Raw genomic sequence first — 115,343 nt, 5'->3', positions numbered from 1 at the left:
TGCCCAACATGGTAAGCGCGAAGAAGAATCCGGCGCACATCGCCAGGGAGATGCCGATGGTGCCGAGATCATACGCCATGAAAATGGTGCTCAGCGAGAAGCCCATGATCGCGGCGTATACGTAGAACATGACGCGCGCGGTGCTTGGATTGATCTTTTCAATGCGAGCGCCCAGATAGATGGCGATCACGATTTCGACGACGAGCGGCGCCCACACGCCGATGACGCCAAGCGTCTGGATGAGTGCGATATAGGCACCGGTGACCTGGGTGAGGATGGCCACCGCGGCGGTGACGAGCAGGCCGATGGTCATCTCACCGTAGGCACGGGTGACGGAGGCGCGTTCGGCACGTTCGTAGGAATATGTGGCCTGGGCCGGAATGGTGGCCGCCGGAGCGCCCTGCGCATACATGTTCTGCGGCGCGTACTGGTACTGGTTCTGACCGTACGGATTCTGGTTGTACTGTCCGTACTGATTCTGGTTCGGATTGTACTGGTTCTGCCCGTACGGCTGGCCGTTGAATCCATTGGCGTTGTTGCCCTGGGGCTGCTGACCGAATGTCATAATCGCTCCTTAACTCGATTACGCAACACAGTACGGTACTTTTCTGACTATTTCATGAGAAATTTGAGAAAAGTGCGCGCTCTGCGAAAAGCGGTGCCGGACAAACGACTGCCGGCACCGCACGCCCAACGCTCAATCGTTCAAATGCTGAATAGCGTAATCCGCCTCTTCTTGAGTGAACTGTTCACCGTATTCGCTGGTCAGCTGGTCGCGAATCGCCTCGGGAGACATGGCCATGTTCTCCTGATACGACTTCGCCTTGGCAAGCGCGTTGGCGTTCCAGTCAGTCTGGACGTTATCGACGGCGTATTGGGCCGCTTCCTGCGAGAACTTACCTCCATATTCACTGGTCAGCTGCTTCAGCAGACCCGCTTTGGACATGTGCATGGCGTTGGCATAGGTGTCGGCTTGGCGAAGAGCCGACTTGTATTCCGGCGGAACCGAATCCTCCTGCTTTTTCTGCTCATTATTCTGTGTATCCGTCGCCTGCTGCGATTGTGTGGTCGACGAAGTCTTGCCGCTTTCCGTCGCCGTCCCACCACCTCCTGCGATACCGGCAATCACAAATACCGCAACGACGAGAACTATCCAAAACCAAACGCGCTTGTACAACGGCTTCTTCTCTTTTGCCATAGGTTGGACCGGCTGCAGCGGAGGCTGGGGTTGGATGGGTTGCTGCGGGGAAATGTAGCCACTCATGATCGTTCCTTCTTCTCGAATCGGTTGAGACACTTTCGAGAGTACGGAGCCGAGCGCGTGGACGGTATTGGACGAAAGGCCATTCCTGTCTGCCCTTTGAGGCGCGCGAAACGCACGGAAGAACAATGGCGTCTTTCGGGAACGGGCCCAATAATGGTAGCTATGAGCGAGACGACGAATTCTCCAGCCCCCATCGAAGTGCCAGTACGCACCAGGATCTGGCAAAGTGTGGTGATGGTGGTTTGCGCGGATTTCATGTGCATGGCGCAGACCGCGTTCGCCTCGCAACGTTTCGACCAGGATTCCGCCGCATACGTTTGGATGGTGTTCTGCGTGCTGCTGTCGTTCGTGGTCGGCCTGCTGCTGCTCGCCCGTTCCCGTTATCCACATGCCACATTCGTCGCCGCATGCGTGGCCGTGCTGGTTTTCCCATACGATTCCACCATCGCGTTGATGGCGTTGACCGCGCTGTTGGCTCGTCGCAATGACACGAGGACGACGGTTCGTGCGATCGCGGCGGGCGGCTTCGTCACACTTGTGGCGCAGGTGCGTGATACGTTGCGCCCGCCGGAGGCGTCCATCTGGCATATGGTGTTCGCCAAACCGGATACCGGCAGCCAATACGGCACCGACCTGGTCATGCTCGCCGATGAACGCACCATCGTCGTCACCGCCGTAGTGGCGGCATTACTGGAACTGGCCATCGCGACTTTGGCGGGATTGCATATCCGATCCCGCGCCTTGACATCGCTGGCAACGGCCAAGGCGGACGCGGCGGATGCGCAGGTGGCTCAACTCAAAACCGCGATCGACAGTCAGCAGCTGGCCGACGCAATCGCGGCCGAAGCGCATGACACGCTCGCCCATTCGCTATCCCTGCTGGCGTTGAATGCGAGCGCGCTGCAAGCCGAGTCGAAACGGCTCGTGGCCGAAGCGGAAAGCATGGACGCCCATCAGCTGGCCGAACAGACCGGCCGGATCGCGGAGAAAACCGAGGAAATCAGAAAACAGGCGGCGGGCGCTTTGGACGAGGCGCACAGCGTCATCGACATGCTGCGCCATCCGGAGCAGGCGCGTGAGCAACTGGCGCCATCCGACGAAACGTCCCTGACCCGTGAATCGCTGGATGCGCTTATCGGAGACGCACGTGCCGCCGGCATGCGGCTCAACACGTGGATCGACATCCAGCAATTGGGCCAGCTCAACAGGGAAACCGGCAAAATCGCCTATCGGTCCCTTCAGGAGGGACTGACCAACGCGAGCCGCCATGCGCCGGGATCCCCGGTATCGTTGGAACTCACCGCCAATCCCACCGCAGGCGTGCACGCGCATGTGTCCAATCCGACCATTCCAGCCAACGGTACGCATCTCGACACGAATGCAAAAGACATGTCTCGGACTGGCGCCGGATTGCCCGGACTGGCGGAACGCGTCCGCCAGTCCGGCGGAACATGCCGATTCGGTTTTGACCCGCAACACACGTTCCACATGGACGTGCAGCTACCATGGGTTGAGTGAGCAGCAACGAGAACAGCAACGACAGACCGATAACAGTTGGCGTGATCGATGACGATCCGATGATCTGCCAGGCCATGCGGCTGATCCTCGAAGACTATTCCGCAGGCAGGCTCAATGTTGTTTTCACCTGCACCGACGGAAGCCAGGCGATTGACGAAACCAGCGGACATCATCCGGACGTGGCATTGATGGATATCGCCATGCCCGGCATGGACGGCATTGAGACGACCAGGAGACTGCGCGCACTCCCCCGTCCACCGCATGTGCTGATACTGACGTCGTTGAGTCCGAGCGGAACCGTGGAACGGGCCATTGAGGCGGGCGCAGAAGGGTTCGTCTCCAAAACCGACGCGCCGGAGGAAATCATCCGCCGCATCACCGACGTGTGCGTGGGCCTGCCCCAGTTCAATCCGGCCAGCCAGCGACAGCTTATCAACGATCTCAATACTCAGCAGCCGCAATCGCGCCGCGATGAGGCGCGCGCCATGCTGGACGCGCTGCCCGAACGGGAACGTGAGGCAGTAGTTCTCGCAGCAGAAGGATTCACCAATGCCGAAATCGCGGAACGCATGTTCATCTCGGAACGTACCGTCAAGGCGCATATCTCCTCGGCCGCGGACAAACTGCGCATGGGACGCGTGCAGATGGCGAGACTCGTGGAACGCGCGGATCTGCCGGAACGGCTGTGAGCGAAACCACAGGCGGAGCCAGTATCCGAGACCACGTCCGTAAAACGCCGGGGCACCCCCTATCATAAAGTGGAGGTGATGCGCCGCGAACATGGCGCAAACGTTATCAATGAGGAATGGCGGTCGATATGGCGATCAGCGCGACGGAAAAGCCCCTAGGCAAGGTATTCACTTCCGATTACCAGTTCACCATCCCCTCGTTCCAACGCGCGTACACATGGCAGGCGGAGAACATCGAACAACTCGCCAACGATCTGCAGGACGCCTGCGCCGATCCGAATACGCCCTACTTCCTCGGCTCGCTCATCCTCGTCAAGGACGGCCCCACCCAATACCAGGTCATCGACGGGCAGCAACGCCTCATCTCCCTGTCGATCATCATCTCCGTGCTACGCGAACTGGAGGATGACCCCGACCTCATCGACAGCCTCAACGACCTCATCCTGGAACCGGGAGACAAACTGCGCGGCATCAAAGCCGAGCCACGCCTCACACTACGCGAACGCGACACCGACTTCTTCCGCATGTACGTGCAGGAAGGCGACCTGGAAGGCCTATTCGACCTAAGGGACAACGACATAGCCTCCCACGCGCAACGCAACATCGCCATCAACACCCGACGGGTATTCGACGCGCTCGCCGCCATGGAAACCAAAGACCGCCGCAGGTTCGCCTCATATCTGGTCAACGGCGTCACCCTCGTCATCGTCACCACCGATGACCTCGCCGGCGCGCACCGCATCTTCGACGTGATGAACATGCGCGGCGTTCCACTGACCGCATCCGACGTATTTAAAGCGAAGACCATCGCGGAAATATCCCCGGCCGCACGCAACGCCTACGCCACCCGATGGGACGACATCATGGATCCGCTCGGCGACGACGCGCACACGCTTGAGGAGTTCTTCGCCGACCTGCATCTGATCGTCTCGCACAAGGCCGTCTGCACGCAGCTGCTTGAGGAATTCCGCAAGGACGTGCTCAAACCCTACGTGAAACAGCAGAACGTCATCTCATTCATCGACGACCTACTCGCCCCCTACGCCAACGCGTGGCTCATCCTCAGTCGTCCAACCGACGCCAATCTGCCCGACGACATCGTGGCCCTACTCGTCGCGCTCGCCGACTACCAGACCACCGACTGGAAACCCGTAGCCATGTGGGCGCTGGTCAACTCCATCCGCAACCTCGGCAGCGCCAACGCCCAAGTGTTCTCCACACCCGGATTCCACGCGCCCGACAACGGCGCGGCGGACAAGCACGACGAGAAACTCCAACTGCACGACATCGACAGACTCCACGACGTGCTCAGCGCACTCGAACGCGTCACCGGCGTCGACAGCCTCAACAGGCAAAGCCCTCTCGCAAGACGAACCCGCGCCGCCAGCGCCATACGAGACCTCAACAAAGGACATACTCTCCAGCAGATCCGCGGCTTCCTCATCACCGACGAGGACCGAAGGTCAGCGCTCGCGCATCTGCGCGGCGAACTGCAAACCAGTCCCGCCATGAAAAAGCTTCTACTCATCCGAGCCAATGAGCAGAAGGCAGGCCACCGCATCATCCGCCCCCGCAGCCTCAAGGCCCTGCCGATCCTACCCGAACAAGTCGGAACTAAATCCGATTTCGCAGCCTGGCCGGAATCCGTGCGGGACCATTGGACCAATCGCATCGGCAATCTGGCACTCAGCCAAGCCAACGAAAACCAGGTCGCACCGCTCGCCACCTTCGCGCAACGCCGCGACCGCATGCTGCTCTCGGCAAGCTCCAAACGATTCCCCTTGACCGCCGAGCTCGCCGACATCGCCGAATGCACACCGCAGACCCTGCAATACCGACAGGACGAGACCGTACGGCTCATCGCCGACCATTGGAACATCCGCTACGACGCCGACAACACGGACCTGTCGACACTGAACGAGGAAACGCTCGCCGTGAATACCTCCGTCTCCTCCCCTACGTCCAAACGCGTGAGCATCGCACAGGTACTTAAGGCCGGACTGCTTATTCCTGGAGAAACCTTGGTATGGGACCGTCCACGCAAGGGCGAACGTTGGGTGGCAACCGTCACTGCGGGAGGCAAGCTCCGTATGGACGATGGCAAAGAATACGCTACACCCACCGCGGCCGCGCGTGCGGTCGGAGGTTCTTCGGCAGGACTTACCGTATGGAAGCGCACGTCGAATGGACAGAAACTGAGCGACATCTGGAAGGCGTATCGTTTACGCAAGCATTGAGCCGGAAAAGAAATCGGCCATCGCCTGACTATTGGCAGGAGAGCCATTCGACGGCGAGTTTCGTGCGATTGGAGATATTGGTTTTGGCAAGAATGTCGCTGATGCGATTGCGCACCGTGCCTTCGCTCAAGAATAGTTTCGTCGCGATTTCACGATTGTCCAATCCTTCGGCCACCAATTCCAACACCTCCCGTTCGCGTTCAGTAAGATTTGCGAAGCGTTCGGGAATTTCGTTAAGCCCATTGCAATCAGCATCAAGCAATGTCCGTGTTGCCATCGGCTGCACTCCAGTGCGAAGTTTGTTCAACACTTCGGCGCCCATGACCACCTGTCCCGCCATGACGGCTTGCACTGCGGGGATGACGGACGAAACATCCTGTTTGATCAGGTAGCCTTTCGTGCCGATTTCCAACGCTTTGGCAATATATGATTCATCGGCAAACGTGGTAAGCACAAGGATCCGCGCATCAGGATGTGCGGTGAGAATCAGTTCCGACGCTTCCAATCCGTTCATTCCGGGCATTTGCACGTCGACCAACAACACGTCAGGGGCATCCTTCTCATACCGGGTCACGGTATCCGCACCGGCATTGGCGGTCCATGCCACATCGGCGGTGCCAGTAGCCTCGAGAATCGTGGATAATGACGAGCAGACAATCGAGTCATCATCGGCTATAGCCACACGCATCAACGTTCTCCTTTCCGTACCCGCGCATTCTCTTCCTTCGCCGGTTTGGGAGTCGGCTTGGGAATGGATACAAACACGCGCCAACCCTCATGGTACGGTCCGCATACTGAGGAACCGCCCAACGCACGCGCACGTTCCTCGATATCCGAAATGCCTATACCGGTAGAATCGCCGGGACGAATGATTCTCGTGGCGGCGGTTTCGGCAGTAAACGTTCGATTGGCCCCATCATCCTGCACGCACAGTTGCCAAAGTGCCGGAAAGTCACGCAATACGATTGACACGTTACGTGCCTGACTGTGGCTGATCGTATTGTTCAGCGCTTCGCGGATGGTTGTGGCGAAGCATCGTGCCACTGCCGCTGGAGCCGATTCGATACCGTTGTCGAGTCTCACCTGCAACTCGCCTGTATCATCCATGCTGTGTGCCGCAGCCGCAATCTGCGAAGCGAAATCCGTGCCCTCATCTTTAAGATCATGCACGGCCTTACGTACCAAAGTCATCGCTTCGCCTACGGTGTCATGAATCTCGGCAAATTGACGAGCTGACTGTTCCTGTCCCGAAACCTGAGCCACCACCTGCGCCGCTTCGGTCTGCATGATGGCCCGCGTCAGCATATGCCCGACGTTGTCATGAATCTCGCGAGCTATGCGTGTGCGTTCGGCGAGTGTGGCCGCACGCACCGCCAAAGCGCGATCCTCGTCATTCTCGGCGAGACGCGAACGCAGCCGACGGATCTGATCGCGTCGGGAATCCTGCAATCGCCGCACCTCGCCGGCGAGCCGTGCCTCGCGCGCGCAGAGCAATCCTACTGCGAATCCCAGAATCGTCAGCAATGCCGTCATCGCGACAACCATCGCCGTAAATCCGGAACACAACGGCGACACAACCATGGGAACCAGCCACAGCCAGCGTGACGCCACGAACAAAGGACGCCCGTCAGTTTCAGGGAGCGAGGCCGCGTTGAACGCAGCAATCGGCAGCATCAAATACCAAGACGGCACGAGACATGTCATGCAATCGAATATGACAAGCATCGCCGCAGTGAGGCATGAGCCACCGGCATACTCCCCCACCGCTGCGCAGCACACCGCCACAAGCGCCCCGCACACCAGTCCAGGACCGACATCGCCGGACGCATACACGCCGACGATTATGCCCGCGGCCAGAAAAACGGCTTGGAACAGCAGTCGTCGCATGCCGCCTCCGTCCGTCGTATCGTCATGGTTCCGTCTCTTCAAGAGTAATGCACGCGATCCACGGCTATGCGATGACATGGACGAAAGTGACATTTGTCATGCCCTAAAGCGGCATCATCGCGGCAATCATGACTGCAGACACCATGTCGGGGGCATCAGGCGACGGGACAATGGAATCATGACGACACTTACGGGAAAGGAGCCAGCCATGGATGGACATACGAACGGCACGGCAAGCGCGGTCGCCGTCTCGAAACTGGTGAAACGCTATGGGGACATGGTGGCCCTCGACTATTTCGATCTCGACGTGAGGCAGGGTGAGATCTTCGGCCTGTTGGGTCCCAACGGTTCAGGCAAGACCACCGCCATCAACTGCATGCTCGCGCTGCTCACCTTCGACGAAGGCACCGTACGTGTATTCGGCGAGCGCATCACCCCCACCAGCTATGCGTTGAAGCGCCGCATCGGCATCGTGCCGCAGAACGTCGCCGTGTTCAACGAACTGACCGTCGAGGAGAACATCGATTATTTCTGCTCGTTGTATGTTCCGGACAAGGAGAAACGGCATGCGCTGGTGAAGGAGGCGCTGGATTTCGTGGGCTTGGCCGATTACCGCAAGTACCGTCCGGCGAAGCTGTCCGGCGGTCTGCTGCGACGGCTCAACATCGCATGCGGCATCGCGCACCGGCCGGATCTGATCTTCTTCGACGAGCCTACCGTCGCCGTCGATCCGCAAAGCCGCAATGCGATTCTCGAAGGCATCCAACGACTCAATCGTAAGGGTGCGACGGTGATCTACACCAGTCATTACATGGAGGAGGTCGAGCAGATCTGCGACCGGATCCTCATCATGGACCATGGCCGGCATCTGGCGCTCGGCACCGCCGACGAGCTCAAGGCGATGATCGATACCGGCGAGCGCATCAGCATCGAGACCGACGATCTGGGCGGACATGCGGACGCGGCCGACGCCACACTTGAGCGGCTGCGCGCGTTGCCGTTTGTGATCGGCGCCGATTATGACGGGCATGAGCTGACGGTGAACTGCCGCAGAGGCGACCACAATCTCATCGACGTGCTGCAGTTGTTGGAACGCGATGGCACGAATATCGGGCATCTTTCCAGCCGTCAGCCGACGCTCAACGACGTGTTCCTTGAGCTGACCGGCACCGCATTGCGCGACTGAATCGCTTTTCGGCATTTCCGAAGGCAATCGAAAGGCATATGACATCATGTGGCAAACGTTCCTGGTCAATCTCAAACTGCATCTGCGGGAGAAGACGCAGCTGTTCTGGCTGTTCGCCTTTCCCATCATCCTGGCCACCATGTTCAACGGCATGTTCGGCAATATCGCGGAAAGCTTCGAATTGCACACGCTTGACGTGGTCGTAGTCGAAGATACCGCATGGAAGGCATCCTATGGCGCGCAAACACTGATCGACGGTCTTTCGTCCGACTCGTCGGCTTCCGATACCGGCGGATTCGCGAAAGTGGATTCGGATGGCGGGTCGAAGCTCGTCAATGCGACGAAGGTGGATTCGACCGCGCAAGCGAAACGACTTTTGGCAGACGGTACCGTGCAAGGCATGCTGCAAGTCGTCGACGGTAGGCTGAAATTATCCGTTTCGCAGTCAACGCAATCGTCTGCATCGGATGTGATGGCGTCGAGCAGCGGATTGAATATTTCGCTGACTGTATTGGGCAACATTGTGGATCTATACAACCGCAACACCGATGTTGTTACAGAGATTGCAAAGAACAATCCAACAGCGTTGATGGACAGCGCGGTAACCGGCAGCATCGGCTCGACTAACGGTTATACGAAGGAAATCCAGCTGACGAATTTCAAGCCAAGCGGCACCGCGCGCTATTATTACGCACTTTTGGGCATGGCTGCGTTGATGGCCATGAGTTTTGCCATCAACGCCGTGACGATGACGCAGGCGAATCTTTCCGCACTGGGCATCCGTCGCTCGGTTTCGCCTTTGCCGAAGCTAAGGCAGTTGTTGGCCGGATTCCTGTCGAGCTGGCTGTGCTCGTTCCTGAGTCTGACCGTGGCGATGCTTTACATCCGCTTCGGCTGCAGGATCTCGCTGGGCGGACGGGAATGGGCTGCGGTCGGCGCTTGCCTGGTGGCATCGTTCGCCGCAAGCGCGTTCGGCACATTGTTGGGAGCGCTGCCAAAGATTCCCACAGGCGCCAAGCATGGCCTATGCACGGCCCTCGCCTGCATCCTGTCCTTGTTCTCCGGACTTTATGGACAGTTCGCCATGCAGCTCAGTGACCAGATCGCCCAACAGGCGCCCGTGCTGAGTCTCATCAATCCGGCACAGCAGATCACGAACCTGTTCTACGACATCCTGTATTACGACAATTTCAAACCTTTCTTCACCACCGCCGGCATTCTCGCCGCGATGAGCCTGGTCTGCCTTGCCGTGGCAACCGTTCTGTTGAGGAGGCAACGCTATGAATACCTGTAAGACCGCGTTGAGGATTCTGAAATCGCGCAAAATGTACCTGGTCATCTATCTGGGATTCATCGGAATCATGATGTTCGCCATCAGCTGGCAGATCATGCGGGGCTCGGCTGCGGGCAGCGATGCGGTGTTCCATCCCGATACGGCACGGGTGGCGGTGGTCGACCGCGATGGCGGTGCCGATGGTGTCTCGTCCGCGTTGCGTTCCTATCTTGCGTTGGATGGCGAGATGGTGGATGTCGAGGACGATTCCGAGGCCCTGCAACAGGCTGTCGCATCGAATTACGTCGATTTGATAGCGATCGTGCCACATGGTTTCGCTTCGGACTACCAGAAGTTTCTGGATGGCTCGTCGGATAGCCAGCCAACGGTTGAGACTGTCGTCAGCTACACTTCCGGCGCGGGTTCGCTTTCCCAGTTGGAGGTCAACGAATTCCTGTCGTTGACGCGCACCGCGTACTTGGGCCAGGCGGGAACGCAACAGTCGCTGGATACGGCCATGCGGACGGTGCTGGAAACCGCGAAAGCCGATGCCGGAACGTCGAAGATCGCGGTGGTGCGGTCGCCTTCCGATAGTGACGGAAGTGTGACACCGGTCGTGTCCGCGTTTGCCGGAACCATCAAAACAGGCCTGTATCCGCTGCTGCTGGTCATGCCGGTCTGCACGTTCCTGGTGGTTGGCGCGTTCAACGACGGTGAGATTCGTCGGCGTCTGTATTCGTCGCCCGCACGGCTGGCATCGATGGGAATGCAGGAGCTGCTCACCTGCGCGGCGTTCGGTCTGGTGGTGTGCGTCGGATATACTGTGGCCACGCTGGCGTTGCTGGTGATGGCTGGAGTGCCGTTCGGCGGGTTGACGCCCGTGAATGTGGGATTGTCGTTCATCTCGCTGTTCGTCTACACCTTGATGGCGGTCGCCTGCGGATTCCTGCTAGGGTCGGTCGGATGCTCCGAAATGGCCGTCAACGCGTTCGCCAACGTGTTTGGTCTGCTGTGCATGTTCACGTCCGGTATGGCGTTCCCCGTGGATATGATGCCCGAACCGATGATCATGATCGGCAAGCTGTTGCCCGGTTGGTGGCTGTGCGTGTCCATCGACGACGTGTTCGGGCTTGGCACCGCGTCCGTGACCGGAGTGGATTATGGCGCTTGGGCGTCGTCGATCGGTCTGGTCGCATTGTTTGGTGCCGCATTCGTCTGCCTTGGCTTGGCGTTAGGGCGGATTCGCCGCATGCGTCCGACGTTGGCCTCCCCCGCCACCACGCAGTTGGCCAAATGAGTCGCATGCCAATTCCAATGAACGGTACGGCACGGGAAGCAAATCGTATAATAGGGCTCGCCCTGTTTCCTTTCCGCGATGCGTCTTCATAAAACCGACGTATCGCGCAACCGACGGTTCCATAAAAGGAGTCCATATGACGGAAAATCGTGAAAATCCCATTGCACAAACCCCTGCCGAGACTCCCGCAAACGAGTGGGAGCGTATGCTGTCCGGCGAGCTGTATGTGGCGGACAGCCCGAAGCAACGCGAGATGAACATGCGCAAGCGTCGTCTGGTGCAAGCCATCAACACATCGGCGTATGACGCCTTCGATGAGCGCGACCGTCTCTTCCGCGAACTGTTCGGTTCGCTCGGCAAGGGAGCGTTCCTGGAGCCGCCGTTCAACTGCGACTATGGCTGCAATACATACATCGGCGACAATTTCTACGCCAATATGGACTGCATCTTCCTTGACGTGGCCAGGATCACCATCGGTGACCGCGTGTTCTTCGGTCCGCGTGTGGGACTGTACACCCCTTACCATCCGATCGATGCCACAGTGCGGGCTTCCGGACCGGAAGGCGCACGCCCCATTACCATCGGCAACGACGTATGGTTCGGCGGCAATGTGGTGGTCGGTCCCGGCGTGACCATCGGCGATGACGTGGTGACCGGCGCCGGCTCCGTGGTGGTCAAGGACATTCCGTCGCATTCGGTGGCCGTGGGCAACCCATGCCATGTGATCCGTCCAATCACGGATGACGACCGCACGTACTGGCAGGCCAAGGCCGCGGAATACCGTGCTTGGAAGGATTCGATTACCGACTGACGGCGTGCAACCAGTCGGTGACGGCTTCGATGTTGTTGCCGTCCGGGTCGAGCACGAAGGCGGCGTAATAGCCGGGATGGTAGGCGCGTGGACCCGGCTTGCCGTTGTCGGTGCCGCCTGCAGCGATGGCCGCTTTGTAGAAGTCGCGTACGACCTGTTCGTTGTCGGCGCGGAATGCAATATGAGTGGGAACGGGAGTCTGTCCAGGCTTTTCCATTGGCGAGACGTAGAAGTCTGATCGCGGCGTGCCGTCATCGACGCCGAATCCGATGGTCGGCTCGTGATGTGCTTTGGGAATGTAGCCGAGTGGCGCCAAGGCCTTGGCATAGAACGCGATGCTTCGCTCCGCGTCCGAAGCGTGAAGAGTGATGTGATCAAGCATGCCTCTACCCTAGCGCTGATACGAGAGTGGGCCGGAACCTCGCGATTCCGGCCCACTCGTCGCTGCGTCAAGTCTCGTCTCACACGCTGGTCTACCGAGCGGATCAGCGGAGTAAATAGGCAAAGACGCGTGTGTCTTCTAGGCGCACCGAAGGAAGGCGTACTCAGTACGCCGACTGAGGAGCAACGACGAAGACACTCCGTCTTTGTCTATTTCATTAGGTTGCGCAGGACGTACTGGAGAATACCTCCGTTGCGGTAGTAGTCGGCCTCGCCTGGGGTATCGATGCGCACGACCGCGTCGAATTCGGTCTTGGAACCGTCATCGTGGGTGGCGGTGACGTGGACGGTCTTCGGGGTGGAGCCGCTGTTGAGCGCTTCGACTCCGGAGATGTCATAGGTTTCGGTGCCGTTCAGCCCAAGGCTTTCATACGATTCACCTTCGGGGAACTGCAGCGGGAGCACACCCATGCCGATGAGGTTGGAACGGTGGATACGTTCGAAGCTTTCGGTGATGACTGCTTTGACACCCAGCATGACGGTGCCCTTGGCGGCCCAGTCACGAGAGGAGCCGGTGCCGTATTCCTTGCCTGCGAGCACGACGAGTGGCACGTCATGGTCAATGTAGTCGCGGGACGCTTCGAAAATCGTGGTCGGCTTCTTGTCGAGGAAGTCGTAGGTGAAGCCACCAGGAGTGATTTCTTCGCCGACGGAGGCGAGCAGCTGATTCCTGAGACGAATGTTACCGAACGTGCCACGGACCATGACTTCATGGTTGCCTCGACGGGAACCGTAGGAGTTGAAGTTCTTCGGTTCGACACCACGATCGGTCAGGTACTTGCCTGCCGGGCTGGAAGCCTTGAACGCACCTGCCGGAGAGATGTGATCGGTGGTCACGGAGTCGCCGAGCAGTGCAAGCACACGGGCGCCGTGAATATCCTCAACTGGATCCGGGGTGGCTTTCATACCGTCGAAGAAGGTCTGCTTACGCACGTAGGTGGAATTCTCGTCCCAGGCGAACAGTTCGCCTTCCGGCACGTCGAGGCCCTTCCAACGGCGGTCGCCCTCGAATACGGAGGCGTAGTCCTTGAGGAACATTTCGCGGCTGACGGTACCGTTCACCACGGATTCGACTTCCTCGTTGGTCGGCCAGATGTCCTTCAAGTACACGTCGTTGCCTTCGTTGTCCCTACCAAGCGGCTGGGTTTCGAAGTCGAAGTCCATGGTGCCAGCGAGTGCGTAGGCGATGACGAGCGGCGGGGATGCCAGATAGTTCATCTTGACGTCGGGGCTGATGCGGCCTTCGAAGTTGCGGTTACCGCTCAGCACGGAGGTGACGGTCAGGTCGTTGGCGTTGATGGCTTCGGAGATTTCGGGCAGCAGCGGACCGGAGTTGCCGATGCAGGTGGCGCAGCCGAAGCCGACCAGCTGGTAGCCGAGCGCGTCGAGATCGTCCTGCAGGCCGGCGGCCTTCAGGTAGTCGGCCACAACCTGGGAGCCCGGCGCAAGTGAGGTCTTGACCCACGGCTTGGGCTTGAGTCCCTTGGCATGCGCGTTGCGGGCGATGAGGCCGGCCGCGATCATGACGGACGGGTTGGAGGTGTTGGTGCAGGAGGTGATGGATGCGATGGCCACATCACCGTTCTTGATGTCGAAGTCGCCACGGAAATCGGTGGAGACGGCGACCGGCTTCTGCACGGTCTTGTCGGTCTCATAGTCCAGCAGGGTGGCTTCGAACTTCGTCTTGGATTCGCTCAGCTTGATGCGGTCCTGCGGGCGCTTCGGGCCTGCGATGGACGGCACGACAGTGCCGAGGTCGAGCTCGAGATATTCGGAATACTGCGGTTCCACGTAGTTCGGGTCAGTGGTGTCGCCCCACAGCTTATTGGCCTTGGCGTAGGCTTCGACGAGGGCAATCTGCTCTTCGGAACGGCCGGTCAGACGCAGATAGTCGAGCGTAACGCCGTCGATTGGGAAGATGCCGCAGGTGGAGCCGAATTCCGGACCCATGTTGCCGATGGTCGCACGGTTGGCCAGCGGCACGGAGGCGATGCCTTCGCCGTAGAATTCGACGAACTTGCCGACCACGCCGTGCTGGCGCAGCATGTCGGTGATGGTGAGCACCACATCGGTGGCGGTGACGCCTTCGGGGATGGAGCCGGTGAGCTTGAAGCCGACGACGCGCGGCACGAGCATGGAGATGGGCTGGCCGAGCATGGCGGCTTCGGCTTCGATGCCGCCCACGCCCCAGCCGAGCACGCCCAGACCGTTGACGGTGGTGGTGTGCGAGTCGGTGCCGACGCAGGAGTCGAGGTACGCGAGGGTGTTACCGTTCTGCTCCGCCTTGGTCATAACGACCTTGGCGAGGTATTCGATGTTGACCTGGTGGATGATGCCGGTTCCCGGCGGCACCACGCGGAAGTTTCGGAAGGCCTGCTGGCCCCAACGCAGGAACTGGTAGCGTTCGCCGTTGCGCTGGTATTCGATATCCATGTTCTGTTCGACGGCGTCGGCGACGCCGTACTTGTCGATCTGTACGGAGTGGTCGATCACCATGTCAGACTGGACCTGAGGGTTGATGACCTCCGGGTCTCCCCCGAGTTCCTTGACTGCATCGCGCATAGTGGCGAGATCGACGATGCATGGCACGCCGGTGAAGTCCTGCATGACCACGCGGGACGGCGTGAACTGGATCTCGTGGCTCGGCTGGGCGTTCGGATCCCAATCCAACAGTGCCTTGACATGATCATCCGTAATGTTGGCGCCATCGATGTTGCGCACCAGATTCTCGACGAGAACCTTCAACGAATACGGAAGATGATCGATGCCCGGCAAATCCGCGATACGGTAATAGTCGTAATCCTTGCCGCCCACCTTCAGGGTGTCGAGCTGGTCATCGCGCACAGACATGCTACCTCCGAGCTTTATGGCTGCTTTGAACTGCTTTTCCAACAGTCGATTATCCGTTTCAACGATACCGCCACATCGTCTCAGCTCTGGCGTGTCTTCTTGAAACGTGAGAAAATACCGACCATTTTCGGAACGCACCATAGGCACAGCACGAAGACGATGGCGGACAAGGCAAGCGCTGCGAACGTCGCAGCGAGCATTTCGCCGGACGGCACCACGAGCGCGAAGAATTTCGCCACGAACGGAACGAACATGCCCGCCACGCCCGTCGCCGCGAACGCCAGCACAAGGCCGCCTCTCCACGAGTTGAGCGGCCGGGCCACACGCGCCAGCACGAAGATGCCCATCATCAGCAGGATGATCGCATTGACTCCGCGGAGCATGCCCAGCTGCGCGGCGGACCGGCGGACGTCCCAACCCATGATCATCGGCAGAATCCACGAATCGGCAAGAATCGCCAGCGCCGTTGCCACGCCTCCGGGCAACGCGAACCGCACCACTCGTCCAAGAAAACCCGGAATATAACGGCGCGTGTTCGGCGCAAGCGCCAGAATGAACGCCGGCATACCGATGGTCAAAGCGCCGATGTACGTGATATGGCGAGGCAGATACGGGAATGGAATCTGCGTCAGGACCACGCCAAGCGAGATCAGCGCGGAATACACGGTTTTGACGAGGAACAGGCTGGCCACGCGTTCCATGTTGGCCATGACCTGACGTCCACGCGCCACCACGTCGGGAAGATGCGAGAATTTCGAATCGACGAGCACCACCTGCGCCACGGCCTTGGTGGCGGGGGCCGCGTTGCCCATCGCGATGCCCAGATCGGCTTCCTTGATGGCGAGCGCGTCGTTCACGCCGTCGCCGGTCATCGCCACGACATGCTCCCCCAAGTGCAACGCTTGGACAATCGCCTTTTTCTGGTCCGGCAGTACGCGGCCAAGCACATCCACATCCTCCAGTGTCCTCGCCAGCTCCGTGATGTCGGATGGCAATTCGCGCGCGTCCATGAAACGTGGCTCCGAGTCTCCGGTAAGCCGCACTTTCCTTGCGATCGCGCCTACGGTGACGGGATTATCACCGGAGATGATGCGGCAGCGTACGCCCTGCTCGCGGAACCATGCGAGCGTCGCCTCGGCATCGTCTCGGATATGCTCGGAGCACAGCACCAGCGCGACCGGCCGCGAAACGGGGTCTATCACCGGATCGCTTTCGTAATCGGCCGGAGCAGGTCCGTCATGCCGTGCAATCAGCAGGACGCGGTTGCCGTCGTGGGCGAAGTCGTTGACCTGCCTGAGGACGTCGGCGTAATCGCCCTGCAGGTGGGATATGACGACTTCCGGCGCGCCCATCGTCCATACCGTGTTCCCGTCAAAAATCGAACTCCATTTGCGGGCCGACGAGAATGGCACGCGTTCTCTGACAGTGCCAGCCGTGAAACCCTGTTCGCCGAGCCCGGCGAGAATCGCCTGCCCCGTGCCGTTCGGCTGGCCTTCATTCGACAGGTCGTACAACGCCTGCTTTGCAGCGTGCGCGGCTGCCGTGTCGGCGTCGGAGCCGTCCAGCATGCGCACGTCGTTGAGCATGATGCCGCCATCGGTGACGGTGCCGGTTTTGTCGAGGTTCAGGCAGTCCACACGCGCGAGGGTCTCCACGGATTCGAGCTCCTGCACGAGCGTGTTTTTGCGTGCCAGGCGGATGGCCGCGAGCGCAAAATTGAGCGAGGTGAGCAGCACGAGGCCTTCGGGGATCATGCCGACCACGCCGGCCACCGCAGACACGACCGCGGAACGCCATTGCCCGGTGGCGACGGCGACGTTCCAGCCTCCGACGGCGTGCACCTGCGACCATATGAGCAGCACGCACAGCGGCACGACGAGGAAGGTCATGAATTTGAGGATGGTGTTGATGCCCTTGTTGATGTCGGAGACGGTCTTCTTGTAGACCTTCGCCTGCGCGGTCAGGGTGGCGGCGTAGCTGTGGGCGCCGACCGCCGTGACGCGCACCAAGGCCATGCCGGAGACCGCCGTGGAACCGGAGTAGATGTCATCGCCTTCGTTTTTGCGGACGGTGCGCGATTCGCCGGTGAGCATGGATTCGTCAAGTTCTAATCCCCATGTGCGTATGATTTGCGCATCGGCGGGCACCTGTTCGCCGGAGCGGATCCACATGAGGTCGCCAAGCACGATCTCGTTGTGCGGAATCTCGACGTCTTCGCCGTCTCGTCGCACCAGATAGTCGGATGCGACGAGAATCGACAGCTTGTCGAGCGTACGCTTGGCCTTCAATTCGGTGACGATGCCGATTCCGGTGTTGATGAGTATGACGAAGCCGAATACGGCATCCTTCCACGAACCGGTGATGAGCACCATGACCATGGCGGCGAAGATGATGCCGTTGAATAGAGTGAAGACGTTGGCCCGCACGATGTCGGCGAGCGAACGTGAGGTGGAGGATTTGACGGCGTTGGTCTGCCCGCTTTCCGTAAGGGCGGCGACTTCCGCAGCGGTGAGTCCCTTTTCGCCGGTCTCAGGCATGGATTGGCTTTCACTCATGTTGCCAGCCTACCGCCTTGGCTTCCACACCTATGGGGTTTTCGTGTAACGCTCCGGCAAAATTCAGGGTTTTTTCAGGGAACACCCAGCACCACGGTCAGCAACGATCGGCGAAGCGACGGAATCAGAAGGGACGGATTCCGCGCATACCGATTATTCGCGGGTTTTGCGTTCCACTGTGCTGACGATGATCTCCCGGTCGTGCGGATCGTTGTTGGCGATGGCCGCCACCGCGTCGGCAAGCGGCTTGGCGTCCGTCATGCGATCGTTGGTTTTGAGCGTAGCCGCGAACAACGTGTCGTCGGTCGGTACGGAGATGGGATCGAGCAGCACGACCGGTATGCCGGCCTGTCTTGGCGCGTCCAGCGTTTCGTACCAGCCGTCGTGGTTCGCGCCGGACACGTCGATTCCCGCGATGACGATGATGTCGGCCATGCGCTGCGTCATGTCCTTGACACCCTGTTGGGCGGTGTCCTGCGCGTCAACGGTTCCGGAGACGGGCAGGTAGATCGGTTTGAGACCGCCCGTCTTCAAAGCATCCATGGCCATGCGGTCGGCTTGGACATCCTGCGATCCGACCATCGCCACATTGAGGCTGTTGCAATCCTTCATGACGTGGGCGACCGCGTCATCGGCGGATTGCGTGTCCCCCACCGCCGCGTTGTACGGCGTGCAGGCGGACAGTGTGGAAGCGATGCAGGCGGCAGCGATGAGACCGGCGGCCGCACGTCTCACGGAACCGGTCACCGCACGTCTTTCCGGAACAAAGCCACCGTCTCGACATGATGGGTGGACGGGTAGATATCGAAGGCCCGAATGTCGGCTAGAGCATACCCGAGTCGTGTCAGCGTGGCGGTGTCGCGTGCCAGCGAGGCCGGATCGCAGGCGATGTACACGACGGCACGTGCACCGGATTCAGCGATCTGGCCGCACACCTTCGCACGTGCGCCGGCGCGTGGCGGATCAAGCACCACGACATCCGGTTTGGACAGGTCGTTGCGCACGTTGGCAAGCGTTTTGGCGACGTCGCCCGTGCGGGCGTCGACATTGCCCATGTGGATGGCCCTGAGGTTGCGCTGTGCGTGTTTGACCGCGGTTTTCCCACCTTCGACGCTCAGCATGCGCACGCGTTCGGCGCTCAACGTGGCCAGCGGCAACGTGAACAGACCGGAGCCGGAATACAGGTCCCACAGGCATGCGGACGCAGCGCCGTCAAGCTCGCCGCGGACCAGGGACATCACGTGGTTGGTCAATGCGATCGGCGCATGGCGGTGCATCTGCCAGAATCCGCCCGAGTCCACGCCGTATTCGAATTCGCGTCCGCAGACCATGACCTTTTCGACAAGCTCACGATCGCCCGACGTCACCTCTCCGTTGACGAGAACGGCATAGTTTCCGGCGATTTCGGCGCCGTCCCGTGGTTCGGGGACCGCCAGACGGATCTGGGAGCCGGGCGTGAAGCCGCCGTCCCACACATGCTCCTTTTCGGCCACCTCAAGCAACGCCCGGCTGGCCAACGGCATGGTATCGATGGGCACACGCACGTGGGTTCCCCGCCTGCGCATGGATGGGCGGCCTTCGTCGTCGGCGATCATCTCGATGCGGGTGCGCCAGTGCAATCCCCGTTCCGCCTCGTCCTCGGGCATGCGTTCGATCGGCACTTCGATGTCGACATGGCCAAGTCTTTTCATCTGCTCGGCGATGGATGCGGCCTTCCATTCCAACTGGCCGGGAAGGGACACATGAACCAGATCGGCGCCGCCGACACCACCGCCCATGGCGAGCGGGCCAGCCAACGGCCAGACCGGGTCGACACGGTCGTCACTGGCCTCCAGCACTTCCGACACCTCACCCGTCCAGAAACGGTCCTCGCGGTCATGCGGCTCGTCCAGCACCACACGGACCAACTCGCCGGGCAAGGCGAATCGCACGAACACGACCCGTCCATCGATATGGCCGACGCAACGGCCCTGATCTGCATACCGTTCGATGCGAATGGTCGATTCCATCAGTGTCGTTCCTCCGTTTCGGATGTTTCCTTCGGCATGCTTTCGGACCATTCCGCGGCCATCGTCTTATGCCGGTGCATGGGGGTGGCGACGATCAGATACGACACCCAGATCGCCAAAGCCCAGAACGGAATCCCCATCAGCAGACGCGCGGTGCCAAGCCAACCGACGTGATTGCCCAGATACAGCGGCACCTGCACCACCAATCGCAGGGAGAACACTCCTATCCACAATGCGGTGATGATTGTGTACGCACGGTTCAGCGCCCGGTCGTCCCGCCAATCGGCGAGCCATGCGCGGAAATGCTCGGTCGGCAACGTGCGGATGAATTCGATCACCAGACCAAGCCCCGGCACCCGGGCAATCAACGAAATCGTGAGCAACACGATGTAGAAGGCGTTGGTCAGGAAGCCGAACATGTAGTAGTTGCGCGCCTCATGGCTGTTCCATGCCCAAATCAAGCAGATGCCGACGGCCAGCAGACCGGAGACAGCTCCCATGACGGATTGCCTCTGACACAGACGGATAATCACCTGCAACACGGCAAGCGCTGCGGATACGCCGATGGTCAACTGCAGATCGGATGTGATGACGAACATCACCACGAACACCACGCCCGGCAACATCGATTCGACAACGCCGCGCGGACCACCGATGGCGTCGATCACGGAGAAGTCGTCAGTGCCGCCGGCGTCGGCAAGCGCGCCGATGCCGGTGCGTTTCTTGGTTTCGGTTTCGCTCATGCTGTCGATTCCGTCGATGCCGCCGTCAGCGCACTTCGGAGAACATCGGTCCACGAGACAGCGTGGTTTTGACCTCCACCTGCTGGTCGGAGTCGAATGGTCCCTTCGGCTGACCCGGAATGTCCATCTTCTTGTCCGCGTCTTCAGCTGCGGCGGCCTCCTTGGCGGCCTTGCGTTCGGCGGGGGCGACCGGCGGGTGCATCGGGATGAGGTCGCGCGGAGCGAGCGGATCCTCGCCGCGCTCCACGACGATGTTGGAGAAGAGCTGGTTCAGCGCCTTGGCTTCGTCGCCGTCCGGATCGGTGGCGGCCTTGCCGGAGAAGATGCCTCGCAGCATCCATCGCGGTCCGTCGATGCCGACGATTCGGGTGACCACTTTGCGGCCGCCCTTGACCACGACGGGCAGCGTCAGCTCGGTTCCGAACACGCCGTCGGTCTCCTTGGCGTCCTTGTTGGCCTCCAGCAGGTCGGCGCGGACATCATCCCACAGTCCGAGCGTCTTCGGAGCCGCGAAGGCTTCGATCTCCACACTGGAAGAACCGTAGGTGATGGTGGTGCCGAGCACCTGCTGGGTGGCGCGGTTGGCTTTCACGCGCAGTTCGATGCCTTGCAGGAACGGCAGATAGTAGGCGCCCATGTCGAGATATTCGTCGTAATCGGGCACGTTCTCGTCGTCGACGTCCCATGGACCGCGTTCGTCACCACGGCCGACATATTCGTCGGACGGTTCCGGCAGGACGATGTCCCGAACGTCGGTGGCGGCGGCCTCCGTCTCTCCGGTGGACGTCCCGTCGACCTTGTCGTTCTCCTCGGCGACGGTTTCAGCGGCTTCCTCGCTCTGATGCCTCTTCTTGCCGAATCCAAACAGTCCCATGATGTTCCTCATTTCATTACGATTGCAACCGTGACTAGCCTAGCACCCATGCTTAATATGGGCTGGGAACCGGGGTGTGACGTACCACGCACGCATCCCGGCCCGTCCGCTCACACGTCGTAGGTGATGCTCAGCGGCGCATGATCCGACCAGCGCGAATCGTAGGTCGGCGCCTTGTCGATGACGAATCCGCGGGCCGTTTCGGCGAGTTCAGGTGTGGCGAACTGGTAGTCGATCCTCCAGCCGACGTTGTTGTCGAAGGCGCGGCCCCGCTGGCTCCACCAGGTGTACGGTCCTTGGATGTCTCCGCACAGGGAACGCATCACATCCACGAATTCCAACTCCCCCAGCCATTTGTCCACGTAGGCGCGTTCCTCGGGCAGGAAGCCGGCGTGCTTCTCGTTGGCTTTCGCGTTCTTGATGTCAAGCGGCGTGTGCGCGATGTTGAAATCGCCGCACAATACCGCTTGCCGTCCGCCGTGCGCCGCTTCGTCGCGCAGCTGCCCCATGCGCACCAGCATGGTGTCGAGGAAACGGTATTTCTGTTCCATTTTCTGTGGATCGTCGGTGTTGCCCGCATGCACGTACACGCATACGACGGTGATGACATAGCCCTGCGGGGTTTTAATGTCCGCCTCGATCCACCGTCCGGAATCGACGTCCTCCTCAAGTCCCGGCAGACCGTAACGTTTGTCGATGACCGGCAACGCCGACAGCAGGCCGACGCCGGCACGTCCCTTGATACGGCAGATCTCGTTCATGCGATCGAGTCCGCTTTGGTCGTCGATACGGCCGGCGGCCGCGTATTCGAAACCGAATTCGTCGAAGATGGGGTCGATTTCGTTTTGCGGGGCGCGTACCTCCTGCATGCACCACACGTCCGGCGTGTTCTTCGCCGCCCATTGTTCGATGCCTTTGCGTTTCGCCGCCCGGATTCCATTCACATTCGAAGTCGTGATCGTGATCGTCATAACGCCTTACCCTAGCCCGAATATGGGAAAACCTCCCTCGAAGGAGGGAGGTTTTCAATGGGTTGTGAGAAGAATCACTTCTCCCAGCCGATGTTCTCGGAATGCACCGGGATGCCGGTACGGCTGGACTCTGCGGAGTAGCCTGCAGGACCCATGTTGGCCAGGCCCTTCTTCACACCGTAGATGAGCACGCCGTTGAACAGCGGGATCTGGGCGTAGTTCTCCATGTATTCCTTCTCGGCTTCGTTGAACAGCTTGATGGCCGCCTTGGTGTCCTCGGTGGTGGTGACCTTCTTGAGCTTCTCATCGATGCTCTTGGACCCGATGTAGCCGAAGTTGGAGTCGGAGTCGGAACCGTAGATCTGGTAGGAGCTGGAGGAGTAGCCGAACGGATCGGTGGCGCCCCAGCCCAGGCCGATGACATCCCAGTTGCCGGAGGACACGGTGGTGGAGAACTGGTTGGAGGCCTTGATGTCGATGTTCACCTTGATGCCGGCGTCCTTGGCCATTTTCTGCATGGCCTGGGCGCGAGCCTTGGTGCCGGCGTTGTCGGAGAACGTGGTGTAGGTGATCTGAACGGTCTTGCCGCCCTTGGCGTAGTAGCCGTCGGAGCCCATCTTGTATCCGGCCTTCTCCAGGGTCTTCTTGGCGTTGGCCACGGAGTATCCGGAGTCCTTCGGCATGTTGTCCTCATAGCCGTTCTGGAACTGCGGCAGGATCACGGAGCCCGGGATCTTCTCGTTCCAATCGAGGCCCTTGAACGCCATCTTGGAGATCTGGCCACGGTCCACGGCCTGGACGAACGCCTTGCGCACGGCCAGATCCTTCGTATCTTCGGCCTTGGTGTTGATGGTGTAGGTGGCCACGCCGGAATCGTAGCTGCGGCGGATGTACGCGTCCTTCACGGTCTTGACGGTGGCGAGGGAATCAGAAGTCAGATTGCCTTCGGTGATGTCGATCTCACCGTTCTTGAAGGCGTTGACCATGGCGGAATCCTCCATCTGCTTGACGATGATCTTGTCAAGCAGCGGCTTGTCGCCCCACCAGTTGGAGTTCGGCACGAAGTCGACTTCGGAGTCGGAGACCTTGGAGACCTTGTACGGACCGGCGCCCCACTTGTCGGAGTGCGGGTCGTTCTGCCAACCCTTGGTGAAGGTGTCGGCGGTCTTGGAAGGATCGTTCTCGTCGAAGGCCTGGGCCGGGTACAGGGTCTGGAAGATGGCCTGGTACGGGTAGACGGCCTTGTCGAAGGTCACGACGGCCTGCCTGTCGGAGGAGCCCTTCTCGACGCTCTTGATGTTCTCATAGCCGAAGGTGATGGCCGGGGTCAGGTCGGAGGACTTGCCGTTGTTCACCTGCCAGGTGGAGTAGAAGTCCTTCCACGTGATCGGGGTGCCGTCATTCCACTGGGCCTTGTCGTTGATGGTGTAGGTCACGGTCTCCGGATCGGTGGAGGTGAGCTTCACGTCGGACAGGTAGTTCTTGTTCGGGGTGGCGGTAGAACCGTCGACGGAGTAGTCCCACAGGAACGGCATGTACAGATGCCACATGCCCATCATGTACGTGGTGTTGCCGTTGGCGCTGAAGGAATTCCAGTCCGGGCCGATCTCGGTGATCGGCATGGTCAGGGTGCCGCCCTGCTTGAGCTTGGAACGATCCTGCGGGTTGTTGTAGGCCTTGTTGGCTTCCGGCATCGGCAGGGTGCCCTTGTAGCTGGTCGGGGTGCCTTCCTGCGGCTCGGTCTTGTAAGTCGACTCGCTGCTGGCATTGCTGCCACCGCAAGCGGCCATGGAGACCACCGCTGCCAACGATGCGACCATGGCGATTGCCTTATGCATATTCATATGCATGGTTATCCTCTCCTCCGACGGCTCTCGTTGCCTTCGCCGCCCTGTGTTTTGTTGGAATATGGACGTTTGACGCATCCACGGCAACCACCGTTTCACCCGGCATCATAGCAGGGCGAAACGGAAAAGCATTTATAGATAAACGGATCGCTCTCTCAGAACGCGGCCTCGTCCACATCCAATGGGAAGTGGCAGGCGAATTGCGTGTCGTTGAGCTCGTCACCCGTCAATACCGGTCGCTTGGATTCGCACATCTTGCGCTGCTCCTCGCTCAATGTCGGTTTAATCGGGCAACGCGAGGCGAAGCGGCATCCGGCGAAGTTCTCCGCCGGACTTGGCATGTCTCCGGACAGGATGATGCGGCTTCGCGTGCGTTCGATCTTCGGATCCGGAACCGGAATCGCGGACAGCAACGCCTTGGTGTAGGGGTGACGCGGATGCGTGAACACCTCCTGCGTTTCGCCGAGCTCCACGACCTGTCCAAGGTACATGACGGCCACGCGGTCGGAGATATGGCGGATCACCGCCAGATCATGCGCCACGAACAGGTAGGAGATCTTCAGCTTGGCCTGCAGGTCCTCAAGCAGGTTGATGACGCCCGCCTGAATGGACACATCCAACGAGGCGATCGGCTCGTCGAGCAACAGCACCTTCGGATCGGTGGCCAATGCTCGTGCGATGGAGATGCGCTGACGCTGACCGCCCGAGAACTGGGACGGGAAGCGGTCCACATAGTCGGGATTCAGCCCGACCAGTTCCATCAGCTCGCCGACCCGGTGGTTGATGTCGTCCTTGTTCCAATGCTGCGCGCGCAGTGGTTCGGCGAGCACGTCGTAGATCGGCATGCGCGGATCGAGGGAGCTCATCGGATCCTGGAAGATGATCTGCAGGTCCTTGCGCAGCTCCTTGCGTTCCGCACGGTTCTTGATTTCGGCCAGATCGTGGCCGAGCACGGTGATGCGGCCCGCCTCGGGCTTCATGAGATTCATAATCTCCATCAACGTGGTCGATTTGCCGGAGCCGGATTCGCCGACCAATGCCAGGGTCTCGCCCTGCCGGATGGAGAAAGTCACATCGTCCACTGCGGCGACCTTGCCCACTGTGCGGCGGAACATGCCGCCGCCCTTCAGCGGGAAGTGCTTGACCAGATGCTCGACGTCCAACGTCACCGGCCGCTGGTCGCGTGGCATCTCGGCCCACTGCGGACGCACCGCATCCGGAATGGGGAACACGTCCGTGTATTTGAGGTCCTTGTCTACGATCTCCTTCAGACGCCTGCAGGAGGCGAGATGGCCTTGGCTGTCATCCACTGGTTCGAGGTTGGGCTCTTCGAGGCTGCATTCGGGCGTGGCCAGAGGACAACGCGGAGAGAACGGGCAACCGGACGGAATGTCCACCAGGGACGGCGGATTGCCCTGAATCGGCACGAGACGCTGGTTGGCGGCCACATGCGGCTTCGGCACCGCGCCCAGCAGGCCCATCGTATAGGGCATGGACGGCTTCTCGAACAGGTCATCGATGCTGGCGCGTTCCACTGGACGACCGGCGTACATGACCAGGATGTCGTCGGCAGCGCCCGCCACCACACCAAGATCGTGCGTGATGAGCACCACGGCCGCGCCGGTCTCCTTCTGCGCCTTGGCGAGCACTTCGAGGATCTGCGCCTGGATGGTCACATCCAACGCGGTGGTCGGCTCGTCGGCGATGATCACGTCTGGCTCGTTGGCGATGGCGATGGCGATCATGACGCGCTGGCGCATGCCGCCGGAGAATTCGTGGGGGAAGCTCTTCAGACGTTCCTCAGGCTGCGGGATGCCCACCAGTCCCAGCAGTTCGACGCAACGGTCATGCACCTTGTCCTTCGGCATGTCCGGATGGTGAGTCAGCAGGCTCTCGGCGATCTGGTCACCGATGGTGAACATCGGCGTCAGCGCGGACAGCGGATCCTGGAACACCATGGCGATGTTCTCGCCGCGGATGGTGCTCATCTCCTCGTCGCTCCGGCCGATCAATTCGACGCCGTTCATGCGGATGGAGCCTTCGACCTTGGCGTTGTCGTCGAGCAGTCCGATAAGGCTCAGCGCCGTCACGGATTTTCCGGAACCGGATTCGCCGACGATGCCGAGCGTGCGGCCGCGCCACAAATCGAAATTCACTCCGCGGACGGCGCGGCACACGCCGGCTTCGGTCGCGAACGACACGTGCAGGTCGCGCACCTGCATGATGGGATCGCCCTGAGGCGCGCCCTTCGGTCCATGCGCCTCACGCAGCTCGTTGGCGAGAATGTCGTCGTGGATGATCTCGCCGTTGCCTTCGGTGAGGATGCTGTCCATCTGCTTGTTCTTCTTATGTGCGTTCATCATGCATTCACCTGCCCGTTTGCGGCGGAATTCGGATCAAGGGCGTCGCGCAGACCGTCGCCGATCAGCTGCATGCTGAAGGTCAGCAGCACCAATGCGACGGACGGGAAGACCACGATCCACGGCGCGGTCTGCGTGGTGGAGGCGCCCGTCTGCAGAATCAGACCCAAGGAGGTGTCAGGCAGTTTGATGCCGACGCCAAGGTACGACAATGCGGTTTCCGAAGCGACAGCGTTGACCACGCCAAGGACGGTGTTGATGATGATCATGGAGGCGAGGTTCGGCACAAGATGGCGCAGGATGATCTTGAACGATCCGACGCCCATGAAGCGCGCCGCCTTGATGTAGTCGCGTTCGCGCAACGAAAGCGCCATGGTTCGGATGATTCGCGCGTAACCGACCCAGCCGAACGCGGTCAGGCCGATGATCAGCCAGATCCAACCGGCCTTCGCATTGGCCGCGCGCACGATCATGGCGACCAGCAGGAAGCTCGGAATCACCAGCAGCATGTCGAGGATCCACATGCCGACGCGTTCGATCCAGCCTCCGAAGAACGCGATCGCGGTGCCGTACAGCGCGGCGATGGTCATGGTCGCCACGGAGGTGATGATGCCGATGAGCATGGACTTGCCCAGGCCATGCGAGATCAGGGCGAACAGGTCGAGTCCGCCTGGATCGGTGCCGAGCCAGTGTTCCGCGCTCGGAGGCTCCGAGATCGACATGAAATCGGGGTCGTCATACGACCATTTGCAGATCTTGCCGCCGAACAAGGCGAACAGCAGCAGCAGGATGAAGATGACCACGCCGGCCACCGCGGATTTCTGACGGAAGAAACGACGGGCGATCAAAGTGCCGTAGCTGAGGTGCTTGACTTCCCCGCCGGATTCTGCGGTAGTGGAGGAATCGTTGGAAACGGTGTTGTTCTCAGTCATTGTTTCTCCCTCCTGTCAGCTCATTTTGATACGCGGATCGAGCCATGCCGAGAAGATGTCGGCGAGCAGCGCGCCGACCAACGTGCATGCGCCGCCGAACGCCGCGATTGCAACGGACGCGTTGATGTCGTTGTTGTTGATGGCGGTGATGAAATAGCGTCCCAGACCGTTGATGGCGAAGATGGATTCGGTGATCACCGCTCCGGTGAAGACCGACGCTATGGAGAACGCGACGTTCACGCCGGTCGGGATCAGCGAGGCGCGCAGCGCATGGCGACGGATCGCCTGCTTGCGGGTCAGACCCTTGGAACGTGCGGTGCGCACGTAATCGGCATGCATCTCGTCAAGCAGATACGTGCGCTGCGTCAGATGGTAGCTGACCATGCCCAGCAACGTCAGGGAGATCGTGGGAAGGATGATATGTTGCAGGAAATCTCCGAATCGTAATAGCAGATTGTCACCCGAATAACTGGACAGTCCGGTCACGTAGAAGATGCGGAAGCCGGCGGCGTCATTGACGGTGATGGCGATGAGCACGATCATCAGAGCCAGCACCGCGGACGGAATGACCAGGAAGAACGTGGCGAGCGTGCTGAACAGACGATCCTGCCAGTGGTACTGCCGCTGCGCCGTGTAGATGCCCAGCGCCACGCCAAGCACGATGGACAGCACCGTGGACAGCGTCACCAGCTCGGTGGACGCGAGGATACGGGGCGCCAGCGCCTTGTTGACGGACTCGAGGGATGGGGACAGACCCCAATCCCACTTGGTCACGATGTTCGTCAGCCAATGCCAGTAGCGGACGAACACCGAGGTGTGGTCGTTGATGTTGGCCAGATCGAGGGTGCGCTCGATGGAAGCCTGCGGCGGCCTCGGCGTACGCGATTCGTAGTTCGAACGTGGCGTCATGAACGCCGACGCCATAAAGTACGTGAAGCTGATGGCCACGTACAGCATGACGACGTAGTTCGCGGCGCGCTTAGCGATGAATTTCAACATATCGTCTCGATATATCCCCTCTACTGCCCGGCGTTCCACACGCCAAAACTCAAACCAACATTTTCTTTACCCACGTATTTGAGCTCGTGCGCTCAATATAGACTTTCGGCATTGTAGACTGCCGTCTAAACAACGGTCTTTACACAATTGCCACATACCGATCCATGAGGGAATGACGCTCCCGCTCTGTTTATAGGGGGTATATTCAGGCTCGGGGGAACGCCTGACCGTATCTCGCTTTCAGCTGTTCGATGGAGACATGCGTGTATCGTTGCGTGGTCTTGAGCGAGGAATGCCCCAGCATCTCCTGCACTTCACGCAGGTCGGCGCCGCCGTCGAGCATGTGGGTCGCGGCGCTGTGACGCAACGCATGGGGGGCGATATCCGGAACGCCCGCTTCCCTGGCCCTGTCGTGCACCACCTCACGCACCATACGCTGGCCGATCCGACCGCCCCGCAATCCCAGGAAAAGCGCTTCGGCGGAACCTTTTCCGACCAATGCCGGACGCCCATGCTCCAACCAAGCGCGCAACGCCCTGTCCGCCGGCGCACCGAACGGCATGACGCGCTGCTTGCTCCCCTTGCCCATGACCTTCACCGTACGGTTGCCGAACGCGACGTCAGCCACGTCAAGCCCGACCAATTCCGCCACACGCATGCCGGTGGCATACAGCAATTCCAGTATGGCCGCATCCCGCAGCTCAACGGCCCGCCGCTTCGCGTCCGGTTCCTGCGACAGCGCCTCCGCGCCATCCTCGTCCACACGCTCCATCAGACGCTCCGCCTGCGATTCGTTCAGCACAGCCGGAAGCACGTCGGGGATTTTCGGCGTCCGCAGCATGGCCGCGGGATCGACAGCCGTCACACCATGGTCATGAGCCCATGCGAAGAACCCCCGAACCGCCACGGTCTTACGCGCCATACTGCTGCGCGCATGGTTTTTGGAGGAATCGGACAGCCATACGCGCAGATCCTCGATGGAGACCTCGTTCAAATCCTCGCAACCATGCTTTTCCAGCGCGGACAGGCATTCGTTGACATCGCTCCTATACGCTTTGCGCGTATTCTCGCTCAGCCCACGATTGGCCCTCAGATACGCGTCGAACCCGTCCAACGCCTCTTCGAAACGCATGACGCATCAACCTTCCAGCCAATGGAATCAGACATCATCCGTAATACTGTGAGCACTGCGAGGACGATGGTCTTGGGAAAATCCGTTTCCATTATGCCCCGAACTGATAGACTTACATTGATTAGAAATTCATTAGGAATAGGCGGTAGCATGGCTCGTCATACCTTCCATGACACACAGCACACGACGGACAAGACCCCCGACGATGGGATCGTGGCCCGAGCCATCGACCTGACCAAGGTCTATGGCTCCAAAGACAACGAAGTAACGGCATTGAACCACGTGAACGTCGAGTTCCGACGTGGCGAAATGACCGCCATCATGGGCCCGTCCGGCTCGGGCAAATCGACGCTCATGCATTGCATGGCCGGGCTCGATACCCCCTCTTCCGGCAGGGTGATCGTGGAGGGGCTCGAGGTCTCCTCGATGAACCAGAAGCAGCTGACCGATCTGCGCCGTGAACAGATTGGCTTCATCTTTCAGTCGTTCAATCTGGTGCCGACACTGTCTGCCGAGGAAAACATCCTGCTACCGTTGCAGATAGCCAAACGTCCGATCGACCGCGACTGGTTCAACCAAGTGGTCAAAGTTGTCGGATTGGAAAAGCGTCTTTCCCACCGTCCCAGCCAGCTGTCCGGTGGTCAGCAGCAGCGTGTGGCCTGCGCACGAGCCATCATGGCACGTCCGTCTGTGATTTTTGCCGACGAACCGACAGGCAATCTCGATTCCCGTTCCAGTCGCGAAGTACTCAGCTTCCTGCGCGACTCAGTGCGCGACTATGGACAGTCAATCGTCATGGTCACTCATGACCCGCGCGCAGCCTCCTTCGCCGATCGTGTATTGGTACTCGCCGATGGCAATATCACCCGTGATATGCAGCATCCGACGTACGACGAGATTCTCGAAGTATTCGCCGGCAATGATGACGATGCGGACAATATCGATTCCGTGACCGCAACGGAGGTCGCGCAAGCATGATTCGTATAGGATTGCGCGACGCGCGCAGCCATTTCGGCCGTTTCATCATGTCGATCGTGGCCATTGCGCTCGGCGTGAGTTTCGTAGTCGGCTCGTTCTGCTTCCGCGAAATGCTCGACAACCAGGTTTCGCAGATGATGTCCACCAATGCGGACCACGACGTGTACGTACGTGGATCGCAGGAGAAGAAGAACTCATCGGCGATGTCCATGGGTTCCACGAAAAGCTACAACACCATCGACACCGATCTGGCGGACGACATAGCCAAAATCGACGGCGTCTCCTCGGCGCACGTGATATACGGACTGTCCGGTGTGGTGCTTCTCGACAAGCACGGCGACGCAGTCACCACAGTTGGCTCTCCGACACTGGCCATGGGCATGGGCAAGTCGGAGCCTTGGCGGTCCGCGAAATTCACCGCCGGAACCTGGCCTAAGAACGGCGATGAGATCGCCTTGCATTCCTTCGCCGCCGAACAGTCGAAGCTGAAGGTCGGCGACAAAACGAAAATCGTCTACCCTGACGGGGCGCGCGACGTGACCGTCAGCGGTATCTTCACCACCGATGCCAGCCAGGCTGGCGCAATCATCATCGCCATCGACCCGGCCACGGCCAAGGAGGAAACGAACCAGCAGTCCGACGACCCCGACAAGGCGTCCCTCATCAGCGTCTACGGCAACAACACCACGCCGTTGACCGCCGAACAACAGCAACAGCTGTCCGACCGCATCAACAGAAAACTGCCGAAATCGGCGAAGGCCCATGCCATCACCGGCGACGCGTACCGTGACGAATCCACCAAATCCACGCAGGACGCGCTCGGCTTCGTCCAGCCGCTGATCCTCATCTTCGCGGTGATCGCGCTGTTCGTGGGCTCGTTCATCATCGCCAACACCTTCTCGATGATCGTGCGTGAATCGATGCGTGGTTACGCGCTGCTGCGTTCCATCGGCGCCTCCCCCCTGCAGGTGTTCACCACGGTGATCGTGCAGGCGGTGCTGCTGGGTCTGGTCGGTTCGGCCGCGGGCATCGCGCTCGGCTGGGGCATGGTCAAACTCATCGCATCGGGCCTATCGAACATGGGAATGCCATTGACGGGAGCCACCGACCCATCCGTCTCCGACATGCTCATCGGACTGCTGGTCGGACTCGTGGTGACGCTGATTGGAGCGGCGCTGCCGGCACGCAACGCGGCGCTTGCTCCTCCGATTCAGGCAATGAACGAAACCGTCAATCCGGAGAAACCAGTCCACATGCGTGGCATCATCGGCACCACCATGGTGGCGTTGGGTTTCCTCAGCTGGGCATTCACCTATGTGCTGGCTTCCGCGGATGGCAATGGACCGACACCGTGGAAAATGATCAACGATATCGCTGTCGGTTGGCCGCTCGGTATTGGCGCCGCATTGGCAGTGATTGGAGTGATCGTAGCGGGACCGGCATACGTATCCACCGCAGGAACGATACTTGGCTGGCTGCCGTCGAAGATCTTCACGGTGACGGGACGTCTCGCCCAGCGCAACATCTCCCGGTCGAAGAGGCGCACGTCCAACACCGCGGCCGCGCTGTTCGTGGGCGTGGCGATCGTGAGCTGTCTGGGCGTGGTGGCCACGTCGGCGAAGGCGTCGGTCAATTCGCTGATCGACACCGGTCTCAAAGCCGATTTCGCCATATCGTCGGCATCGGGCGGACGGATTCCCGACCAGGCGATCAAGGACATCGAAAACGTCGACGGCGTCAAACATGTGGTGTCGAACCGTGTGGTGCTTGGCGTGAAATACGACGGCAAGTCCGTTTCCGGGTTCACGTTCGCGACACAGCCGGAGCTGTTCACCAAGATATTCGCCGCCGAAACCACCGAAGGCGACGCCGTGTCCGCGTTGAAGGACGGCAAGCTGCTTGTCGGCAAGACCATCGCGGACGACCGCGGATGGCATGTGGGGCAGAAGGTCAAGGTCACCGCCGAGAACACGGTGGTCGACGAACAGGCCACCGCCAAGGCGCAGGCCGATTACCAAGCCAAGGTGAAGGCGCATGCGCAGGAGCTGCAGACGCAGGCCCAGCAGATGGCAGCCTCCGGCGATATGGCTGGAGCGCAGGCCAAAGCCAAGGAGATCGAGCAATACACGGACAAGGCCAAGAACGTCGACCCGAAGACGCTGGTCAAAACGAAGAAGGTCAATACCAAGAAGACATTGACCATCGGCGCGATCGTGTCGAATTCCGTGTACCGCGATTTCGCGATCATCAACGACGACCTGGCCGAACAGATCGGCAACAAGCAGACCATGTTCGTCATGCAGGCCTATGTCACCGACAGGAGGGGATCCGACACGACCCAGGTGAAGAAAGCCATCAAGAAGGCCGTCAAGAAGTACTACACGATCTCCGTGTTCGATCGAGACGAGTACAAATCCACCATGAGCTCGATGATCAACCAGATGCTCATGGTCCTGTACGCGCTGCTGGCGCTGTCGATCATCATCGCGATCTTCGGCATCGTCAACACTTTGGCGTTGAGCGTTTCGGAACGCACCAAGGAGATCGGCCTTCTGCGAGCCATCGGCACATCCCGTGGACAGGTGCGCGGCATGCTGGGCATCGAAGCGGCGATCATCTCCGTGTTCGGCACGGTGATGGGACTTGTCGTCGGCGTCTCGGCGGGCGTGGTGATCCGAGCGGTCTACGCTGCCAAGGGATTGGAGACGTTGGCCATTCCTTGGCAGCAGCTTCTGGTGTTCCTGCTGCTTTCAATCGTGGTGGGCCTGGTCTCCAGCATCTCCCCCGCCTCCCGCGCGTTGAAACAGCCCGTGCTTGACGCCGTGGCGAGCGAGTGAGACAGTTGGAACGGAATACCGAAAGGAGGCGGCAATGCCCATTCCCCATGAGATTCCGGTAGGAGCACGCATCGTGGCGCGTACTTTGGAAGGCGTCGATCCGGTCGACCACCGCATGAAATTCCGCGATTACGTGGGACACGTGCGTTCCTGGGACGGCCAGAAGCTGGAAATGACGCGCGATGCGGCGGCGAACGGCTCACGCCCCGAACAGCGCGTCACCATCCCAGCCGACGCGATCGTGACGATCAAGCCGGTGCCGGAACGTTCCATGACACGTCCACGGCCATAACGAAAGCGTCGTACAAAAGACGGACGTTTCGATCACAGCATTTCCAATGATCGAAACGTCCGTCTTTTTTGTATGCCTACGATTTTCTATGAAACGTCGTCGTGGAAGAGCGGTCACACGGCGGAACGCACTTCGACAATGACGTCATGCTCTCCTTCGAACCGCACGATGTGCTCGCCTCTGCGGGCGGATTCCAGCAATGTGCGCCGCCAATCGTCCTCGGGAATCGCAAGCTTGATTTTTTCGCACCGTTCGGTGTAATCCGGTTGCTTGACGGCGGCCTTGTAATCGCGGAACGGCTGGCCTTGGGCGAAGAAACGGTCCATCTGCTTCACGTCGCCTTCCGTCGGTCTGACATTGGCGTCGGCCATGTCATGCAACACGTTGGCCATCAGCGTCAGTCTATTGGCCATGTCGCGCAGCAACGTCTCCACATTGGCCGCGTCCTCCTCGACCATCGCACGCGTACGGTTAGGGTCGGTCAATGCCACGCGAGTCATGTCACGCCAGGATCCCGCAGCGAGCGCCGCCGCGATATTGCGGTTCGGATTGGCCACCAGTTCGTTGATCATGGCGGTGGCGACGACGTGCGGCATATGCGAGATGAGCGCGGCACAGCGGTCATGTGTGGCGTCGTCGAGTACGATGAGCCTATTGCCGCATCTGTTCACGATCATGTCGGCCACAGTGAGGAACCGGCGGTATTCGGTGTTTTCATCCACGGTGATGGCCCAGAGGGCGCCGTCATACAGTTGGGGATCGGACGCCTCCCATCCCGACAGTTCATTGCCGGCCATGGGATGCGCGCCGACATAGCATCCGTCGAGTCCCACGGCCTTGACCTGGTCACGGACCATGCCTTTGACGCTGCCCACGTCGGTGAGCGTGGTCGTTTCGGGATTGATGAGCGGTTTCAATGTGCCAAGGATCTGGGGCATGGCTTTGAGTGGATTGCACAGCACCAGCACGTCCGGATTCGCTTCGGCGAGCGCCGCCAATGTGGGCTTGCATATGATGCCATCGGCTTCGGCTGTGGCATAGGGGCGATCGTTGTGGTTCCATGCGATCACTTCGCAGCCGGCGTTCGCCAGCCGACGTGCCAGCGATCCTCCGATCAGGCCGAGTCCTACGATTGCGATGCGCGGCTTCACCACATCAGCTCCCTTCCAGCGGTTTCACTATTCTGCCAATGGTCCGGCAGATGCCTGTCATCCAGCCGCACGCCGCCTTGGGGCAGCATCCATGATGTGACGGGCGGGTTGGGTCGTTCCCTGCGCGGGTATACGGCAAGCGTCTTGGCCCAGTCTCCATGTTCCGCGATCTCCACGAGCGCGTCACGGAAACGCCGCTCCCAAGGGGCCGCATCGAGGGTTGCGATGAAGCTGTATGTGCCGGTACGCCCTTTGATGGGCCGTGAGATGAAACTGGTCATGTTGAGTCCCGCGTCGCGAATCACGTCGAGCAGGTCGGCGAGCACGCCCGGACCTGTGGCCAGGGGGATGAGGGCAAGCACCGATTCGTATTCGATGTCCGATTCGGCGCGTGATTCGTCGAGCAGGCGTGCGGCTTCCGCGCGCGGCGCGAGCACGAGGAAGTCGGTGGCGGCGCCTTGGTAGTCCTGGACGGAGGTTCCGATGCGGGTGATGTCGTACAGTTCTCCGCAGATGGCCGGCCCGAAAGCGATTTCGCCCGCTTTGAGATCCCTGCATGCGGCCGCGTTGGACGAGGCCGGGCGCGTCGTGAGATGGTGGTCGGCGATGAACCGCTTGCATTGCGCGAGCCCGTGCGGATGGGCGGTGGCCACATGAGCCGTATCGGGATCGGATCCTTGCGCCACGTAGGCGTCGAACGACACGTTCACGCCGATACGGGCGAATCCGACGAGGTTCTTCGCGTCGATCAGCGCATCGAGGTTGGGCACGACATAGCCTTCGACGTTGTTCTCCCATGCCACGACACCCCAGCCGTCGCCCCGTTGCGCGGCGGCGAGGATCTGCGGCACATCGTCCATGGGCACCAGTTCGAAGCCGCGTGGTTCAGCATGGGCCAGCGATTCGGAGGCGTCGACCGCCGCCTGATGCGTGAAGGTGCCCTGAGGGCCCAGATAGAACAGCTTTCGTGCGCTCATTGACGCCTTCGCCTCCTTATAGGTCACCTATGCACCTTACCGCATCCTTGGGGCGTGCGGCGCATTAGTCCACCGGTTGGTCGGCCGCGTTGTCCATTTCTTGCGATTCGTTCGGCGCATTTTCCGGAGCGCCGTCCGCTTCACGCGGTGGCATCGTGAACCACCGTTTCGGCAACACGAGCATGACCAACGGAATCAGCACCACGCCATACAGCCAGAAATAGCCGACGTTGTTGCTGAAATACGGCAGTGACACCGAATCGCCGAAACCGACGGGAATCATGGCGTCCCCGCCGGGACCGTAGCCGGCCATGACAGTCCAGACCATCAAAGACGAGCCGATCAGATGCAGGGCGAGTCCCGAGACGCCGTCACGCGAGCGTGCGGACCATGTCGACATGATGACCAGCATGTACGCGAGCACGAGACCGTAGGGGATGTTCGCGGACGCGCCCATACGGTGCGCCATCGTGCCGATCATGCCGACGATGGCGCCAGCAAGCAGATCGATTAGGAAACGTGCCCATATCGGCAGACGATGCGACCACGGCAGCAGTCTGCGGTCGATGTTTTCCTGCGATTGCGGTTTTGGTTGCGTTTCCTGCATACGTTGCGTCATGCCCTCCACTATGCCCTACGTTCCTTACAAAATCGCAAAAAGGCAAGAGATACGCGGAAAACACCGGTATCTCTTGCCTTTCTTAAGCGTTCAGCGTATCAGCGAGCACACTACCGTGCCCGCGAAGCGCCAAAACAATGCGAGGAATCACTTGTTATTCTGAGCATTGTTCTGGCGACGCTGCTTGGCGCGCCACTTGTACCAGTCCTCACGGCTCAGGATGATCTTGCGCACGCGGATGGACTCCGGGGTGACTTCCACGCACTCGTCCTCGTTGGCGAAGTCCAGGGACTCCTCGAGGCTCATCTTGATCGGCGGGGTCAGGGTTTCCAGCACATCCGCGGTGGCGGAACGCATGTTGGTCATGTGCTTGGCCAGCGTGATGTTCACATCCAGCTCGTCAGGCTTGTTGTTGATGCCGACGACCTGGCCCTCGTACACCGGGGACTGCGGCTCGACGAAGAAGTTGCCACGTGCCTGCAGACGCTGCATGGCGTACGGGGTGGCGACGCCCTGACGGTCGCAGACCATGGAGCCGTTCTGGCGGGTCACGATCTGGCCGGCCCACGGAGCGTAGCCGGCGGAGATGGAGGAGGCGATGCCGGTGCCGCGGGTGGCGGACAGCAGCGCGGTACGGAAGCCAATCAGGCCACGGGACGGCACGGTGAACTGCAGACGGACCCAGCCGGTGCCGTGGTTGGTCATGTTGTCCATGCGGCCCTTGCGGTCGGCGAGCAGCTGGGTGACGGCGCCCATGTACTCTTCCGGCACGTCGATGGTGGTGTTTTCCATCGGCTCGTTGACCACGCCGTCGATGGTCTTGGTGACCACTTGAGGACGGCCGACGGTCAGTTCGAAGCCTTCACGGCGCATCTGCTCGGCAAGCACGGCCAGCGCGAGTTCGCCACGGCCCTGAACCTCCCAGGCGTCCGGACGGTCGGTCGGCAGAACCTTGATGGACACGTTGCCGATGAGCTCGCGGTCGAGGCGGTCCTTGATCATGCGGGCGGTGAGCTTGTGGTCCTTGCCTTCGGTGCCTGCAAGCGGGGAATCGTTGATGCCGAAGGTCATGGAGATGGCCGGGTCGTCAACGTGGATGAGCGGCAGCGGACGCGGATCGTCCGGGTCGACGATGGTCTCGCCGATCATGATGTCGTTCACGCCGGCGACGGCGACGATGTCGCCAGGGCCTGCGGATTCGACCGGAGTGCGCTCCAGGCCCTGCGTGCGCAGCAGCTCGGACACGCGGAAGTTCTCGATGGAGCCGTCCACACGGGACAGACCATAGGTCTTGCCCTTCTCAAGGGTGCCGTTGTAGATACGGACCAGACCGAGTCGGCCGAGGAAGTCGGAGGAGTCGATGTTGGCGACGTGGGCCTGCAGCGGCGCGCCTTCCTCGTATTCCGGAGCAGGAATGTTCTTGATGATGGCCTCGAACAGCGGCTCGAGGTTGTCGTTGTCCGGCAGGCCGCCGTTTTCCGGCTGGTTTTCGGAAGCGTAACCGGCCTTGGCGGCGCAGTAGATGACCGGAAGGTCGAAGAGGGAATCCTCATCGAGGTCGATGCCTTCCTCGATGACGTCCTGGGCCAGACCGAGCAGCAGGTCGGAGGACTCACCGACGACTTCGGAGATTCGGGCGTCCGGACGATCGGTCTTGTTCACGCACAGGATGACCGGAAGCTTGGCTTCGAGGGCCTTGCGCAGCACGAAACGGGTCTGCGGCAGCGGGCCCTCGGAAGCGTCGACGAGCAGCACGACGCCATCGACCATGGAGATGCCACGCTCCACCTCGCCACCGAAATCGGCGTGGCCAGGGGTATCGATGATGTTGAGGGTGATGCCTTCCGGATGGCCGTACTTGGCGGCCAGCGGGCCGGTGTACTGCACTGCGGTGTTCTTGGCGAGGATGGTGATGCCCTTCTCGCGCTCCAGATCGTTGGAATCCATCACACGGTCCGGGACTTCCTCACGCTCGTTGAACACGTGGGACTGGGCCAGCATTGCGTTGACCAGCGTGGTCTTGCCGTGATCGACGTGTGCCACAATCGCTACATTTCGGATATCGCCGCGAACCGCCATCGAAACCTCTCTTAGTGTTGCTGTTTTCTTACGTAAACGTTCGGTACGTACATGCTATCGGTACTTAAAAATCCGTACTTACACACAAACCGAGCCAATACTAGCGGAGCGTTGCGACACTTCGCCGGGTACGGACATCAAAAATCGAATATCAAAAAAGAATATCGTCCGGTATCAGGCGGTCGCCTGCTGCGCCTGGATGTTGATCGCCGGGTCGCTGACCGTCGATGCGCCACGCAACGCCGTGCAGGAGTCCTCCACCACGGCGGCGATCTGGTTGATCTGCTCGGGTGCGAGCGGCTCGCGGAAGGTCATGCGGATGGCGGATTTCGCCACGACCGGATCGTATCCCATCGCCAGCAGCGTGCCGGGCGCCTCATGCCTACCGACGGCGCAGGCGGAACCGGACGAGCAGGCGATGCCGCGCGCATCCAAATCGACCAATAGCGCCTCGCCGGACAGTCCAGGGAACACGAACGACGCGTGCCCGGGAAGCCTGCGTTGCGGGTCTCCCGTCAGCTGCGCGCGCGGCTCCACGCGAAGTATGGCGTCGATAAGACGGTCTCGGGACGCGACGAGCGCGCGTTGCACGTCGCGCATCCTCGTGTTCGCGTCACGCAATGCGACGGCCAAGGCGACCGCGCCCGCGACATTCTGCGTGCCCGACCGCAGGGAACGTTCCTGTCCGCCGCCGCTCATCAACGGTTCGACGGGCACACGGGAGCGCAGCAACAGCGCGCCCAATCCTTTCGGCGTGCCGAATTTGTGTCCGGACAGGCTCAATGCATCCACATCCCATTCGCGCATGCGGATGGGAATCTGTCCGGCGGCCTGCACCGCGTCCACATGCAGCGGCACGCCGTATTCGTGCGCGATGCGTGCGATCCGGTCGATCGGTTCCACCGTGCCCACCTCGTTATTGGCGAGCATCGTCGATACCAGAAGCGTGCTGTTACGCGGTTTTCCGGACGTTGCGCCGCCCGTGGAAGGCGTAAGTTCACCCTGCGCGAGCTCGGCACGCAAAGCATCCGTGTCGATATGCGCCTGGCTGTCGACGGGGATCTCCACGACCTCGCAGCCGAACCAGCGTTCCATCCAACGGGCCGATTCCAACACCGCCGGATGTTCGATCGACGATACGATGAGGCGCGGGCACACCTGCTCGCCGTACGTTTCGCGCAACAGTCGCATGCGGGCCATTGCAATGCCTTTGATCGCAAGATTGTCCGCTTCGGTGCCGCCGGAAGTGAAGATCACATCATCCGGACGCGCACCCAGGTCGGCCGCCATCGAAGCGCGAGCCGCTTCGAGAGCCCGAGCCGCGGTTTTGCCCGCGCTGTGCACGCTCATCGGGTTCGCGTAGGCTTCGGTCAGGAACGGCATCATCGCGCTGATGACGTCGGCGCTGACCGGCTCCGTGGATGCGGCGTCCAGATACAGATGTTCCATCAGTCCTCCGTCAGTCCCAGTCGAGGCCGAGATCGATGGCGCTCACACTGTGGGTGAGCGCGCCGACGGAAATCACGTCCACGCCGGTGGCCGCCACCTGCGGCACGCGTTCCAGCGTCATGTTGCCGCTGGCCTCCACGATGGCGTGACCGTCGATGCGTTCCACTCCCCTGCGCGTGTCCTCAAGGGAGAAGTTGTCGAGCATGATGGTGTCGGCTCCGCCCGCGAGCGCCGCGTCGATCTGTTCGAGCCGGTCCACCTCCACTTCGATATGCGTGGTGTGGCCCACCTGTTCGCGGATGTGTCGGATCGCGCCGGCCATGTCGATGCCCTGTTCGGCGAGCGCCGCGACGTGGTTGTCCTTGACCATCACCGCGTCGGACAGTCCATATCGATGGTTGTGTCCGCCGCCGCAGGTGACCGCGTATTTTTCGAACGGCCGCAGTCCCGGCGTGGTTTTGCGCGTGTCGACGATTCGGGTGCCCACGTAGGTGCGCGGCGCCACGTATCCGGGCAGTTCGCGCGCGCCGGCCGCGGCTTCGACGAATGCGTCCGTCATGGTGGCGATGCCGCACATGCGCTGCGTGAAGTTCAGTGCGATTCGTTCCGCCGTAAGGAGGTCGCGTACGGGACCGGAAACCGTCGCAAGCGTCTGCCGCGGTTCGAAGCGTTCGCCGTCCTTGATGTCCGCATGCACGGTCACGTCGGGATTCTGCGCCGCGAACGCGGCTTCGAACACGGCGATGCCGCTCATCACGCCCGCCTGCCTCGCCACAAGTCTTGCGGTGCCGTGGGCTTCGGCGGGAATGGTGGTTTCGCAGGTGATGTCGCCGTTGGGGGCGTCTTCCTCAAGCGCGGCTTCGACGGCCGTGCGGATGACCTGTCGGGTCAGCATGGTTCAAAAATCCTTTCCGCTGTATCGCGCTGTATCGTCGCGTTGTCCCGTCGTCACGCCATCTGGTATGCGATGGAGTGCGCGATGGTCGGATTGATGGTCGGATAGTCCTGTCGGGTATGCGCGCCGCGCGATTCGCAGCGATTGCCTGCCGCGACGGCGGCGACGTATCCCACGGTGAGCAGGTTGCGGTTTTCCCACATGGCGACCTGATGCGCGTAATCGGCCGTTTGCGTGCCGTTTTCCACGCTTTCCGCCGCTTCCGCATGATTCGCGGTGGCGAGGGCTTCGCCAAGCACGCTCACGCCTTGCAGCAGCGTGTCGCCGTCTCGGATCACGCCGACGTGCTTCCACATCGCATCTTCGATCCTTGTGCGATTCCACACCTGGGTCTGCGTCGTTTCCGTAGGCATGTGCAGCGTCATGGGCCGCTGGCATACCGGCATGCCCTTGATCGCGCTGTTGTCGAAGTCCTGCGGCTGCCATGCTGCGTCGTCGGCGTCGTTCGCCGCGGCGAGTCCCGCACGGTATCCGTAGACCATGCCTTCGAGCAGCGAGTTCGAGGCGAGTCGGTTGGCGCCCTGCACGCCGGTTCGCGCGCATTCGCCGGCCGCATACAGGCCGGGGATGCTGGCACGTCCGAACAGGTCGGTGCGGATGCCGCCCATCCAGTAATGCGCCGCCGGAGCCACGGGAATGGGCTCCTTGCTCCAGTCGAAGCCAAGCGCACGCGTGTAGGCGTCGATGGTTGGGAAACGATGGCGCAGGAAGTCCGCCAAATCGGGGTTTTCCTTGGCCATGGGAGACACATCGAGCATGATCGGCTTGCCGCCTTGCGCCTGCATGGTGCGGAAGTTGGCGCGCGCCACCACGTCTCGTGGCGCGAGTTCGGCCTTGGGGTCGATGTCAGTCATGAAGCGGTGGCCATGTTCGTCAAGCAGCACCGCACCTTCGCCGCGCACGGCTTCGGAGACGAGGAAATGCTCGCCCACCGCCATGGCGGTGGGATGGAACTGGTAGAACTCGAGGTCGGCCACTTGGGCGCCGGCACGAATCGCGGCGGCCAAGCCGTCGCCGGTCGCCACGGCCGGGTTGGTGGTGTACGGGTACAGTCGGCCCGCGCCACCGGTGGCAAGGACCACGCGGTCCGCGTCGACGATGCGCGTTTCGACGCCGCCTTGCGCGTCGCGCACCGCAAGGCGCACGCCTGCCACATGGCCGTCATGCACGAGGATGTCGTTCAGGAACGCGTGCTCCAGCACGGTGATGTTCGGATTGGCCTTCACCATGGCGGAAACGTCGAGTTCCAGCACCTTGCCGGTGGCGTCTCCCCCCGCATGCACCACACGGGAACGGCAGTGCGCGGCTTCGAGGCCGCGCAGCACATGGCCTTCCCCGTCGCGGTCCACATGCCATCCGTCGCCGATGAGCTCGCGTACGCGTCGCGCGCCTTCGTCCGTCAGTATGTCGACGGCGGTGTGGTCGCACAATCCGTGGCCGGCCGCCATGGTGTCGGCGGCGTGCAGAGCGGGTGAATCGTCATCGAAAATAGCCGTGGCCACACCGCCTTGGGCGTGGTACGTGTTCGATTCGACGAACTCGTCCTTGCATACCAGCAGCACTTCCTGCGATTTGCGTGCCGCGCCATCGCCCATGCCGGCGACCGACGCGCGTCCGCCTTCCGCAAGTCCTTCGCTACCGAGACGGCCATCTCCGGCTGCTGCGAGCGCCGCGCACAAGCCTGCTATGCCCGCTCCGACCACGACGATCATGGGTGCACCTCCAGCATGCGCTGCAATGCGATTTTGGCGTCGCGCGCGGTGTCTTCATCCACGGTGATGCGGTTGACGATGTTGCCCTGTTCGATGTTTTCCAGCGCCCATGCCAGGTAGGCGGGGTGGATGCGGTACATCGTGGAGCACGGGCAGACCACCGGGTCGAGGCAGAACACGGTCTTGTCCGGATACTGCGCGGCCAGACGGTTGACAAGGTTGATCTCCGTGCCGACGGCGACTGCGGAACCGGCCGGCGCGTTGGCGATTTCCTTGACGATGTACGCGGTGGAGCCGGTGCCGTCGGCCGCGTTGACGACGTCCATCGAGCATTCGGGGTGCACGATGACCTTGACGCCCGGATACGCCTTGCGGGCGCGTTCGATCTGCTCGACGGTGAAACGCTGGTGCACGGAGCAGAAGCCCTTCCACAGAATCATCTTCGCGTCCGCATACACGGATGGATCCTCGGCGCCACCGGCCGGCTTGTACGGGTTCCATACCGGCATCTGGTCAAGGCTCATGCCCATGGCGAGCGCGGTGTTGCGTCCCAGATGTTGGTCCGGGAAGAACAGCACTCGTTTGCCGCGCGCGAACGCCCATTCAAGCACGGCATGCGCGTTGGACGACGTGCAGACGATGCCGCCGTGACGTCCGCAGAACGCCTTCAGCGCGGCGGACGAGTTCATGTACGTGACCGGCACGATCTGCTGTCTGCCGTCGGTATCGGGCTTGACGCCACAGATCTCGCTGAGCTGCTCCCAGCAATCCTCGACCTGGTCGATGTTCGCCATATCGGCCATCGAACAGCCTGCGGACAGGTTCGGCAACGTCACGGTCTGTTCCGGGGTGGACAGGATATCGGCGGTTTCGGCCATGAAATGCACGCCGCAGAACACGATGTGGTCGGCGTCGGGACGTTCGGTCGCGTTCTTGGCGAGCTGGAACGAATCACCCACGAAATCGGCGTGCACGATGATCTCGTCACGCTGGTAGAAGTGACCAAGGATGAGAAGCTTGTCGCCAAGACGCGATTTGGCCGCTTTGATGCGTTCCTGCAATTCCTCATCGGAAGCGTCCCGGTACTCTTGGGGCAGCACCTGCTGTCGGGGAGCGTTGTTCGGCAATGGGTCGAACATTGAGGCGCCCGGCCCGTAACTCGGCTTGGTGGTGTCGAAGTGCCATGGATCCTGCGTCAGCCCGGCGTCGCATGTGCTTTGCGCGCCCAGTCGGGCGATGATCTCGTCTACGGATGGCGATGACAGAGTAGCGGCCATACCGCACCTTCCCTTCGTTTGGTTTGTTGTCGTCTGTTTGCCATGGGATGCCCCATGGATGATGAAATATCGATGATGGATGTGCGTCGGTTTTCGCACCCGTCACACCAGTTTCAGATGGTCGTCAACGCCGTCAACGCGTCGTCCTCCTCCTGACCCTTGCTATCGGGGTGGTCGCCGCCGTGATCCCACGGCGTGGCCCGCCGGAGCGCGCTTCGCACGTACCGATAGACGGCGGCTGGACGGTTGCGGCCGACGCGCAGCTTCTCGCCGGTATCCTCCAATTGTCCCGATGCGAGCATCTTCCGGCGGAAATTCGCCAGATCAATAGCTTCGCCGGTGACCGCCTCGTACACGTCATGCAGTTGGCTCAGGGTGAATCGCTCGCCGACCAGACGCGTGACGATCTGCGGATATTCGATCTTTCCACGCAACCGGCCCATGGCGTAGTCGATGATGGCACGATGATCGAAGGCGAGTTCCGGCAGACTATCGACGGGGAACCATTTGACGTTGTTTCCTTCGACGGGTTCCGTCTGCGCGTCCGACCCACCGACCAAGGCCCAATAGACGATGGACACCATGGGCAGCCCGCCATGAGAGCGTGCGGGGTCACCGAATGTGTACAGCTGCTCGAGATACCTCGGATGCAATGATGTGGTCGATTCCAACGCGGCATACGCCGACTGCTCTAGCGAATGGTCGGCACGCAGGTCGCCTCCGGGCAGTGCCCATTGGCCGAGAAACGGTTGGCGCACGCGTTTGACCAGCGGCATCCACAATGTCGATCCCGCACCTGACGGTCCGGCTTCGGGGCGCCCGCCGTCATTGGATCGCGACACCGGCTCCAAGGCGAGGATGACCACGGACACGCCGATCTGCGGCGGCTGCTTGCGCCGCTCCGAGACATTGCCCATCATCAATGGAATACCCCTGTTCCAATCGCTTCCGAATATCGACAGGGCATGAGTGTATCACTTATGGTCAACTTGACCATAAGTCTCTTGCGTGTCCTGCAAATCTCCGTCCACAGAAGCGGAACGCAGTGGAATAAGAACCTCGGAAAACAAAAAAGCTCCCCTCACGGGGAGCTTGGAACGGGATTCAGGCCACGATGTCGTTGGCGATCAGCTCGCGGGCCACTTCACGGTATTCCTTCGCCGTCTTGTGGTTCGGCGCGTAGATGGTGATCGGCGCGGCCGCCACCGTGGAGTCGGGCAACTTGATGGAACGCGATATCACGGAATGGAACACCTTGCCTTGGAACGCCTCGTAGATGCGCTGCAGCACCTCCTCGCAATGCAACGTCCTGGTGTACATGGTCACCAGCACGCCATACACCTCAAGGCTCGGATTGATGCGCGACTGGACCTTCTCGATGGATTGCATGAGCAATGCGACGCCGCGCAGCGCGAAGAATTCGGCGGCCACGGGAATGATCACTCCGTCCGCGGCGGTCAGCGCGTTCACCGTCAGCAGGCCCAGCGACGGCTGGCAATCGATGATGATCACGTCGTATTCGTCCTTGACCTGACGTAGCACGCCGGCAAGCACCTGCTCACGTCCGACCTCGGTGACCAGCTGCACCTCGGCCGCGGACAGGTCGATGTTGGCCGGCATGATATCAAGATTCTCGAAATCGGTGTGGTGAATCACGCTATGCACATCCATGCGCGGATTGAACAGCGCCGTGTACACGGTATCCTCCACCGCGTTGGCGTTAATGCCGAGCCCAACCGTGGCAGCGCCTTGCGGATCGAAATCTACGATCAGCACACGTCTGCCATATTGGCTCAACGCGCCACCGATATTGATGGAACTGGTGGTCTTGCCGACCCCGCCCTTCTGGTTGCACATGGCGATGACCCTGGCCGGACCGTGCGTCTGCAGCGGCTCCGGAGCGGGAAACGTCTCATAATCACGTCCAAGCAAATCCGTAGGCATACCGTTTACCTTACCAACATCCTCGTGTCAAAGATTCCACTGTGTTCCATGCTAACTCATCATCGCCTATGAAAACGGCAACAACACATCCCGCAACATCTATCTGGCTCTCGGATGCGAGGTCAGATACGTTTCGATGAGGTTTTCCGGGCTCACGTGCGTGTAAATCTGCGTGGTGGTGACGCTGGCATGTCCGAGCAGCTCCTGCACGGTGCGTACGTCGGCGCCGCCCTGAATCAGATGGGTGGCGAAGGAATGGCGCAATGTGTGCGGGTGCAGTGGCTTATCGATGTGCGCGCGCTGTCCCGCCGCGCGGATGATCTCCCACACCGATTGTCTGGACAGCCTTTTGCCGCGTTTGTTGAGGAACAGCGCGCGTCGTTCGGCAGAGCCTTTCGCCTTCGCCTCAAGTTGCGGCCTCCCGCCGCGCAGATACCGTGCGATCGCCTCGCACGCGTAGCCGCCGACCGGCACCAGACGTTGCCTGGACCCTTTGCCCATCAATCGGGCGACTTTCTCATCCAGATCGATGTCGTCGAGGTTCGAACCACAAGCCTCTGAGACACGCGCTCCGGTCGCGTACAGGAATTCCAGCAACGCCTTGTCGCGCAGCATCACCGGATCGTCCGGTCTCTCCGGCGAATCCGTGCCGGATGGACGACTCTGTGACACGGGAATCGCATCCAGCAATCTCACCACCTCATCCACGGTGAGCACGTCGGGCAGGGTTTCCGCGCTTTTCGGCGCCTTGACACATGCCGAAACATCCTCCGCAACCACATGCTCGCCCAAGGCGAAGCGATGGAGCTCGTGGATGCTCGAAAGCCGACGCGCCTTGCTGCGCGCGGATTCGCCGGAATCGTCAAGAAAGGCGATGTACCGTTCCACATCGTGCGTGTCCACCTTGTCGAGGCTGCTGATGCCCTGCGTGGCGATCCAATCACGGTACTTGCGCAGATCGGCGCCGTATGCGGATACCGTGGCCTTCGCCAGTCCCCGCTCCACGTCGATATGCGCAAGGAACTGTCTGATCAGCCGATCGATGTCATTCATCGAAGTCCCCCTACATGCAACCCGTGCCGTTTTCATTTGGCTGAATTTCAAGCAGCGATTTGACGCGAAATATATGAGAACCCCCGGTCCGGCATACGGACGGGGGTTCTTGCACATATAAGGCGGAACGCCGGAAGACTCAGGCTTCCTTCGGAGCGTTCACGTCAGCCGGAAGAGCGGCCTTAGCCTGCTCGACGATGACCTTGAAGGCCTCCGGATCGGAGACGGCCAGCTCGGCGAGGGCGCGACGATCCAGTTCGATGCCAGCGAGGTGCAGACCCTGGATGAAGCGGTTGTAAGTGATGCCTTCGGCGCGGACGGCGGCGTTGATGCGCTGGATCCACAGCTTGCGGAAATCGCCCTTGCGAGCCTTGCGGTCGCGGAAGTTGTAGGTAAAGGAGTGCAGCAGCTGCTCCTTGGCCTTACGGTAGAGACGGGAGCGCTGGCCGCGATAGCCGGAAGCCCTCTCGAGAACGACGCGACGCTTCTTGTGGGCGTTTACTGCGCGCTTGACACGTGCCATATTTGATTCCTCAGCTTTCTATTAAGTCTTTGTTATATGAGCTCTCGCTATGCTCAGCGACCGAGCAGCTTCTTCATGTTCTTGCTCTGGGAAGTGGCCAGAACACCGTCGGCCTTCAGCTCGCGGCGCTTACGAGCGGACTTGTGCTCGAGGTTGTGGCGCATTGCGGAGCCAGCGTGCATCAGCTTGCCGGAACCGGTCACTCGGACACGCTTGGAAGCGGCGGAATTAGTTTTCATCTTCGGCATTGCTGCCCTCCTTGTTTGTTACTTCGATTCGGAAGTCTTCGTTTTGTCGGACGCCACGGCTGCCTTGGCTGCGGCTGCCGCCTGTGCCTGGGCCTCCTGCTTGGCGGCCAGACGCGCGGCCTGACGGGCCTGACGCTCGGCACGGGACTGATCGCCACGACGACGCTGCTCGGACTGAGTGTGAACCTTCTTGCCCTTCGGCGCAAGCGTCATGATGATGTTGCGACCTTCCTGCTTCGGGGCGAATTCGACGGTGCCGTACTCCTCCACCTCGCTGGCAAGACGCCTCAGCAGCTCGACGCCGCCGATTGGACGGGACTGCTCACGGCCGCGCAGCATGATGGTGACCTTGACCTTGTCTCCGCCGTTCAGGAAGCGCACAACGTGGCCCTTCTTGACCTCGAAGTCATGGTCGTCGATCTTCAGGCGGAAGCGGATTTCCTTGATTTCCGCGGTGCTCTGGTTGCGGCGTGCCTCACGAGCCTTGATCTTCTCGTTGTACTTGTACTTGCCGTAATCGATGAGCTTGGCGACCGGAGGCTTCGCGTTGGGCGCCACCTCGACGAGATCGAGGTTCGCTTCCTTTGCCAGGTTCAGTGCGACGGAAGTCGCGATGACTCCCACCTGCTCGCCGTTCGGGCCGATCAGACGCACCTGGGAGACGCGAATCTCGTCGTTAATACGTGGTTCGTCGCTGATGATGACTCCAATCCTCATGTTCCATGCAACGGAACGTCCCTAGATTGGCAGTATTCCAAAATCCCGAATGTCCATGAATCGCCAAGGCGCAATAAAGCGCACGCGAAAACCACATATGTGGCCAGCGTATCTCACCGTCGAATCGGTGGAAAGGCAATTGCCTGAACCCGAGACCATGAAAGGCTTCCAGGTGGGGATGTCCCGCTTTCTTGATTTCTCAAGCCTTGTAGATAATACCACACACCCGGACATCGCGTGTCGTGTTTCGAACCTATCTTTGCAGACGCCCCCGGACGGCGCCGGATGCGGCACACACGCGCCATTCCGGAAAGCGTATGGACGCGCACGTACACTATCTTCGCATGACCATGAATTCCAATACATGTGTGATTTTCGGCGCGGGCGATTATTACGACGAGATTTCCGCCGTTCCGTCCGAAGCCTTCGTCATCGCCGCGGACGGCGGTTACGACCACGCCCAGACCTCCGGCATCGACGTCGATTTTCTGGTGGGCGATTTCGATTCGATCACCGGCACACGACCAACGAATGATGACCACACCATCGCGCTGCCAACGGAGAAGGACGACCCCGACCTGCTGTCCGCGATGAAGATCGGATGGCGGCATGGCGCACGCACATTCCATATATATGGCGCACTAGGCGGACGAATCGACCACACAATCGCCAACATACAGCTTGTGGCGTTGTTGGCCGCCCATGGCGCAATCGGTTATCTGCACGGCGATGGCGCGATCGTCACCGCCGTTTGCGACGGCGCGCTCGACTTCCCAACGAATGACGTCGCACCTGGACGCATGGTGTCAGTGTTCTCCCACAGCGATATTTCGACCGGAGTGAGCGAGACGGGACTGAAATACGAGCTCGACCACGCCTCAATGTCCAGCGTACGCGTCAACGGTCTGAGCAACGAATTCCTCAAAGGCAAGCCATCGCGCATCGAAGTGGAGCATGGCACGCTTGTCGTCACGTTCCCCATTGAAGCTCCTCTGCCACGCGTGTTATGGTCGCACGGTTTCACCGGCGATCTGGGAGCGCTCGACACGTCCGTCTCCTCCGCGCTGGCACAACCGGGCGACCGGCGATCAGGCACGCCGGCAAAGATGTGAACGCTCACCGAAAATCGCGTTTCTTTTTCCGGGACACGCGTCGGAGACGTTGCCCTAAGTACAGGTGACGCACTACAGTGGACGATGTTGGTAAACAATGGCTTCTGTGTGCCTTGGCACACGCGTGGCCTACCCTAAAGGGAGAATTACATGACAGTTAAGATTGGTATTAACGGCTTTGGTCGTATCGGTCGTCTGGCTTTCCGCCGTATCTTCGAGCTGCAGGCTCGTGGCGGCCAGGCCGGTGACATCGAGGTCGCTGCAATCAACGATCTGACCACCCCGTCCATGCTGGCCTACCTGCTGAAGTACGACAGCACCCACGGCACCTTCCGTCATGACGATGGCACCCCGGTCGAGGTCACCTCCACCGATGACTCCATCGTGGTCGACGGCAAGGAATACAAGGTCTACGCCGAGAAGGACGCCAACAACATCCCGTGGGTCAAGAACGACGGTGTCGAGTTCGTGCTCGAGTGCACCGGCTTCTACACCTCCGCCGAGAAGTCCCAGGCCCACATCAACGCCGGCGCCAAGAAGGTTCTGATCTCCGCCCCGGCCAAGGACGATGTCACCCCGACCGTCGTGTTCGGCGTGAACCACGAGATCCTGAAGCCGTCCGACGTGATCGTGTCCGCCGGCTCCTGCACCACCAACTCCATGGCCGCCATGGTCAAGCTGCTGGACGAGAACTGGGGCATCAAGGCTGGCTTCATGACCACCATCCACGCCTACACCGGCACCCAGATGATCCTCGACGGCCCGCGCTTCCCGAAGGCTCGCAACAACCGCGCCGCCGCCATCAACACCATTCCTCATTCCACTGGCGCCGCCAAGGCCATCGGCAAGGTCGTTCCGTCCGTGAACGGCAAGCTGCAGGGCCACGCCCAGCGCATCCAGGTTCCGGATGGCTCCGTCACCGAGCTGACCACCGTCCTGAACAAGGAAGTCACCGCCGATGAGATCAACGCCGCCTTCAAGGCCGCCTTCTCCGACACCGACTTCTACGGCTACAACGAAGACGGCATCGTGTCCTCCGACATCATCGGCGACACCCACGGTGGCGTGTTCGATCCGACCCAGACCGATGTCAACACCGTTGACGGCCTGACCATGGCTCGCACCGTCTCCTGGTACGACAACGAGTACGGCTTCACCTGCAACATGGTGCGTACCCTGCTGTACTTCGCCGAGATCTCCGAGTGAATCGGCGCGGAGTAATCCGCACGGTTCGTCTCTGAACCTCAGACAAAGGGGCTTTCGCTTCGGCGGAAGCCCCTTTTCGTATCCGAAACGCCGCAACGGACACGTGGAAGGCTTATTATGGGCGGCATGGCAAAGAAAAAGCATGAGAAGGGCGCCGGTTCCACACCGGCCACCGTGCAGTTGGAAAAAGCCGGAGTTCCGTTCAAAACCTACGAATACGCGCATTCGAACGATCACATGGATGACGGTTATGGGGTTGAGGCCGCCACCAAGCTCGGTTTCGACGAGCATCAGGTGTTCAAGACGCTGATGGCGGACACCGGCTCCGAACGCGTGGTCGGCGTGGTGCCGGTCAGCGGTCATATGGATTTGAAAGCCTTGGCTGCAGCCGTAGGTGCCAAGAAGGCCTCTATGGCCGATCCCAAGGTGGCGATGCGTGAATCCGGTTATGTGGTTGGCGGCATCTCGCCGTTAGGCCAGAAGACACGTCATAAGACTGTGTTGGATGAAAGCGCCCTGCAATTCGACCAAATTCTGGTCTCCGGCGGCAAGCGAGGCCTGTCTGTGGGCGTGAATCCACAGGACCTGCTCAAGGTCTTGAATGCCGTTGCCGCACCAATCGGCACGTGGTAAATGAATCAGCTTTCAGCCACTACATTTTCTCGGCTATTCTCTATATTTCGTTGAGATCTCTTCTCTCATACATAAAATTCAAGACTGACGGTCGCATAAATAACGTAACCATCAGTCTCAATTATTGTACTTTACTAACCCCGAATGTTTCACTGCTTTTCAAGAGTGAACTCGTGATCGCCTCCAACGTCAAAAGTCATGTCATTATTTTCAATTGAAACTCTCACAGTATCTCCTGTATTAAGTTCGACATCAAACCAATTATCTTCTGGAGAGCCCGAAACGACCTTCCCATTCTGAATATTAACCAATCCTGCGCCACCCCACACTTCGCCGGGAACGCTATCTATTGTAACTTCATCTCCGGTTTTTTGATCATAATAAACGACATTAGCGGACAAAGTCCCATTCTTATTTATGGTGAAGGTATAATCACATGACAATGAGTAGAATTGCATTTCTTTTATGTTGTCTCCCTGACCACAATCCTCCAGCATCCCTTCGTATGTGCCATATGGATTACTACCCAATGGAACCGAACATGCGGAAATAAGAGTTCCAATAATCAAAGCCAATACAACAACAGAATAATATTTAATTTTTCTATTCATTCTACTTCCTTTATTCGTTTATTCTGTTATAAATTAATCACTGTATGTCATATGTAATCGTGGACTCCCCTGTTCCAGCTGCTTGTATATGGCATACTGTAAAACCTTTATTGTGCGTACATCGAGCCTGTGCTACATCAGTCAAAGGTGAGAACTCTATATTCCAAATCGAACTGCCATAGATACCTGAATATTCATCAATTTGATTTTGCAATCCAAGCCCTTCCAGATATCCTCGCAATCGTTCACCAGCAGTCCCTGAATCCAAGCCCGGCTCATAACCGACGTCCCACGCAATACACCCCAGCCCCATCGTGACTGCATAATCATGAGATTCTAAATCATAGCCGCCATACATCCTCATACGATCATAATTTGGTCCTTTAAATTGCAGATATGCAATACTGTTATCGTCTCTATCTCGGTCAATTTTAAAATATGCATCAGCGCTGTTTCCACTAAATACAGAATTGTATTGATCAGAGCAATGAAATATACTTTCGAAATTGATTTCTCTGGTCACTGATTGCGGATTATCGGAGGCATCATTGTCTTCTTTGGAATCATCTTTGTCCGCATCATTATCCTCGCTCACATTTGTTTCATCAGCAGGCTCTATTGCCTTGCCTATTTCTTCATTGCGCGTTTTTCCATCGTTGAGCATAGTCTCATATTTTTTTGCAAATATAACGCTACCAAAAACAAGGAGAACAACCACCAGTATGATAAATAATGCTTTCTTTTTCATAGCTGGCTCACACCTTTACTCCATATTCCAAGTAACTGCACTACTTAAGATAGAATCAACCGTGAGATCATCAATGATGGTGTTTAGACGCACTAAGACAGGACGACTTTTGTGATAACGAATAATCAGACGACCATAAAAGGGCCGAAGAGATGACCACTCTTCACCCATGTAGGCAGGGCCAGGAACAGATCCTTTAGGAGCAAGCTCCCTGACAATCGTTTTGATTGTTGTCAACAACCATAAATCAGAATTTTTCGGCAACCGCATAAGACACATACCCGACTCTCCTATACGAAAGCGATCTATCTTCGTTCTCCACAGAAACCAGCCATCGTTAACATTTGAAGGAGATTTCATATATTCTTTGTATGCTGTTGTTTCTTCATTCCGGTCAACAAAACGAACCTTCATCGTATCCAGCTCATGCTTGGACAAATGCAGAACACTATTCAACGCAATAAATGACCCGCTCATATTTTGCGAAGCCTCCTTCCGGCCTTCCCTTCGGCTCTTATGCCGATGCCGAAAACGATACCCCCCCCCCAGACAAAACGACGGGCTCATGGTTCACGATCACTTAAAAAAGAAAGGAGCCTAACCACCAACGGCCTTCAACGGCAATATCCTCGGCCCCGAACCGCAATAACCGACCGACTCCAGACACGGCCCTGAACCCCAATAACACCGCCCATTACCAAAAAAATCAAATATTCATATTGCAGACAAACCGATGCAATTCGAAACTGAATTTATAGATGGCAAATGATACCTTACAAAAATGTAGGCACATCAATATCAACTATAGTTGAAAAAAAGACTGTACACTATTCTCATATCTTCAATGGCATTAATCAGCATTACTAATCTGTAACCATACGAATCCATCATTAAAATGCCTGATAAGCAATCTATTGAAAAGGCCGCTTACGCAATTAGGCAGACTGAGCCGTAAAACGGACAGCCCAGTGGGCTGTTCGTAGGCGAAGCGAGCGGTTTACCGCAAGGGTTTCCTGCGCAACTCCGCCGGCAGCACGAAGTGCATGTTTTCCTTGATGGTTTCGACGGACTTCATACCGGTGAAGCCCAAGTTTTGCAGAGCGTCAATCACACCGGACACCAGTTCGTCCGGTACGGAGGCACCCGAGGAGATACCTACGGATTCCAGACCCTCGAACCATGCCGGGTCAAGCTCGCTGGCATCATCCACGCGATACGCTTTGCCGCGCTCCCCCAAGCCCTCCTGCGCCACCTCCATCAGTCGCACGGAATTCGAGGAGTTGGCCGATCCGACAATCACCACGCAATCGGACTGCTGGGCCACCAGTTTGACCGCAGCCTGACGATTCGACGTGGCATAGCAGATATCGGAGTTCGGCGGCATTTCAAGCCATGGGAAACGAGCTTTGAGCGCGGTGATCGTGCCAGCGGTCTCATCGACGCTCAACGTGGTCTGCGTAAGCAGCACCAGTTTCGTGTCAGGTTGGAAATCCAACGAGTCGACGTCGGACGCATGCTCGATCAAATGCACATGTTCCGGCGATTCCTCCACCACGCCAACGGCCTCATCGTGGCCTTTATGCCCAATGTAGATGATCTCGTAACCTTCCTTGACGAAACGCAGCACCTCGCGATGCACTTTGCTTACCAGCGGGCAGGTGGCATCGACCACATGCATGCCGCGCGCCGCGGCCTCGGCTTTGACCGCCGGAGACACGCCGTGGGCGGAAAATACGATTGGGATGCCGGCTTCGGCGGCGGCATCGGGGATCTCAGCCAATTCCTGCACGAACACCGCGCCCTGCGCGGCCAAATCCTCGACGACATGCTTGTTGTGCACGATCTGGCGGCGCACATACACCGGCGGCAATCCGTCGGCACGTGGCGTATCGGCGGATTTGAGAATCGTCCGCACCGTCAGAATCGCCCTATCCACGCCGGCGCAGAATCCGCGCGGATCCGCCAGCACGATGCGTTTGCCCATGTCAAGCCGCCTTCCAATCGTATCCATCCATCACAACAGCAATCACCAATATTAAGGCACGGGCGCCGTCAATCGACATCGGCCGTCTTCATCCGCAGAATTTCCACACGACAAGCGCATCCACCACCACATCGTGAGCGGTAACATAGTAGCGGAAACACAGTCGACAACACTATGGAGTGATTTATGACCTGCACCAATCTGCCGCCACGCACCGGACAGCAATTTTCCATTTCGCATGGCGATTACCATGCCGTCGTCACCGAGTTGGGCGCGACGCTGCGCAAACTGACCTACCAAGGCGAGGACATCATCGTCTCCCCCGGTCCGGATGACATGGTGACCTGCTGCCACGGCCAGCTGCTCATCCCGTTCCCGAACCGCATCGAGAATGGCGAATACACCTTCGAAGGCAAGACCTACACGCTGCCGATCGACGAGCATGAGCGCCACAACGCCATCCACGGCTACGGCAAGCGCGCGTTCTGGAAGCTTGTCTCCCTTAAAGAGGATGCCGTGACCCTCAGCTGGCGCGCCCCCAACATGGAGGGATATCCGTTCGACATCGTGGTGACCGCGACCTACAGCCTCGCCGACGATGGCCTGCACCTGACCATCAGCGCTTTCAACAATGGCGATGCGGACGCGCCGTGGGCGTTGGCCATCCATCCATGGCTCGCCAACGGCCTGAACGGCTACGGCGATGAGATCGACGGCCACAACGCCAAGTGCAGCCTGACGCTGCCCGGCCGCACGCATGTCACCGTCAACGAGAATCTCATTCCGACCGGCACCGAACCAGTGGACGGCACCAAGTACGACCTGCGCAAGGACACGCTGCTCACCGAGCAGCCGTTCGATGACGCCTGGACCGATTTGGAACACGCCGAGGACGGCACCGTCACCGCGGTGTTCACGCGAGCCGATGGCAAAAAGGTACGCGTGGGCGGCGATGAGACCATCACATCGTTCCAAGTGTGCACCGGAACAGGTTTCCAACCGTCCAAGCATCCGGCAGGCGTGGCTGTCGAACCTCAGACGGCGTACGCGAACGCGTTCAACACCGGTAAGGACCTCATCGTCATCAAGCCGAAGGAGACTTCGAGCACTTCGCTGTTCATCGGCGCCCTCGACTGATATAATCGCCATTGGAATAAGCCGGAGCCACACAGTGGACACCCGATTTGGCAAACGTCTCGCTTGTGTGCGATAATCCCGTAGGCTTATTAATCGCAAGTAAAGGAGTCCAATCATGGGCATGCGCGGACGTAAGCGCAAGGATCGTCGTAAGAAGGCCGCCAATCACGGCAAGCGCCCGAACGCCTGATCCCTGCCAACGCGAATAGCGTTACAGAGCATCGAGAACCCCGCAGAATCACTATGATTCTGCGGGGTTCTTCTATTCGCGTCCGAAGCTGCGATTCACATCGCTCACTCGTCGCAGCACTGATCCAGCGTCGCTTCGAGCCTGTCGATCAGACTCTGTGGCGCATGTTGGGGGCGCAGATACGCGCGCAACGCTGCGATCAGCGCGCGCTCCCGCTCGTCGCAGCAGGTCTCCGGATCGAAGCAGTCTCCGGAAGCCACAACATGCACGCTGGTATGCGTCATCTGTGTCACCACGCCGTTCCCACCGGTTGTGGTGGTTCTAGTCGAAGTGATGGAAATATGCCGTTCCATTGGTTCGCTCATGGTCGATCCTTCCCGGCAGTGGCATAGCCACGTTCCTTCGCGTAATTGGCGAGCTCACGCTTCAACTGCGTTCTGGCGCGGTTGAGACGGCTCATCACCGTACCGATCTTCACACCTTGTTCCTCGGCCACCTGGCTGTACGGCTTGCCGTCGATGGCGGCGTCGATGAACACCTGCCTGCGCTCCGGGGAAAGCTTGTTCAACGCGGTCATGATCTCCTCGGGCGCATAGGCATCCAGATACTCCTCCTCGGCGGATTTGAGCTGCTCGGAGGAATGCTCGGACGCCGAATACAGGTCCCAATCATCGTATTCGCCGGTGGAATCGTTGGCACGCTGCGGTCGTCGCTTGGCCTTGGCGTACTGGTTGAAATAGGCGTTGCGCTCGATGGTGGTCATCCAGGCCGCGAAATTCGTCCCCTCCTTGAAGGAGTCGAACGCCTTGAATCCACGCTCGAAGGTGTCCTGCACCAAATCCTGCGCGTCATCCGGATTGTTGGTCAACCTCATCGCCTGCCGATACAACGAATCCACAACGGGCATGGCGAGCCTTTCGAACCGCGCGCGGCGGCCTGCCATGGTTTCCGTCTGTTGTTCAGTCACACCCTCATTGTATCTTCCCCGGCGTCACACGTCGTGCACATGCCTGCCGGTACAATATCTGTTCGGTATCAGGCTCGACGTCTCATGCATGAGGAGAACACGAAACATGGCTTTGACTTTGGAATCGGCGGCGCGACTGCTTGACAGGCATGGACTGCTCCGGGAAATCATCCACGGCGATGTCTGGACGGTCGACGCAAGCGACATCGACAACGCCGACAAGCCGTTCTCCGCGATCACCTACGACACCCGCAAGGTGGAGCCGGGCGCCCTTCTGTGCTGCAAAGGCCGTTTCAAGGCGGAATATCTGAAGGACGTGGACGAACACGGTCTCGCCGCCTATGTGGCGGAAAACGACTTCTCCGCAACCACCCAGGCTCCGGGACTCATCGTGGATGATGTGCGGAAGGCCATGTCTTTGCTGTCGGCTGAATTCTATGATCGTCCGCAGGATCGGTTGAAGGTCATCGGCATCACCGGCACCAAGGGCAAGACCACCACCGCATATCTCACCCAGGCCATGCTGAACGGATGCTCCGGCGGAAAATGCGCGCTGTTCTCTTCGGTGGACAACTGTCTTGACGGCCACACCTATGTCGAATCGGATCTGACCACTCCGGAATCCATGGACGCGTTCCGCATGATGCGTGAGGCCGTGGATAACGGCATGGAGCACCTCGTCATGGAGGTCTCTTCCCAAGCGTACAAGGTGGATCGCGTATACGGACTCACCTTCGACGTGGCCGCATTCCTCAACATCAGCCCGGACCACATCAGCCCGATCGAGCATCCGACGTTCGAGGACTACTTCCACTGCAAGCGTCAAATCGTCAAAAACTGCCGTTCGCTCGTGCTCGGAGCCGACTGCGCGCGTGCCGATCTCATCCGGCAGGACGCGCGGCACGCGGGGGTCGCCGTCTCCACGTTCGCACTCGACGGCGCATCTCCGGCGGATGTCGTCGCGAAACCGGCAGATACCGAGCACAGCCGCTTCTCCATCGCTATCGACGGCACGACCATCGGAGAACTGAGCCTGACATTGGATGGCGATTTCAATTACGCGAACGCCGCCGCAGCGGTCGCCATCGCCCGCGCCGCCGGTTTCGATTTCGGCTCGTCGCAGGCGAGGAAGGCGCTGCACGACATGGAACCGGTGCGCATCGCAGGACGCATGGAGCATTTCAAGGACACCCGTTCCGACACGATCGCCATCGTCGACTATGCGCACAACTACGCTTCCGTCACCGCGTTGCTCGACTATGTGGACCAGCGCTACGGCAGCAAAAACCCGGAAATCACGCTCATCACCGGATCCACGGGCAACAAGGCGTACGACCGCCGTTCAGAAATCGTCAAGGCCGCGCAAGACCGTGTCGACCATCTCGTGCTCACTTTCGAGGACACCGACGATGAACCGGTGGAACAGGTGTGCGAGGACATGCGGAACAACGTCACCAATCCGCAGCTTGACGTGAAAATCATCCTCGACCGCACGGAAGCCGTGGAGTCCACGGTGGGAGCCGACCGGAATGATTCCCAGCGTCCGCATATCATCCTCATCATCGGCAAAGGCAACGAACGCTGGTTCAAGGACCACGGCAAGCATATCCCCTATGAGGGCGACGACCGTATCGTGGAGCGCGTGTTCAATCTTCAGTAGGCAACCCATCCAATAAGACAAGAAAGCAACGGTATAACATGATTTCTCTCGTTCCCGCCAATCTCAATGATCTGGAGCGGCAGGCCGAACAAGTCGGCCTCACCCTGCCGATCGAACAAACCGGCATCTGGGCAGAATACCAGAAAACCGTGGACGGACGCAGGCCATGGGGCGCATACATCATCAAGCAGGATGACGAAACAATCGCCTTCATTTCCCTTATCGACTTTGAAACGCACGGATACCATTATCTTCGTTCCGTACATGGACCATCGTGGGTGGCGAAACCGTCGCCCGAGCTCGAGCATCAAGTGCGGCAGGCGCTAGTCGATGAAGTGCGGAGAAAAGATAAGAGCATCGTTTTTCTTCGTATCGACCTATGGGATGCCGAAGGCACCGTTCCCGTGCTTTCCACCGTCCCCTACAACGAAACCGTAGTCATCGACGTCACCGGTGGAGATGACGAAATCATCAGCCGCATGAAGAAGCGCGGCCGTCGAGATGTGCGCAAATCACTTCGTGAATGCACCGCCGATTGCTCAGATGAGACCGAGCTCGCGACCAAGGATTTCTCACAATACTACGAGCTCATGGTTGAAACCGGGAAACGTGATGGCTTCACCCCGGCCCCGGCACAGGACTACACCGACATGCTTGTGGCGTTGGGGCCAAAACATTGCCGTCTATTCGCCGCACGTGATGGTGGGCGCGTGACCTCCTGGTCCATCGTCACCATCAATGGCACCCATGCCGTACGTTATTACGCCAGCATGCACACCGATGCCATGCGCTCTCATGTTACAGACAAGCTGCTCTACAATGAGTGCTGCATCCTTGGAAAACAGGGCATCACCGAATATGACCTCATGGGTATCGGCAACGATTTCGCGCCATCCTTGAAAGGCCTGAACGTATTCAAAACCAAATTCACCGAAGACATCACGCCGGTCGCCCCAGGACGCGACGTTCCGATCAAGAAGGGCTTCTACCGCGCGCTGACGATGCTGCAGTCCATCCGCCGCTCGCTCCGGCACAAAGAAAATAGCGGCAAATAGCTGGCTTGCGCGGCATACGCCATCGCATGACCATAAAAGCTGTGGGCTGGATCCCGGAAGTTCGGAATCCAGCCCACAGCTTTTATGAGGTCAGGATCCGGCCTCACACGTGCGGGAAATCGCCGTCGAACGGCATCACTTCGCCGCGCCGTGCGAATCGTCGGTCGTATCCGATTCCGCGGCGTCCTTCAAGGTCTCCTCATCCGGTCCGACGCTGCCAAAGTCGTTGATGTCGAAATCGGGGTTGGTATCGGATTCGAAATCCACGTCGGCCTCATCCTCGTCTTTGCGCGGCTCCGGCTCCACCGCCTCTTGGAACACGCGCTCGGACTTCGGCTTCTTCAGGTCGGGATTGACCTTCTCCTCCAGCATGAGTCGCGCGTCTCCGGCGGTGGTGAAACTACCGCAGATGAGCACGCCATGGCCGTAGCCTACGCCAAGCTCGTCGTCGGCATCGACCATATTGACGGCTTCTTGGATGGCATCTGGCAATTCCGGAATGCAGGTGACGCGTTCGGGGCCGAACACACGATCCGCGATCTTCTTCAGATCCTCGGCGGGCATCACACGGTCACGCCATGAGTTCTCGGTGACGATCACCTGGCTCAGCAAGGGCTCGAGCACACCGAGATACTCCTCGACCTGCTTGTCCCCCATCATGGCGACGACGCCGACGAGCTGCTGGAAATCGTAGTTCTCCTCAATCGCCGCGCGCAGCGATTCGGCCGCGTTCACATTGTGCCCGCCATCGAGAATGATGGTGGGAGACGTGCGGATCTGCTCGATACGTCCCGGAATCCTCACGCTGCTCAATGCCTCGGCCACCAGATCGCCGTCCAACGCGCCGTTGACGGGAATCACCACTTCCGCGGCGCACAAAGCAGCGAGCGCGTTATGCGCCTGATGCTCACCGAATTTGTCGATCGGAACTTCCGTATAAGTGCCGTTCGGCGTGCGCAGGGTGGCCACCTGTCCGCCGACCGCGGGAACGCGGGTGACGACTTCCGATTCGATGCCGTCGCGCACCAGATTGGCGTGGTTCTCCTTGGCCGCGGCCTCGATGATCGGCATAACCTCTTCCTCGTGTGGCTGGCGGCCGATTATGGCGGTGCAGCCGGGCTTGATGATGCCCACCTTTTCGGAGGCGATTTTCTCCACAGTGTCACCAAGCCATGCCATATGATCCATGTCGACCGGCCCGATGATGGCCGCGTCGGCGTCAAGCACGTTGGTGGCGTCCCAACGGCCTCCCATGCCAACCTCCACGATGGCCACGTCGACCGGCGCATCAGCGAATTTCCAGATGGCCATGGCGGTGAGCACTTCGAAGAAGCTCATCTTCGGCTTGCCCAATTCATCCATTTTCATATCCACGATGGCGATGAGGTCCTTCACCTGATCCCAGGTGTCGACGAAATCGTCGTCTGACAGCTGCTGGCCGTCGATGGCGATGCGTTCGTTGACGTGCTCCAGATGAGGCGATGTGTACAGGCCGGTGCGCATGCCATAGGCGCGGCAGATGGCTTCGGCCATGCGCGCGGTGGAGCCTTTGCCGTTGGTGCCGGTGATGTGGATGACACGGAACGACTGCTCGGGGTGTCCCATGATATCGAGGATCATCTTCATGCGCAGCAGATCGAGATTGGTGGTGTTGCGTTCCGACGGACGGCTCATGATGTCTCGCTCGACATCGATCATGCTTTCATTGTTGCGATTGGGATGTTCGAATGACATGTTTTCCCGTTTCCTCCCGTACCTTTCGGACAGCACATTAAACCTTCCTTATTCTAGATGGCTGCATGAACGTTGCGCGACAGGAAAAGTTATAGGATGGGTTGCGGTAATTCACGTAGGTGACCGAATGCATATTCAGGAGATGAGATGAGCGAAGTCATTACCGATAAGGACAAGGAATACGAGAAGATGGAGCAGAGCGTGGCCCCGGGAGCGGACCAGCCGATGAGCGACAGAGTGAACAACCGTTCGCTGCGTCCGCGTTCCGAGGCATTCAAGGAGTTCATGACCACCGGATGGGATGACAACGAGCCGGAAATCCAGCCGTTGGAATCGTCCAAGTACACTCCGGCGCGTCTGGAGGCACTGGGCAAGGCGTTCCCCGGCGAGCGCATCGTGATTCCCGCCGGCCAGCCAAAGGTGCGCAACAATGATTGCGATTATGCGTTCCGTCCGGACACGACGTTCTCCTACTACACCGGTTTGGGAGAGGATTTCGAAGCCGGCGCAGTGCTGGTGCTTAACCCCGTCGATCCTGATTCCCCGGAGGCGAAGGCCGGCAAGACCCATGTTCCCGAACTGTTCGTGGCACCTCGCGCCAACCACTACACGCAGGATTTCTTCCTGAATGCCCACTATGGCGAATACTGGGTGGGACCGCGCGCCGGACTGAAGGAAATGGCGGCCATGACCGGCATCGAGACGAACGACATCGCCCAGCTTGCCGACGCGCTGGGTAAGGATGTCGGTGCCGAGGCCGGCGCCGTACGCGTGCGTGTGATTCGTGAGTCCGATCCGGATATCACCTCGATGGTCGAAGGCATTCGTGAGGCGAATGGTTTCGCCGATCCGGACGACAATACCGCTGCCGACGACAAGCTGCATGAATTTGCTGCCGAGGCGCGTATGTGCAAGGATGCGTATGAGGTGCGCGAGATGCGCAAGGCGGTCGCGGCCACCAAGCATGGCTTCGACAACATCCTGCGCAAGCTTCCGACCACATTGGGCAAGCCGCGTTCCGAACGCATGCTGGAAGGTGCGTTCAATGCGATTTCCCGTGAGGAAGGCAATGAGGTCGGGTACGACACCATCATCGCTTCCGGCGCCCATGCTCCGATCCTGCATTGGGTGCGCAACACCGGCACCGTCGAATCCGGTGAGCTGCTGCTCATCGACGCCGGTGTGGAGGTCAACAGCCTGTACACCGCTGACATCACCCGCACGTTCCCGACCAACGGCAAGTTCACCGATTTTCAGAAGAAGCTGTACCAGGCCGTGTTGGATTCCCAGCAGGCTGGTTTCGAGGCCGCCAAGCCGGGTGCCACGTATTCGGACATCCATCATGCGTGCATGCGCGTGATCGCCGAACGCCTGCACGACTGGGGCATCCTGCCGGTCGACGTCGAGGAATCCCTCTCTCCTGAAGGCCAGCAGCATCGTCGTTGGCTCGCCTGCGGCGTGGCCCATCATCTGGGTCTTGACGTGCATGACTGCGCGCAGGCGCGTTACGAATCGTATCAGGGTGCCGCGATTCGCCCGGGCATGACCTTCACCATCGAGCCTGGTCTGTATTTCCGTGAGGATGATCTGATGATTCCGCCGGAGTACCGCGGTATCGGCATTCGTATCGAGGATGACGTGCTGATGACCGAGGATGGTCCGGAATGGATCTCCGCCGGCATTCCGAAGCAGATCGACGATGTGGAAGCATGGATGGCTGATATGGCGGCCGAAGGTGCGAAGGCCTGATATGCCCACGCCTGAATTCGTACTCACGCTGCGCAAGAAAATCGGCCATGATCTGTTGTGGCTTATGGGCGTCTCCGGCTATGTCGAGGATGTTCAAGGCCGTGTATTGCTGGGACGGCGCTCCGATACCGGCGAGTGGGCCATGGTGTACGGCATCAACGAGCCCGGCGAGGAACCGGCCGATACTGTGGCCCGCGAAGTCAAGGAGGAGACCGGCGTGGATGTGATCGTCACCGATTTGGTATCGGTGAAATCGTCCCGAAAAATCCTCACCTACGCGAATGGCGACAACACGATGTACATGGACCACCTGTTCATCTGCAAACCTGATCCGGATGGCAATACGGAACCGTTCGTCGGTGACGAGGAAAGCCTCAACGTAGGATGGTTCTCCCCTGACGCGCTGCCTGAGCCGCTTGCGGCCAGCACGGTGGAACGGATGGGATACGTGCGCGAGTATCTCAGGAACAAGGCGAAAGGCGACGCACACGCCCAATTTGCGTTCCAAGGTGCGATTCACTAATCATCCATATCAACGAGGGGAGCCCGCAACGATTCGTTCGCTGCGGGCTCCCCTCGTTTTTCTTATCTAAGAAACCTTACTGCTGTGCGGCCAGCAGCTCGTGCAGATGCTCACGATGCTTGCGCTGTTCGCGCGGATCGGGCACCGGCAGCGAGGCCAGCAGCTTCTGCGTGTACGGATTCTGCGGATTCTGCATGATTTGGTCGGCATCGCCGTGTTCCACGATCTTGCCCTTGTGCATCACCATGATGCGGTCGGCAAGCATGTCGACCACAGCAAGATCATGGGTGATGAACAGGCATGCGAAACCGATTTCCGCCTGCAGTCTCTTGAACAGCTCGAGCACCTTCGCCTGCACGGACACATCCAATGCGGAGGTCGGCTCATCGGCGATAAGCAGGCTCGGCTTCAACGCCAATCCACGCGCCAAGGAGGCACGCTGGCGCTGACCACCGGACAGCTCATGCGGATAGCGGTTCATGTAGGCACGTGGAAGCTGCACCATTTCCAGCAAATCACCCACGTAGTGGCGGGCTTCATAAGCAGATGAGAACTTCTTATGCACGATCAGTGGTTCGGCGACGTTCTCCGCGATGGTCATCAGCGGGTCGAACGAGCTGCCCGGATCCTGGAACACAAAGCCGATGTCGGCACGTTTGGGTTTGAAATCACGCTCCTTGACACCGTTCATCTCGACGCCAAGCACATTCAACGAACCGCCGGAAACCTTCTGCAGGCCCGCGATGGCACGGCCGGTGGTGGATTTACCGGAACCGGATTCGCCCACCAAGCCAAGTACCTCGGAACGGTGGATGGTGAAGTCAACACCGTCCACGGCTTTGAAATCAGGCTGCATCAGATGGCCCGGATACGTGATGGTCAACCCCTTGGCCTCGACCGCGATGGGCTCCTTGCGCCAATCCTTCTCGCGCTCGACGACCTTGCCTTCGGCGTCCTTGACGACGAGCTTCTGACCGATACGAGGCACTGCCGCGAGCAGACGCTTGGTGTAATCGTCCTTTGGCGAATAGAAGATCTGCTCGACGCTACCCTGTTCGACGACGTGGCCGCGGTACATAACCACGACTTCGTCGGCGATATCGGCGATCACTCCCATATTGTGGGTGATGATGAGCACTGAGGCGTCAAATTCGTCGCGAGCCAGGCGAAGCAGGTCGAGGATTTCAGCCTGGACCGTCACGTCAAGCGCGGTGGTCGGCTCATCGGCCAGAATCAGGCCGGGGTTCAAGACCAATGCCATGGCGATGACGATGCGCTGCTTCTGACCGCCGGAGAACTGATGCGGATAGTAGTCCACACGGGTTTCGGCATCCGGGATACCGACCTTCTTCAGGATGTCGATCGACTTGGCGCGCAGCTCCTTCTTGTCCTTCATGCCGTGGGCGCGCAGGCCCTCCTCGATCTGCCATCCGATGGTGTACACCGGGTTGAGCACCGAGTTCGGCTCCTGGAACACCATGGCGGCCTCGGCGCCGCGCATCTCGCGCAGTTGCTCGCCGGACAGTGAAAGCACCTCGAGTTCTTCGGTGCCCGCGCGGTTCGACAGGTAGACGGCGCCAGATGTCGTAGCGGTCTCCGGCAGCAGCTTGATCAGGGAGCGTGCGGTCACGGATTTACCGGAACCGGATTCGCCCACCACGCCGATGACCTTTTTGCGCGGAATCTCGAAGCTGATTTTATCGATGGCCTTGATGGAACCGGCATCGGTCATGAACGAGACGCTCAGGTCCTTGATTTCGGCGAGATTGCCGTCTTTGATTTCACTCATCGGTTCACTCCCCTTCCTTGGAGTCCCATTCGGAAGCCACGAACGAAGGGTCGCGGTCGGTGACGGTCACCGGCTGATCACTGTCGCCCATCGGGTTCTTGGCTGCTTCGAGCTCGGCCATGACCTCGTTGTGCTTGCCTGGCTCCTGGCTGGGATCGACGGATGTGTCTTCGATGGAGCCCACCACTTCGCCAGCGGACTTGCGGGCGCGCAGACGCGGATCGGCAAGATCGTTCAGGGATTCGCCCACCAGGGTGATGCCCAACACGATGAGCACGATGGCCAGGCCCGGGAACACTGCGGTCCACCAGATACCTGCGGTCACGTCGGAGACGGAACGATTCAGGTCGTAGCCCCATTCCGCGGCCGCGGTCGGCTCGATACCGAAGCCCAGGAAGCCCAGACCGGCAAGGGTCAGAATGGCTTCGGAGGAGTTCAGCGTCAGGATGACCGGCAACGTTCGCGTGGAGTTCTTGAACAGATGCTTGGTCATGATACGCCACGTGGAGGCGCCGACAACGCGGGCCGATTCCACATATGCGGATTCCTTGATACGGATCACTTCGGCGCGGATGGTGCGGAAGTACTGCGGAATGTAAACCACGGTAATGGAGATGCCGGAAGCGAAGATGCCGCTCCACAGGCCGGACTGGCCATGGGAGATCATAATTGCCATCAGAATCGCCAGCAGCAGCGACGGGAAGGAGTACACGGCGTCGGCGATCATGACGAGCACCCGATCGACCCAGCCGCCGAAGTAGCCGGACACCAAGCCCAGCAGAACGCCAGCGAAAATCGACAGCAATACCGCGACGATGATGGCGATGACGGCGGTGCGAGCGCCCCAGACCACACGGCTGAGTACATCATAGCCGCCGGCCGTGGTGCCCCAGATGTGCTCGGAGGACGGAGCCGCCTGCGCCGGGAAGGAGACGCCATTGGCGTCCTTGAGCTGCGCGTAGCCGTACGGTGCGATCACCGGAGCGAAGATGGCGACCAGCAGGAAGAACGCGGTGATCACCAGACCCGTGATCAGCATGCCTTTCTGCCAGCCGACCGCCACGCGTAGTTCCTTGATAATCGGAATCTTGTGCCAAAGCGGCGTTTTCTTGCCGATTTTGAGTTCTTCCAGACGCTTGTCGCCGGGAACGGTGACCTTGTCGGCAGATGCTGCGGTCATGTCAGTACCTCACTCTCGGGTCGACCAATGCGGCGATGACGTCGACGATGAAGTTGACGACGGCCACAATGATGGCGATTAGGATGACGATGCCTTGGACGGCCACGAAATCACGGGCTTTCAGATACTGCGAGAGCATGAAGCCGAGTCCCTTCCATTCGAAGGTGGTTTCGGTGAGCACCGCGCCGGCGAGCATCAGGGCGATCTGCATGCCCATGACGGTGATGATCGGAATCAGCGCCGGCTTCCAGGCATGCTTGTTGAGCAGACGTTTTTCGGAAACGCCGCGGGAGCGGGCCGCCTCGACGTAACCGGACGTGTACGTGGAAATCACGTTGGTACGCACCAGTCGGATGAACACGCCGGCGGTCAGTAGCCCCAAGGCGAGCGCCGGCAGCACAGCGTGGCGCAGCACGTCGAGCAGCACGGACATGTCACCCAGTTGAATCGCGTCGATGATGTAGAAGCCGGTGGGAGAAACCAGTCTGGAGAACTGCATTTCGCTTCCCAATGACGAGCGGCCGGATGCCGGCAGCACATTCAGCCAGATGGCGAAGACGAGTTTCAGAATCAGACCGAGGAAGAACACCGGGGTGGCGTAGCAGAGAATGGCGAAGGTGCGGATGCCCGCATCGGCAGCGTGGTCGCGTTTGCGAGCGGCGACCCGGCCCAAACCGATGCCGACGATGAGCGCGACGATGAGCGCGAGGAACGCCAGTTCGAATGTGGCGGCACCGTAGTGGGTAAGGATGGTGCTCACTTTTTGGTTATCGGTCAATGTGGTGCCGAGATCGCCGTGCAGCAGGCCGCCAAGATAATCGATGTACTGCACGATGAGGGGACGGTCATAACCGGCCGTGTGGATGCGCTTCTGCAGTTCCTCGGGAGTGAGACGGCCGCCAAGCGCGGCGGAAATCGGATCGCCGGTGGCACGCATCACGAAGAAGACGATGGTCACAAGAATGAATACTGTAGGAATGATCAGCAGAAAGCGTGTGAGCACGAAGCGGAAGAATCCGCTTGAAAGCTTGTTTTTCTTGGCTTTCGGCTGAGCCTCTGTTGCGCTTTGCGTCACGTCGGGCTCCTTTTCCTTATTGGTGTTTTAGATACAAATTGAGCCCCTGCCTGACTTGGGAGGTCAGGCAGGGGCGGTCAAGGCCTACCGTCAGGCCTTGGTCACGGACGCGTAGCGGAAACGGAAGGAAGCGTCAAGGACAACACCCTTCACATTGGATCCAGTGACCGCGACCTGGGCACCCTGCAGCAGCGGGATGGTGGACAGGTCATCGGTTTCGAGCTTCTGGATTTCCTTCAGCAGGTCCTCACGGGCCTTGGCGTCGGTCTCTCCAGCCTGCTTGACGATCAGATCGTTGACTTCCTTGTTGGCATACCCATTGTTCACGAAGTTGCCGTCACGGAAGAAGGGGGACAGATAGTTGTCCGGATCGGAGTAGTCCGGGAACCAGCCGAGCTGGTAGACCGGATAGGATCCGTCGGAGGATTCGGTGACGACACGTTCCTTGCAGTACTGGGTCCATTCGGTGGACTGCAGGTCGACCTTGAACAGGCCACCATCCTCGAGCTGCGACTTGATGGCCGCATACTCATCGGCGGAGGACTGACCATAGTGGTCTGGGTTGTACTGGAGCTTCAAGTCGACCGGAGTCGACACACCGGCATCCTTGAGGATCTTCTTGGCCTTGTCGGCATCCGGCTTGCCGCTGCCGTCACCATAGGCGGCCTTCAGGGTGTCGTCATGGCCGGACAGTCCATCCGGAATGAAGGAATACAGCGGAGTGTAGGTGTTCTTGTAGACCTTGGTGGCCAGCTCGTTGCGGTCGATCAGGTTTGCGACGGCCTGACGCACGGCCTTGGCCTTGTCGGCGTTCGGCTCGCTGGACTTCTCGCCGTACGGCATGATCTTGAAGTTGAAGGCGAGGAAGCGCTCCTCACCACCCGGTCCCTTGACGACCTTGACCTTGGAATCCTTGGACAGGTCCTCGATGTCGGTCGGGGTCATGGAACGGTAGGCCACGTCGACCTGGCTCTGCTGCACGGCCATCTTCAGGTTGGAGGAATCGGCGAAGTACTTGACCTGCACGACATCATTCTTGGCGGGGGTCAGTCCCTTGTAGGAATCGTTCTTGGCGTAGGCCAAAGCCTCGTTCACCTTGTAGGAGGTGAGCTTGTACGGGCCGGCGAAGGCGTTGTCCTTGACGATGGTGTCGGCGTCGGTCAGCTTGTCGGCGGAGAAGGACTGCTCATCGACGATTGGGCCGGCGGGGCTGGACAATACCTGCTTGAGGGTCACATCGTTCTTGACCTTGGAATGGAACACCACAGTGGTGTCATCCTTGGCTTCGACGGAGTCAATGTTGGCGAGCAGTGAGGCAGGGCCGTTCTCATCATTGATCTTGTTGATGCGGTCGAAGGAGAACTTGACATCGGAGGCGGTCAGATCATGGCCGTTGGCGAACTTCAGGCCGGACTTGAGCTTGACGGTGAACTCTGTGCCATCCGCGCTCCAAGTACCATCATCAGCCGCGATATCCGGAGACAGTTCGGAAGTGTTGTAATCCTGCGCGTACAGGAACGGAAACACCTGAATCTGCACGGCATAGGAACCATTGTCGTAGGAACCAGCCGGATCAAGGCTGGTGATCTTGTCGGTGGTGCCGACGGTGATCGTGCTGCCGCCCGCAGCACCGCCATCCTTCACGCCGCCGCATGCGGCGAGGGATGCAAGAGCCGCGACAGAAGCCAGCGCGGCGATAATCTTCTTGTGATTCACTATGGAATCCTCTCCTTCTACATTACCTATCGTCTTTACAGACAAGAACGATATAATCATAAGGATGAGGGTGTTATGTTAACCCGACGTTTCATATCCGGACATTTCATACCCCTTTCACTGGGCTCAGATACGCTCGTTTTCGTTGCTACTCCTTGTCTTTCTCCCCCCTTCGTTACCACGGGAAGGTAAAAGTCAGCAGATGACCAATACGTGGTCATCTTGCAGACAAGCCACCGTTTGTGCGCTACCGAGTCTGCGACATGGCATACGACACGCGGATCACACGGGTTGCATCAAACAATTAACGGCGTTAATATATCAACTAGTTCAACGTAGGAATCCGTGAGCAGCGGCAAGGAGGCGGCATGAGTAGCTATAGCGATCAGCAGTCATCGATTTCGGAAAACAACCGATCCCGCGTCCTGCAGTATCTGTATCACAATGGCATCTGCTCACGCGCGCAGATAGCCAAAGCCATCGGCCTGACCCCCGCAGCCATCACCAAAATCACCGCCAAACTGCTGGCCCAAGACGTCATCGAGGAAACCGGCGACATGGAGGGTGACAAGAATCGCCGTTCCATCGGCCTGAATCTCAACTGCGCCAAATACCATATCGTCGGGGTGAAGTTCGCCCGCAGCCTGGTGCAGATCGCCGTCTTCGACCTGAAGTGCAACCGCATCTTCATGACCGATCTGCCGACCGTCAACGAGGAGCATATCCCGGAAACCGTGGAATGCATCCGGAACACCGTGCGACGTCTCATCAAGGATGATTCCAGCATCGTGGCCGTCGGCATGGCCGTGCCGGGGCCGTACCTGAAGGACGAGGGACGCACCGCCTTGGTCTCCTCCATGCAGGGATGGCGTCAGATCAACTTCATCAAGGAGTTCAGCGACGCGTTCGATGTTCCTGTGTTCGTCGAACAGGACGCACGGGCCGGCGCCCTGGCCCAGTTCCTGTTCAACCCGGAGCTGTCCAAGGGGTCGCTCGCCTATTACCTGCTCGGCGAAGGCATTGGCCTCGGCATCATCGACAACGGCGCCATCTACTACGGAGAGCGCGGCACGGCCACGGAGATCGGCCATGTCTCCATCGACGTGAACGGCAAGCCCTGTGATTGCGGCAACGTCGGCTGTCTTGAACGATACTGCTCAGCCAACGCCATCCATGAACGGCTTAATGCCAATCCCGGCATTGTTCCCGGATGCGAATCGATGACGCACGCGCAGGCCTGCTCTGCGCTTTTCGCCAAGGCCGGCACGGGAGACGAAACCGCGATGACGCTTGTGCGTGACATCGCCCGATACATCGGCTACGGCGCCGTTACCATCATCAACGCGTTCAATCCGACGTGCATCGTTCTCGGGGATATCGTCGCACAAGCCGGCCAACCCCTGCTCGACGAGGTCGAACGTGTCGTGCTCGACCGGACGATTCCCGAAATCGGAAGGAACACGCGAATCACCCTGTCCACCCTGCCCACCGACGCCACCGTCACCGGTGCCGCCGCCGTGGCGATCACCAATTTTCTGGAACATCCCTCGATGTTCTTTGACGTCGCATAGCACGCCATAGCCAAAGAAAGGAACCACCATGTCCAAGCCAATCGTCATCGCCCTCGGTGAAATCCTGTGGGATATGCTCCCCACCGGCAAGCGTGCCGGCGGCGCACCCGTCAATTTCGCCTACCACGCGTCCCAGAACGGCGCGGAAAGCTACGCCATCAGCGCCGTCGGCAACGACGAGCTGGGCACCGAACTGCTTGATGACGCGCACAAGGCCGGCATCAACACGCTGGTGCAGACCAACGATTATCCGACCGGCACCGTCGCCGTGGCGCTGACCAACGGCATCCCGGAATATACCATCGTGCAGAACGTGGCCTGGGACCACATCAGCTACACGGACGAGCTTGCAGAAGCCGTCTCCAAGGCCGACGCCATCTGCTTCGGCACGTTGGGACTGCGTTCCAAGGAATCGCACGACACCATCATCGAGCTGCTCAAGCACGCCAAGGACGGCGCGCTGAAGTTCTTCGACATCAACCTGCGCGCCAACTTCTACTCCAAGGAGCTGATTGAGGAGCTGCTGGGCTATGCCAACATCTTCAAGATCAACGATGACGAGCTCATCATGATGCGCGAGATGTTCTCCATTCCGGAAGGCAAGGACGAGGATGCCTGCAAGTGGTTCCTGGATCGTTTCGGTCTCGAGTACATCATCCTGACCGGCGGCGCGACCTTCAGCACCATCATCGCCAAGGACGGCGAGACCTCCACTCTGCTGACCCCGCACGTCGAGGTCGCCGACACCGTCGGAGCGGGCGACTCCTTCTCCGGTTCCTTCACCGGCAAGCTGCTGTCCGGCGCTTCCCTCAAGGAAGCGCATCACGCGGCAGTGAACACCGCCGCCTACGTGTGCACCAAGGAAGGTGGCTGGCCGGTCTACCCGGCCGAAGGCGTTCCGGATTATCTCGCCGCCGCCAAGTAAGCGGAAAACTTCCTCTCCTTCTCATCATCGATTCCGTGTGCCGTCATCGGATGGCACACGGAATTTTTCTTTCTCACATCGGAGATTTGCGATGTAGCGTCAACATGCTGGCGTCGTCGCCACGAATCGCCGGCAGCGTAAACTTGTGCCATCCAGCAAATCGTGGTATTTTGAAATGTCTGGTTGAAAAACCAGAGGCTTGATAATTCAAGATTTGGGGATGATCGGTTTCGACGGTGACCTGTTCGTCGCAGGGAAGCGTGCCGAGAACGTAGGGTCCACTCGTGGATGCCCCCTACAAAAGAATAAGTGCTAAATCTAACCGCACTGAGTTCGCTCTCGCTGCCTGAGCTTCGCGCCAGGATTAACCAGTGAGCAGCCGCTCCGTTCACTCCTCCTCGTCTTTGGGAGGATGCTGAGCCTCGTTTAGAAGACTTGCTCCGCCAGTTGAGCCACAGGGCCGGCGGAGGACTTTTACTGTAGATATGCTCGCCATCAGTTGTCTGCGACATCGATGGGGGCAGAAAAACCGCCGTACGGCCAGCAGACTACGCACGTAGAAGACTGAGGGTTCGGTCATCGGACCGGGGTTCGATTCCCCGCATCTCCACCATTCGAAAAGCCGCCAGAAATGGCGGCTTTTCTTGTATTCTCAACCTTTTCACGTTCGGCGAAACCACGCGTGCCGCAGCAAGCGTCTCCGTATCATCAAAATAACATGCGGCGTTTCCAGTATCGCAGGCGTCGCCCGGCAACCACGAGAAGGAGCGGCATCATGGCGAATCTCACCACGGAAATGAAGGAATTCATCAACGACAACCTTGCTTGGGTGGCCACCATCAGCAAGGACGGACATGTGGACCTCGGACCGAAGATGAGCGTCTTCGTCATCGACGACAACCACATCGGCTACCATGAGCGCACCGCGGGACAGATGTACCGCAATCTGCTCGACGGCAGCGAACTGGTCATAGCTGTGGCCAATCTTGAGCAGAGGAAGGGTTATCGATTCCGCGGGAACGTCACCCTGCACTCCGATGATGCGATCTACGAAGAGCAGGTCGCGGTGGCGGACAGCAAAGGCACGAAGAAGCCCATGACCATCCCCGTGCTGGAAATCACGGAAATCCAGGATCTGACTCCAGGAGCTACGGCCGGCAAAACCATCGTCAAGGACTGAGCGGAAGACCGCAGCGTTCTTTTCGCAAAGGGCATCATCCTTCATATAGGATGATGCCCTTTGCGTATTCTTGCAATTCTCCGGACGAATCTACTTGATGATTGGCCTCAACGGAGCGGACACGTCGACATTGTGCTTGTCCCCAATCACGTTCGGATCATTGATGATCTTGTCCACCACGGCCTTTTTTAATTTCAGCTCAGAGGAATCACCCCACACGATGACCTTGTCTCCCCCATTGAGTTCCGTCGTGATGGAATCCTGCGTCGCGGCGATGACTTTGGTAATGGATCCGCGCATTGATTCCGGCAGCGAGCTCAGAATCCTCAGCGCCTCCTTGATAGGTCTTTTCGACAGGCTTGAATCGACGTCCTGCACCTCGATGACGGGAATTCCATCTACGGAGACACCGCTGACGGAATTGAGCACACGTCCCTTGCTGTCGACCGCCGTCATGTGATTCTCGCCGGTTTTCAGCATGGCCGCCGGTTTCTGCGCTTTGATAGTCACTTCAAGCGAATTCGGCAGATGCTTTTTCGATTCGGCTGACGTCACGCCTGGAATCGACTTGATCCGTTTTTCCACGGCGCTATCCGACACAAGGAACAGCGACTTGCCCGATTGCTGCCTGGCGATGTCGAGCACTTGCGATTCGCTGACCCATTCATTGGCTCCGGTCACGTTGATGTTGCCCGGTTCCAAACGGAACACGGCAGAGAAGAACAGCAGCCAGATGACAGCGCCCAGCACCGCCGCGACGGCGATTCCCGCAAGCGCGCGCATGGCGACGGCACGCGCGCCCGCTTTGCGGCGTTCCTTGAGACGCGCATTAAAATCGACCACCTTGGGACGCGTCATGACGCCGATCGTGCCAGTGGTCTCCTGCAATGTCTTGGAGACCAAGTCCTCGCTTCGCAATCGGCGCGCATCCACAAAACCTTCGGCCTTCGAATGGCTCGTGACGTCGGTCATGGTGGTGGATCCGTCACCGGCGGAATGCCCGACGACGGAACGCTTTTCCGTCGAACGCCCTCCGGCGCGTTCCGACGAAACCGATCGCCCGGTTCGCTTGCCGGGCTGGGATTTCGTCCCTTTCGAATCCTTGCCGGAGCTGATGACCCGTCGAGTCATCAGCCTTCGCAATCCCAACGATGCGCTTCGAGCGCGTGCAGAATCACCTCGTCCATACGTGTGATGTCGCCTGCGCCCACGGTGAAGATGACATCGCCATGGTGGGCGCGCATCACCATCATCTGCGCCGCGGTCTGCATGTCCTCGACACCACGGATCCAATCGTCGGACGGATTATGCGCGAGCTTTTTCGCCTCATCCACGATGGTCGCCGGAGTGACATCCGGAAAATCCTCCTGCTTTTCACGTGCGGGGAATATGCCGGTGACGATCACATCGTCCGCCTTGGCCAGTGCCTCGGCGAACTGCCGCGCGAAGAACTTTGTCCGGGAGAACAGGTGCGGCTGGAAGATCACGCGGATTCCTGCCTGCGGATAGCGGCGGCGGGCCGCATCCAGCAGCGCCGCGATTTCAGTGGGATGATGCGCGTAATCGTCCACCAACGTCACCTGGCTGACGGCGCCACGCACCTGGAATCTCCGTGCCGCTCCCAGGAACGACGTCACCGCGGCGGCGGCACGCTCGACATCCATGCCCAGCAACGCGGCCGCGATGATGGCGGCCGAGGCGTTGCGCGCATTGTGAATTCCCGGTACGGTGAGCGTCACCGGAACCCTCCGCTCATCGTCGCCGAGCAGTCCGGCGGGGATATGCAAGGTGAAATGCTCCGCTCCGCTTTCCGCGGTCTCGCTTTCCGACTCGATGCGCACCAGCGTGGCGCCGTTCACATCACCCAATTCGTCAGCGGTCTGCGTGGAATACACGATCGTATGACCCGCCACCTGCGGATCGAGCGCGCGCAGCACGGCGATATTGCCTTCGTCATCGCCGCACATGACCACAGCTTTGGTGGCATGTCCGGCATGATCCACAAACGCCGCGCGATAGTTGTCCTGCGTGCCGTAATGGTCGAGATGATCCGCTTCGGAATTGGTGATGATGGCGATTTGCGGATGGTACTTGGCGAAGCTGCCGTCCGATTCGTCCGCTTCGGCCACAAGCACATCGCCCGTGCCCGCATGGCCGCCGTCCAGCGTGGCTCCATCCTTGCCTTGGATGGAACCGCCGATGGCGTAGCTCGGATCGACAAGCCCGCCTTCACCGGCGTTCACAAGAATGTGAGCCAGCATGGAACTGGTCGTCGTCTTGCCATGTGCGCCGGCGACCGTCACCGCGCGCTTCGCGTTCATCAGCAGCGCGAGGATGTCGCTACGGTGTACGATGCGCTCACCGGCCTCGTGAGCGGCGACGATTTCCGGATTGTCCGGTTTGATCGCGCTGGAATACACGACGGTGCGCTTGCCTTCGACGTTCTGAGCCCGCTGTCCGAATTCGACGGTGATGCCCAGCCCCTGCAACCGTTCGGTTTTGGCGCTCGGCTCACGGTCCGAACCGTCGACTTCGACGCCTTGCTCATGCAGCATTTCGGCAAGCACGCTCATACCGGCTCCGCCAATGCCGATGAAATGGGTCGCTCCCAGATCGTTCACGCCTTCGTCCGGTGCGAACGATGTATGGGTGGGGTCAAGGATGATGGTACCGGCTTCACGCTGGTTGTCAGACACGATTGCTCCTCTTGAATTGTTTTCAACGTGTTCCATTATGGTCTCACCCATGGTCTCCCCCACGGATGGAATCCACGGTCATTCGTCTGGTTGCCCGATCAACGCGAGAACGCGTCTCGCCATGACTTCGGCGGCATCGCGGATACCGTACTTCCAGGCGTTGGCCCCATAATCCGACAGGGTCTTCGGGTCGGCAAGCAGTTTCGTCACATGGTTGCGCACCCATTCCGGAGTGAAATCGGCGTCCGCCACCATCAGTCCGCCCTGCGCGTCGACCACCGGCTGCGCGTTGAAGCGCTGTTCGCCGTTGCCAATCGGCAGCGGCACGTAAATCGCGGGCAATCCCAACGCCGTCAACTCGCTCACCGTGCCGGCTCCGGATCGGCAGATGATCAAATCGGCGCAAGCGAATGCCAGATCAATGCGTTCCAGATACGGTGCGACGCGATAATCGCCATCTGACGCATGGTCGGAGCCAAGCTCGCCGAGCACCTGCTCCCCCGCACTTACCGACACGAGGGAACGCACCTCGTCGTCCTTGCCCTTGCCCGTCAGATGAATCACCTGGGCGTGTGCAAGCAGTTCCTTGGCTGAGGCCGCCACGGCACGGTTCACGTTCACCGCCCCTAGGGAGCCGCCGGTGACGACGACCAGCGGACGATTCGGATCGACGCCGAGTTGGGCCGCAGCCGCCTTACGCGTGGCGATGCGATCATGCTCCAGATCGGACGCCAATTGCGCGATCGCAGGGCGCAAAGGCAATCCCACACGCTCCACCTCAACGCCCTTGCGCGGCTTCAGTCCCGGTTGCGCGTAGGCCGCGCCGATCATGGACGCCCAGCGCGCGCCCAACTTGTTGGCCATACCGGCACGGGCGTTCTGCTCATGAATCGCGATCGGAATGCCCATTTTGTGAGCCGCCGCATACACGGGAGCGGACGTGTACCCGCCGAATCCGACGACCACCTGCGCATGATGCCTCGTAAGGATGTCACGAACCTTGGCGGTTTCAGCCCTCCATTTTGCGGGGAACTGCAATGCGGCCTTATTGGGTCTACGCGGGAACGGCACCTTCTCGATGGTTTCCAATTCGAAACCCGCCTGCGGAACGAGATCATGCTCCAGACCGACGGCTGTTCCCACCACCGCGATATCCGCATCTGGCTCAAGATCACGAATCACATGCGCCACGGCAAGCAACGGGTTGACATGACCCGCCGTGCCGCCACCGGAAAGAACGATATGCTTTTGACTGCTCATAATCCTCGAGCTTAGCCCACGACGTGCCGGCGCATCGCACGGCATACCGTGGCAGGCCAAGATACTTACATTTCGTCTACTTTTTCTCCGCCTCGGGAACATGCCACAGACGTTCGCCCGAGACGGTCACAGTATACGGTTCTCAGCTTTGATCTCAGGCTGCTCCTTCATCATGCTGACCGCCACGCCCGCAGCGCCCAGACACATAACCAACGAAGAGCCGCCGGCCGATACGAACGGCATCGGCACGCCCATGACCGGCAACAGACCAATAACAACACCAATGTTGATGAACGCCTGCCCCACGACCCATACCGCGATGCACACCAGAACCATGGTGATGTAGCGGTTTTGAGCCTGCAAAGCCACCACCAGCATGCACCAGGCCAAAACGACGAACAGCAGAATGACCATGGCCGCTCCCACAAAGCCAGTCTCCTCGCCGATGATGGCGAAGATGAAATCGTTGTGGGCTTCTGGAAGATATCCCCATTTCTCGCCGGAATTGCCGATGCCGACACCCAGCAACCCACCGGAGGCTATGGCGTACTTACCATGGACCGCCTGATAACAGACGCCCTGCAGATCGGACGGCGAACAGGTCTGATAGGCCGCCATGATGCGGCCGAGACGGTTCGGACTGGTCAGCACGAATGCGACAATGCCGCATGCGCCGAGCGATACGGCGCCGGCCAGCCATTTGCCTGGAAACTCTCCAAGCAGTAATGCGACGCCGCCGATGGCGAGGATGATCAATCCAGTGCCGAGATCCTTGCCCGACATGACCAGAAAGAAAGCGACAAGGAATCCAATGATCAGCCAGCGGTACGCCTTGGGCGCGCCGACTTCCTTCACCTGTTTGCGCGCGTTGAGCAACTCGTTCGGCATCCATACGCATAACGCCAATTTGACGATTTCCGCAGGCTGCATGGTAAACACGCCCGGAATGCCGATCCATCCCTTGTTGCCATTGACCTCGACGCCCAATGGAGTCAGCGTGATCGCCTGCAGCAACGCGGCGGCCACCAGAAATCCGAAGCTGAATCTACGGTACAGACCGGCCGGAAGCATCATCGTGACGAACGCCACACCCAATCCCAACACGCAATAGAACCCCTGTTTCAGCGCCTGGGCCCATGGCGACTGCCCATTGGCGATCATGGTCACCGACGAACTCGAGAACACCATGATCACACCGAAAATGGTTAGGATGATCACGCATAGACGGAAGCCATGGAAGCACCACAGAGGATTGGCGAATCCGCGGGCGGCGTTTTTCCTCGTACGTCGGATCTGCGCACCGGAATCATCCGACGTACGCCGCGGCTCCGTAGCGGATGAGATGCTGCGGCCGGACTTAGGCTTCGCCATGCTCATTCACCCAACGCTGAGCCTCCTGCGCGAACTGGTTTCCGCGATCGGCGTATGACTTGAACTGGTCCATGGATGCGCAGGCCGGAGCCATGAGCACCACGTCGCCAGCATGCGCATATGCGCCCGCGGCGTTGATGGCGCGTGACATGACGGTATCGTTGTCCTTCGGATCGATGATGGACAGCGGAATGTCGGGAGCGCTTTCCTTGAATGCGTCCAGCATCGGCTGCTGATCCTTGCCGATGATGACGGCCGCCTTGATGGTATGGGCTTGGTCTGCGACGAGCCGTTCAAACCGGCTTCCCTTGGCGAGCCCGCCGGCAATCCACACCACGGACTTGTCCGCGAAGCTGTTGAGCGAGGCCTTGGCCGCGTGGGCGTTGGTGGCTTTGGAATCGTCCACGAAACGGATGGTTCCGCCATCGGTGGTCCGGACGACGGCGACGGTCTGGATACGATGGCCTCCCGGGGTGAACTGCTTGAGCGCGGCCAACGACTTCTCCCGGTCCGCGCCGAGGCCCAGCACCAGAACCAATGCAGTCAGCGCGTCGGCGAGCAGATGCGGGTAGACCGTGCCGTCCGGTTCGGTCAGGTGGGTGAAATCGGCGATTTTCGCGACCTGTTCCGGTTCGCCCGGCTTTCCGCCGGCGACGCCCGACATGTCGACGATCCATCCGTCCTTCACGCCGATCTGGCCGTTCTCCGGCTCGTTCAGCGTGAATCCGATCCTGCGGCATCCCGGCGCGGTATGTGCCGCAAAAGCCAGTTTGGTGACACGATTGTCATCCGCGTTGTAGACCAGTGCTTTCCTGACGTTGTGGAACACCTTGGACTTGTCTGCCGCATAGTTTTCGATGCCGCCGTGCCAGTCGAGATGGTCGTCTGCGATATTGGTGATCGCGGCGCAGTCAAGCTCCAGCGAGTAGGTGAAATGCAGCTGGAAGGAGCTCAATTCAACGCATAGCACATCGTTCGCTGAATCGACCGCCGCATGCGACACCGCCTTGCCGATGTTGCCGACGGCCGGAGCGATCAGGCCACATGCGGACAGCATCTCCGAGGTCATCTCAGTGGTCGAGGTCTTGCCGTTGGTGCCGGTGATGCCGATCCATGGCGCGGGCTTGCCGGTGGAATCGTTGTTCACGCGCAGCTGCCAGGCCAGTTCGACCTCGCTCATGACGGGGATGCCACGTTTCTGCGCCTCAAGAATGAACGGCGTGCGGGGATTGAAAACCGGCGAGGTCATCACCATGTCGGTGTCATCCCAGTCGATTTGGTCGAAGGAATGCAGATCGGCGTCCGGTTTTCTCTCGTCCACGCCCAGCACCCTGCCCGCGCGGGGTCCCAGCACCTGCATCATGCTCTGTCCGGAGACACCAAGACCCGCCACGATTACGGTCTTGCCATTCATATCCATATCCATCACCCTTCAATCGGAAACATCATTTGCCGTGATAGCACATCCATGCCGCGGGTATCAAACCCTACCGCGGATCCATGTCATAGACCGGAACGAGCCACCCAATCACCGTAGAAAATCACCAATCCCAGCAGCACGAACAGCATCTCAATCATCCAGAAGCGAATGACGACCTTCACTTCCGGCCATCCCTTCAATTCGAAATGATGGTGGATCGGCGCCATCTTGAACACCCTCTTGTGGGTCATCTTGAAATAGCCGACCTGAATGATGTCGCTCATGGTCTCGATGACGAACAGACCGCCGAGAATGATGGCCAGGAATTCGGTGTGCGTGGCGATGGACAACGCGGCAAACAGCCCGCCAAGAGCCAAAGAACCGGTATCTCCCATGAAGATGGAGGCGGGATTGGAGTTGTACCACAGGAAGCCGAAGCATGCCACCGCCGCACATGCCGCGATAATGGTCAGGTCAAGCGGATCGGACACCGCATAGGTGAAACCGGGGTGACCGGAACCCTTGAGATGGTAGAACTCCCAGAACGCGATGATCATATATCCGATGAAGGCGATCATGGAGGATCCCGCCGCCAGACCATCCAGTCCATCGGTCAGATTGATGGCGTTGGTCCATGCGGTCATCAGGAAATTCACCCAGATCACGAACAGGACGATGGCCACGGCGCAACCGGCGAAATCAAAGCTGAAGAACGGCTTTTCGATGAAGCTCATACCGGCTTGGGCGCTGGGGAATCCGGATTTGGTCGGCAGTATCAGCGACAGCACCGCGTATATGGTGGCGAGGATGAACTGTCCGATGAATTTGCCCTTGACCGTCAATCCTTCGCTCTGCTTCTTGCGGACCTTCGCGAAATCGTCGATGAAGCCTAGGAAGCCCATCGACAGCATGGCGAACAGCACCAGCACGGCCGACCATGACGGCACATCGCCTCTGGTGAAATAACGGTACAACGCCGATGAGCCCCAGCCGAGCACCACGGCGAGATTGATGACCACACCGCCAAGCGTCGGAGTGCCGCGCTTGACCAGATGGGACTTCGGACCATCCTGACGTATGTACTGTCCGTAGTTGAGCTTGTGCACCAATTTAATCAACAGCGGAGTTCCCACAATCGTCACGCCCAGTGACACCACAATGCCGATGATGAGTGAAATCATCTGATGTTCTCCATTCCAATCAGATCTTCAGATACGTTTTCCGCAAACGCCGATTCGATCAATTCCATGCCCAACGTTCCGCCAGCGCGCTCAATCCCGATGCATGGGATCCCTTCAGCAGCACCACCGAGTCCGTGTGACCGGTCGCGAGTCCGGTGACCATGCGATCCGCCTCGTCGGCGTCATGCGCCCATTGGACGGTAGCCGATTCGGCGTCAGCGGACTTCCCGCCCTTCGCCATGTCCTCGGCGAGCGCATCCAGCGATTCGTCGGAGGTACTGCCGACGGCCACCAGCGCATCCACCCCGTTTTCGACGGCGTACCGGCCGATTCCTTCATGCAGTTGACGCTCGTCCGGCCCCAGTTCCAGCATCGCGCCCAGCACCGCTATGCGGTACGGCTGTTTTTCTGCTCCGGAATGCCATCTCAGCAAGCCGTCGAGTCCGGCTTTCATGGAATCCGGGTTGGCGTTGAATGAATCGTCGATGAGTGTGAACGAGGTCTCCGGCTTGACGACGGTGGAGACCGCCATACGATGCGGGCTGATGCTCGTCACATCGGACAGGCCGGTGGCCACGTCGGCGATTGGCATGCCAAGCGCCATTGCAACCGTGGCTGCGGCAAGGGCGTTCATGACATTGTGCTGTCCGCAGATGCCAAGTGTGACGTCGGCACGCTGTCCCGACTTGTTTTCCAAGACGAACGATGGGTGGTCGAGTTCGTCGCAGACGACGTCATGGGCAGTGGAATCCAATCGTGCCCCGTCTTCCTGAGGGAGTCCGAACCACAGCAGATCGCCCGGAGCGATGGCGCTCATCGCGGCGACATGTTCGTCGTTGGCGTTGAGGACGGTCAGGCCACCGGGCACCAGTCCACGAACGATTTCGGATTTGGCTTGGGCGATGCGCTCCACCGAGCCGAATTCGCCCAGATGGGCCACACCGACTTTGAGCACCACTGCGATGTCAGGAGGAACCAAGGAGGTGAGATTGGCTATTTCGCCCACGTGGTTCGCGCCCATCTCCGCCACGAGGAAGCGCGTGTCGGCGTTCACCTTGAGCGAAGTCAGGGGCAGACCGATCTCGTTGTTGAACGACCCGACCGGAGCAACGGTGTCCCCCATCTTGGACAGCAGCGATTTCAGCAGATCCTTGGTGGTGGTTTTGCCGACCGATCCGGTGATGCCAACGACGGTGAATGGCGATTCCAACGCGCGACGGCGTTCGATGTTGTGCCTGGCGAGCGCGCCCAGCGCCTTGACTGTGTTCTCGACGACGATCTGCGGCACCTGCGCGCCCGCGACCTCATGGTCGACGATGGCGGCCACAGCGCCATGGGCGCCGATCTCAGGCACGAAATCATGACCGTCGACGCGTTCGCCGGCGATCGCCACGAACACCGAGCCGTCGACGATCTGCCGGGAATCGGTGAACGCGCTGGTCGCGACGGGCTCTTCGGCCACGGCCTCCGTCGATATCAAACATCCCTCTACCGCCTGCGTGATCTCCTTCAGGCTCATCGGCATCATGGTCGGACTGCTCACTGTCGTTACTCCTCTTATCGGGTTTGTGCGTTCGGTATGGACACGCCATCCACGCCCATATGTTCAGTTCAGGTCGCGCGACACTCGCAGCGCGCTTTTGATGTTGGCCTTCCGTACGCCGGCGGCCAGTACCATGGCTATGGATAGGGACAGCAGCCGGCTATCCGTATCGACATATGCCGATGATGCCTGCGTGGCGAGCAAGTCGGATTCCTGGGTACGTCCCGCGATACGGGTCTGTTTGCCGACGAAGCATCCGAAGCGGGAGACGAATTTCGTCACCTCGGCGTTGCTCAGGCTGTTGTCGTCGCATGCGAGCACGTCGATGTTAACCGATTGCAACGCGTTTTCTCGCAATGTATCCTCATCCAACGCAAGTATCACGGCGGCGGCGCCATCTTCGGCGCATACGGCCATCGTGCGTTGCACGTCGATGATCGACAGAGGATATTCCAAAGCGAGGAACCGTTCTAAGGATTGCGAATCGGACGAGCTGATCACGCCGACCGGGTTGCCCAGCATATGCAGGAAATCCGCTAGATTGCTCACCGCGGATTCCACCGTCTCCTTGTTTTTCCCAGTGATGGCGAACACCGCCAGCGAATCGGATGGATTGCCGGCCATTTCGGCCACCAGCTTGCCCAGCTGCTGCATGGTGGGTTCCGCATAAATCAACGGAATATGGATGTCATCAACCTGCCCGCGCAACGCGTGGGGAACGATCGCGCCATATGCGCCACGCGCCTGGACTTGTTCCAGCTGACGCGCGTCCACATCCTCAGACGGCACGAACAACGCGCCGGGACGCACCGATTCGACGTCATCGGCGACGGAAGTCACCGTCACCTCGGTCGCCGATACGGGATCGAGGTCGAAGCCGTATTGACCGGCAAGCAACCCCAAAGTCATTCGCCTGTTCATGGATTCGCTGACCGAGCTCACCTTTCCATTCCTCCGTCCATCGCGTTATGTGCTCACTCACCAAGTCACCGGAATAGCATCCGTGCGTGGCGCGGAAGCCGGCACTTCGTACTTCTGCATAAGGAATTCACCAATCTGCGCGGTGACCGGACCCGCCGTCAAGCCACCGAAGCTGCCTTGCGGATCCTTGAGCACCACGGTGATGACGAATCGCGGATCGTCGGCGGGGATGATCGCCGAATAATCGCTGATTATAGAGCTCAACCGGCCATCCGTGCCCGCGACCTCGGCCGTACCCGACTTCGCCGCTATGCGGTATCCGTCGACTTTCACGAAATTGCTGTAGTAATCCGAAACCGATTCCATGGCGTTGAGGATCTGGCTCGCCACGGACTCGTCGATGACCCTTGTGGCTTCGGACTTCGGCTTCTGCTCTTCGACATGGCCGTCCGCATCGGTAATGGATTTGATGATGCGTTGCGGTTTCCTCACGCCCTTGTTGGCGATCACCGCGACCGCATTGGTCAATTGCATGACGTTCACCGTGTATCCCTGGCCGAAGAGCACGGTGTTCCTAGTTCGGGCGTCCCAGCTGTCCGCCGGATACAGCACGCCTTCGGACTCACCGGGCAGGTTCAATCCAGTGTCCTGTCCGACACCGAACTTCCTGATGAAGTCGTATCGCTGCTCGTTGGTCATTTTGTCTCCGGCGAGGATCATGCCGACGTTCGACGACTGTTGGAGGATACCGGCGAGTGTCCAATGCTCGGCGCCATGCGTCTCCGCATCCTTATAGGACTGTCCGTCAGCCGTTACCGTGTCCGGAACCGTGAACTTGTCATCGATCTTGTGCAGACCCAACTGCAGCATGCCCGACATGGCCAGCACCTTGCCGATGGAACCGGGCTCGAACGTCTCGCTCACCGCCCGGGAAGCCCCCATCTTCGCCTGGTCGCTTCCGGCCTCGACCGTATCACTGTCGGCCAAGGCGAGGATATCGCCCGAACGCACGTCCTGGACCATGGCGATGCCCCATGCGGCCTGGTACTTGCTTTCGCTGTCATGCAGCACCTTCTCGGCATACCATTGCACATCGCGGTCGATGGTCAACGTCACGTCGGATCCGTTGACCGCCTCCTTGGATTCGGTCATGGTTCCCGGAATCTCAACGCCGCTGTTGCCCTGCTGATAGACCTGATAGCCGTCCTGACCGGTCAGCGTCCTGTTTTCCATCTGTTCGACGCCTGCGACGCCCTTGCCGTCGGAGTTGACGCCGCCGAGCAGCGAGCCCATCAGGGAACCGTTGGAATACAGGCGCTCATTGCTGAGTTCCGCGTATACGATTCCTCCGAGATTCAGTTTCGAGATCTTGCGTTTGACAGCCGGGGTCACGTCCTTCTTGAGCACCACGTATTGTCCGCTGATCGACAGCATGGCACCCAATTCCGTGGCATCCATACCGAGCACCGGCGCCACCAGGCGCGCCACGGCGGCGGCTCCGGTGACTCCCACCGGTTTGCCGTTGATCTGATGGCAGTTATCTCCTGTCTGTTTGGTGCAGGTGGTCGGCACAAAGGCCTGGGCCTGCTCCGGGTTGCCGATGATGGTGTAGCGTTCGACGCTTTGCGCGAGAATGGCGCCATTGGTGTCCAGAATCTTGCCTCTCCGAGCCTTCAAGGTCACCGAGGTGGTTCGGCTCTGCGCCGCGGCCTGCGCCATGCTTTTGCCGTTGACCAGCTGGATGTCGGCGAGCCTGACAAGGCAGGTCGTGCCCATCAATGCCAGGATGATGCCGATGGCCATGGTCTTTGTCAGCAGATTCTTATGGAAGAACGCGTAAATACGGCGGAAGGGATTCACTTGGCGTTGTCTCCGCTCGCATTTGCCTGGTATCCGTTCAGATCGATGGTCAACGCACCTTTCTGCGGAACCATGCCCATGTCCTCGGCCTTGCTCGGAAGCGAGGCGTCAAGCTCGTCAAGCTTGGCCTGATCGTCCTCGACGTCCTGGGTCAGTTTGGTGATGCTTGCTTCGATCCGGCTTGCCTCGAAGGAATTCTGCACCATCTGGGTACGCAGCATCAGCGATCCGAGCAGGCAAACGCCCAGGAACACCGCGGCGATGACCAGATGCAGCAGAGGCGTGCTGCGGGTACGGGTCCATGTGATGAGCTGCTCGAATCCACGGCGGACGCCGCTGCTTTCGCTCTGGGTTCCTTTGACGACATGCAATTCGGGACGCGTGGTGCCGACGCCTTCCGTCGGGCGCCTGCGTCCGGCGGGAGCCGCATTCGATGCGATCGTTCTTGGTGCTGCCACTTCAGCCCCTTCTTCCTTGTCTGGTCATAGTCGAGTAATCAGTGCTTTGATCGAACCGCTTCCGCCATCGTTCGGGAATGGGTCTGATCAGCTCCACTGCGCGCAATCGGACGGACGCCGACCTCGGATTGCCGGCAATCTCATCCGCGTCAGCCTTGATGGCGCCTCGCGTCAGCTCCTTGAAGAACGGCATCATATCCGGCGGGACCACCGGCATGTCCGCAGGCGCGTCGACTTTAAGGCCTTGGCTCATGAAGGTCTTGACGGTCTTGTCCTCCAACGAGTGGTACGACTCCACCACCAGACGTCCGCCCACGGCAAGATGGTTGGCTATCTGCGGCAATGTGCCGGCCAGCTTGTCCAGCTCTCCGTTGACTTCGATGCGCAGCGCCTGGAACACACGTTTGGCGGGATTGCCGGCAGGACGATGCGCCTGCGGAACGACCTCGTCCACCAGACGATTGAGCTGGCCGGACGTCGTCAGCGGCTCGGTCTCACGGCGATGCACGATTTCCCTGGCGATCTGCTTTGAGAAGCGTTCCTCGCCATAAGTGCGGAAGATACGTGTCAGGTCGGCGAACGAATATTCCGCAAGCACCTGTTCGGCGGTCAGCGACTGGGCCACATCCATTCGCATGTCGAGCGGCGCGTCATGCGAATAGGAGAATCCCCTGTCCGTCTCGTCGATCTGCAGACTGGACAGTCCAAGATCCATGAACACGGCGTTGACCTTGTCGATGCCTTGATCATCCAGCACTTGGGAGAAATCGTCGAACGCCGCATGCACAGGGATGAAACGATCGGCCAGGCCCTCCGTTTCCATACGCTTCGTGGCGAGCGCGAGCGCCTCGGAATCCCTGTCGATGCCGATGAGACGCGCCTCGGGACTCGCCTTGAGGAACGCAGTGGAGTGTCCGGCCAAGCCAAGCGTGCAATCCACTACGATGGAGCCCGGCTTAGTCAAAGCGGGCGCCATCAGATCCACGCAATCATGAAGCAGCACCGGTTGGTGAATAGTCGTCACGTCAGTCATCAGAATCCCATCGCCGGCAATACGTCATCGGCAATGTCGGAATATCCCTGCTCCTTGTCGGCCAAGTAATCCTCCCATGCCTGTCTATTCCAAATCTCAGCCCTGGTGCCCACGCCGATCACCACGATGTCGTCGCCCAGACTCGCGTAATCGCGCAGCATCTGAGGCACGAGAACACGTCCTTGCTTGTCGGGATCCTGGTCGACCGCGCCGGACAGGAACACACGCAGATAGTCACGTGCCGCCTTGTTGCCCATGGACGTGCGCTGTATCCGCACCGCGATCCGCCTGAATTCGGATTGCGGCAACAGATAGACGCACCGCTCCTGACCGCGTGCCATCACCATGCCGGAACCCAGCTGGGCACGGAATTTCGCGGGCAGTGCCATGCGTCCCTTGGCGTCGATCTTCGGAGTGTAGGTCCCCAGCAACAGCGGCGGCAGATCGTCCATCAATCCGGCGGATTGCGCGGAATCACCGTCAGAGATGGGCTCTGTTCCAATGTTCTGGACCATCGCCGCACCTCCTTTTTCACCATCGTCCGGGCACACCAATCCCAAGCACTTTCACCACTTTACCCCACCGCTCACCATTTTTCCCCACAAAAAGCAAAAAAACGTCAATGGGCACCAAGTTTCCCCATATTCCGGACTGGTCGTCCCTTCTCCTACAGCCGCACATACGCCGGTCCAGCGCGTCATACGCGCATTCCGGAACGTTCGTAGAAGCCTTGGGGTACATTAGATTGCCTTGAGTTTCAGATGAAGGGACAGCAATGTCGAGTTATTCCGCCCAATTGCAGGAAGAGCAGCAGGCCGTCGACCGCGCGTACGACCGTCTGGACGCGTTGAGGGCCCAGGCACGGTCACGCCTCGACACGGTGCGCGCCGCGGGATCACATGGCTCGCCCACGCAACGCACCGAGCGCGACTCCTTCGCCACCATGTACGAGGATCGGCTCACGCAGCTGCGCGCCGTGGAGGACCGTCTGGTGTTCGGCAGACTCGACGACGTGCACGGCGCCCATCGATACATCGGACGCATCGGCCTGTCCGATGAGAACCATGAGCCGATCCTCACCGATTGGCGCGCCGACGCCGCACGCCCGTTCTATGAGGCGACTCCTTCGAGTCATGGCGACATCGTGATGCGCAGGCACATCACGCTCAATTTCAGGGAAGTGGTCGGTGTCGAGGACGAGGTGCTTGACGTGCATTCCGACCAGGTCGGCGAAGCCTCCTCCAACGGGACATTGACCGGCGAAGGCGCGCTGCTCGCCTCGCTCAACGCGAAACGCACCGGAAAGATGACCGACATCGTAGCCACCATCCAAGGCGAGCAGGATCGCATCATCCGAGCCGATCTCAACCAGGCGGTGGTGGTGCAGGGAGGCCCGGGCACAGGCAAGACCGCGGTAGCGCTGCATCGCGCCGCCTATTTGCTGTACACCCACCGACGCGCGTTGCAGCGTTCCGGAGTGCTGGTGGTCGGTCCCAGCTCGACGTTCCTGCATTACATCGACCAGGTGCTTCCCTCGCTGGGCGAAACGGGAGTGGTCAGCCGTACCATCGCGGATCTGATTCCCGGCATCATCGCCACCGCCCACGACGAACCGCATGCGGCGAAGCTCAAGGGCGAACGCCGCATGGCCAAGGCGATAGCCAATGCCGTGGCATCACGCGAACGCGTCCCCTCGCATCTGCCGTCCATCCGGATCAACGGCTTCAACGTGCCGATGCTGCGCACGGATGTCGAACAGGCCCTCGCCGACGCCAAACGCACCCGTCAACCGCACAACAAGGCACGCGAGACCTTCGTGCGCGACATGCTTTCTTCGATGCGCAACCGGTACGTCGAACAGCTTGATTACGAACCGGAGCAGGCCGAGCTTAACGACGTGACGCAGCAGCTGCGCATGAGCGACGGCCTACGCAGGACATTGAACCTCGCATGGCTGCCGATGACCGGCGAATGGCTTGTGGACCAATTGTTCGCGAAGCCGGAGCAATTGCGCCGGTTCGCACCTTGGCTGGAGGAACGCGATATAGCGTCGCTGACACGACCGAAGGGTTCGCCGTTCACCGTCAGCGACGTGCCGCTGTTGGACGAGGCCATGGAATTGCTTGGCCCCGACCCGAAGGCTGTGGCCAAGCAGAAGGCTTTGGACGCCAAGCGCGCCGAAGAGGAGCAGTTCGCCAAGGACACGCTGGCTCAGAACGGCATCGGCAACGGCATCGTCACCTCGCAGATGCTGGTGGACAACATCAACGGCATGGACGCCGAATTGACTGCGCAGCGCGCGGCCGCCGATCGCGAATGGACCTATGGGCATATCGTGGTGGATGAGGCGCAGGAATTGACGGCGATGGATTGGCGCATGCTAATCCGCCGATGCCCGTCGCGCTCGTTCACGATTGCGGGCGATGTGGCGCAGACGTCCGCTTTGGGCGGTACGCGTTCCTGGCGCCGCATGATGGATCCGTTGTTCGGCGAACGGAACTGGCAGCTCAACGAATTGACCATCAACTACCGCAATCCGAAGGAGGTGTCGCAGCTTGCCGGCGATTTCGCCTCCGGCGAAGGCCTGTACATCTCCACGGTGAACGCCGTGCGCGGCGTGCCCGATTCCGTCAAACGTCTCACTGTCCGCGATGATGGCCTGCTTGAGGATGCGGTCGCCCAGCAGACCATCGATCTGGTGCGTGAATACGTCGCATCCGACGGCACCGGACGCGTGGCGATCATAGCGCCCGACGGAATGCTCAAAACGTTGCGGAGACGCGTATACGCCCAGCTCCAGGAGGAACTCACCGCGAAGGAGTTCTCCCGTCTTGAGGAGCAAAGCTCCTGGGACGAACAGGTCACCGTATGCTCCACGCAGACCGTGAAGGGTCTGGAATACGATGCCGTGATGGTGGTCCAGCCGGGACGGATCGAGCAGGACGCGCCATCGCGCATCGTCGCGGCTTCCGACCTGTATGTCGCCATGACGAGGCCCACGCAGCGTCTGCTTATAGTGCGGACAAAGGATGACGAAAGTCTGCTCGAGCTATAAAGTAGGAACCATGCCCAAAGCATTATTACTTGAAAACATCCATCCCGACGCGGCGCAGTCGCTGCGCGACCATGGCTTCGAGGTGCAGTGCCTTAAAGGAGCCCTCAGCGAGGACGAGCTGATCGACGCGTTGGAAGGCGTCGATCTGCTTGGCATCCGCTCCAAGACCGCTGTGACCCGCAAGGTCATCGACGCCCGTCCGACACTCACCGCGATCGGCTGCTTCTGCATCGGCACCAACCAGGTCGACCTCGAATACGCGGGCAAGAACGGAATCGCCGTCTTCAACGCCCCATACTCGAACACTCGCTCCGTGGTGGAGCTTGTCATCGGTGACATCATCTGCCTGATGCGTCGTATTCCGGCGCATACGCATCACATGAAGCATGGCTTGTGGGACAAGTCCGCCTCCGGCTCCCATGAGGTCCGTGGCAAGACCCTTGGCATCATCGGCTACGGCAATATCGGATCCCAGCTTTCCGTCATCGCCGAAGCGCTCGGCATGCGCGTGGTGTTCTACGACATTGAGGAGAAGCTCGCCATGGGCAACGCCCATCGTTGCTCCACGTTGAACGAACTGCTGGAGCAGTCCGACGTGGTCACCCTGCATGTCGATGGGAGAAAGTCGAACACGGGTTTCTTCGGCGAGGACCAGTTCGAGCATATGAAGCAGGACGCCATCTTCATCAACCTGTCCCGCGGTTTCGTGGCCGACTTGGATGCGCTGAAGAAGCATTTGGATTCCGGCCACCTGTCCGGCGCCGCGGTGGACGTCTTCCCCGTCGAACCGAAGAAAACCGGCGACGAGTTCCTGACAGACCTCGCGAACGAGGACAACATGATCCTCACCCCGCATATCGGCGGTTCTACCCTTGAGGCGCAGAAGTCCATCGGACAGTTCGTGTCCCAGCGTCTTGAGGACTACTGGTTCAAGGGATCCACCATGCTGTCGGTGAATCTGCCGCAGATCACATTGTCCGGCATCAAGTCGAACTTCCGCATCGCCCATCTGCACGCCAATCTGCCCGGTGTGCTGGCGCGAGTCAACCGGGTGCTGGGCGAGGATGGCATCAACATCGCGGCTCAGGCTCTCGGAACTGAGGGCGAGCTTGGATATGTGGTCACCGACGTGGCACAGCGTCCGGATCAGAAGGCGCTTGATCAGCTCGCGTCCATCGAAGGCACGATTCGCATGCGTGTAATCAGCTGACGTACCCACGGTGTTTTCCTCTCTTATGAAGAAGTCCTCCAACATCATCGGTTGGAGGACTTCTTCATAAGAGAGGAATCGACATCACATGCCCGTATGAGTCATCATTCGTCCACATCGTTCGATTCCATGCCGTTCAATTCATCGATGGCACGCTGGAAATCATCCAGATTCTCGAAATTCTGGTAGACGCTTGCAAAACGCAGGTACGCGACCATATCAAGATCGCGCAGCGGTTTCAGAATGGCTTTCCCGACTTCTTCCGACTTGACCTGCGCCAGTCCGCGGGAACGAAGATCCTCCTCCACCTTCTGCCCCAGCATCTTCAGATCGTCCTCGTTGATGGGACGGCCTTGGCACGCTTTGCGCACGCCGGCGATCACCTTGTTGCGATCGAATTGCTCGACGTTTCCGGAACGCTTCACCACCAATAACATGGTCGTCTCCAAGGTGGTGAACCGTTTGGAGCATTTCGGGCATTCGCGCCTACGGCGGATGGAATGGCCGTCATCGCTGATACGCGTATCGACAACCTTGGTGTCTGGATTCTGACAAAACGGGCAATGCATGTCTTACACAATAGCCCGAACCCTTGAAATAAGCCCAACCGCGGCCCTACGCCTCATCGGGGACGATAAGCCGCTGTCCGGCGTGCAGGGATGCCGTATCCAAATCGTTCAAACGCATCAGCTCATCCACCGTGTCTCCGACATTGCCGCCTTCATGCGTGATACCCGAAGCGTACTTCCACAACGTATCCCCCGGCTGCACGGTGTATACGGTGACCGAAGCGGGTTCCGAAGCCGACCGCATCTGATGAACGGGAACAACCTCCACAGCGCACCAGAAAGCAATGAACGCCAGAAAGGCCATGCCAAGCGCGCCGCCAATCCGTCCATGCCCCATCGCCTCATCCATCGCAACACTCCTTTCGAACAATTGTTCTATCGAACGCTTGTTCAAAGTATGGCACAAATGTTCGAATATTGCAAACACACCTCGAACAGATGTTTGATTTTCTCGGCGTTTCGCGTTATGCTTCTGAGAACACATCGAAAGGAGCCCACCGTGAGCACCATCCCATTCACGCCCAGAACAGCCGCGGAACGTCCGGATGAAAACACGTTGACCGATCGTCAGCGCAAAGTGCTTGACGCCATCAAAACGCATCTGGCCACGCAGGGCTTCGCTCCCTCATTCCGTGAAATCGGCGAGGCCGCAGGATTGAAAAGTCCCTCGTCCGTCAAACATCAGCTCCAAGTCCTCGACGAAAAGGGCTTCATCCACATGAACGCCAACAAAGGCAGAGCCATCGAGGTGGTGGAATACGACGACGAGCCTTCCAGCGGCAAAGTTGCTCAGGTCATCCCGTTCCCGTCCCAGGAAGACGAAAACGGCTCCATCATGGCATCGCATGACGTCCCTCTGGTCGGTCGCATCGCAGCAGGCGTTCCCATCACGGCCGAACAGCATATCGATGACGTGATGCGTCTTCCGGAGCGCCTGACGGGCACCGGCAACCTGTTCATGCTGGAAGTGCACGGCGATTCCATGATCGACGCAGCCATCTGCGACGGTGACTTCGTCGTCGTCCGCGAGCAGAACAGCGCGGAGAACGGTGATATCGTCGCCGCCCTACTGGATGATGAGGCCACCGTCAAGACATTCCGCAAGGACCATGGGCACGTCTGGCTCATCCCGCATAATCCGGCATACTCCCCCATCGACGGAACTCATGCGGAGATCATGGGCAAGGTCGTCACCGTACTGCGCAAGATCTAATCCTCAAGCGGGACCAGTCATCACTGGTAGAACAGGACGACGACCAAAAACGGCCACGTCGGAACCCGGCTGCCCCACGACTGCATTTCCTACAGGTTTTCGATACGGCGACGCCGCAGGCAGCCGTTCGGGCAAGCCTGCGCATAATCACAGATGAAGGCCTTTTCGGCTGTCCGAATCGTATCCTTCCGGCTCCAACTGGAAAGTGGTGTGAGGCACCGACACCGGGAAATGCTCACGCAGACAGCTCTGCAGCTGGTTGAGGATGTCCGCGGCATCATCCATGGTGAGTCCACGCTCCACCACCACATGCGCCATGACGACTGGCATGCCCGTGGAAACGGTGATGGCGTGCAGGTCATGCACCGCGACGACATGCGGTGCCCGTCCAAGATGCTCGCGCACCTTGTCCAAATCCAGATCCTGCGGGGTCTCCTCCAACAGCACGCGTACGGCGTTGCGAAGCAGCACGAATGCGCGTGGGATCATCATCAGCGCGATGATGCCGCCGGCGACCGCATCAAAACCGGTCCATCCCGTCGAGATCAGCACGATGGCAGATACGATCACCGCCACGGAGCCCAAAGCGTCGTTCATGACCTCAAGGAAGGCGGCTTTCATATTCATGTTGTCCTCGCTTTGGCCGGCGAGGATGAAGATGGACCCGATGTTCGCAGCGAGACCAAGGATACCCATGAAGAGCAGCAGCCGGACATCATGAACCTCGTCACCCGTTCCGCCGAAGAGACGCATGCCCGCTTCGACAAGCGCGTAGATGCCGACGATGAGCAGCACGAGCGCCCCCACTGCGGCGGTAAGCACTTCGAGACGCGCCCACCCCCAAGTGCGTCTGCTGCTCGGCCTGCGCTGCATCAGCACCGCCGTGACGGTGGAGGCGACAAGCACCGACATGTCGGTGAGCATGTGTCCGGCGTCGACCAGCAGCGTCAAGGATCCTGCGATGACGGCGCTGATCACTTCGGCGACGAACACCGTGGAGGTCAGCCCCAACGACATCATGAGTCTTTTTTGGTGTTCGGCTCCGCCTTTCGCCATCGCGGCGTCCACGCCGGCGTGATTATGTGCCATGGGGTTCCCTTTCGTCCGCGGCCTTGATCCACAGTTATTGAAACCGCTTCTCAATACCATTTTCATTCGGCCCAAAACGCAGGAAACCCCAGCCCGAAGGCTGGGGTTTCCGAAGTCCGTTGACAGTCTAGCGACTCATCATCCCGCTGTCAATCATCACAACAAAAAAACGGCAACGCAGCTGGCACTCCGTTGCCGCAAACAAAAATAAGAAAAACACGGCAACGCGTGTGTCAGCAAGGCGCCCAGAGCGAAGGCGTACGAAGGTACGTCGAGCTCTGAGCAACGCAGCTGGCACTCCGTTGCCGCGTTTTGCATCAGAAGCCGAACTGGGCGGCGGTCTCCTTCAGGGTCTCCGCGGAACGCTTCAGGGCGGCAAGCTCACGGTCGGACACCGGGGTGTTGATGGCGGTATTGACGCCGGAGCGGTTGAGCAGGGTCGGCACGGACATGCACACGTCGGAGATGCCGTGGAAGTCGTGCAGCATGGAGCTGACCGGCAGGATGCGGTTGGAATCGCGCATGACGGCTTCGATAATGTCCACTCCGGACATGCCGATGGCGTAGTTGGTGGCGCCCTTGCCGTTGATGATCTTGTATGCGGCGTTCTTGACTTCCTGGTGGATCTGCTCGCGCACGTCGGCGTCCAGCGGATCGTGGCCCGGCAGCGGGGTCCAGTCGCACATCGGGACGCCACCGATGGTGGCGGAAGCCCACAGCGGAACCTCGGAATCACCGTGCTCGCCGGCGATGTAGGCATGGACGTTCTTGACGTTGACGCCGGTCTGCTGGGCGATCAGGAAGCGCAGACGAGCGGAGTCCAGGTTGGTGCCGGAGCCGAAGACCTGGTTCGCCGGCAGGCCGGAGATCTTCTGGGCGACATGGGTCGCGATGTCGACCGGGTTGGTGATGAGCATGTAGATGGCGTTCGGGGCGACCTTCACAAGCCCCGGAATGATGGCCTTGAGGATGTTGATGGTGGCACCGACCAGCTCGAGGCGGGACTGCCCCGGCTTCTGGCGCGGACCGGCGGTGATGACGATCATGTCGGCGTCGCGGCAGATCTCCGGATCGTCGGAGCCGTCGATGGTCACGGTCGGATAGAAGCTGGAACCGTGCTGCATGTCGAGGACCTCGGCCTCGACGCGCTCCTTGGCGATATCCTCGAGCACGATCTCACGTGCGACGCCACGCTGAGCAGCAGCGAAAGCGAGAGTGGAGCCGACTGCGCCGGCACCGATGATAGCGAGCTTCGTGGGCTTGATAGGTGAATCCACCATGTGCTTTACCTCTCTTTGAGCAAGAAGAACTTCCCGCGCGTGGCAGGGTATTTCTCTTATCGATTTCATCTTTACTTTATCCATACAGCATGACGTTTCGCCATGGATTCACATGAATCACAACCAATGAAACGTGATTTGCGTCACAACTTTTGTGAACGTTCACATACACTGTGCCCATTGAATTCCGGCATTTGCAATCTGTTGCATTGTTTGCAAAAATTTCCGTCGGCAACCGTCAAAAAAGCTCCAATCGGAAGACTCATCCGATGGCCTGCTCCACTATCTTCGCGGCCAGCTGGTCGTCAACCTCCGCTTCAAGCATCATGCCGTCATCGCGGTATTCGACGTTGACCACCTTGCCATACTCGCGCACGCGCGACATGAGCGACCCGGCCGTATACGGCAGCAGCGCCTCGACATGCACGTTCGGCGTCGGCAGCATCGATTCGACATGCTCGCGCAACGCATCGATCCCCTCCCCCGAGAACGCGGACACGATATGCGCCTCAGGCATCAGAGCTCCGATACGCTCACGCACGGCCTCGTCCATGCGGTCGGCCTTGTTGAACACCACAATCGTGGGAATCGTCTCGACGCCGTCTATGTCGGCGAGCACGTCATCCACCGCGTCGATCTGCGAGAACGGGTCGGGATGCGATCCGTCAACCACATGCACGATGAGATCCGCATCGGAGACCTCCTCCAGCGTGGATTTGAACGCCTCGATCAACTGCGTGGGCAACCGGCGCACGAAGCCGACGGTATCCACATATGCGTACAGTCGTCCGTCCTTGGCCTTCGCCCGGCGCACGGCGGTGTCCAAGGTCGCGAACAGCGCGTTCTCCACCAATTCCGTGGAACCGGTCAGCCGATTAGTCAACGACGATTTGCCCGCGTTCGTGTAGCCGACCACGGCCACCGTCGGCAGTCCGAACCGTCGCCGGGCTCCGCGTTTGACGTCACGGGCCGGCGCCATATCGGCGATCTGCCGACGCAGTTTCGCGATCCTGCTGCGGATCACGCGACGATCCATCTCGATTTTCGTCTCGCCCGGACCGCGGGAGCCGATGCCAGCGTCACCCGCCGCGCGGCCGCCCGCCTGACGCGACAGTGATCCGCCCCAACCGCGCAGTCGCGGCAACATGTATTCAAGCTGCGCCAGCTCGACCTGCGCCTTGCCTTCCCGCGAAGTGGCATGCTGAGCGAAGATGTCGAGGATGACGGCGGTACGGTCGACGACCTTCACTTTGGTGGCATCCTCCAGCGCGCGACGCTGGCTCGGCGGAAGATCATCGTCGACGATGATGGTGTCGGCCTCGTTCTGCGCCACAATGCCGGCCAATTCACGAGCCTTGCCGGAGCCGACGTAAGTGGCCGCATCCGGCTTGATGCGGTGCTGCAGCAGACCGTCGCACACCACAGCACCCGCGGTTTCGGCGAGCGCGGCGAGCTCCCTGAGCGATTCCTCGGCGGCGCCCTGCGTGGTCTCGCGGCTGGACCATACGCCGACGAGCACCACGCGTTCGAGCCTGACCTTGCGGTATTCGACTTCGGTGACATCCTGGATCTCGCCAAGACCAGCGACATGCTTCAATGCGTTGCGGGACTCACGTTCCTGCCACTGCTCGTCGTGGGCCTCCCGGAGGCGTTCCCCGCCGTCGGTATCAAGCAGCACTTCGGATTGGTCGGCGAGCACTCCCCCGACTTCGCCTGCGGTCATGCTCTGCTCGATATCGTTGTCTTGGCTCAATGGCACCTCTCACGGTTGAACTATGGTGTCTTTATTATCATCATTGTCTAGAGACATGGGCATCACCGTTTTCGCCACGTGGACGCGATTACCGCGCGGATGCCGGATGACGAACGTTTGCAAGGAGATAGCATGGCACAGGCCGAGCAGTATTTCGCGGCGGAACCGCAGTCGAAGGACGTGCGCAGGAAGCTGCATGTCACGTTGCGTGGCAATGAGGCGGATGTGGAAGTGTCGAACGGCGTGTTTTCCGGCAATCGTGTGGATTTGGGCACGTCGGTGCTGCTACGCCATGCGCCGGAGCCGCCTGAAGAGGGCACGTTCCTTGATCTGGGCTGCGGTTGGGGTCCGATCGCGCTGACGTTGAGTTTCGAATCGCCCAAGGCCGATATTTGGGCGTTGGATGTGAACGAACGCGCGCTTGAGCTCACGCGCCGCAACGCCGAGTTGAATGGCATGGGCAATATCCATGCCGTCACTGCCGAGCAGGTTCCGGCCGATCTCACGTTCGACCTGATCTGGTCGAATCCGCCGATTCGCGTCGGTAAGGAGGTTCTGCACGAGCTGCTCATGACGTGGCTGCCGCGGTTGAACGCGGGCGGTGCCGCCTATCTGGTGGTGCAGAAGAACCTGGGTTCCGATTCGTTGATTCCGTGGCTGGCCGCACAACTGGGCGACGGGTATGAGGTAGGCAAGTACGCGAGCTCGAAAGGCTTCCGCGTCATCGAGGTTGTGAGGGCATGAGATTCGAATATCCTTCCGAACTGCCGGTTTCCGCGGCTCGCGACGAAATCGCCGAAGCCGTCAAGTCGAGCCAGGTGGTGATCGTCTCCGGACAGACGGGTTCCGGCAAGACCACGCAGCTGCCGAAGATCCTGCTTGAGCTGGGGCGCGGTTCGCACGGCAGGCAGATCGTGCACACGCAGCCACGCAGGCTCGCCGCGCGCACCGTCGCCGAACGAATCGCCAGCGAAATGGGAGTAAAGCTGGGTGAGGAAGTCGGCTACCAGGTGCGGTTCACCGACGAAAGCTCGCCGAAGACACGGCTGCGCGTCGTGACCGACGGTATTCTGCTGGCGCAGATCCAACGCGATCCGAAGCTCATGCAGTACGACACGATCATCATCGACGAGGCGCATGAGCGCAGTCTGAACATCGATTTCCTGCTCGGCTATCTGACGGCGCTGCTGCCCAAGCGGCGCGATCTGAAGCTGGTCATCACGTCCGCGACGATCGATTCGGTGAAGTTCCAGGAGCATTTCGAACACGCGCTGCACACGAAGGTGCCGGTAATCGAGGTGTCGGGACGCACGTATCCGGTGCAGATCGTGTATGAGCCGTTGGGCACCGCGCCGGCGCTGATGCGTTCCGTGCCGGGTTTCGAAACGGGCGCGATGCCGGGAGACGCCGACTACGAGGCGCTGTCGGCCGTGCCCGATGGCAGGGATGGCCGCGATTCGCGCGACACGAACGTGGACATGCCCACCGCGGTGGCGCGCGCCTGCGCCGAACTGGTGATCCATTCGAGCCATGAGCGTGGACCGCGCGATATTCTCGTGTTCGCCTCCGGCGAGCGCGACATCCATGATTTCGAGAACGCGTTGCGCCGCCACTATGGGCCGCGCGCGGCGGATATGCGCCGTCCCGATGCGATCGAGATCGTGCCCCTGTTCGCCAGGCTGTCCTCGAAGGAGCAGCATAAGGTGTTCGAACCGCACACGCATCAGCGCATCGTGATCGCCACGAACGTGGCCGAAACGTCGCTGACGGTGCCGGGCATCCGCTATGTGGTCGATCCAGGCACGGCACGCATCTCCCGCTATTCGAAGACGGCGAAGGTGCAGCGTCTGCCGATCGAGCCGATCAGCCAGGCGAGCGCGAACCAGCGGTCGGGCCGCTGCGGCCGTATCGCCGACGGCATCGCGATCCGTCTGTATTCACGTGAGGATTTCGAGACACGTCCCGAATTCACGGAGCCTGAGATCCTGCGCACGTCCCTGGGCGCGGTCGTCCTGCACATGCTGTCGGTGGGCGTGGCGCGCACCGCGAAGGATGTGACGGATTTCGGTTTCATCGACCCTCCGGACATGAAGGCCGTGTCGGATGGCTTCAACGAGCTGACCGAATTGAAGGCGGTGGCGCGCAGACACGGCGAGGTGGTGTTGACACATACCGGCCGCCTGCTGGCGCGTATACCGATCGACGTGCGTCTGGGACGCATGGTCATCGAAGCCGCGAAGTCGACCACGCCGAACACTCTGGCGGCGGTGCTGGTAGTAGTCGCGTTCCTGAGCCTGCAGGATCCGCGCGAACGTCCCGACGAGAACCGTGAGGAGGCGGACCGCATCCATAACCGGTATGCGGACCCGACCAGTGACTTTCTGACCGCGTTGAACCTGTGGGACCGCGTGTTCCAAGCGGATGGCGAGCCGAGCAATTCCGCGCTGCGCCGCATCTGCAAGACCGAGTACTTGAGTTGGCTGCGCATGCGCCAATGGAAGGATTTGGTCGCCCAGCTGCGCGAAATGTGCCAGGAGTTCAAATTCAAGCTTGGCGAGCCGATTCCCGTGTCCCGTCCACCGTTGGAGATCCGCCAGCTGCCGCTTAACCAGCAGGCAGCGCATTCGCTGTGCTGCTCATGGGACGCGCAGGGTATCCACACGTCCATGCTTTCCGGCCTGCTGTCCATGATGGGCATGCAGGTCACGCGCGAGCCGAAGGCATCCGATTTCGCTGGTTTGAAGGGTGCGGCACGCGCTCGTGCGATGAAACGCGCGCAGAAGATGGCGAAGAACGACTATCAGGGCGCGCGCGGCACGCATTTCGCCCTGTTCCCCGCCTCCGCCGTAGCCAAATCGACACCGCAATGGGTGATGAGCACCGAACTGGTGGAGACAAGCCGACTGTGGGCGCGGTATTCCGCGCAGATTGATCCCGCATGGGCGGAGCCGCTCGCCGGAGCACTCACCCGTACCACGTACGCGGATCCGCACTGGTCCGGTTCGCGCGGCTCGGCCGTGGCGAGCGCGAAGGTGCTCCTGTACGGCCTGCCGATCGTGCAGGACCGCACCGTGCAGTGGGGGCGCATCAATCCGCTTGAGGCGCGCGATTTCCTCATCCGGCAGGGTCTGGTGGAGGGCGACATCCAGCAACGGTTCTCCTATGATGATTTCGTCACCAGGAACCGGGACATCCTCGAGGATGCCGCCGATGATGCGAGCCGCACCCGCCAGGTGGCGCAGACCGTCGGTGACGAGGATCTGTTCGACTTCTACAACGCCATCATCCCCAACACCGTCACCAGCGTGGCCGATTTGGCGAAATGGTGGAAGACGAAGCACGACGAGCAGCCCGATCTGCTGGATTTCGATCCGGACAAGGTGGAGCGTCTCGCCGGCTCCGATTCGGTGTCCCTGGACGACTATCCCGACCATTGGCATACGCTCGGCACCGACGGCTCCCCCATCGATCTAAGGTTGAGCTACATCTACGACCCGCACGACCCAAACGACGGCGTCACCGTGCATGTGCCGTTGAAAGCATTGTCTCGGCTGACTCCGGAACAGTTCTCGTGGAATGTGCCGGGATTGTTGGACGAGCTGATCGTCGGCATGATCAAGTCGCTGCCGAAAACGTTGCGCGTGCAGTTCGTGCCCGCTCCGGACACGGCACGCAAAATCCGCGCCTGGATCGACGAACGCTATCCCGACCTGCCGGGCTCCGGCAGCCAGCAGAAGCCTAACATCGCCCCCGAAAACGAGGATGGCATGGCCGCATGGCCCGACCTGCCGCACGTGTTCACGCAGGCGGCCATCAGTATCGTCGGCGCGCAAATCCACCCGGAAGTCCTCACCGGCGAACTATGGAACAAGCTCGCGCCATACCTGCGCATGACCTTCGCCGTGGAACAGCAGCTGCCGCCCAACCGCAAGAACCAGCACGGCCGACGACACGCGCGAGGACCCGTCAAAACGCTCGGCACCGGCAAATCACTCGTCGAACTGCAACGCAGATTCGCCGAACAAGCCAAAGCCTCCGCACGCCACATGGTCGAAAAACAAGCCCGAAACGCAGGAGACCAAGGCAAGTTCGTCGAACAAGCCAACCTGCTCAACAAAGCGGGAGCGACCACCGAAGCACGCGCCACCATGCTCTGGCAAGGCGCGCTCGACACGCTGCGCCTGCCCGGTGAACGCATCTCCTCACGCTGGCTCGGCACGGAAGCGCTCATGCTCGCCTCTGCCCCCTACAAGTCCACGAAGGAGCTCACCGAAGACCTGCAGCTGGCAGCCGTCAAACGGCTCCTGCCCAACATCGACCAGCTGCCCGACGACGAAGCGCTCGCCGACGCAGTGCTCGATGTGCGCGAAGTGTACGAGGACACCGTGTACGCGGTGGCGCATGACGTGATCGCCATACTGAAACGGTATGCGGAAGTCGACAAAGCCGTGTCCGGCAAAGCGGACCTGCCACTGCTGAGCGTGCTGCAGTCGATCCGCGAACACATCGCCACACTCGTATACCCCGGTTTCATCGGCAAGACGCCGCCAGAGGCATTGCCGTCCATCGAACGATACCTGCACGCCGACCTGCTGCGCCTCACCAAGGCGAAAAACGACAAGAACCGCGACGTGCGATGGGCTTGGGAAGCCGACGAAGCCAAACAACTTGCCGACAAGGCCGTGGCGAAAGCACAACGTGAACCAGCCGGCCCACGCCACGAAACGCTGATGAAGCAGGCGGAAACCGTACGTTGGATGCTGGAGGAATTCTACGTGTCCCTGTGGGCACAGGAACTCGGCACGCCGAAACCGATCAGCCTGCAACGCATCAAAAAGACGATCGCCTAGCCACCAGCCAAACCCCAACGGATTGTTCCGTTTCTTCAACCCCGTCAACGCTTCTTGAAGAAACGGAACAACTGCGATTCACGAATCAACAACCCCACCAATAGACTCGCCACCATGACACCGGCGAACACAGCCAACGGCGTACGCACCGCAGCCGCCAACACCGCCACCCAATCGGACCGGCTCATCCGCACCGCATACGCCAACAACAACGCACACGAAGCAAACGTAGCCAGCCCGGCCCAAACACCGGTCTCCACACCAATACCCAGCAACTGCGCACCCTTCGACTGCCCCGAATGCAACGCACCCGCATACTCCAACCTACGCCGGCGCACACCAAACACACCAACCAACACGCCAATCGCCAACCCCACCCACGGCATCCACCGCGTCGAACGATTCACATACGACGCACGCGCGTCATAATGCGCATCAAACCCCTTATTCACCTGCGTCACACCCGCATTCGACGAGCCGGAACCCGCCACCAACGTGGCATACAGCAGATTTTCCATCTGCCCATCAGACGGCCACTGCTTGACCCAGCATTCGTCAAACGTCGAAGCGCTCGCCGACACCGGCACGATGAACGCGTATGCGAAGCGTGTGTCACGTCCATCGTTTGGCCAGTCGAACACACCCGCCACACGCATGGTGCCTTCGCGTGTCCGCAATGCGCTGCCCACGGCAAGCCCGAAGTCCTTGGCCACGTCGCGCGGCACCCATACGCCGGACACGTCGGCCTTGGCGTTGCCGGCGATCAGCCGGATCATACCGGGCGTCACGTCATACGATGAGATGTCCTTGCCGGGTGTCGCGAGTGGCACGACCTGTTCGCCGGCACGCATCGCGCCAGCCAAGGTGCCCGTCATTCCATCGCCGGCGTCGGACAACCGGTCGCATGCGGTGCCATCCACCGTTCCACCGACGATGGCGTTGACGTCAGCGTACGCGTTGATGCGCTGCACGGCCTGCGATTCCAAGTCGATCACGGTCATCGCCTCATATCCGCCCAGCAGCGTTCCGGAGAGCAGCACGGCGAGGAACATGGCGAACGCGCGGCTCACGCCCGAGCCGATGTTGCGCAGCGCTTCGGAAAGCACCGATCCAAGTCTCACATACGCTCCCTTATTGGCGGTTTCATGCGGTTTTCACACTGTTTGGCGAAGCTCAACGGTTTCTTGCGATTCGTCCGCCGACTATTTGCAAACCAGCCCGTTGAGCCCGCTGCCGATTTCGACGTTGGCGATCGCGGACACGTCGGCATCCTGCGTCTGCACCAGACTCACGCCTAGCTCACTGCCCACGATGGTCACCTTCACCGGCGTATTGGACGCATTGTGGGATTTTGGTACGATGCAGCCGCTGCTGCCGTCGATGCCAAACACCGCTCCCGCCGGCACACGCAGCACCTGTAATGGTTCCTTCAATGCCACGGTGGCATCGAGACCGGCCTTTTTGGTCTGCATGTCCATGGACTGGAACGTTTCGTTTGCCGACACATTACGCAGGAATTCGGCGTCGGTGATTTCCGTGCTATCGGCCGGCAATATTCCATTGACGCCATACATGCTTATGGTGCGATCCTGTCCTACCGCCGCGCCGTTTTTCACGGTGAGTTTCGTCAACGCTCCCGGTATTTTTCCGATTGCCGTACCGCCCGTCACCATGGAACCGGTGGTGGCCGTCCACTCGTCGACCGCGACTGCGTTTTCAGGAATCCACATGGTGTCGGCAAGCGCAAGCGTGCCGTCGGAGGGGTTGCCGTTGTCGTTCATGAGTTGCCGCCAGCCGTCGGATGTTGCCCACCAGTAGGTGTCGGAACCGGCCACGCTGTTGTATCCGAGTCGGCTCAGCTCGTTGTTCAGTGCGAGCACGTCGTCGCCCTTGTCTCCGGTTTTGAGGTCACGGTATAGGGGTGTGGCGGTGTTCAAGGCCACGACCACGCGGTCGTTGACTTTGTATGCGCCTTTGCCGGAGGCGAGTCCGTCTGCGGACCAGTCGGCGGTGACGGTGCCGTTGGCGTTGCCGAGAAGATTACGTTCGGTGGAGATGGTGGGCACAACCGTCACTTGCTGGCTGCCGGAGTATTCCTGCACGCTGGCTGGCGCGGTGGTCGTCTCCCCTGCCGAGCCGAGCAATGCCGGCGCGCGGTCTGGCAGGAGCAGCGCGCATGCTCCCACGGACACGCATATGGCGGTTGCCACGGCGAGCAGGCTCCAAGCCCATGCGAGTCGTCCGCGTCTGGCACCGTTGTTCATGACTTTGGTGTCCCGTTGCTTCTTTCCCATGAGTCGATGCCTTTCTATTCGTCTATTCTTCCAATTCCGATTCCTGCGATTTGCTGCCGCCTGGCGCGTAGTCGGCGAGGTCGAGCACACGGTCGCAGGCGTCGCGGGTGTCGGGATCGTGTGTGGCCACGAGCACGATCATGCCTTGGCCGGAAAGGTTGTTCAGCACATGGCTGACGGAATGCGCGGTGCGCGTATCCAATTGAGCGGTCGGCTCGTCCACGAGCAGCATGTCGGGTTTGGAGCAGACGGCGCGTGCCAGCATGAGACGTTGCGCCTCGCCGCCGGAGAGGTCGGAGAACCGGCGGTCGGCCGCGTATTCGAGGTCGAACAGCCCCATGGCTTCCAAGGCTTTGAGCTCCGCTTCCTTGCGCCGCATGCCTTTGGCAAGCAGCGGGAACACCACGTGGTCGAGCGCGGTGCGTTCCGCCACACCGTACGGGTTTTGAAACACCCATCCCACACGGTTCACGCCTTCACGGGTTACGGTTCCGGCATATGGTTTCTCCCAACCGGCGAGAATCGACAGCAATGTCGATTTACCACAACCGGATGGTCCGCATACCGCGATGGTGGAGCCAGGTTCCGCCACGAAATCAAGATGCTCGAACAGCAGGTCTGTCCCCGGGAACCGGTGGGCCAGCCCTTCCACGACCACTCGCATATGAGCCCCTTCGCGCATCAGACTACTTCAGCGGATACCAGACCGTCTCATCCGAGGCGGTCACGTTCACTCCGGCCGTCACCAAGCAGGTCAGCGCCTTCCTGTTATCGCGCAGTCCTGCGCTTTCTCCGGATTCCAAATCCTTCTCCAGCTTATCGGCGGTGTAGTCTTTGGGCTTTATGCCTTCCTTGCGCAGGCAGTCGGCCGCAACCTCCTTGTCGTCGAGCAGCAGCTTCGGATTGTCCAACTGGAGCCTGTACACGGTGTTGATATCCGTGACATGCAGCATACTGCAGGATGTCAGATCGTCATTGAGTTTGCGGATCGCCTCTTTGCTGGCGTCATCGGTGTTGTACGAGGGCAGAGCGTAAATGCCGTTGTCGTACTTGTCGAACGTCGGCTCGGCATAGCCTTTGTCTATGATGCACTGCTTGTAATCCGCCCATGCGCGTTCGTAGTCGGCTTGGCTGACTTTTCCGCCTGAAGCGGCCTTCTCCAGCGCGGACTTCTGCTGATCGGATATTTTGCCGCCGTCGGAATCCAACAACGATCGCGCATAGTCCTTCAGCGACGACGCGATTCGTTCACCCTGTTGCGATGATTGACCCTGCTGGGATTGACGCTCCCGTCGCGAGCCTTCTTTCAGTGCCCCGCAGCCCGTGCAGCCGACAAGCAAAGCGAGACAGCATATGACGGCAACAGCTTTGCCACGCATGCCCGTTTTCCTCGACATCGTCATCAGCCCCCTCACAAACGACGCAGCCGTCAGGCCGCCATGGCCCGCTTTACCCCTATTCTATACCCCCAAGACTTGCCTCCATGCGCGGCATACCCAATATGGGTATGTAAACCAGGTGTTCCCCAGCATCATCCATTGAATCAATTGACGGCATCCATCATCATGCGCCATGTCGTGCGATTCGATCCGCGACATCATGTAAGCGGCATATGTGTAGAATTGACCCGTATGATGTTGAGTATTGACGAGCGCGACCTGAAAGCCAAACTCAATGAGCATAAAAGTCTCATTGGCGTTGGCTCCGTTGGTGACGGAATCGCCAATCTCATCGCCGGGATCTTTTATATTCTCACGGCATGGACGACCGACGGTCTGACTATGCCCTTGAAGGTGGCGTTCACGGCATGCGGATCGGTAATCGTCGTCATGGGTGTGGCTGCGATTCTTTCCAAAAGACTCAGCGCATCGAAACTATATAAGGAAATCATTGCAATGAACAGAAGAGCCAGTTCGCTCATCGCGGTCAGGGACGGTGCCGACGAGCAGGCAAACCGTTATCTCACTTATTATGACCAGCAATGGGAGTGTTGGTTCCTGCCGAACCATAGCTCATCCGGCTCATATGAAGAAGACAAAACCAAGCTCATCGGATATATGACATCGGAATTCAAGATTCCCTCCGATGCGTTCGACGTAAAATTCGTCGGTACTTCCACCAACACGAAATGGTCCACGGAGCATCAAGAGGAACGCACATACGATTACAGGCTGTATCTGGCTTCTGTGACACATCTGCCTGAATCGTGGAGGACTGACGGAGAATTCCAAGTTGGTTCCAAACGTTGCAGATGGATGACGGTTGACGACATGATCGCCGATCCCAAAATCAACGACATCAACCATGACGTCATTCATATGCTGAAGGACAGTATCTGAATCGTTGCCGATAGCGTTGTCGGATGGTGTTCCATCCGACATTCTGCACTCCCACTCCGCGCCGGAAAGCCATCAGTCAAACGGAATGCGCGCGTGGAACATCCATATGCCGTTCTCGCAATCGGTGGAAAGACTTCCTCCGATATGCTCGATTTCAGCCGCGAACTGTCTGAGACCATGGCCGCCGGGCAGACCGCCGGAATGCCGGGCACCCATATCATTCACTTCGGTGATTTCCAAGGAATGCGTCTTCACCAGAACCGACACCTCATACTTGCCTCCGGAAGGCGCATGACGCGAAACGTTCGCGTATACCTCGTCAATCAACCGGCCGATCACATCCTTATGATAGGCATACGGACGTGCGCACGGGACCAGAAATAGGCGAGACCGGTCAGCATAATCTGCATGACGGTAAACATCAATGCCATTGGCGAACCGGGGTGGCACACCGCCTCATAAACCATCAGAAGTTCGCACGTCATGATGGCCGCAAGACGGAACGGATGTTTGATTCGCGGCATATCCGGCCACCGGAGCTCTTTGTTCTTTCCGGTCATGTCAGCGCTCGTTCCCATGTTTCAACCATGTGATGATGGCTTGCCGTTGCGTACGGCAGTTCAGTCGTTTGACGATGTTCTGCATGTGCTTGCGCACGGTGGCGATGGATATGCCGAGTCGTTCGGCTATCTCGCCATCCGTCAGATATTCATTCGCGCACAGGTTCATGATGGTTTCTTGCGTGTTGGTGAGCGTGGACTCCGCTTGAGTATCGCATTTCAGCTTCGCATAAGCCGCCATCGAAGTTTCAAAACCGGGCAGGAAACATCCTGAAAGGACACGGGAGACGGCTTGTTCGAGCTGCGTCTCGTCACCTTTACCGACAAGCCCCTGCGCGCCAGCCGCCGCCAGCGGCACGCGATACCGGTTCAGACTGAAGCTGGTCATGCCGAGAATCGGCGTGGAACAGTCCATCAACCGCATGCGACGGCAGACTTCCGGGCCTTGCATACCTTCCAACGACATATCAAGCAGCACAAGAGCATATTGGTCGGCATTTGATGCAAACAATTCCAAAGCCTCAACGCCGCTGGTAGCCGAATCGACGATACCCACCGCCGGAAGAATCCGCTTGAATAGGTCAGTCAGCGTCTCGATGACGATTTTGTCATCGTCAACAAGCAATATCTTCGGACCACCAACCGTTTTCCCCGTCATGGTACAACGCTCCTTCCCCTGAGAAACACCCCCCTACCGCAATACAATACATCATTTCATCACCGCCCCTTACTCATATTGAGTACATCGTTCGCAATAACCCCGTAAAACAACTCATATCATATGAATCACCGGGCCACGGCGGCCCGATATGATGATGAAAGGTGGACGATGATGTCCTGGATGAAACACAATAAATTAGCGAAAACAATTGCCGCATCAATAGCAGCTGTCGGAATATGCTTCGGCGCCACTGCCGTGGCGAGTGCTGTATGTCGGTACCCTGTCACCAGTGGCTCATATAGCGAAGGCCCTTATCATGTTGAATGGAGTGTGCAACCGACAAGTTCACATGTAAGGACTCAAACCGATTACCATAACCAATATTGCTACGCACAGCAAGATAGGACTCAACATTCGCAGACAAGCAGAGCGCTCGCTAAGCAACATTGCTCCGCCTCAGTTAGCGGAGGCTCTTCATTGACTCAAAATGACTATGTTGAATATTATCAGTATTAGGAAGCTCGATCGCCATGCGGAATGGAATAGTCCATGTGTTGAGAAACATCACCACATGCTTGGTAGGCATAACTCTTATCGGCTGCGCGGGCTGTGGGGTGGCTGTCGACCAGCAGGATACGAAACAGCCGACCGGAAGTGCCGGCAGCGACACATCCAAAGCCAAAATCGCGAATTCGATACCGGATTACATCGATTTCCTTCTTGATTTGGACGCCAAACCCGATACCAAATATCCCATGAGTGACGCACAGAAAACGATTCTGAAGCGTTCCAGAAAGTCGGGAAGCGTATCGAAACCGGATTACGAGCTTGCCTGGTCGAATTACAAGCAGTGCGTGACCAGCTATGGGTATACGACACCGGTGCTCAGGCAGTTCTCCAATGGCCTGTACATGATCGCCATGCGGGATACCACCGGCATGAGCGACCAACAGCGCAAGAAGTTCAACGCGGATGAGAACAAATGCTATAACACTGAAGTCATTGCGGTGACCGGTGTATACCAGATGCAGATCGGCAATCCCGGCATGCTTTCCGATGGCGACCAGGCCATGGTCGATTGCCTGCATAAGGCCGGTATCGTGCCGAAAAACTACGACAAGGAAGCGTACAAGAAGGATCTGGACGCGCACGCCAAAAACCAGCCCACCACAGTGGATTTCTCAAACGCGGAAATGCAAAGCTGTTGGGTGGCGAACGGCGCGTCGTTCGGGGACGTCAATGACACCGATCAGTGGAAGCCGCTCGGCTGACCGCCGCGTTCCCGTCATGCATCAGCAGACGACCGTAAGCCCTGCATGATTTGGAATCGTGCGGAACGGAAACGTTCATGCGCGTTGGGTGGCATAGAACTTGCGTTCCTGCGCCACGAACGGACGCAGCATGGTGGTAGTGGCGATCGCGCATAGCAGGAACAGCGCGCCAACCGGGCCAAGCCATGTCAGTCCGAAATGTCCGTTGACCAGACCGCCGACCGCGGAACCAAGCGCGATGCCGATGTTGAACGACATGGAATTGAGCGACGCGGCCAAGTTGAGCGATCCCGGGTGCGATTGTGAGGCGACATCCATATACAGCACCTGTGACGCGGAATTCTGCAGATACATGAACATACCGAGTACCACGAGCAGCAACGCGCCGTATACCGGCACCCAATGCGCCACGACGAGCGACGCCATAAGCACCGCGTGCGCGCAGTAGATGGGACGGATGTGCGTCAGCGGCTCCACTCCCCCGCCACGGTCGGCCAGTTTGCCGCCGTACAGGTTGCTCCACAGGCATGCCGCGCCGAAAATCACCAGTCCGACGCTCAGGTACTGTTCCGGCACATGAACTTCGTCGCGCATGATCGGCGTCAGATACGTGTAGAAGACATAGCTGGCGGCCGCGCCGAACACCACGGTGAGCACACCAAGCTGGATACGACGGTCGAAGAACAGGCGGAACTGCGGCAGGAAGCCGATTTTCACGATGTGGCTGTTGCGCGGCAGCACCATGACCATGCCGATGATGAGAACGATGGTGAGCACATTGATCATATGGAACGCCCAACGCCAACCGAACGTGTTGGCCACCCATGTGCCGACCGGCACGCCCACCACGGATGCGATGGAGAAGCCGGAGAACACCCATGCGATGAATTTCGTACGGAATCTGTCCGTCGTCACATCGGGCGCGTACGTCATGGCCACAGCCACCAACGTTCCGGACACCAAGGCGATCATGATGCGCGCCACCACCAGAACCGCGTAGTTGGGCGCGAACGCGCATAGGATGTTGCCTGCGAGGAATATGCCGATCAGCGTCAGATGCGTGGCGAATCGCGGGAACCGTGCCGACAGCGCGGATCCGAGCGGGGTGACGGGCGCATACACGAAGGCGAACAGGGACACCAGATTGCCGACCGTCACCTCCGATATCTTCAGATCGGCTGCGATATCGGGCAGGATGCCGACCATGATGAATTCGCTCATGCCGAGCATGAAGCTTGACGCGATGAGCATCACCACCGGCAGATTGAAGAACCGTTCCTTGTCGATTCGCACTTTTCCGCTCTCCGCTTCCGTTCGCATTCCCCTATTCGTTTCCCGATATTTCGATTTGTTTAGCATCGCTTACGTCAATCGATTGACGATTTACTTTCTTCAGGAAAGGATAAACCGCGCGCGATACAATACGGTACCGATGACACGCAAGATGACACGCAAAACCAATCGGAGCGGAAACAGCGGCGGAAAAACCGGCGGAAACAGGTCACGCAACCGCAAAACAAGCAATCGCAAGACGGGCAACCGCAAATCCCTTGTTCCAAAGAATCTGCGCAGAAAACTGCGCAATACATGGAACAAGGCGAGCCTCAAGCAACGCATCGGCATGATCGCCACTACATTGGTGGCGACGGTCGCGGCGATAGCCATCATTGCGGGCCTAATCCGCTTTGTCGGCTGGCGTGTGCAGGTCAGTGAGGCGAAAGCGGCGCAGAGCGAGATGCGATCGCTGTACGATTTCAACCCGGGCAACATCATATCCGACGGCGCGTTCTTCAACGGCAACGCGTTAAGCGAGCGGCAGGTGCAGACCATCCTCGACCAGCAGGGCGCGACGTGCACCGGCGACAAGTGTCTGAAGACCATGACGTTCACCACGCAATCGCAGGCAGCAGACGATTACTGTCGGGCCTACGAGGGCAAGAAGGACGAAAGCGCCGCCGCGATCATCTACAAGGCGGGCAACGCATGCGGCATCAGCCAGAAGGTGCTGCTCACCGTACTGCAGAAGGAGCAGCATCTGCTCACCGCCACCGATCCAAGCGATTTTCAATTCAAATCAGCAATGGGCCTGAGCTGTCCGGACGACGCGAACTGCGATGCGAAATACGCCGGATTCTTCAACCAGGTGTACGGGGCGGCGAAGCGATACCAGTACTACGTGCGCCACGAATCGCAATACGCGTACCATGCCGGCGCTCTCAACTACGTACGATACAATCCGAACGCAGGCTGCGGCGGCAGCGACGTCTACATCGAGAACAAGGCGACCGCGCTGCTGTACATCTACACGCCCTACCAGCCGAACGAGGCCGCGCTCAAGGCCGGTGCCGGCGAAGGCGACGCGTGCTCGGCGTACGGCAACCGCAATTTCGCGATCATCTACAATTCGATGTTCGGCAATCCGCGTGGCTAACATCCGGAAAGCAAATGAAGGGCCGTCATCCGGATTGATGTTCCGGACAACGGCCCTTCAGCATATCGATTGCGCGATCACAGCTTCGGCAGATACTTCTTCAGTTCGAACGGCGTGACCTGTCGACGATACTCGTTCCACTCCTGACGCTTGTTGCGCAGGAAGTATTCGAACGCGTGCTCGCCGAGGACGCTCGCGACGAAATCGGATTTCTCCATGATCTTCAGCGCCTCATCAAGCGATTCCGGCAACGGCTGGATGCCCATGGCCTGACGCTCGGCGTCGGTGAGCTCCCACACGTCGTCGCTGGTGGGCTCGCCCAGCTGCATTTGCTTGTCGATGCCGTCGAGACCGGCTGCGAGCAGCACGGAATACGCGAGGTACGGATTGGCGACCGGGTCGAGTGCGCGGAATTCCATACGTGCGGAATTGCCTTTGCCGGGCTTGTACTGCGGGATGCGCAGCAACGCGGAGCGATTGTTGTGGCCCCAGCAGATATAGCTCGGCGCCTCGGCACCGCCCCACAGACGCTTGTAGGAGTTGACGTACTGGTCGGTGACAGCGCAAATCTCAGCCGCATGGTGCAGGATGCCGGCCGCGAACTGTCGTGCGGTGACGGACATGTTGAATTCCTGCCCGGCCTCGTAAAACGCGTTGGCGTCACCTTCGAACAGGCTCAAGTGCGTGTGCATGCCGGAGCCCGGAGCGTCGGCGAGAGGCTTCGGCATGAAGCTGGCATGGATGCCTCGCTCCAGCGAAATCTCCTTGACGACGGTGCGGAAGGTCATGATGTTGTCGGCCGTGGTGAGCGCGTCCGCATATCGCAGATCGATCTCGTTCTGGCCTGGCCCCGCCTCGTGGTGCGAGTACTCCACCGAGATGCCCATCTGCTCGAGCATGTTGACGGTGGCGCGGCGGAAGTCCATGCCGGGGCTGCGCGGCACATGGTCGAAGTAGCCGCCCTCATCGATCGGCTTCGGAGTCTGCGCCCAGTCATCCTGCTTTTCAAACAGATAGAATTCAATCTCCGGATGTACGTAGAAGGTGAAACCCTTCTCCTTGGCCTTGGCCAGCGCTTGCTTGAGCACGTGGCGCGGGTCACCCAAGGACGGCTCACCATCAGGCGTGAGCACGTCGCAGAACATGCGCGCGGTGCCCTGAGGACCACCTCTCCAGGGAAGAATCTGGAACGTCGACGGATCGGGTTTGACGATCATGTCGTCTTCGGACACACGGGTAAGGCCTTCCACCGCGGAACCGTCGAATCCGAGACCTTCCTCGAATGCCGCTTCCAATTCCGCCGGAGCGATGGCCACGGACTTCAGCGTTCCCAACACATCCGTGAACCATAGACGAATGAAACGCACGTCGCGTTCCTCGACCGTGCGCAAAGCAAACTCTTGCTGTTTATCCATAGTGCCCAATCGTTCCATGCGCATGTTACGAACATCGTTAACACGCGTCGTGTCGCACGATTCCGTTTTCAAGGCGAAATTTCGAATCGTGACACATCAACCGATATAGAAATACCCCCTTACCTTCCTCTCCACGCCGTTTTCGCATGGATTTTGAGAGTTGGGGGGTATTGATATGGGGTCGACTGTGTCACAATTCGAAATTTCAATCTAAAAATCGAGTCGTGACACATTTGCAACTATTGAAACGCGCCAAATGCTCTCAGAGTGCGACTTCGAGCGCCTCCTCCAGCGTGAAGGCACGCGCATACAGCGACTTGCCGAGAATCGCGGAGTCCACGCCCAATTCGGCGAGCTCCTTGATATTGCGCAGATCGTCGAGTTTGGAAATGCCGCCGGACGCGGTGACCTTCGCGTCGGTACGGGAGGCCACTTCGCGCAGCAGCTCGATGTTCGGGCCGCTCATCATGCCGTCGCGGGCCACATCGGTGACCACGTAACGGGAGCAACCGACGGAATCAAGGAACTTCATGGTCTCGAACAGGTCGCCGCCTTCCTTCACCCAGCCACGAGCGGCAAGGGTGTGTCCGCGCACGTCGAGACCAACGGCCACACGGTCGCCATACTTCTTGATGACGGAGGCGGTCCAGTCGGGATTCTCCAAGGCCGCGGTGCCGATGTTCACACGCGCCGCGCCGGCTTCCAAAGCCGCATCAAGCGACGCATCATCGCGCACGCCGCCGGACATTTCGATGTTGACCTTGTCGCCCAGCTCCTTAACGATGGCGCGCAGCTGGTCACGGTTGTTCCCAGTGCCGAACGCGGCGTCGAGATCGACCAGATGAATCCATTCGGCACCCGATTCCACCCACGTGCGGGCGGCTTCCAGCGGAGAGCCATAATCAGTCTCGGATCCGGATTCGCCCTGGCGCAGGCGCACGGCCTTGCCATCACGGACATCGACGGCGGGAAGCAGCGTCAAAGACATGTCTTACCTTTCGTTCCATATACCGGACGGTTTTTCGGCCGTCCGACGATTCTTGCGATTCTACGGTTTGTTTTGCGGATTGCGGCGTCCGCCATCATGCGGTCAGAACGTCGCGACCCAGTTGCGCAGCAGCTGGGCTCCGGCTTCTGCGGATTTCTCCGGATGGAACTGCGTGGCGAACAGCGGGGCGCGTTCGTATGCGGCGACGAAACGGCTGCGTCCGTACGTGCACCACGTCACATGCTCCTGCGCATCGCCGAAATCGATCTGATCGGCGGACATGTCGGCGGGAGCGGCGCTCATCGCGGCGAAGGAATGCACGAAGTAGAACCGCTCATTCTCCACGCCTTTGAGCAGCACGGAGCCTTCCGGCGCCTCAACGGTGTCCCAACCCATATGCGGCACCACGTCGGCGTCGAGCAGTTCGACACTGCCCTTGACCAGGCCAAGGCCGGGTGTGCCGTCGCCATGCTCCATGCCACGTTCGAACATGATCTGCTCGCCGACGCACACGCCCAGCACCGGGCGTCCGGCACGCAGACGATCCTTGATAACCGTGTCTCCCCCGACCTTCTTCAGCCCCTCCATGCAGGCTCCGAACGCGCCGACGCCCGGCACCACAAGCCCGTCGGCCTCCAACGCCTGATGATGGTCGGATGTGAGGGTCACATCAAGACCGAGATTGGCCAACGCGCGCACCATGGAACGCACATTGCCGAAACCGTAATCGAACACCACCACGGAAGTCATGGGAGTCCTCCTTCTTGTATGTTCGCCGAAGCACGGTGACGGCCACGGCGAAAAGCTTATTCGATGCGCGACGATCCGCGTCCGAATTTCGTATGCTCGGCCAAGATCCGCATGGCATCGTCGCGGCTCAGGCTCGCGGAATCGACGATTTCGGTTCCGGATGCGCGCACGCCCTCCATATCGGTGATGCCAAGCATGAGGTCTTCGACGAACGATGCGACGGATGCAAACAGCACCGGCGGGGCGAAGGCCTGTCCGGCCTTGCCCTGCATGTACATGGTCGCCTCAAGCTTGTCCGCTCGATTGACCGCAAGAATCGCCGGCATGCCGGAGACCACGATGGTCAGATCCTTGATGGCCGATTCCGGTCCGTCGCCGTCGAGGTTGCGCAATACTGCGACCGCGCCTTGCGGCGAACCGACGCATTGTGCGGAGATGTCG

The 115,343-nt window shown here is 59.6% G+C and carries 101 protein-coding genes and 1 other RNA gene (2 of these 102 cut by a window edge); 31 read left to right on the top strand and 71 right to left on the bottom strand.

What is annotated here, in order from left to right; translation table 11 throughout:
• Both OU26_RS02795 and OU26_RS02790 read right to left on the bottom strand, forming a co-directional pair.
• Window positions 1–565, bottom strand: the 5' portion of a protein-coding gene (locus OU26_RS02795; protein ID WP_026646129.1) for a Bax inhibitor-1/YccA family protein. Its footprint begins 317 nt before the window's first position; the window shows 565 of its 882 coding nt (coding positions 1–565); it begins with the start codon at window positions 563–565; its stop codon lies off the left edge, out of view.
• Window positions 566–697: 132 nt separating this feature from the next.
• A complete protein-coding gene (locus tag OU26_RS02790; RefSeq protein ID WP_202805759.1) occupies window positions 698–1,297 on the bottom strand; it encodes an Ltp family lipoprotein in 600 nt (199 codons plus the stop codon).
• Window positions 1,298–1,498: 201 nt separating this feature from the next.
• On the opposite strand from OU26_RS02790, the gene OU26_RS02785 reads away from it, so the two are divergent.
• From OU26_RS02785 to OU26_RS02775, 3 genes are all read left to right on the top strand, one after another.
• Window positions 1,499–2,782, top strand: a complete 1,284-nt coding sequence (locus OU26_RS02785; RefSeq protein ID WP_026646131.1) for a sensor histidine kinase — start codon at window positions 1,499–1,501, stop codon at window positions 2,780–2,782.
• Complete coding sequence (locus OU26_RS02780; RefSeq protein ID WP_026646132.1) at window positions 2,779–3,471, top strand: response regulator transcription factor; 693 nt, start codon at window positions 2,779–2,781, stop codon at window positions 3,469–3,471. Before OU26_RS02785 ends, OU26_RS02780 begins: the two co-directional genes overlap by 4 nt.
• 128 nt (window positions 3,472–3,599) lie before the next feature.
• Entirely contained in the window at window positions 3,600–5,708 is a 2,109-nt protein-coding gene (locus tag OU26_RS02775) for a GmrSD restriction endonuclease domain-containing protein (RefSeq protein ID WP_026646133.1), read from the top strand.
• A gap of 28 nt (window positions 5,709–5,736) precedes the next feature.
• Here the strand turns inward: OU26_RS02775 and OU26_RS02770 are convergent, their stop codons facing one another.
• Together OU26_RS02770 and OU26_RS02765 are read right to left on the bottom strand one after the other, a co-directional pair.
• Window positions 5,737–6,396 carry a response regulator transcription factor gene (locus tag OU26_RS02770; RefSeq protein WP_026646134.1) on the bottom strand — a complete coding sequence of 220 codons (660 nt, stop codon included), beginning with the start codon at window positions 6,394–6,396 and terminating at the stop codon, window positions 5,737–5,739.
• A complete protein-coding gene (locus OU26_RS02765) occupies window positions 6,396–7,595 on the bottom strand; it encodes a sensor histidine kinase (protein WP_026646135.1) in 1,200 nt (399 codons plus the stop codon). The genes OU26_RS02770 and OU26_RS02765 overlap by 1 nt, the downstream gene beginning before the upstream one ends.
• Before the next feature lie 208 nt (window positions 7,596–7,803).
• Here OU26_RS02765 and OU26_RS02760 point away from each other — a divergent pair, with 208 nt between their 5' ends.
• The 4 genes from OU26_RS02760 to OU26_RS02745 all read left to right on the top strand — a co-directional run bounded on the left by OU26_RS02760 (window position 7,804) and on the right by OU26_RS02745 (window position 12,162).
• A complete protein-coding gene (locus OU26_RS02760) occupies window positions 7,804–8,781 on the top strand; it encodes an ABC transporter ATP-binding protein (RefSeq protein WP_162164122.1) in 978 nt (325 codons plus the stop codon).
• A gap of 46 nt (window positions 8,782–8,827) precedes the next feature.
• Window positions 8,828–10,075 carry an ABC transporter permease gene (locus OU26_RS02755; protein ID WP_026646137.1) on the top strand — a complete coding sequence of 416 codons (1,248 nt, stop codon included), beginning with the start codon at window positions 8,828–8,830 and terminating at the stop codon, window positions 10,073–10,075.
• Window positions 10,062–11,351 (top strand): ABC transporter permease, encoded by a 1,290-nt coding sequence (locus OU26_RS02750; protein WP_026646138.1) that lies wholly within the window; start codon window positions 10,062–10,064, stop codon window positions 11,349–11,351. Before OU26_RS02755 ends, OU26_RS02750 begins: the two co-directional genes overlap by 14 nt.
• 136 nt (window positions 11,352–11,487) lie before the next feature.
• Window positions 11,488–12,162 (top strand): sugar O-acetyltransferase, encoded by a 675-nt coding sequence (locus OU26_RS02745; protein WP_033498848.1) that lies wholly within the window; start codon window positions 11,488–11,490, stop codon window positions 12,160–12,162.
• Here OU26_RS02745 and OU26_RS02740 read toward each other — a convergent pair.
• The 13 genes from OU26_RS02740 to OU26_RS02680 all read right to left on the bottom strand — a co-directional run bounded on the left by OU26_RS02740 (window position 12,152) and on the right by OU26_RS02680 (window position 29,875).
• On the bottom strand, window positions 12,152–12,544 hold the full coding sequence (locus tag OU26_RS02740) for a VOC family protein (RefSeq protein WP_026646140.1): 393 nt from the start codon (window positions 12,542–12,544) through the stop codon (window positions 12,152–12,154). The two genes, OU26_RS02745 and OU26_RS02740, sit on opposite strands and share 11 nt — an antisense overlap.
• Before the next feature lie 209 nt (window positions 12,545–12,753).
• On the bottom strand, window positions 12,754–15,453 hold the full coding sequence (acnA, locus tag OU26_RS02735; protein ID WP_026646141.1) for an aconitate hydratase AcnA: 2,700 nt from the start codon (window positions 15,451–15,453) through the stop codon (window positions 12,754–12,756).
• Between the two features lie 80 nt (window positions 15,454–15,533).
• The gene (locus OU26_RS02730) at window positions 15,534–18,008 is read right to left on the bottom strand and encodes an HAD-IC family P-type ATPase (protein WP_026646142.1); all 2,475 of its coding nucleotides are present in this window, start codon (window positions 18,006–18,008) and stop codon (window positions 15,534–15,536) included.
• Between the two features lie 153 nt (window positions 18,009–18,161).
• Entirely contained in the window at window positions 18,162–18,755 is a 594-nt protein-coding gene (locus OU26_RS02725; RefSeq protein WP_026646143.1) for a type 1 periplasmic-binding domain-containing protein, read from the bottom strand.
• Entirely contained in the window at window positions 18,752–20,017 is a 1,266-nt protein-coding gene (locus OU26_RS02720) for a class I SAM-dependent RNA methyltransferase (RefSeq protein WP_026646144.1), read from the bottom strand. The genes OU26_RS02725 and OU26_RS02720 overlap by 4 nt, the downstream gene beginning before the upstream one ends.
• Window positions 20,017–20,760 (bottom strand): DUF3159 domain-containing protein, encoded by a 744-nt coding sequence (locus tag OU26_RS02715; protein ID WP_026646145.1) that lies wholly within the window; start codon window positions 20,758–20,760, stop codon window positions 20,017–20,019. The genes OU26_RS02720 and OU26_RS02715 overlap by 1 nt, the downstream gene beginning before the upstream one ends.
• Before the next feature lie 25 nt (window positions 20,761–20,785).
• On the bottom strand, window positions 20,786–21,634 hold the full coding sequence (locus tag OU26_RS02710; protein WP_026646146.1) for a DUF3710 domain-containing protein: 849 nt from the start codon (window positions 21,632–21,634) through the stop codon (window positions 20,786–20,788).
• A 110-nt stretch (window positions 21,635–21,744) separates the two neighbouring features.
• Window positions 21,745–22,605 carry an exodeoxyribonuclease III gene (locus tag OU26_RS02705; RefSeq protein ID WP_026646147.1) on the bottom strand — a complete coding sequence of 287 codons (861 nt, stop codon included), beginning with the start codon at window positions 22,603–22,605 and terminating at the stop codon, window positions 21,745–21,747.
• 74 nt (window positions 22,606–22,679) lie between these two features.
• The gene (locus OU26_RS02700) at window positions 22,680–24,455 is read right to left on the bottom strand and encodes an ABC transporter family substrate-binding protein (protein ID WP_051592903.1); all 1,776 of its coding nucleotides are present in this window, start codon (window positions 24,453–24,455) and stop codon (window positions 22,680–22,682) included.
• Between the two features lie 152 nt (window positions 24,456–24,607).
• Complete coding sequence (locus OU26_RS02695; RefSeq protein ID WP_237743758.1) at window positions 24,608–26,674, bottom strand: ABC transporter ATP-binding protein; 2,067 nt, start codon at window positions 26,672–26,674, stop codon at window positions 24,608–24,610.
• A 137-nt stretch (window positions 26,675–26,811) separates the two neighbouring features.
• Window positions 26,812–27,744, bottom strand: a complete 933-nt coding sequence (locus tag OU26_RS02690) for an ABC transporter permease (RefSeq protein ID WP_026646150.1) — start codon at window positions 27,742–27,744, stop codon at window positions 26,812–26,814.
• A gap of 15 nt (window positions 27,745–27,759) precedes the next feature.
• On the bottom strand, window positions 27,760–28,743 hold the full coding sequence (locus tag OU26_RS02685; protein WP_026646151.1) for an ABC transporter permease: 984 nt from the start codon (window positions 28,741–28,743) through the stop codon (window positions 27,760–27,762).
• Between the two features lie 205 nt (window positions 28,744–28,948).
• Window positions 28,949–29,875: a tyrosine recombinase XerC gene (locus OU26_RS02680; RefSeq protein WP_026646152.1), complete on the bottom strand. Its 927-nt coding sequence runs from the start codon at window positions 29,873–29,875 to the stop codon at window positions 28,949–28,951.
• 150 nt (window positions 29,876–30,025) lie between these two features.
• On the opposite strand from OU26_RS02680, the gene OU26_RS02675 reads away from it, so the two are divergent.
• The 3 genes from OU26_RS02675 to OU26_RS02665 are packed head-to-tail and all read left to right on the top strand — an operon-like array spanning window position 30,026 to window position 33,982.
• Window positions 30,026–30,853 (top strand): ABC transporter ATP-binding protein, encoded by an 828-nt coding sequence (locus OU26_RS02675; RefSeq protein ID WP_026646153.1) that lies wholly within the window; start codon window positions 30,026–30,028, stop codon window positions 30,851–30,853.
• Window positions 30,850–33,690, top strand: coding sequence for an ABC transporter permease (locus OU26_RS02670; RefSeq protein WP_026646154.1), 2,841 nt, complete (start codon window positions 30,850–30,852; stop codon window positions 33,688–33,690). Before OU26_RS02675 ends, OU26_RS02670 begins: the two co-directional genes overlap by 4 nt.
• A gap of 34 nt (window positions 33,691–33,724) precedes the next feature.
• Window positions 33,725–33,982 carry a DUF6725 family protein gene (locus OU26_RS02665; protein ID WP_026646155.1) on the top strand — a complete coding sequence of 86 codons (258 nt, stop codon included), beginning with the start codon at window positions 33,725–33,727 and terminating at the stop codon, window positions 33,980–33,982.
• 113 nt (window positions 33,983–34,095) lie between these two features.
• Here OU26_RS02665 and OU26_RS02660 read toward each other — a convergent pair whose 3' ends face one another.
• The 14 genes from OU26_RS02660 to infC all read right to left on the bottom strand — a co-directional run bounded on the left by OU26_RS02660 (window position 34,096) and on the right by infC (window position 48,686).
• On the bottom strand, window positions 34,096–35,136 hold the full coding sequence (locus tag OU26_RS02660) for a prephenate dehydrogenase (RefSeq protein WP_026646156.1): 1,041 nt from the start codon (window positions 35,134–35,136) through the stop codon (window positions 34,096–34,098).
• Window positions 35,130–36,110: a prephenate dehydratase domain-containing protein gene (locus OU26_RS02655; RefSeq protein WP_026646157.1), complete on the bottom strand. Its 981-nt coding sequence runs from the start codon at window positions 36,108–36,110 to the stop codon at window positions 35,130–35,132. Before OU26_RS02655 ends, OU26_RS02660 begins: the two co-directional genes overlap by 7 nt.
• A gap of 64 nt (window positions 36,111–36,174) precedes the next feature.
• Window positions 36,175–36,729 carry a hypothetical protein gene (locus OU26_RS02650; RefSeq protein WP_026646158.1) on the bottom strand — a complete coding sequence of 185 codons (555 nt, stop codon included), beginning with the start codon at window positions 36,727–36,729 and terminating at the stop codon, window positions 36,175–36,177.
• A gap of 147 nt (window positions 36,730–36,876) precedes the next feature.
• On the bottom strand, window positions 36,877–38,808 hold the full coding sequence (gene typA, locus OU26_RS02645; protein ID WP_003810688.1) for a translational GTPase TypA: 1,932 nt from the start codon (window positions 38,806–38,808) through the stop codon (window positions 36,877–36,879).
• Between the two features lie 174 nt (window positions 38,809–38,982).
• The gene (locus OU26_RS02640; RefSeq protein WP_026646159.1) at window positions 38,983–40,257 is read right to left on the bottom strand and encodes a cysteine desulfurase family protein; all 1,275 of its coding nucleotides are present in this window, start codon (window positions 40,255–40,257) and stop codon (window positions 38,983–38,985) included.
• Between the two features lie 10 nt (window positions 40,258–40,267).
• Entirely contained in the window at window positions 40,268–41,152 is an 885-nt protein-coding gene (nadC, locus tag OU26_RS02635) for a carboxylating nicotinate-nucleotide diphosphorylase (RefSeq protein ID WP_026646160.1), read from the bottom strand.
• Window positions 41,153–41,205: 53 nt separating this feature from the next.
• Entirely contained in the window at window positions 41,206–42,807 is a 1,602-nt protein-coding gene (nadB, locus tag OU26_RS02630) for an L-aspartate oxidase (RefSeq protein ID WP_420312204.1), read from the bottom strand.
• Window positions 42,808–42,920: 113 nt separating this feature from the next.
• Complete coding sequence (gene nadA / locus OU26_RS02625; protein ID WP_026646162.1) at window positions 42,921–44,201, bottom strand: quinolinate synthase NadA; 1,281 nt, start codon at window positions 44,199–44,201, stop codon at window positions 42,921–42,923.
• A 113-nt stretch (window positions 44,202–44,314) separates the two neighbouring features.
• Window positions 44,315–45,124 (bottom strand): NUDIX hydrolase, encoded by an 810-nt coding sequence (locus OU26_RS02620; protein WP_026646163.1) that lies wholly within the window; start codon window positions 45,122–45,124, stop codon window positions 44,315–44,317.
• Window positions 45,125–45,305: 181 nt separating this feature from the next.
• Window positions 45,306–46,145 carry a ParA family protein gene (locus OU26_RS02615; RefSeq protein WP_011743425.1) on the bottom strand — a complete coding sequence of 280 codons (840 nt, stop codon included), beginning with the start codon at window positions 46,143–46,145 and terminating at the stop codon, window positions 45,306–45,308.
• Between the two features lie 99 nt (window positions 46,146–46,244).
• Window positions 46,245–47,198, bottom strand: coding sequence for a site-specific tyrosine recombinase XerD (gene xerD, locus OU26_RS02610; RefSeq protein WP_026646164.1), 954 nt, complete (start codon window positions 47,196–47,198; stop codon window positions 46,245–46,247).
• 139 nt (window positions 47,199–47,337) lie between these two features.
• Complete coding sequence (rplT, locus tag OU26_RS02605) at window positions 47,338–47,721, bottom strand: 50S ribosomal protein L20 (RefSeq protein ID WP_026646165.1); 384 nt, start codon at window positions 47,719–47,721, stop codon at window positions 47,338–47,340.
• A 53-nt stretch (window positions 47,722–47,774) separates the two neighbouring features.
• Window positions 47,775–47,969 (bottom strand): 50S ribosomal protein L35, encoded by a 195-nt coding sequence (gene rpmI / locus OU26_RS02600; protein ID WP_003810699.1) that lies wholly within the window; start codon window positions 47,967–47,969, stop codon window positions 47,775–47,777.
• An 18-nt stretch (window positions 47,970–47,987) separates the two neighbouring features.
• Window positions 47,988–48,686, bottom strand: coding sequence for a translation initiation factor IF-3 (gene infC / locus OU26_RS02595; protein ID WP_026646166.1), 699 nt, complete (start codon window positions 48,684–48,686; stop codon window positions 47,988–47,990).
• A 344-nt stretch (window positions 48,687–49,030) separates the two neighbouring features.
• Between infC and OU26_RS02590 the strand changes: the two genes are divergently transcribed.
• The 3 genes from OU26_RS02590 to ybaK all read left to right on the top strand — a co-directional run bounded on the left by OU26_RS02590 (window position 49,031) and on the right by ybaK (window position 51,637).
• Window positions 49,031–49,798, top strand: a complete 768-nt coding sequence (locus OU26_RS02590; protein WP_152571295.1) for a thiamine diphosphokinase — start codon at window positions 49,031–49,033, stop codon at window positions 49,796–49,798.
• Window positions 49,799–49,948: 150 nt separating this feature from the next.
• Entirely contained in the window at window positions 49,949–51,004 is a 1,056-nt protein-coding gene (gene gap / locus OU26_RS02585) for a type I glyceraldehyde-3-phosphate dehydrogenase (protein ID WP_026646168.1), read from the top strand.
• A 126-nt stretch (window positions 51,005–51,130) separates the two neighbouring features.
• Window positions 51,131–51,637 carry a Cys-tRNA(Pro) deacylase gene (ybaK, locus tag OU26_RS02580; protein WP_026646169.1) on the top strand — a complete coding sequence of 169 codons (507 nt, stop codon included), beginning with the start codon at window positions 51,131–51,133 and terminating at the stop codon, window positions 51,635–51,637.
• A 149-nt stretch (window positions 51,638–51,786) separates the two neighbouring features.
• Here the strand turns inward: ybaK and OU26_RS02575 are convergent, their stop codons facing one another.
• The 4 genes from OU26_RS02575 to OU26_RS02565 form a co-directional block, all read right to left on the bottom strand.
• Window positions 51,787–52,248 carry a hypothetical protein gene (locus tag OU26_RS02575; RefSeq protein ID WP_026646170.1) on the bottom strand — a complete coding sequence of 154 codons (462 nt, stop codon included), beginning with the start codon at window positions 52,246–52,248 and terminating at the stop codon, window positions 51,787–51,789.
• Between the two features lie 37 nt (window positions 52,249–52,285).
• A complete protein-coding gene (locus OU26_RS10025; protein ID WP_152571294.1) occupies window positions 52,286–52,996 on the bottom strand; it encodes a hypothetical protein in 711 nt (236 codons plus the stop codon).
• 15 nt (window positions 52,997–53,011) lie between these two features.
• A complete protein-coding gene (locus OU26_RS10020) occupies window positions 53,012–53,473 on the bottom strand; it encodes a hypothetical protein (protein ID WP_124917273.1) in 462 nt (153 codons plus the stop codon).
• A 520-nt stretch (window positions 53,474–53,993) separates the two neighbouring features.
• A complete protein-coding gene (locus tag OU26_RS02565) occupies window positions 53,994–54,980 on the bottom strand; it encodes a 4-hydroxy-3-methylbut-2-enyl diphosphate reductase (RefSeq protein WP_026646172.1) in 987 nt (328 codons plus the stop codon).
• Window positions 54,981–55,166: 186 nt separating this feature from the next.
• Here OU26_RS02565 and OU26_RS02560 point away from each other — a divergent pair, with 186 nt between their 5' ends.
• Window positions 55,167–56,117: an aldose 1-epimerase family protein gene (locus OU26_RS02560; RefSeq protein ID WP_026646173.1), complete on the top strand. Its 951-nt coding sequence runs from the start codon at window positions 55,167–55,169 to the stop codon at window positions 56,115–56,117.
• Between the two features lie 115 nt (window positions 56,118–56,232).
• The gene (locus OU26_RS10715) at window positions 56,233–56,307 is read left to right on the top strand and encodes a 50S ribosomal protein bL37 (protein ID WP_003817083.1); all 75 of its coding nucleotides are present in this window, start codon (window positions 56,233–56,235) and stop codon (window positions 56,305–56,307) included.
• A 104-nt stretch (window positions 56,308–56,411) separates the two neighbouring features.
• Here the strand turns inward: OU26_RS10715 and OU26_RS02555 are convergent, their stop codons facing one another.
• Window positions 56,412–56,672 (bottom strand): hypothetical protein, encoded by a 261-nt coding sequence (locus tag OU26_RS02555; protein WP_026646174.1) that lies wholly within the window; start codon window positions 56,670–56,672, stop codon window positions 56,412–56,414.
• The gene (locus OU26_RS02550; protein WP_152571300.1) at window positions 56,669–57,250 is read right to left on the bottom strand and encodes a sigma-70 family RNA polymerase sigma factor; all 582 of its coding nucleotides are present in this window, start codon (window positions 57,248–57,250) and stop codon (window positions 56,669–56,671) included. The genes OU26_RS02555 and OU26_RS02550 overlap by 4 nt, the downstream gene beginning before the upstream one ends.
• A 130-nt stretch (window positions 57,251–57,380) precedes the next feature.
• Here OU26_RS02550 and OU26_RS02545 point away from each other — a divergent pair, with 130 nt between their 5' ends.
• Both OU26_RS02545 and OU26_RS02540 read left to right on the top strand, forming a co-directional pair.
• Window positions 57,381–58,934: a UDP-N-acetylmuramoyl-L-alanyl-D-glutamate--2,6-diaminopimelate ligase gene (locus OU26_RS02545; RefSeq protein ID WP_026646176.1), complete on the top strand. Its 1,554-nt coding sequence runs from the start codon at window positions 57,381–57,383 to the stop codon at window positions 58,932–58,934.
• A gap of 38 nt (window positions 58,935–58,972) precedes the next feature.
• Window positions 58,973–59,989, top strand: a complete 1,017-nt coding sequence (locus OU26_RS02540) for a lipid II:glycine glycyltransferase FemX (RefSeq protein WP_026646177.1) — start codon at window positions 58,973–58,975, stop codon at window positions 59,987–59,989.
• Window positions 59,990–60,124: 135 nt separating this feature from the next.
• On the opposite strand, the gene OU26_RS02535 is transcribed toward OU26_RS02540, so the two are convergent.
• A complete protein-coding gene (locus tag OU26_RS02535) occupies window positions 60,125–61,723 on the bottom strand; it encodes a bifunctional folylpolyglutamate synthase/dihydrofolate synthase (protein ID WP_051592904.1) in 1,599 nt (532 codons plus the stop codon).
• A gap of 147 nt (window positions 61,724–61,870) precedes the next feature.
• On the opposite strand from OU26_RS02535, the gene OU26_RS02530 reads away from it, so the two are divergent.
• Both OU26_RS02530 and OU26_RS02525 read left to right on the top strand, forming a co-directional pair.
• Window positions 61,871–63,472 carry an aminopeptidase P family protein gene (locus OU26_RS02530; RefSeq protein WP_026646178.1) on the top strand — a complete coding sequence of 534 codons (1,602 nt, stop codon included), beginning with the start codon at window positions 61,871–61,873 and terminating at the stop codon, window positions 63,470–63,472.
• A 1-nt stretch (window position 63,473) separates the two neighbouring features.
• Window positions 63,474–63,995 (top strand): NUDIX hydrolase, encoded by a 522-nt coding sequence (locus tag OU26_RS02525; RefSeq protein WP_026646179.1) that lies wholly within the window; start codon window positions 63,474–63,476, stop codon window positions 63,993–63,995.
• 76 nt (window positions 63,996–64,071) lie between these two features.
• Here the strand turns inward: OU26_RS02525 and OU26_RS02520 are convergent, their stop codons facing one another.
• From OU26_RS02520 to OU26_RS02505, 4 genes are all read right to left on the bottom strand, one after another.
• Window positions 64,072–65,784 carry a dipeptide ABC transporter ATP-binding protein gene (locus OU26_RS02520; protein ID WP_026646180.1) on the bottom strand — a complete coding sequence of 571 codons (1,713 nt, stop codon included), beginning with the start codon at window positions 65,782–65,784 and terminating at the stop codon, window positions 64,072–64,074.
• A gap of 4 nt (window positions 65,785–65,788) precedes the next feature.
• Entirely contained in the window at window positions 65,789–66,964 is a 1,176-nt protein-coding gene (locus tag OU26_RS02515) for an ABC transporter permease (RefSeq protein WP_026646181.1), read from the bottom strand.
• Between the two features lies 1 nt (window position 66,965).
• On the bottom strand, window positions 66,966–68,039 hold the full coding sequence (locus tag OU26_RS02510; RefSeq protein WP_026646182.1) for an ABC transporter permease: 1,074 nt from the start codon (window positions 68,037–68,039) through the stop codon (window positions 66,966–66,968).
• Window positions 68,040–68,129: 90 nt separating this feature from the next.
• Entirely contained in the window at window positions 68,130–69,755 is a 1,626-nt protein-coding gene (locus OU26_RS02505; RefSeq protein ID WP_026646183.1) for an ABC transporter substrate-binding protein, read from the bottom strand.
• A gap of 368 nt (window positions 69,756–70,123) precedes the next feature.
• Between OU26_RS02505 and OU26_RS02500 the strand changes: the two genes are divergently transcribed.
• The 4 genes from OU26_RS02500 (at window position 70,124) to OU26_RS02490 (ending at window position 73,431) form a co-directional block, all read left to right on the top strand.
• Entirely contained in the window at window positions 70,124–71,326 is a 1,203-nt protein-coding gene (locus OU26_RS02500) for an ROK family transcriptional regulator (protein WP_026646184.1), read from the top strand.
• 28 nt (window positions 71,327–71,354) lie between these two features.
• Complete coding sequence (locus OU26_RS02495; protein ID WP_026646185.1) at window positions 71,355–72,251, top strand: carbohydrate kinase family protein; 897 nt, start codon at window positions 71,355–71,357, stop codon at window positions 72,249–72,251.
• Window positions 72,252–72,467: 216 nt separating this feature from the next.
• Window positions 72,468–72,864, top strand: a transfer-messenger RNA (tmRNA) gene (ssrA, locus tag OU26_RS09825).
• Window positions 72,865–73,026: 162 nt separating this feature from the next.
• Window positions 73,027–73,431, top strand: a complete 405-nt coding sequence (locus OU26_RS02490) for a pyridoxamine 5'-phosphate oxidase family protein (protein ID WP_026646186.1) — start codon at window positions 73,027–73,029, stop codon at window positions 73,429–73,431.
• 90 nt (window positions 73,432–73,521) lie between these two features.
• On the opposite strand, the gene OU26_RS02485 is transcribed toward OU26_RS02490, so the two are convergent.
• From OU26_RS02485 to mraZ, 12 genes are all read right to left on the bottom strand, one after another.
• Window positions 73,522–74,562: a cell division protein FtsQ/DivIB gene (locus OU26_RS02485; protein WP_026646187.1), complete on the bottom strand. Its 1,041-nt coding sequence runs from the start codon at window positions 74,560–74,562 to the stop codon at window positions 73,522–73,524.
• Window positions 74,562–76,127 carry a UDP-N-acetylmuramate--L-alanine ligase gene (gene murC, locus OU26_RS02480; protein WP_026646188.1) on the bottom strand — a complete coding sequence of 522 codons (1,566 nt, stop codon included), beginning with the start codon at window positions 76,125–76,127 and terminating at the stop codon, window positions 74,562–74,564. The genes OU26_RS02485 and murC overlap by 1 nt, the downstream gene beginning before the upstream one ends.
• A 78-nt stretch (window positions 76,128–76,205) precedes the next feature.
• Entirely contained in the window at window positions 76,206–77,387 is a 1,182-nt protein-coding gene (locus tag OU26_RS02475; protein ID WP_026646189.1) for a UDP-N-acetylglucosamine--N-acetylmuramyl-(pentapeptide) pyrophosphoryl-undecaprenol N-acetylglucosamine transferase, read from the bottom strand.
• Window positions 77,388–77,513: 126 nt separating this feature from the next.
• Window positions 77,514–78,758 carry a peptidoglycan glycosyltransferase FtsW gene (locus OU26_RS02470; protein ID WP_081815620.1) on the bottom strand — a complete coding sequence of 415 codons (1,245 nt, stop codon included), beginning with the start codon at window positions 78,756–78,758 and terminating at the stop codon, window positions 77,514–77,516.
• Window positions 78,745–80,184, bottom strand: coding sequence for a UDP-N-acetylmuramoyl-L-alanine--D-glutamate ligase (murD, locus tag OU26_RS02465; RefSeq protein ID WP_081815621.1), 1,440 nt, complete (start codon window positions 80,182–80,184; stop codon window positions 78,745–78,747). Before murD ends, OU26_RS02470 begins: the two co-directional genes overlap by 14 nt.
• Before the next feature lie 77 nt (window positions 80,185–80,261).
• Window positions 80,262–81,359, bottom strand: coding sequence for a phospho-N-acetylmuramoyl-pentapeptide-transferase (mraY, locus tag OU26_RS02460; RefSeq protein WP_026646192.1), 1,098 nt, complete (start codon window positions 81,357–81,359; stop codon window positions 80,262–80,264).
• Window positions 81,360–81,417: 58 nt separating this feature from the next.
• Window positions 81,418–82,887: a UDP-N-acetylmuramoyl-tripeptide--D-alanyl-D-alanine ligase gene (locus OU26_RS02455; RefSeq protein ID WP_026646193.1), complete on the bottom strand. Its 1,470-nt coding sequence runs from the start codon at window positions 82,885–82,887 to the stop codon at window positions 81,418–81,420.
• 78 nt (window positions 82,888–82,965) lie between these two features.
• Window positions 82,966–83,844 carry a hypothetical protein gene (locus OU26_RS02450; RefSeq protein WP_026646194.1) on the bottom strand — a complete coding sequence of 293 codons (879 nt, stop codon included), beginning with the start codon at window positions 83,842–83,844 and terminating at the stop codon, window positions 82,966–82,968.
• Between the two features lie 36 nt (window positions 83,845–83,880).
• A complete protein-coding gene (locus OU26_RS02445) occupies window positions 83,881–85,683 on the bottom strand; it encodes a peptidoglycan D,D-transpeptidase FtsI family protein (RefSeq protein WP_033498844.1) in 1,803 nt (600 codons plus the stop codon).
• Window positions 85,680–86,141: a cell division protein FtsL gene (gene ftsL / locus OU26_RS02440; protein WP_026646196.1), complete on the bottom strand. Its 462-nt coding sequence runs from the start codon at window positions 86,139–86,141 to the stop codon at window positions 85,680–85,682. Before ftsL ends, OU26_RS02445 begins: the two co-directional genes overlap by 4 nt.
• Window position 86,142: 1 nt before the next feature.
• Window positions 86,143–87,174: a 16S rRNA (cytosine(1402)-N(4))-methyltransferase RsmH gene (gene rsmH, locus OU26_RS02435; RefSeq protein WP_026646197.1), complete on the bottom strand. Its 1,032-nt coding sequence runs from the start codon at window positions 87,172–87,174 to the stop codon at window positions 86,143–86,145.
• On the bottom strand, window positions 87,174–87,689 hold the full coding sequence (mraZ, locus tag OU26_RS02430; protein ID WP_026646198.1) for a division/cell wall cluster transcriptional repressor MraZ: 516 nt from the start codon (window positions 87,687–87,689) through the stop codon (window positions 87,174–87,176). The genes rsmH and mraZ overlap by 1 nt, the downstream gene beginning before the upstream one ends.
• Window positions 87,690–87,949: 260 nt before the next feature.
• On the opposite strand from mraZ, the gene OU26_RS02420 reads away from it, so the two are divergent.
• Together OU26_RS02420 and serA are read left to right on the top strand one after the other, a co-directional pair.
• Entirely contained in the window at window positions 87,950–90,229 is a 2,280-nt protein-coding gene (locus OU26_RS02420; RefSeq protein ID WP_026646200.1) for a HelD family protein, read from the top strand.
• A 10-nt stretch (window positions 90,230–90,239) separates the two neighbouring features.
• Entirely contained in the window at window positions 90,240–91,439 is a 1,200-nt protein-coding gene (gene serA / locus OU26_RS02415; RefSeq protein ID WP_026646201.1) for a phosphoglycerate dehydrogenase, read from the top strand.
• Window positions 91,440–91,543: 104 nt separating this feature from the next.
• On the opposite strand, the gene nrdR is transcribed toward serA, so the two are convergent.
• Window positions 91,544–92,008, bottom strand: a complete 465-nt coding sequence (gene nrdR, locus OU26_RS02410; protein WP_026646202.1) for a transcriptional regulator NrdR — start codon at window positions 92,006–92,008, stop codon at window positions 91,544–91,546.
• A gap of 46 nt (window positions 92,009–92,054) precedes the next feature.
• Entirely contained in the window at window positions 92,055–92,357 is a 303-nt protein-coding gene (locus tag OU26_RS02405; RefSeq protein WP_152571293.1) for a LysM peptidoglycan-binding domain-containing protein, read from the bottom strand.
• Window positions 92,358–92,507: 150 nt separating this feature from the next.
• On the opposite strand from OU26_RS02405, the gene lexA reads away from it, so the two are divergent.
• A complete protein-coding gene (gene lexA, locus OU26_RS02400; protein ID WP_026646204.1) occupies window positions 92,508–93,221 on the top strand; it encodes a transcriptional repressor LexA in 714 nt (237 codons plus the stop codon).
• A gap of 147 nt (window positions 93,222–93,368) precedes the next feature.
• Here the strand turns inward: lexA and OU26_RS02395 are convergent, their stop codons facing one another.
• From OU26_RS02395 to hflX, 3 genes are all read right to left on the bottom strand, one after another.
• A complete protein-coding gene (locus OU26_RS02395; protein WP_026646205.1) occupies window positions 93,369–94,310 on the bottom strand; it encodes a cation diffusion facilitator family transporter in 942 nt (313 codons plus the stop codon).
• 317 nt (window positions 94,311–94,627) lie between these two features.
• Window positions 94,628–95,590, bottom strand: coding sequence for an L-lactate dehydrogenase (locus tag OU26_RS02390; protein WP_026646206.1), 963 nt, complete (start codon window positions 95,588–95,590; stop codon window positions 94,628–94,630).
• 262 nt (window positions 95,591–95,852) lie between these two features.
• Window positions 95,853–97,313, bottom strand: coding sequence for a GTPase HflX (gene hflX / locus OU26_RS02385; RefSeq protein ID WP_152571298.1), 1,461 nt, complete (start codon window positions 97,311–97,313; stop codon window positions 95,853–95,855).
• A gap of 129 nt (window positions 97,314–97,442) precedes the next feature.
• Between hflX and OU26_RS02380 the strand changes: the two genes are divergently transcribed.
• Together OU26_RS02380 and OU26_RS02375 are read left to right on the top strand one after the other, a co-directional pair.
• Window positions 97,443–98,087, top strand: coding sequence for a class I SAM-dependent methyltransferase (locus tag OU26_RS02380; RefSeq protein ID WP_033498864.1), 645 nt, complete (start codon window positions 97,443–97,445; stop codon window positions 98,085–98,087).
• Window positions 98,084–102,193: a DUF3418 domain-containing protein gene (locus tag OU26_RS02375; protein WP_026646209.1), complete on the top strand. Its 4,110-nt coding sequence runs from the start codon at window positions 98,084–98,086 to the stop codon at window positions 102,191–102,193. Before OU26_RS02380 ends, OU26_RS02375 begins: the two co-directional genes overlap by 4 nt.
• Before the next feature lie 44 nt (window positions 102,194–102,237).
• On the opposite strand, the gene OU26_RS02370 is transcribed toward OU26_RS02375, so the two are convergent.
• From OU26_RS02370 to OU26_RS09615, 4 genes are all read right to left on the bottom strand, one after another.
• Window positions 102,238–103,314, bottom strand: a complete 1,077-nt coding sequence (locus OU26_RS02370; RefSeq protein WP_026646210.1) for a hypothetical protein — start codon at window positions 103,312–103,314, stop codon at window positions 102,238–102,240.
• A gap of 81 nt (window positions 103,315–103,395) precedes the next feature.
• The gene (locus tag OU26_RS02365) at window positions 103,396–104,487 is read right to left on the bottom strand and encodes a hypothetical protein (protein WP_081815622.1); all 1,092 of its coding nucleotides are present in this window, start codon (window positions 104,485–104,487) and stop codon (window positions 103,396–103,398) included.
• Window positions 104,488–104,509: 22 nt separating this feature from the next.
• Entirely contained in the window at window positions 104,510–105,151 is a 642-nt protein-coding gene (locus OU26_RS02360) for an ATP-binding cassette domain-containing protein (RefSeq protein ID WP_033498840.1), read from the bottom strand.
• A gap of 22 nt (window positions 105,152–105,173) precedes the next feature.
• Window positions 105,174–105,866: a hypothetical protein gene (locus OU26_RS09615; protein ID WP_051592905.1), complete on the bottom strand. Its 693-nt coding sequence runs from the start codon at window positions 105,864–105,866 to the stop codon at window positions 105,174–105,176.
• 252 nt (window positions 105,867–106,118) lie between these two features.
• On the opposite strand from OU26_RS09615, the gene OU26_RS10435 reads away from it, so the two are divergent.
• A complete protein-coding gene (locus tag OU26_RS10435) occupies window positions 106,119–106,826 on the top strand; it encodes a hypothetical protein (protein WP_051592906.1) in 708 nt (235 codons plus the stop codon).
• A gap of 72 nt (window positions 106,827–106,898) precedes the next feature.
• Here OU26_RS10435 and OU26_RS02345 read toward each other — a convergent pair whose 3' ends face one another.
• The 3 genes from OU26_RS02345 to OU26_RS02335 are packed head-to-tail and all read right to left on the bottom strand — an operon-like array spanning window position 106,899 to window position 108,044.
• Window positions 106,899–107,153 carry a hypothetical protein gene (locus OU26_RS02345; protein WP_152571292.1) on the bottom strand — a complete coding sequence of 85 codons (255 nt, stop codon included), beginning with the start codon at window positions 107,151–107,153 and terminating at the stop codon, window positions 106,899–106,901.
• Between the two features lie 8 nt (window positions 107,154–107,161).
• Window positions 107,162–107,386, bottom strand: a complete 225-nt coding sequence (locus tag OU26_RS02340; RefSeq protein ID WP_026646215.1) for a hypothetical protein — start codon at window positions 107,384–107,386, stop codon at window positions 107,162–107,164.
• Between the two features lies 1 nt (window position 107,387).
• Window positions 107,388–108,044, bottom strand: a complete 657-nt coding sequence (locus tag OU26_RS02335) for a response regulator transcription factor (RefSeq protein ID WP_026646216.1) — start codon at window positions 108,042–108,044, stop codon at window positions 107,388–107,390.
• 554 nt (window positions 108,045–108,598) lie between these two features.
• Between OU26_RS02335 and OU26_RS02330 the strand changes: the two genes are divergently transcribed.
• Window positions 108,599–109,318: a hypothetical protein gene (locus OU26_RS02330; RefSeq protein WP_152571291.1), complete on the top strand. Its 720-nt coding sequence runs from the start codon at window positions 108,599–108,601 to the stop codon at window positions 109,316–109,318.
• A gap of 75 nt (window positions 109,319–109,393) precedes the next feature.
• Here the strand turns inward: OU26_RS02330 and OU26_RS02325 are convergent, their stop codons facing one another.
• A complete protein-coding gene (locus tag OU26_RS02325) occupies window positions 109,394–110,638 on the bottom strand; it encodes an MFS transporter (RefSeq protein ID WP_033498838.1) in 1,245 nt (414 codons plus the stop codon).
• Between the two features lie 124 nt (window positions 110,639–110,762).
• Here OU26_RS02325 and OU26_RS02320 point away from each other — a divergent pair, with 124 nt between their 5' ends.
• On the top strand, window positions 110,763–111,749 hold the full coding sequence (locus tag OU26_RS02320; RefSeq protein ID WP_420312206.1) for a hemagglutinin: 987 nt from the start codon (window positions 110,763–110,765) through the stop codon (window positions 111,747–111,749).
• A 77-nt stretch (window positions 111,750–111,826) separates the two neighbouring features.
• Here the strand turns inward: OU26_RS02320 and glnA are convergent, their stop codons facing one another.
• The 4 genes from glnA to OU26_RS02300 all read right to left on the bottom strand — a co-directional run.
• Window positions 111,827–113,164, bottom strand: coding sequence for a type I glutamate--ammonia ligase (gene glnA, locus OU26_RS02315; RefSeq protein WP_026646220.1), 1,338 nt, complete (start codon window positions 113,162–113,164; stop codon window positions 111,827–111,829).
• 262 nt (window positions 113,165–113,426) lie between these two features.
• The gene (gene priA, locus OU26_RS02310; RefSeq protein ID WP_026646221.1) at window positions 113,427–114,152 is read right to left on the bottom strand and encodes a bifunctional 1-(5-phosphoribosyl)-5-((5-phosphoribosylamino)methylideneamino)imidazole-4-carboxamide isomerase/phosphoribosylanthranilate isomerase PriA; all 726 of its coding nucleotides are present in this window, start codon (window positions 114,150–114,152) and stop codon (window positions 113,427–113,429) included.
• Window positions 114,153–114,254: 102 nt separating this feature from the next.
• The gene (hisH, locus tag OU26_RS02305) at window positions 114,255–114,902 is read right to left on the bottom strand and encodes an imidazole glycerol phosphate synthase subunit HisH (protein WP_026646222.1); all 648 of its coding nucleotides are present in this window, start codon (window positions 114,900–114,902) and stop codon (window positions 114,255–114,257) included.
• 56 nt (window positions 114,903–114,958) lie between these two features.
• Window positions 114,959–115,343 carry the final stretch of a hypothetical protein gene (locus OU26_RS02300; protein ID WP_026646223.1) on the bottom strand. It continues 392 nt past the right edge of the window, so the window shows 385 of its 777 coding nt (coding positions 393–777); the start codon falls outside the window, past its right edge; the stop codon is at window positions 114,959–114,961.

Source organism: Bifidobacterium ruminantium DSM 6489, assembly GCF_000770925.1.
GTDB lineage: Bacteria > Actinomycetota > Actinomycetes > Actinomycetales > Bifidobacteriaceae > Bifidobacterium > Bifidobacterium ruminantium.
This window is presented reverse-complemented; position numbering and strand designations above follow the sequence as displayed.

What these genes read in the sequence shown, in the direction of transcription:
- nadA (WP_026646162.1), bottom strand. Translation starts at nt 44,201, where the DNA reads ATGGCCGCTACTCTGTCATCGCCATCCGTAGACGAGATCATCGCCCGA.
- OU26_RS02380 (WP_033498864.1), top strand. Translation starts at nt 97,443, where the DNA reads ATGCCGGATGACGAACGTTTGCAAGGAGATAGCATGGCACAGGCCGAG.
- OU26_RS02340 (WP_026646215.1), bottom strand. Translation starts at nt 107,386, where the DNA reads ATGACCGGAAAGAACAAAGAGCTCCGGTGGCCGGATATGCCGCGAATC.
- hisH (WP_026646222.1), bottom strand. Translation starts at nt 114,902, where the DNA reads ATGACTTCCGTGGTGGTGTTCGATTACGGTTTCGGCAATGTGCGTTCC.
- OU26_RS02485 (WP_026646187.1), bottom strand. Translation starts at nt 74,562, where the DNA reads ATGACTCGACGGGTCATCAGCTCCGGCAAGGATTCGAAAGGGACGAAA.
- OU26_RS02720 (WP_026646144.1), bottom strand. Translation starts at nt 20,017, where the DNA reads ATGGAATCGACCATTCGCATCGAACGGTATGCAGATCAGGGCCGTTGC.
- OU26_RS02640 (WP_026646159.1), bottom strand. Translation starts at nt 40,257, where the DNA reads ATGGAACATCTGTATCTGGACGCCGCATCCACGGAGCCGGTCAGCGCC.
- mraY (WP_026646192.1), bottom strand. Translation starts at nt 81,359, where the DNA reads ATGATTTCACTCATCATCGGCATTGTGGTGTCACTGGGCGTGACGATT.
- OU26_RS02710 (WP_026646146.1), bottom strand. Translation starts at nt 21,634, where the DNA reads ATGGGACTGTTTGGATTCGGCAAGAAGAGGCATCAGAGCGAGGAAGCC.
- nadB (WP_420312204.1), bottom strand. Translation starts at nt 42,807, where the DNA reads ATGGGCGATGGCGCGGCACGCAAATCGCAGGAAGTGCTGCTGGTATGC.
- OU26_RS10020 (WP_124917273.1), bottom strand. Translation starts at nt 53,473, where the DNA reads ATGAGCGGGTCATTTATTGCGTTGAATAGTGTTCTGCATTTGTCCAAG.
- OU26_RS02500 (WP_026646184.1), top strand. Translation starts at nt 70,124, where the DNA reads ATGAGTAGCTATAGCGATCAGCAGTCATCGATTTCGGAAAACAACCGA.
- OU26_RS02540 (WP_026646177.1), top strand. Translation starts at nt 58,973, where the DNA reads ATGATTTCTCTCGTTCCCGCCAATCTCAATGATCTGGAGCGGCAGGCC.
- OU26_RS02575 (WP_026646170.1), bottom strand. Translation starts at nt 52,248, where the DNA reads ATGAATAGAAAAATTAAATATTATTCTGTTGTTGTATTGGCTTTGATT.
- OU26_RS02555 (WP_026646174.1), bottom strand. Translation starts at nt 56,672, where the DNA reads ATGAGCGAACCAATGGAACGGCATATTTCCATCACTTCGACTAGAACC.
- OU26_RS02545 (WP_026646176.1), top strand. Translation starts at nt 57,381, where the DNA reads ATGGCTTTGACTTTGGAATCGGCGGCGCGACTGCTTGACAGGCATGGA.
- OU26_RS02490 (WP_026646186.1), top strand. Translation starts at nt 73,027, where the DNA reads ATGGCGAATCTCACCACGGAAATGAAGGAATTCATCAACGACAACCTT.
- acnA (WP_026646141.1), bottom strand. Translation starts at nt 15,453, where the DNA reads ATGTCTGTGCGCGATGACCAGCTCGACACCCTGAAGGTGGGCGGCAAG.
- OU26_RS02475 (WP_026646189.1), bottom strand. Translation starts at nt 77,387, where the DNA reads ATGAGCAGTCAAAAGCATATCGTTCTTTCCGGTGGCGGCACGGCGGGT.
- infC (WP_026646166.1), bottom strand. Translation starts at nt 48,686, where the DNA reads ATGAGGATTGGAGTCATCATCAGCGACGAACCACGTATTAACGACGAG.
- OU26_RS02550 (WP_152571300.1), bottom strand. Translation starts at nt 57,250, where the DNA reads ATGGCAGGCCGCCGCGCGCGGTTCGAAAGGCTCGCCATGCCCGTTGTG.
- OU26_RS02750 (WP_026646138.1), top strand. Translation starts at nt 10,062, where the DNA reads ATGAATACCTGTAAGACCGCGTTGAGGATTCTGAAATCGCGCAAAATG.
- gap (WP_026646168.1), top strand. Translation starts at nt 49,949, where the DNA reads ATGACAGTTAAGATTGGTATTAACGGCTTTGGTCGTATCGGTCGTCTG.
- OU26_RS10025 (WP_152571294.1), bottom strand. Translation starts at nt 52,996, where the DNA reads ATGAAAAAGAAAGCATTATTTATCATACTGGTGGTTGTTCTCCTTGTT.
- OU26_RS02565 (WP_026646172.1), bottom strand. Translation starts at nt 54,980, where the DNA reads ATGGGCAAACGCATCGTGCTGGCGGATCCGCGCGGATTCTGCGCCGGC.
- rsmH (WP_026646197.1), bottom strand. Translation starts at nt 87,174, where the DNA reads ATGACTGACGTGACGACTATTCACCAACCGGTGCTGCTTCATGATTGC.
- OU26_RS02665 (WP_026646155.1), top strand. Translation starts at nt 33,725, where the DNA reads ATGCCCATTCCCCATGAGATTCCGGTAGGAGCACGCATCGTGGCGCGT.
- OU26_RS02760 (WP_162164122.1), top strand. Translation starts at nt 7,804, where the DNA reads ATGGATGGACATACGAACGGCACGGCAAGCGCGGTCGCCGTCTCGAAA.
- priA (WP_026646221.1), bottom strand. Translation starts at nt 114,152, where the DNA reads ATGTCTTTGACGCTGCTTCCCGCCGTCGATGTCCGTGATGGCAAGGCC.
- glnA (WP_026646220.1), bottom strand. Translation starts at nt 113,164, where the DNA reads ATGGATAAACAGCAAGAGTTTGCTTTGCGCACGGTCGAGGAACGCGAC.
- nadC (WP_026646160.1), bottom strand. Translation starts at nt 41,152, where the DNA reads ATGCTGACCCGACAGGTCATCCGCACGGCCGTCGAAGCCGCGCTTGAG.
- OU26_RS02535 (WP_051592904.1), bottom strand. Translation starts at nt 61,723, where the DNA reads ATGTCATTCGAACATCCCAATCGCAACAATGAAAGCATGATCGATGTC.
- OU26_RS02320 (WP_420312206.1), top strand. Translation starts at nt 110,763, where the DNA reads ATGACACGCAAAACCAATCGGAGCGGAAACAGCGGCGGAAAAACCGGC.
- OU26_RS02715 (WP_026646145.1), bottom strand. Translation starts at nt 20,760, where the DNA reads ATGAGCGAAACCGAAACCAAGAAACGCACCGGCATCGGCGCGCTTGCC.
- OU26_RS02420 (WP_026646200.1), top strand. Translation starts at nt 87,950, where the DNA reads ATGTCGAGTTATTCCGCCCAATTGCAGGAAGAGCAGCAGGCCGTCGAC.
- OU26_RS02745 (WP_033498848.1), top strand. Translation starts at nt 11,488, where the DNA reads ATGACGGAAAATCGTGAAAATCCCATTGCACAAACCCCTGCCGAGACT.
- OU26_RS02730 (WP_026646142.1), bottom strand. Translation starts at nt 18,008, where the DNA reads ATGAGTGAAAGCCAATCCATGCCTGAGACCGGCGAAAAGGGACTCACC.
- nrdR (WP_026646202.1), bottom strand. Translation starts at nt 92,008, where the DNA reads ATGCATTGCCCGTTTTGTCAGAATCCAGACACCAAGGTTGTCGATACG.
- OU26_RS02785 (WP_026646131.1), top strand. Translation starts at nt 1,499, where the DNA reads ATGGTGGTTTGCGCGGATTTCATGTGCATGGCGCAGACCGCGTTCGCC.
- hflX (WP_152571298.1), bottom strand. Translation starts at nt 97,313, where the DNA reads ATGACCGCAGGCGAAGTCGGGGGAGTGCTCGCCGACCAATCCGAAGTG.
- OU26_RS09615 (WP_051592905.1), bottom strand. Translation starts at nt 105,866, where the DNA reads ATGCGTGGCAAAGCTGTTGCCGTCATATGCTGTCTCGCTTTGCTTGTC.
- typA (WP_003810688.1), bottom strand. Translation starts at nt 38,808, where the DNA reads ATGGCGGTTCGCGGCGATATCCGAAATGTAGCGATTGTGGCACACGTC.
- OU26_RS02360 (WP_033498840.1), bottom strand. Translation starts at nt 105,151, where the DNA reads ATGCGAGTGGTCGTGGAAGGGCTGGCCCACCGGTTCCCGGGGACAGAC.
- OU26_RS02590 (WP_152571295.1), top strand. Translation starts at nt 49,031, where the DNA reads ATGACCATGAATTCCAATACATGTGTGATTTTCGGCGCGGGCGATTAT.
- rplT (WP_026646165.1), bottom strand. Translation starts at nt 47,721, where the DNA reads ATGGCACGTGTCAAGCGCGCAGTAAACGCCCACAAGAAGCGTCGCGTC.
- OU26_RS02690 (WP_026646150.1), bottom strand. Translation starts at nt 27,744, where the DNA reads ATGACTGAGAACAACACCGTTTCCAACGATTCCTCCACTACCGCAGAA.
- OU26_RS02455 (WP_026646193.1), bottom strand. Translation starts at nt 82,887, where the DNA reads ATGATGCCGATGAGCCTGAAGGAGATCACGCAGGCGGTAGAGGGATGT.
- OU26_RS10435 (WP_051592906.1), top strand. Translation starts at nt 106,119, where the DNA reads ATGATGTTGAGTATTGACGAGCGCGACCTGAAAGCCAAACTCAATGAG.
- OU26_RS02650 (WP_026646158.1), bottom strand. Translation starts at nt 36,729, where the DNA reads ATGACGCAACGTATGCAGGAAACGCAACCAAAACCGCAATCGCAGGAA.
- xerD (WP_026646164.1), bottom strand. Translation starts at nt 47,198, where the DNA reads ATGAATGACATCGATCGGCTGATCAGACAGTTCCTTGCGCATATCGAC.
- OU26_RS02700 (WP_051592903.1), bottom strand. Translation starts at nt 24,455, where the DNA reads ATGCATATGAATATGCATAAGGCAATCGCCATGGTCGCATCGTTGGCA.
- OU26_RS02470 (WP_081815620.1), bottom strand. Translation starts at nt 78,758, where the DNA reads ATGGCGAAGCCTAAGTCCGGCCGCAGCATCTCATCCGCTACGGAGCCG.
- OU26_RS02685 (WP_026646151.1), bottom strand. Translation starts at nt 28,743, where the DNA reads ATGTTGAAATTCATCGCTAAGCGCGCCGCGAACTACGTCGTCATGCTG.
- OU26_RS02405 (WP_152571293.1), bottom strand. Translation starts at nt 92,357, where the DNA reads ATGGATGAGGCGATGGGGCATGGACGGATTGGCGGCGCGCTTGGCATG.
- OU26_RS02395 (WP_026646205.1), bottom strand. Translation starts at nt 94,310, where the DNA reads ATGGCACATAATCACGCCGGCGTGGACGCCGCGATGGCGAAAGGCGGA.
- OU26_RS02365 (WP_081815622.1), bottom strand. Translation starts at nt 104,487, where the DNA reads ATGGGAAAGAAGCAACGGGACACCAAAGTCATGAACAACGGTGCCAGA.
- OU26_RS02495 (WP_026646185.1), top strand. Translation starts at nt 71,355, where the DNA reads ATGTCCAAGCCAATCGTCATCGCCCTCGGTGAAATCCTGTGGGATATG.
- OU26_RS02390 (WP_026646206.1), bottom strand. Translation starts at nt 95,590, where the DNA reads ATGGTGGATTCACCTATCAAGCCCACGAAGCTCGCTATCATCGGTGCC.
- ybaK (WP_026646169.1), top strand. Translation starts at nt 51,131, where the DNA reads ATGGCAAAGAAAAAGCATGAGAAGGGCGCCGGTTCCACACCGGCCACC.
- OU26_RS02520 (WP_026646180.1), bottom strand. Translation starts at nt 65,784, where the DNA reads ATGAGTGAAATCAAAGACGGCAATCTCGCCGAAATCAAGGACCTGAGC.
- OU26_RS02695 (WP_237743758.1), bottom strand. Translation starts at nt 26,674, where the DNA reads ATGCAGGTGCGCGACCTGCACGTGTCGTTCGCGACCGAAGCCGGCGTG.
- OU26_RS02530 (WP_026646178.1), top strand. Translation starts at nt 61,871, where the DNA reads ATGAGCGAAGTCATTACCGATAAGGACAAGGAATACGAGAAGATGGAG.
- OU26_RS02765 (WP_026646135.1), bottom strand. Translation starts at nt 7,595, where the DNA reads ATGCGACGACTGCTGTTCCAAGCCGTTTTTCTGGCCGCGGGCATAATC.
- OU26_RS02755 (WP_026646137.1), top strand. Translation starts at nt 8,828, where the DNA reads ATGTGGCAAACGTTCCTGGTCAATCTCAAACTGCATCTGCGGGAGAAG.
- OU26_RS02560 (WP_026646173.1), top strand. Translation starts at nt 55,167, where the DNA reads ATGACCTGCACCAATCTGCCGCCACGCACCGGACAGCAATTTTCCATT.
- OU26_RS02705 (WP_026646147.1), bottom strand. Translation starts at nt 22,605, where the DNA reads ATGACGATCACGATCACGACTTCGAATGTGAATGGAATCCGGGCGGCG.
- OU26_RS02740 (WP_026646140.1), bottom strand. Translation starts at nt 12,544, where the DNA reads ATGCTTGATCACATCACTCTTCACGCTTCGGACGCGGAGCGAAGCATC.
- OU26_RS02325 (WP_033498838.1), bottom strand. Translation starts at nt 110,638, where the DNA reads ATGCGAACGGAAGCGGAGAGCGGAAAAGTGCGAATCGACAAGGAACGG.
- OU26_RS02675 (WP_026646153.1), top strand. Translation starts at nt 30,026, where the DNA reads ATGGCTCGTCATACCTTCCATGACACACAGCACACGACGGACAAGACC.
- serA (WP_026646201.1), top strand. Translation starts at nt 90,240, where the DNA reads ATGCCCAAAGCATTATTACTTGAAAACATCCATCCCGACGCGGCGCAG.
- mraZ (WP_026646198.1), bottom strand. Translation starts at nt 87,689, where the DNA reads ATGGTCCAGAACATTGGAACAGAGCCCATCTCTGACGGTGATTCCGCG.
- OU26_RS02335 (WP_026646216.1), bottom strand. Translation starts at nt 108,044, where the DNA reads ATGACGGGGAAAACGGTTGGTGGTCCGAAGATATTGCTTGTTGACGAT.
- OU26_RS02525 (WP_026646179.1), top strand. Translation starts at nt 63,474, where the DNA reads ATGCCCACGCCTGAATTCGTACTCACGCTGCGCAAGAAAATCGGCCAT.
- OU26_RS02775 (WP_026646133.1), top strand. Translation starts at nt 3,600, where the DNA reads ATGGCGATCAGCGCGACGGAAAAGCCCCTAGGCAAGGTATTCACTTCC.
- OU26_RS02515 (WP_026646181.1), bottom strand. Translation starts at nt 66,964, where the DNA reads ATGACCGCAGCATCTGCCGACAAGGTCACCGTTCCCGGCGACAAGCGT.
- OU26_RS02770 (WP_026646134.1), bottom strand. Translation starts at nt 6,396, where the DNA reads ATGCGTGTGGCTATAGCCGATGATGACTCGATTGTCTGCTCGTCATTA.
- OU26_RS02670 (WP_026646154.1), top strand. Translation starts at nt 30,850, where the DNA reads ATGATTCGTATAGGATTGCGCGACGCGCGCAGCCATTTCGGCCGTTTC.
- OU26_RS02680 (WP_026646152.1), bottom strand. Translation starts at nt 29,875, where the DNA reads ATGCGTTTCGAAGAGGCGTTGGACGGGTTCGACGCGTATCTGAGGGCC.
- rpmI (WP_003810699.1), bottom strand. Translation starts at nt 47,969, where the DNA reads ATGCCGAAGATGAAAACTAATTCCGCCGCTTCCAAGCGTGTCCGAGTG.
- OU26_RS02375 (WP_026646209.1), top strand. Translation starts at nt 98,084, where the DNA reads ATGAGATTCGAATATCCTTCCGAACTGCCGGTTTCCGCGGCTCGCGAC.
- OU26_RS02615 (WP_011743425.1), bottom strand. Translation starts at nt 46,145, where the DNA reads ATGCCTACGGATTTGCTTGGACGTGATTATGAGACGTTTCCCGCTCCG.
- OU26_RS02655 (WP_026646157.1), bottom strand. Translation starts at nt 36,110, where the DNA reads ATGAGCGCACGAAAGCTGTTCTATCTGGGCCCTCAGGGCACCTTCACG.
- murD (WP_081815621.1), bottom strand. Translation starts at nt 80,184, where the DNA reads ATGGATATGGATATGAATGGCAAGACCGTAATCGTGGCGGGTCTTGGT.